General features: G+C 39.7%; 109 protein-coding genes, 1 rRNA gene and 1 riboswitch. Of the genes, 76 read left to right on the top strand and 34 right to left on the bottom strand.

What is annotated here, in order from left to right; all coding sequences use genetic code 11:
* Nucleotides 1–51 precede the first annotated feature (51 nt).
* A 5S ribosomal RNA gene (rrf, locus tag AC27JL_RS13200) occupies nucleotides 52–166 on the top strand.
* Nucleotides 167–841: 675 nt separating this feature from the next.
* The gene (gene glsB, locus AC27JL_RS13205; RefSeq protein ID WP_487195791.1) at nucleotides 842–1,765 is read left to right on the top strand and encodes a glutaminase B; all 924 of its coding nucleotides are present in this window, start codon (nucleotides 842–844) and stop codon (nucleotides 1,763–1,765) included.
* Between the two features lie 15 nt (nucleotides 1,766–1,780).
* Here glsB and AC27JL_RS13210 read toward each other — a convergent pair whose 3' ends face one another.
* On the bottom strand, nucleotides 1,781–3,085 hold the full coding sequence (locus AC27JL_RS13210; RefSeq protein ID WP_010556927.1) for an inosine/guanosine kinase: 1,305 nt from the start codon (nucleotides 3,083–3,085) through the stop codon (nucleotides 1,781–1,783).
* A 178-nt stretch (nucleotides 3,086–3,263) separates the two neighbouring features.
* Between AC27JL_RS13210 and tadA the strand changes: the two genes are divergently transcribed.
* Nucleotides 3,264–3,761, top strand: a complete 498-nt coding sequence (gene tadA, locus AC27JL_RS13215; protein ID WP_487195792.1) for a tRNA adenosine(34) deaminase TadA — start codon at nucleotides 3,264–3,266, stop codon at nucleotides 3,759–3,761.
* An 8-nt stretch (nucleotides 3,762–3,769) separates the two neighbouring features.
* Here tadA and AC27JL_RS13220 read toward each other — a convergent pair whose 3' ends face one another.
* Nucleotides 3,770–3,937, bottom strand: a complete 168-nt coding sequence (locus tag AC27JL_RS13220; protein WP_006791597.1) for a hypothetical protein — start codon at nucleotides 3,935–3,937, stop codon at nucleotides 3,770–3,772.
* Between the two features lie 179 nt (nucleotides 3,938–4,116).
* A complete protein-coding gene (gene mltF / locus AC27JL_RS13225; RefSeq protein WP_010556929.1) occupies nucleotides 4,117–5,532 on the bottom strand; it encodes a membrane-bound lytic murein transglycosylase MltF in 1,416 nt (471 codons plus the stop codon).
* A gap of 211 nt (nucleotides 5,533–5,743) precedes the next feature.
* Here mltF and purL point away from each other — a divergent pair, with 211 nt between their 5' ends.
* From purL to AC27JL_RS13245, 4 genes are all read left to right on the top strand, one after another.
* Nucleotides 5,744–9,634, top strand: coding sequence for a phosphoribosylformylglycinamidine synthase (gene purL / locus AC27JL_RS13230; protein ID WP_487195793.1), 3,891 nt, complete (start codon nucleotides 5,744–5,746; stop codon nucleotides 9,632–9,634).
* A gap of 133 nt (nucleotides 9,635–9,767) precedes the next feature.
* On the top strand, nucleotides 9,768–12,224 hold the full coding sequence (locus tag AC27JL_RS13235; RefSeq protein ID WP_487195794.1) for an intermembrane phospholipid transport YdbH family protein: 2,457 nt from the start codon (nucleotides 9,768–9,770) through the stop codon (nucleotides 12,222–12,224).
* Nucleotides 12,225–12,226: 2 nt separating this feature from the next.
* Nucleotides 12,227–12,424, top strand: a complete 198-nt coding sequence (locus tag AC27JL_RS13240; RefSeq protein WP_010556932.1) for a YnbE family lipoprotein — start codon at nucleotides 12,227–12,229, stop codon at nucleotides 12,422–12,424.
* Nucleotides 12,425–12,434: 10 nt separating this feature from the next.
* Nucleotides 12,435–12,764, top strand: coding sequence for a YdbL family probable chaperone protein (locus AC27JL_RS13245; RefSeq protein ID WP_006791592.1), 330 nt, complete (start codon nucleotides 12,435–12,437; stop codon nucleotides 12,762–12,764).
* Between the two features lie 30 nt (nucleotides 12,765–12,794).
* On the opposite strand, the gene AC27JL_RS13250 is transcribed toward AC27JL_RS13245, so the two are convergent.
* Both AC27JL_RS13250 and waaA read right to left on the bottom strand, forming a co-directional pair.
* On the bottom strand, nucleotides 12,795–13,343 hold the full coding sequence (locus AC27JL_RS13250; protein ID WP_006791591.1) for a DUF1415 domain-containing protein: 549 nt from the start codon (nucleotides 13,341–13,343) through the stop codon (nucleotides 12,795–12,797).
* 2 nt (nucleotides 13,344–13,345) lie between these two features.
* The gene (gene waaA / locus AC27JL_RS13255) at nucleotides 13,346–14,623 is read right to left on the bottom strand and encodes a lipid IV(A) 3-deoxy-D-manno-octulosonic acid transferase (protein WP_487195795.1); all 1,278 of its coding nucleotides are present in this window, start codon (nucleotides 14,621–14,623) and stop codon (nucleotides 13,346–13,348) included.
* A 182-nt stretch (nucleotides 14,624–14,805) separates the two neighbouring features.
* Here waaA and AC27JL_RS13260 point away from each other — a divergent pair, with 182 nt between their 5' ends.
* Together AC27JL_RS13260 and hldE are read left to right on the top strand one after the other, a co-directional pair.
* Nucleotides 14,806–15,396, top strand: a complete 591-nt coding sequence (locus AC27JL_RS13260; RefSeq protein ID WP_305401136.1) for a D-sedoheptulose-7-phosphate isomerase — start codon at nucleotides 14,806–14,808, stop codon at nucleotides 15,394–15,396.
* Nucleotides 15,396–16,835: a bifunctional D-glycero-beta-D-manno-heptose-7-phosphate kinase/D-glycero-beta-D-manno-heptose 1-phosphate adenylyltransferase HldE gene (gene hldE, locus AC27JL_RS13265; protein WP_487195796.1), complete on the top strand. Its 1,440-nt coding sequence runs from the start codon at nucleotides 15,396–15,398 to the stop codon at nucleotides 16,833–16,835. The genes AC27JL_RS13260 and hldE overlap by 1 nt, the downstream gene beginning before the upstream one ends.
* Nucleotides 16,836–16,919: 84 nt before the next feature.
* Here the strand turns inward: hldE and AC27JL_RS13270 are convergent, their stop codons facing one another.
* Nucleotides 16,920–18,464, bottom strand: a complete 1,545-nt coding sequence (locus AC27JL_RS13270; RefSeq protein WP_487195797.1) for a capsule assembly Wzi family protein — start codon at nucleotides 18,462–18,464, stop codon at nucleotides 16,920–16,922.
* Nucleotides 18,465–18,633: 169 nt separating this feature from the next.
* Here AC27JL_RS13270 and AC27JL_RS13275 point away from each other — a divergent pair, with 169 nt between their 5' ends.
* Together AC27JL_RS13275 and AC27JL_RS13280 are read left to right on the top strand one after the other, a co-directional pair.
* The gene (locus AC27JL_RS13275; protein WP_487195798.1) at nucleotides 18,634–19,707 is read left to right on the top strand and encodes a glycosyltransferase family 1 protein; all 1,074 of its coding nucleotides are present in this window, start codon (nucleotides 18,634–18,636) and stop codon (nucleotides 19,705–19,707) included.
* Nucleotides 19,704–20,789 (top strand): glycosyltransferase, encoded by a 1,086-nt coding sequence (locus AC27JL_RS13280; RefSeq protein ID WP_487195799.1) that lies wholly within the window; start codon nucleotides 19,704–19,706, stop codon nucleotides 20,787–20,789. Before AC27JL_RS13275 ends, AC27JL_RS13280 begins: the two co-directional genes overlap by 4 nt.
* Here the strand turns inward: AC27JL_RS13280 and AC27JL_RS13285 are convergent.
* On the bottom strand, nucleotides 20,778–21,500 hold the full coding sequence (locus tag AC27JL_RS13285) for a 3-deoxy-D-manno-octulosonic acid kinase (RefSeq protein ID WP_487195800.1): 723 nt from the start codon (nucleotides 21,498–21,500) through the stop codon (nucleotides 20,778–20,780). The genes AC27JL_RS13280 and AC27JL_RS13285 overlap by 12 nt on opposite strands.
* Nucleotides 21,501–21,623: 123 nt before the next feature.
* Between AC27JL_RS13285 and AC27JL_RS13290 the strand changes: the two genes are divergently transcribed.
* From AC27JL_RS13290 to glpG, 6 genes are all read left to right on the top strand, one after another.
* A complete protein-coding gene (locus AC27JL_RS13290) occupies nucleotides 21,624–22,685 on the top strand; it encodes a glycosyltransferase family 9 protein (protein WP_487195801.1) in 1,062 nt (353 codons plus the stop codon).
* Nucleotides 22,682–23,242, top strand: a complete 561-nt coding sequence (gene gmhB / locus AC27JL_RS13295) for a D-glycero-beta-D-manno-heptose 1,7-bisphosphate 7-phosphatase (protein ID WP_487195802.1) — start codon at nucleotides 22,682–22,684, stop codon at nucleotides 23,240–23,242. Before AC27JL_RS13290 ends, gmhB begins: the two co-directional genes overlap by 4 nt.
* Nucleotides 23,243–23,410: 168 nt before the next feature.
* Complete coding sequence (locus AC27JL_RS13300; protein WP_006791581.1) at nucleotides 23,411–24,607, top strand: glycine C-acetyltransferase; 1,197 nt, start codon at nucleotides 23,411–23,413, stop codon at nucleotides 24,605–24,607.
* A gap of 44 nt (nucleotides 24,608–24,651) precedes the next feature.
* Complete coding sequence (gene tdh, locus AC27JL_RS13305; protein WP_487195803.1) at nucleotides 24,652–25,677, top strand: L-threonine 3-dehydrogenase; 1,026 nt, start codon at nucleotides 24,652–24,654, stop codon at nucleotides 25,675–25,677.
* A gap of 68 nt (nucleotides 25,678–25,745) precedes the next feature.
* A complete protein-coding gene (gene glpE, locus AC27JL_RS13310) occupies nucleotides 25,746–26,063 on the top strand; it encodes a thiosulfate sulfurtransferase GlpE (protein ID WP_004588558.1) in 318 nt (105 codons plus the stop codon).
* Nucleotides 26,060–26,887: a rhomboid family intramembrane serine protease GlpG gene (gene glpG / locus AC27JL_RS13315; RefSeq protein WP_487195804.1), complete on the top strand. Its 828-nt coding sequence runs from the start codon at nucleotides 26,060–26,062 to the stop codon at nucleotides 26,885–26,887. The genes glpE and glpG overlap by 4 nt, the downstream gene beginning before the upstream one ends.
* A gap of 2 nt (nucleotides 26,888–26,889) precedes the next feature.
* Here glpG and AC27JL_RS13320 read toward each other — a convergent pair whose 3' ends face one another.
* Nucleotides 26,890–27,288 (bottom strand): flagellar basal body-associated protein FliL, encoded by a 399-nt coding sequence (locus AC27JL_RS13320; RefSeq protein WP_487195805.1) that lies wholly within the window; start codon nucleotides 27,286–27,288, stop codon nucleotides 26,890–26,892.
* 167 nt (nucleotides 27,289–27,455) lie between these two features.
* Here AC27JL_RS13320 and AC27JL_RS13325 point away from each other — a divergent pair, with 167 nt between their 5' ends.
* Entirely contained in the window at nucleotides 27,456–27,995 is a 540-nt protein-coding gene (locus tag AC27JL_RS13325; RefSeq protein ID WP_487195806.1) for a chorismate--pyruvate lyase family protein, read from the top strand.
* The gene (gene ubiA / locus AC27JL_RS13330) at nucleotides 27,992–28,870 is read left to right on the top strand and encodes a 4-hydroxybenzoate octaprenyltransferase (RefSeq protein ID WP_487195807.1); all 879 of its coding nucleotides are present in this window, start codon (nucleotides 27,992–27,994) and stop codon (nucleotides 28,868–28,870) included. The genes AC27JL_RS13325 and ubiA overlap by 4 nt, the downstream gene beginning before the upstream one ends.
* A gap of 5 nt (nucleotides 28,871–28,875) precedes the next feature.
* Here the strand turns inward: ubiA and AC27JL_RS13335 are convergent, their stop codons facing one another.
* From AC27JL_RS13335 to AC27JL_RS13345, 3 genes are all read right to left on the bottom strand, one after another.
* The gene (locus AC27JL_RS13335; protein WP_058430193.1) at nucleotides 28,876–29,496 is read right to left on the bottom strand and encodes a 2OG-Fe(II) oxygenase; all 621 of its coding nucleotides are present in this window, start codon (nucleotides 29,494–29,496) and stop codon (nucleotides 28,876–28,878) included.
* Nucleotides 29,497–29,592: 96 nt separating this feature from the next.
* Nucleotides 29,593–30,477 carry a LysR family transcriptional regulator gene (locus tag AC27JL_RS13340; RefSeq protein ID WP_010556947.1) on the bottom strand — a complete coding sequence of 295 codons (885 nt, stop codon included), beginning with the start codon at nucleotides 30,475–30,477 and terminating at the stop codon, nucleotides 29,593–29,595.
* 359 nt (nucleotides 30,478–30,836) lie between these two features.
* On the bottom strand, nucleotides 30,837–31,268 hold the full coding sequence (locus AC27JL_RS13345) for a DUF2721 domain-containing protein (RefSeq protein ID WP_006791572.1): 432 nt from the start codon (nucleotides 31,266–31,268) through the stop codon (nucleotides 30,837–30,839).
* Between the two features lie 80 nt (nucleotides 31,269–31,348).
* Here AC27JL_RS13345 and AC27JL_RS13350 point away from each other — a divergent pair, with 80 nt between their 5' ends.
* The 3 genes from AC27JL_RS13350 to tsaD are packed head-to-tail and all read left to right on the top strand — an operon-like array spanning nucleotide 31,349 to nucleotide 33,350.
* Nucleotides 31,349–31,696: a putative signal transducing protein gene (locus tag AC27JL_RS13350; RefSeq protein WP_487195808.1), complete on the top strand. Its 348-nt coding sequence runs from the start codon at nucleotides 31,349–31,351 to the stop codon at nucleotides 31,694–31,696.
* On the top strand, nucleotides 31,689–32,279 hold the full coding sequence (locus tag AC27JL_RS13355) for a YjaG family protein (protein WP_008130596.1): 591 nt from the start codon (nucleotides 31,689–31,691) through the stop codon (nucleotides 32,277–32,279). Before AC27JL_RS13350 ends, AC27JL_RS13355 begins: the two co-directional genes overlap by 8 nt.
* 57 nt (nucleotides 32,280–32,336) lie before the next feature.
* Nucleotides 32,337–33,350, top strand: coding sequence for a tRNA (adenosine(37)-N6)-threonylcarbamoyltransferase complex transferase subunit TsaD (gene tsaD, locus AC27JL_RS13360; protein ID WP_008130598.1), 1,014 nt, complete (start codon nucleotides 32,337–32,339; stop codon nucleotides 33,348–33,350).
* An 8-nt stretch (nucleotides 33,351–33,358) separates the two neighbouring features.
* Here tsaD and plsY read toward each other — a convergent pair whose 3' ends face one another.
* Nucleotides 33,359–33,970: a glycerol-3-phosphate 1-O-acyltransferase PlsY gene (plsY, locus tag AC27JL_RS13365; protein ID WP_006791568.1), complete on the bottom strand. Its 612-nt coding sequence runs from the start codon at nucleotides 33,968–33,970 to the stop codon at nucleotides 33,359–33,361.
* 244 nt (nucleotides 33,971–34,214) lie between these two features.
* Here plsY and folB point away from each other — a divergent pair, with 244 nt between their 5' ends.
* From folB to trmB, 8 genes are all read left to right on the top strand, one after another.
* Entirely contained in the window at nucleotides 34,215–34,574 is a 360-nt protein-coding gene (folB, locus tag AC27JL_RS13370; protein ID WP_006791567.1) for a dihydroneopterin aldolase, read from the top strand.
* The gene (gene folK, locus AC27JL_RS13375) at nucleotides 34,575–35,063 is read left to right on the top strand and encodes a 2-amino-4-hydroxy-6-hydroxymethyldihydropteridine diphosphokinase (protein WP_487195809.1); all 489 of its coding nucleotides are present in this window, start codon (nucleotides 34,575–34,577) and stop codon (nucleotides 35,061–35,063) included.
* On the top strand, nucleotides 35,060–35,860 hold the full coding sequence (locus tag AC27JL_RS13380; protein ID WP_410899119.1) for an undecaprenyl-diphosphate phosphatase: 801 nt from the start codon (nucleotides 35,060–35,062) through the stop codon (nucleotides 35,858–35,860). Before folK ends, AC27JL_RS13380 begins: the two co-directional genes overlap by 4 nt.
* A gap of 174 nt (nucleotides 35,861–36,034) precedes the next feature.
* On the top strand, nucleotides 36,035–37,390 hold the full coding sequence (gene mpl / locus AC27JL_RS13385; protein ID WP_487195810.1) for a UDP-N-acetylmuramate:L-alanyl-gamma-D-glutamyl-meso-diaminopimelate ligase: 1,356 nt from the start codon (nucleotides 36,035–36,037) through the stop codon (nucleotides 37,388–37,390).
* 1 nt (nucleotide 37,391) lies between these two features.
* The gene (locus tag AC27JL_RS13390) at nucleotides 37,392–38,012 is read left to right on the top strand and encodes a flavin prenyltransferase UbiX (RefSeq protein ID WP_006791563.1); all 621 of its coding nucleotides are present in this window, start codon (nucleotides 37,392–37,394) and stop codon (nucleotides 38,010–38,012) included.
* Nucleotides 38,012–38,941, top strand: coding sequence for an ABC transporter ATP-binding protein (locus tag AC27JL_RS13395; protein WP_006791562.1), 930 nt, complete (start codon nucleotides 38,012–38,014; stop codon nucleotides 38,939–38,941). The genes AC27JL_RS13390 and AC27JL_RS13395 overlap by 1 nt, the downstream gene beginning before the upstream one ends.
* Entirely contained in the window at nucleotides 38,942–39,709 is a 768-nt protein-coding gene (locus AC27JL_RS13400) for an ABC transporter permease (RefSeq protein WP_006791561.1), read from the top strand. It begins immediately after the preceding gene.
* Nucleotides 39,709–40,377: a tRNA (guanine(46)-N(7))-methyltransferase TrmB gene (gene trmB / locus AC27JL_RS13405; protein ID WP_487195811.1), complete on the top strand. Its 669-nt coding sequence runs from the start codon at nucleotides 39,709–39,711 to the stop codon at nucleotides 40,375–40,377. The genes AC27JL_RS13400 and trmB overlap by 1 nt, the downstream gene beginning before the upstream one ends.
* Nucleotides 40,378–40,436: 59 nt before the next feature.
* On the opposite strand, the gene AC27JL_RS13410 is transcribed toward trmB, so the two are convergent.
* Nucleotides 40,437–42,320: an EAL domain-containing protein gene (locus AC27JL_RS13410; protein ID WP_487195812.1), complete on the bottom strand. Its 1,884-nt coding sequence runs from the start codon at nucleotides 42,318–42,320 to the stop codon at nucleotides 40,437–40,439.
* Nucleotides 42,321–42,596: 276 nt separating this feature from the next.
* Here AC27JL_RS13410 and panP point away from each other — a divergent pair, with 276 nt between their 5' ends.
* Entirely contained in the window at nucleotides 42,597–44,225 is a 1,629-nt protein-coding gene (panP, locus tag AC27JL_RS13415; RefSeq protein WP_487195813.1) for a pyridoxal-dependent aspartate 1-decarboxylase PanP, read from the top strand.
* 54 nt (nucleotides 44,226–44,279) lie between these two features.
* Here panP and argE read toward each other — a convergent pair whose 3' ends face one another.
* Entirely contained in the window at nucleotides 44,280–45,425 is a 1,146-nt protein-coding gene (argE, locus tag AC27JL_RS13420; RefSeq protein WP_487195814.1) for an acetylornithine deacetylase, read from the bottom strand.
* A 221-nt stretch (nucleotides 45,426–45,646) separates the two neighbouring features.
* Here argE and argC point away from each other — a divergent pair, with 221 nt between their 5' ends.
* From argC to AC27JL_RS13485, 13 genes are all read left to right on the top strand, one after another.
* Nucleotides 45,647–46,657, top strand: a complete 1,011-nt coding sequence (argC, locus tag AC27JL_RS13425; RefSeq protein ID WP_487195815.1) for an N-acetyl-gamma-glutamyl-phosphate reductase — start codon at nucleotides 45,647–45,649, stop codon at nucleotides 46,655–46,657.
* Complete coding sequence (gene argB / locus AC27JL_RS13430; RefSeq protein ID WP_487195816.1) at nucleotides 46,657–47,424, top strand: acetylglutamate kinase; 768 nt, start codon at nucleotides 46,657–46,659, stop codon at nucleotides 47,422–47,424. Before argC ends, argB begins: the two co-directional genes overlap by 1 nt.
* A 7-nt stretch (nucleotides 47,425–47,431) precedes the next feature.
* Nucleotides 47,432–48,364, top strand: coding sequence for an ornithine carbamoyltransferase (locus AC27JL_RS13435; RefSeq protein ID WP_039037711.1), 933 nt, complete (start codon nucleotides 47,432–47,434; stop codon nucleotides 48,362–48,364).
* Nucleotides 48,361–49,563, top strand: a complete 1,203-nt coding sequence (locus AC27JL_RS13440; protein WP_008130621.1) for an argininosuccinate synthase — start codon at nucleotides 48,361–48,363, stop codon at nucleotides 49,561–49,563. Before AC27JL_RS13435 ends, AC27JL_RS13440 begins: the two co-directional genes overlap by 4 nt.
* A gap of 48 nt (nucleotides 49,564–49,611) precedes the next feature.
* Nucleotides 49,612–51,477 carry an argininosuccinate lyase gene (gene argH / locus AC27JL_RS13445; protein WP_487195817.1) on the top strand — a complete coding sequence of 622 codons (1,866 nt, stop codon included), beginning with the start codon at nucleotides 49,612–49,614 and terminating at the stop codon, nucleotides 51,475–51,477.
* Nucleotides 51,478–51,736: 259 nt separating this feature from the next.
* Nucleotides 51,737–51,937, top strand: coding sequence for a hypothetical protein (locus tag AC27JL_RS13450; protein ID WP_487195818.1), 201 nt, complete (start codon nucleotides 51,737–51,739; stop codon nucleotides 51,935–51,937).
* A gap of 16 nt (nucleotides 51,938–51,953) precedes the next feature.
* Nucleotides 51,954–52,487, top strand: a complete 534-nt coding sequence (locus AC27JL_RS13455) for a hypothetical protein (protein WP_487195819.1) — start codon at nucleotides 51,954–51,956, stop codon at nucleotides 52,485–52,487.
* A gap of 346 nt (nucleotides 52,488–52,833) precedes the next feature.
* Nucleotides 52,834–53,343, top strand: coding sequence for a hypothetical protein (locus AC27JL_RS13460; protein ID WP_487195820.1), 510 nt, complete (start codon nucleotides 52,834–52,836; stop codon nucleotides 53,341–53,343).
* Entirely contained in the window at nucleotides 53,343–53,873 is a 531-nt protein-coding gene (locus AC27JL_RS13465) for a hypothetical protein (RefSeq protein WP_487195821.1), read from the top strand. Before AC27JL_RS13460 ends, AC27JL_RS13465 begins: the two co-directional genes overlap by 1 nt.
* A complete protein-coding gene (locus tag AC27JL_RS13470; protein WP_487195822.1) occupies nucleotides 53,873–54,403 on the top strand; it encodes a hypothetical protein in 531 nt (176 codons plus the stop codon). Before AC27JL_RS13465 ends, AC27JL_RS13470 begins: the two co-directional genes overlap by 1 nt.
* Complete coding sequence (locus AC27JL_RS13475; protein ID WP_487195823.1) at nucleotides 54,403–54,933, top strand: hypothetical protein; 531 nt, start codon at nucleotides 54,403–54,405, stop codon at nucleotides 54,931–54,933. The genes AC27JL_RS13470 and AC27JL_RS13475 overlap by 1 nt, the downstream gene beginning before the upstream one ends.
* 24 nt (nucleotides 54,934–54,957) lie before the next feature.
* Nucleotides 54,958–55,464 carry a hypothetical protein gene (locus AC27JL_RS13480; RefSeq protein WP_487195993.1) on the top strand — a complete coding sequence of 169 codons (507 nt, stop codon included), beginning with the start codon at nucleotides 54,958–54,960 and terminating at the stop codon, nucleotides 55,462–55,464.
* A complete protein-coding gene (locus tag AC27JL_RS13485; RefSeq protein ID WP_243531432.1) occupies nucleotides 55,464–55,979 on the top strand; it encodes a hypothetical protein in 516 nt (171 codons plus the stop codon). The genes AC27JL_RS13480 and AC27JL_RS13485 overlap by 1 nt, the downstream gene beginning before the upstream one ends.
* Before the next feature lie 59 nt (nucleotides 55,980–56,038).
* Here AC27JL_RS13485 and coaD read toward each other — a convergent pair whose 3' ends face one another.
* Nucleotides 56,039–56,530: a pantetheine-phosphate adenylyltransferase gene (coaD, locus tag AC27JL_RS13490; protein WP_487195824.1), complete on the bottom strand. Its 492-nt coding sequence runs from the start codon at nucleotides 56,528–56,530 to the stop codon at nucleotides 56,039–56,041.
* A gap of 188 nt (nucleotides 56,531–56,718) precedes the next feature.
* Here coaD and AC27JL_RS13495 point away from each other — a divergent pair, with 188 nt between their 5' ends.
* Both AC27JL_RS13495 and thiI read left to right on the top strand, forming a co-directional pair.
* Nucleotides 56,719–57,372 (top strand): TetR/AcrR family transcriptional regulator, encoded by a 654-nt coding sequence (locus AC27JL_RS13495; protein WP_006791540.1) that lies wholly within the window; start codon nucleotides 56,719–56,721, stop codon nucleotides 57,370–57,372.
* 98 nt (nucleotides 57,373–57,470) lie between these two features.
* Nucleotides 57,471–58,928 carry a tRNA uracil 4-sulfurtransferase ThiI gene (gene thiI, locus AC27JL_RS13500; protein WP_008129371.1) on the top strand — a complete coding sequence of 486 codons (1,458 nt, stop codon included), beginning with the start codon at nucleotides 57,471–57,473 and terminating at the stop codon, nucleotides 58,926–58,928.
* A gap of 38 nt (nucleotides 58,929–58,966) precedes the next feature.
* Here the strand turns inward: thiI and AC27JL_RS13505 are convergent, their stop codons facing one another.
* Together AC27JL_RS13505 and AC27JL_RS13510 are read right to left on the bottom strand one after the other, a co-directional pair.
* Nucleotides 58,967–59,869: a ketopantoate reductase family protein gene (locus AC27JL_RS13505; RefSeq protein WP_487195825.1), complete on the bottom strand. Its 903-nt coding sequence runs from the start codon at nucleotides 59,867–59,869 to the stop codon at nucleotides 58,967–58,969.
* Nucleotides 59,862–60,212 (bottom strand): VanZ family protein, encoded by a 351-nt coding sequence (locus tag AC27JL_RS13510; protein WP_006791537.1) that lies wholly within the window; start codon nucleotides 60,210–60,212, stop codon nucleotides 59,862–59,864. The genes AC27JL_RS13505 and AC27JL_RS13510 overlap by 8 nt, the downstream gene beginning before the upstream one ends.
* A 152-nt stretch (nucleotides 60,213–60,364) precedes the next feature.
* Between AC27JL_RS13510 and AC27JL_RS13515 the strand changes: the two genes are divergently transcribed.
* On the top strand, nucleotides 60,365–60,847 hold the full coding sequence (locus AC27JL_RS13515) for a YajQ family cyclic di-GMP-binding protein (protein ID WP_006791536.1): 483 nt from the start codon (nucleotides 60,365–60,367) through the stop codon (nucleotides 60,845–60,847).
* Nucleotides 60,848–61,023: 176 nt separating this feature from the next.
* A riboswitch (cobalamin riboswitch) is annotated at nucleotides 61,024–61,187 on the top strand.
* Nucleotides 61,188–61,220: 33 nt separating this feature from the next.
* Complete coding sequence (locus AC27JL_RS13520) at nucleotides 61,221–63,047, top strand: TonB-dependent receptor domain-containing protein (protein ID WP_487195826.1); 1,827 nt, start codon at nucleotides 61,221–61,223, stop codon at nucleotides 63,045–63,047.
* A gap of 45 nt (nucleotides 63,048–63,092) precedes the next feature.
* Here AC27JL_RS13520 and msrA read toward each other — a convergent pair whose 3' ends face one another.
* From msrA to AC27JL_RS13535, 3 genes are all read right to left on the bottom strand, one after another.
* Nucleotides 63,093–63,629 carry a peptide-methionine (S)-S-oxide reductase MsrA gene (gene msrA, locus AC27JL_RS13525; RefSeq protein WP_010556971.1) on the bottom strand — a complete coding sequence of 179 codons (537 nt, stop codon included), beginning with the start codon at nucleotides 63,627–63,629 and terminating at the stop codon, nucleotides 63,093–63,095.
* Between the two features lie 82 nt (nucleotides 63,630–63,711).
* On the bottom strand, nucleotides 63,712–66,810 hold the full coding sequence (locus AC27JL_RS13530; protein WP_006791532.1) for an efflux RND transporter permease subunit: 3,099 nt from the start codon (nucleotides 66,808–66,810) through the stop codon (nucleotides 63,712–63,714).
* A 3-nt stretch (nucleotides 66,811–66,813) separates the two neighbouring features.
* Nucleotides 66,814–67,866 (bottom strand): efflux RND transporter periplasmic adaptor subunit, encoded by a 1,053-nt coding sequence (locus AC27JL_RS13535; protein WP_006791531.1) that lies wholly within the window; start codon nucleotides 67,864–67,866, stop codon nucleotides 66,814–66,816.
* Nucleotides 67,867–68,113: 247 nt separating this feature from the next.
* Between AC27JL_RS13535 and AC27JL_RS13540 the strand changes: the two genes are divergently transcribed.
* The 6 genes from AC27JL_RS13540 to AC27JL_RS13565 all read left to right on the top strand — a co-directional run bounded on the left by AC27JL_RS13540 (nucleotide 68,114) and on the right by AC27JL_RS13565 (nucleotide 73,549).
* On the top strand, nucleotides 68,114–68,821 hold the full coding sequence (locus AC27JL_RS13540) for a DUF2982 domain-containing protein (RefSeq protein WP_487195827.1): 708 nt from the start codon (nucleotides 68,114–68,116) through the stop codon (nucleotides 68,819–68,821).
* A 22-nt stretch (nucleotides 68,822–68,843) separates the two neighbouring features.
* The gene (locus tag AC27JL_RS13545) at nucleotides 68,844–69,176 is read left to right on the top strand and encodes a hypothetical protein (protein ID WP_039037724.1); all 333 of its coding nucleotides are present in this window, start codon (nucleotides 68,844–68,846) and stop codon (nucleotides 69,174–69,176) included.
* A gap of 67 nt (nucleotides 69,177–69,243) precedes the next feature.
* A complete protein-coding gene (locus tag AC27JL_RS13550; RefSeq protein ID WP_487195828.1) occupies nucleotides 69,244–70,899 on the top strand; it encodes an Lcl C-terminal domain-containing protein in 1,656 nt (551 codons plus the stop codon).
* Nucleotides 70,900–70,908: 9 nt separating this feature from the next.
* Nucleotides 70,909–71,424, top strand: coding sequence for an Lcl C-terminal domain-containing protein (locus tag AC27JL_RS13555; RefSeq protein ID WP_006791527.1), 516 nt, complete (start codon nucleotides 70,909–70,911; stop codon nucleotides 71,422–71,424).
* 173 nt (nucleotides 71,425–71,597) lie between these two features.
* Nucleotides 71,598–72,515, top strand: a complete 918-nt coding sequence (locus tag AC27JL_RS13560; RefSeq protein WP_010556976.1) for an ExeA family protein — start codon at nucleotides 71,598–71,600, stop codon at nucleotides 72,513–72,515.
* An 11-nt stretch (nucleotides 72,516–72,526) separates the two neighbouring features.
* The gene (locus AC27JL_RS13565; RefSeq protein ID WP_203986300.1) at nucleotides 72,527–73,549 is read left to right on the top strand and encodes a general secretion pathway protein GspB; all 1,023 of its coding nucleotides are present in this window, start codon (nucleotides 72,527–72,529) and stop codon (nucleotides 73,547–73,549) included.
* Between the two features lie 46 nt (nucleotides 73,550–73,595).
* Here AC27JL_RS13565 and AC27JL_RS13570 read toward each other — a convergent pair whose 3' ends face one another.
* On the bottom strand, nucleotides 73,596–74,789 hold the full coding sequence (locus tag AC27JL_RS13570) for a cyclic di-GMP phosphodiesterase (RefSeq protein ID WP_487195829.1): 1,194 nt from the start codon (nucleotides 74,787–74,789) through the stop codon (nucleotides 73,596–73,598).
* Between the two features lie 118 nt (nucleotides 74,790–74,907).
* Nucleotides 74,908–78,711 (bottom strand): bifunctional proline dehydrogenase/L-glutamate gamma-semialdehyde dehydrogenase PutA, encoded by a 3,804-nt coding sequence (gene putA / locus AC27JL_RS13575; protein ID WP_487195830.1) that lies wholly within the window; start codon nucleotides 78,709–78,711, stop codon nucleotides 74,908–74,910.
* A gap of 168 nt (nucleotides 78,712–78,879) precedes the next feature.
* On the opposite strand from putA, the gene AC27JL_RS13580 reads away from it, so the two are divergent.
* The 3 genes from AC27JL_RS13580 (at nucleotide 78,880) to AC27JL_RS13590 (ending at nucleotide 82,061) form a co-directional block, all read left to right on the top strand.
* Nucleotides 78,880–79,362, top strand: a complete 483-nt coding sequence (locus tag AC27JL_RS13580; RefSeq protein WP_033035753.1) for a winged helix-turn-helix transcriptional regulator — start codon at nucleotides 78,880–78,882, stop codon at nucleotides 79,360–79,362.
* A gap of 257 nt (nucleotides 79,363–79,619) precedes the next feature.
* A complete protein-coding gene (locus AC27JL_RS13585) occupies nucleotides 79,620–80,972 on the top strand; it encodes a magnesium transporter (protein WP_058430165.1) in 1,353 nt (450 codons plus the stop codon).
* Nucleotides 80,973–80,993: 21 nt separating this feature from the next.
* Entirely contained in the window at nucleotides 80,994–82,061 is a 1,068-nt protein-coding gene (locus tag AC27JL_RS13590) for a DUF21 domain-containing protein (RefSeq protein ID WP_487195831.1), read from the top strand.
* 109 nt (nucleotides 82,062–82,170) lie between these two features.
* Here AC27JL_RS13590 and AC27JL_RS13595 read toward each other — a convergent pair whose 3' ends face one another.
* Entirely contained in the window at nucleotides 82,171–82,779 is a 609-nt protein-coding gene (locus tag AC27JL_RS13595) for a TIGR04211 family SH3 domain-containing protein (protein WP_276753186.1), read from the bottom strand.
* Nucleotides 82,780–82,993: 214 nt separating this feature from the next.
* On the opposite strand from AC27JL_RS13595, the gene AC27JL_RS13600 reads away from it, so the two are divergent.
* Both AC27JL_RS13600 and AC27JL_RS13605 read left to right on the top strand, forming a co-directional pair.
* On the top strand, nucleotides 82,994–84,517 hold the full coding sequence (locus tag AC27JL_RS13600; protein ID WP_010556984.1) for a CYTH and CHAD domain-containing protein: 1,524 nt from the start codon (nucleotides 82,994–82,996) through the stop codon (nucleotides 84,515–84,517).
* A complete protein-coding gene (locus tag AC27JL_RS13605) occupies nucleotides 84,517–85,209 on the top strand; it encodes an START domain-containing protein (protein WP_487195994.1) in 693 nt (230 codons plus the stop codon). Before AC27JL_RS13600 ends, AC27JL_RS13605 begins: the two co-directional genes overlap by 1 nt.
* A gap of 74 nt (nucleotides 85,210–85,283) precedes the next feature.
* Here AC27JL_RS13605 and AC27JL_RS13610 read toward each other — a convergent pair whose 3' ends face one another.
* Nucleotides 85,284–86,795, bottom strand: a complete 1,512-nt coding sequence (locus AC27JL_RS13610; protein ID WP_487195832.1) for a S10 family peptidase — start codon at nucleotides 86,793–86,795, stop codon at nucleotides 85,284–85,286.
* Between the two features lie 392 nt (nucleotides 86,796–87,187).
* On the opposite strand from AC27JL_RS13610, the gene AC27JL_RS13615 reads away from it, so the two are divergent.
* The 4 genes from AC27JL_RS13615 (at nucleotide 87,188) to mrcB (ending at nucleotide 92,688) form a co-directional block, all read left to right on the top strand.
* A complete protein-coding gene (locus AC27JL_RS13615; protein ID WP_243531410.1) occupies nucleotides 87,188–88,411 on the top strand; it encodes a response regulator in 1,224 nt (407 codons plus the stop codon).
* Between the two features lie 212 nt (nucleotides 88,412–88,623).
* Nucleotides 88,624–88,962, top strand: coding sequence for a P-II family nitrogen regulator (locus AC27JL_RS13620; RefSeq protein WP_004587162.1), 339 nt, complete (start codon nucleotides 88,624–88,626; stop codon nucleotides 88,960–88,962).
* Between the two features lie 9 nt (nucleotides 88,963–88,971).
* Nucleotides 88,972–90,201 (top strand): ammonium transporter, encoded by a 1,230-nt coding sequence (locus AC27JL_RS13625; RefSeq protein ID WP_008130095.1) that lies wholly within the window; start codon nucleotides 88,972–88,974, stop codon nucleotides 90,199–90,201.
* Nucleotides 90,202–90,345: 144 nt separating this feature from the next.
* Nucleotides 90,346–92,688, top strand: coding sequence for a penicillin-binding protein 1B (gene mrcB, locus AC27JL_RS13630; RefSeq protein ID WP_487195833.1), 2,343 nt, complete (start codon nucleotides 90,346–90,348; stop codon nucleotides 92,686–92,688).
* 72 nt (nucleotides 92,689–92,760) lie between these two features.
* Here the strand turns inward: mrcB and AC27JL_RS13635 are convergent, their stop codons facing one another.
* The 5 genes from AC27JL_RS13635 to AC27JL_RS13655 all read right to left on the bottom strand — a co-directional run bounded on the left by AC27JL_RS13635 (nucleotide 92,761) and on the right by AC27JL_RS13655 (nucleotide 99,361).
* Nucleotides 92,761–94,602 (bottom strand): methyl-accepting chemotaxis protein, encoded by a 1,842-nt coding sequence (locus AC27JL_RS13635; protein ID WP_487195834.1) that lies wholly within the window; start codon nucleotides 94,600–94,602, stop codon nucleotides 92,761–92,763.
* 179 nt (nucleotides 94,603–94,781) lie between these two features.
* A complete protein-coding gene (hemL, locus tag AC27JL_RS13640; protein WP_487195835.1) occupies nucleotides 94,782–96,062 on the bottom strand; it encodes a glutamate-1-semialdehyde 2,1-aminomutase in 1,281 nt (426 codons plus the stop codon).
* A gap of 33 nt (nucleotides 96,063–96,095) precedes the next feature.
* Complete coding sequence (locus AC27JL_RS13645; protein WP_487195836.1) at nucleotides 96,096–97,112, bottom strand: aspartate carbamoyltransferase; 1,017 nt, start codon at nucleotides 97,110–97,112, stop codon at nucleotides 96,096–96,098.
* 116 nt (nucleotides 97,113–97,228) lie between these two features.
* Nucleotides 97,229–97,663: a CopD family protein gene (locus AC27JL_RS13650; protein ID WP_006791506.1), complete on the bottom strand. Its 435-nt coding sequence runs from the start codon at nucleotides 97,661–97,663 to the stop codon at nucleotides 97,229–97,231.
* A gap of 15 nt (nucleotides 97,664–97,678) precedes the next feature.
* A complete protein-coding gene (locus AC27JL_RS13655; protein WP_487195837.1) occupies nucleotides 97,679–99,361 on the bottom strand; it encodes a chloride channel protein in 1,683 nt (560 codons plus the stop codon).
* Nucleotides 99,362–99,682: 321 nt separating this feature from the next.
* Here AC27JL_RS13655 and erpA point away from each other — a divergent pair, with 321 nt between their 5' ends.
* The gene (erpA, locus tag AC27JL_RS13660) at nucleotides 99,683–100,021 is read left to right on the top strand and encodes an iron-sulfur cluster insertion protein ErpA (protein ID WP_006791504.1); all 339 of its coding nucleotides are present in this window, start codon (nucleotides 99,683–99,685) and stop codon (nucleotides 100,019–100,021) included.
* A 44-nt stretch (nucleotides 100,022–100,065) separates the two neighbouring features.
* On the opposite strand, the gene AC27JL_RS13665 is transcribed toward erpA, so the two are convergent.
* On the bottom strand, nucleotides 100,066–100,254 hold the full coding sequence (locus AC27JL_RS13665) for a hypothetical protein (RefSeq protein ID WP_006791503.1): 189 nt from the start codon (nucleotides 100,252–100,254) through the stop codon (nucleotides 100,066–100,068).
* A gap of 449 nt (nucleotides 100,255–100,703) precedes the next feature.
* Between AC27JL_RS13665 and AC27JL_RS13670 the strand changes: the two genes are divergently transcribed.
* Complete coding sequence (locus AC27JL_RS13670; RefSeq protein WP_006791502.1) at nucleotides 100,704–100,943, top strand: helix-turn-helix domain-containing protein; 240 nt, start codon at nucleotides 100,704–100,706, stop codon at nucleotides 100,941–100,943.
* A 74-nt stretch (nucleotides 100,944–101,017) separates the two neighbouring features.
* Here the strand turns inward: AC27JL_RS13670 and AC27JL_RS13675 are convergent, their stop codons facing one another.
* Genes AC27JL_RS13675 through AC27JL_RS13690 form a run of 4 tightly spaced genes read right to left on the bottom strand, consistent with a single transcriptional unit; the run spans nucleotide 101,018 to nucleotide 104,772 of the window.
* The gene (locus AC27JL_RS13675) at nucleotides 101,018–102,397 is read right to left on the bottom strand and encodes an AmpG family muropeptide MFS transporter (protein WP_487195838.1); all 1,380 of its coding nucleotides are present in this window, start codon (nucleotides 102,395–102,397) and stop codon (nucleotides 101,018–101,020) included.
* Between the two features lie 46 nt (nucleotides 102,398–102,443).
* On the bottom strand, nucleotides 102,444–103,064 hold the full coding sequence (locus AC27JL_RS13680; RefSeq protein ID WP_006791500.1) for a peptidylprolyl isomerase: 621 nt from the start codon (nucleotides 103,062–103,064) through the stop codon (nucleotides 102,444–102,446).
* Nucleotides 103,065–103,066: 2 nt separating this feature from the next.
* Nucleotides 103,067–103,627, bottom strand: coding sequence for a YajG family lipoprotein (locus AC27JL_RS13685; protein ID WP_010556992.1), 561 nt, complete (start codon nucleotides 103,625–103,627; stop codon nucleotides 103,067–103,069).
* A 2-nt stretch (nucleotides 103,628–103,629) separates the two neighbouring features.
* The gene (locus AC27JL_RS13690; protein ID WP_008129536.1) at nucleotides 103,630–104,772 is read right to left on the bottom strand and encodes a methyltransferase; all 1,143 of its coding nucleotides are present in this window, start codon (nucleotides 104,770–104,772) and stop codon (nucleotides 103,630–103,632) included.
* 42 nt (nucleotides 104,773–104,814) lie between these two features.
* Between AC27JL_RS13690 and AC27JL_RS13695 the strand changes: the two genes are divergently transcribed.
* From AC27JL_RS13695 to nqrM, 11 genes are all read left to right on the top strand, one after another.
* On the top strand, nucleotides 104,815–105,408 hold the full coding sequence (locus tag AC27JL_RS13695) for an alpha-ketoglutarate-dependent dioxygenase AlkB family protein (RefSeq protein WP_008129534.1): 594 nt from the start codon (nucleotides 104,815–104,817) through the stop codon (nucleotides 105,406–105,408).
* A 78-nt stretch (nucleotides 105,409–105,486) separates the two neighbouring features.
* Entirely contained in the window at nucleotides 105,487–105,798 is a 312-nt protein-coding gene (locus AC27JL_RS13700) for a BolA family protein (RefSeq protein ID WP_487195839.1), read from the top strand.
* A gap of 113 nt (nucleotides 105,799–105,911) precedes the next feature.
* A complete protein-coding gene (gene fabV, locus AC27JL_RS13705; RefSeq protein ID WP_487195840.1) occupies nucleotides 105,912–107,105 on the top strand; it encodes an enoyl-ACP reductase FabV in 1,194 nt (397 codons plus the stop codon).
* A gap of 510 nt (nucleotides 107,106–107,615) precedes the next feature.
* Nucleotides 107,616–108,959: a Na(+)-translocating NADH-quinone reductase subunit A gene (locus AC27JL_RS13710; RefSeq protein WP_006791494.1), complete on the top strand. Its 1,344-nt coding sequence runs from the start codon at nucleotides 107,616–107,618 to the stop codon at nucleotides 108,957–108,959.
* Nucleotide 108,960: 1 nt separating this feature from the next.
* Nucleotides 108,961–110,175, top strand: coding sequence for an NADH:ubiquinone reductase (Na(+)-transporting) subunit B (locus tag AC27JL_RS13715; protein ID WP_006791493.1), 1,215 nt, complete (start codon nucleotides 108,961–108,963; stop codon nucleotides 110,173–110,175).
* Nucleotides 110,168–110,917 (top strand): Na(+)-translocating NADH-quinone reductase subunit C, encoded by a 750-nt coding sequence (locus tag AC27JL_RS13720; RefSeq protein WP_010556997.1) that lies wholly within the window; start codon nucleotides 110,168–110,170, stop codon nucleotides 110,915–110,917. The genes AC27JL_RS13715 and AC27JL_RS13720 overlap by 8 nt, the downstream gene beginning before the upstream one ends.
* Nucleotides 110,917–111,549 carry an NADH:ubiquinone reductase (Na(+)-transporting) subunit D gene (locus tag AC27JL_RS13725; protein WP_006791491.1) on the top strand — a complete coding sequence of 211 codons (633 nt, stop codon included), beginning with the start codon at nucleotides 110,917–110,919 and terminating at the stop codon, nucleotides 111,547–111,549. The genes AC27JL_RS13720 and AC27JL_RS13725 overlap by 1 nt, the downstream gene beginning before the upstream one ends.
* 10 nt (nucleotides 111,550–111,559) lie before the next feature.
* On the top strand, nucleotides 111,560–112,168 hold the full coding sequence (nqrE, locus tag AC27JL_RS13730) for an NADH:ubiquinone reductase (Na(+)-transporting) subunit E (RefSeq protein WP_006791490.1): 609 nt from the start codon (nucleotides 111,560–111,562) through the stop codon (nucleotides 112,166–112,168).
* A 17-nt stretch (nucleotides 112,169–112,185) separates the two neighbouring features.
* Complete coding sequence (gene nqrF / locus AC27JL_RS13735; RefSeq protein WP_010556998.1) at nucleotides 112,186–113,409, top strand: NADH:ubiquinone reductase (Na(+)-transporting) subunit F; 1,224 nt, start codon at nucleotides 112,186–112,188, stop codon at nucleotides 113,407–113,409.
* 113 nt (nucleotides 113,410–113,522) lie between these two features.
* Nucleotides 113,523–114,551 (top strand): FAD:protein FMN transferase, encoded by a 1,029-nt coding sequence (locus AC27JL_RS13740; protein ID WP_410899080.1) that lies wholly within the window; start codon nucleotides 113,523–113,525, stop codon nucleotides 114,549–114,551.
* Between the two features lie 101 nt (nucleotides 114,552–114,652).
* Nucleotides 114,653–114,865 carry a (Na+)-NQR maturation NqrM gene (nqrM, locus tag AC27JL_RS13745; protein WP_010557000.1) on the top strand — a complete coding sequence of 71 codons (213 nt, stop codon included), beginning with the start codon at nucleotides 114,653–114,655 and terminating at the stop codon, nucleotides 114,863–114,865.
* Nucleotides 114,866–115,343 lie beyond the last annotated feature (478 nt).

A 115,343-nucleotide genomic window follows, 5' to 3' on the forward strand; every position in this document is an offset into this window, starting at 1 on the left:
CAGTCGAAGGACTTTAACCTTAATAAAAATAAGAAAATTGAAAGGAATTTTCTTGGTGACAATAGCGTTTTGGACCCACCTGATCCCATGCCGAACTCAGTAGTGAAACGAAACAGCGCCGATGATAGTGTAGCATTTGCTATGTGAAAGTAGGACATTACCAGGATCTAATTAAAGAAACCCGTTACAGCAATGTAACGGGTTTTTTGTTGTCTGGGGTTTAGTAAATTGGCGTTAAGCATACCGAGTTCAGTAATAATACCAATCCTAAAGTGAGCTTACATAATACCGACCAACACAATGAAAGTATGCTATCAGCGATGTGACTTTTTATCCCTCGGATATTCAAGTGAGTGGTGTAACGACTTTAATTAAGCGAAGCCTGTTGCAGTAAAGTGACGCTTTTTGTATTTTGAAATGAAGTAAATCAATTAAGTTACAATTACAAGGCGAGCTGTACTAATTCGTATAATTAAAGGATCTAGTCTTAAGTAAGGTAATAATATAAACAACAAGGTTATATTATTTATCTCTGTCTAATAACTGATATCTTTAACCCTATAAGCGTCAGCTTTTCTATCAGGAGTTGATTAAATATTACTGTTAAAGAGTTTAAGGTTTGGTGAATAATAGCCTTATGTTTAGGTGATATAAATAGGTTATTGAATTTGCCAATTAGTGGTACTTATCATTAATTGTTTTTTCTTGCCGTTTGACCTCGCTTTAGAATGTTTATTGCGAATATAATTCACAATACAATTAATTTCATCTAACTAAACTAGCTCGTTTAATCTGAGGCATGGTAATATTTTCATTTAGCTAAATCTATTTGAGGTGTTAATTGCCTACTACAGATTACCAACGTGTATTAAATGAAATTACTCAAGAAGTCGCCCCTTTACTGTCTAAAGGGAAAGTAGCCGATTATATCCCTGCACTTGCTGAGGTTGACCCTGAGCAGTTTTCTATTGCCATATACACTACTGAGGGTGAAATCATTTGCGCAGGAGATTGTTCTCAGCGATTTACCATTCAGTCAGTATCTAAAGTGATGACATTAACCATGGCGTTACAGCGTTATGGTGACGAACTTTGGAACAGGGTAGGTAAGGAGCCCTCTGGTACAGCGTTTAACTCGCTTACACAACTTGAATTTGAAAAAGGTGTGCCGCGTAACCCATTCATAAATGCGGGTGCTATTGTTACTTGTGATGCGCTTTATAGCCGCTTGTCTGCACCTATGCACTCGATGCTCGAATCATTCAGATTACTATCAGGTAATCGCGGCATTGTGATTGATAAAAAAGTGGCTAATTCTGAGTATGAATTTAGACACCGCAATGCTGCTATGGCGCATTTAATGAAATCGTTTGGTAATTTTGAGAATGACGTTGATGATGTGCTTTGGTCGTATTTCAACTTTTGCTCTATTGAGCTTAATTGTGTTGAACTCGCTAAGGCATATAGCTTTTTGGCAAATAAAGGAGTTGATCAGCTATCTGGTGAGCAGGTTTTAAGTAGTCGTCAAAATAAACAGCTTAATTCATTATTATTTACCAGTGGTTTATATGATGCTGCGGGTGATTTTGGGTATAGGGTCGGTATGCCAGGTAAATCAGGGGTGTCAGGAACTATTCTTGCGGTATTACCTAATAAGTTTACAGTAGCCGTTTATTCCCCAGGGCTTAATTCGTTTGGTAACTCAGTAGCAGGAATAGCAGCATTAGAGCTGCTATCTAAAAAGCTTGATATTTCTATCTTTTAGAGAGATGAAGGGAGCTTATTGCTCCCAATAAACCTGTTCTAAACAATCTTCACGCTCAGGTAAACCTCGCGATAAGCGGGGAGAGTGCTGAACAAGTACTTCATAACTTGCTCTGTTTGCATATTTACTTATTTGTGCAAGAGATGAGTATGTAATAGCTTGTTGATCGTGCTTTGCTGAGTTAGCGACATTAAGCTTATGATAAACATTTGCTGATAAGTCATGTAGTACAGCAGCGAGTGCACAGTCGCCAGCGCCATTTGTATTTTTGATTGAGTCAGGTCCACCCATAAAAGGAGCCGTATGGCTGTATGCTCTTATAGGGTTTTCGCAATCTGCTTTACGCATAGCGCGTGAAAACTCATAGCGATTAAAGTCTGCAATAGCACCAGGCAGTAGTGGGTATTCGGTTTCACGTTTAAAGCTGTCGTCAACATGGCCTGCCATGAATAGCCCTTTTTCACCTGCAGTGCATATAACAAGATCTACCCAATCTAGTGCTTTGTCTGCTGCTAAAAGCGGGTCTTCAAACCCTGTAATAGCAAAGCCTTCTTCTTCGTTCATAGCAAGAATATCTACATGCTTTTCAACAAAGTTTGCCCACCAAGCAGGGTCTTGCTCAATTAAGAATTTAGTGCCGAGTGTAAGAACAACAGGTACGCCAGCATCGTTAGCATATTTAACTGCTTGCATAGTTGCATCTGTCATGGTTTCGTCATCTTGTGTTCGCATAAGGTAGGCACTAATGACTAAAGCCGATGAGTTTTCTATCAACGATTTATCTATTGATTCTGGACGAAGGTAATTCATTAAACCCGCACTGATTGCAAAGGTGCGTTCGCCCGTTTCGTCAATAAGAGTGAAACAACGGCCTATTGGACCATCAACAGGTTGTAAATAGTCTAAGTCTACACGGCTTGAGGTATTACATAAAAAGCGGTATGCGTAACTGCCAATTTTAATGTTTTCGCTCATTACGCCTAATAAAACAGAGCGATCATCTGCAAGTACAGAATAGTTGTGCATTGTGTTACCAATGGTTCCACCTGCAAATTCATAATCAACCATGTCGTTTAATTTTAAGCGGTCGTACAGAGCATTTGTTATATCACTGTCTATAACTTGTGACATGCCTCTGCGTAGTTGAAACTCATCAAGGAAAGCTTGATCAACTTTTGCTTCTATATCAACAACGATTTGATCGATACCCGTAATATAGCTACGTTGTAATCTATCTGTTGCGTTAAGTTGATTAGTTAGTGGATCTTTGGCTTCCACTGGAAAATAATGTTTATGCCTGCGGCGTCCAGGAAATTTCATTCGCTACCCGTGTTGTGAGCTAAATAAAAAAAGCGAGAGATTATAACGTAAATCAGCGTCAGTGAGCCATTATTAACAGCTAAATAGTGTTTTATTTTTGCAATAAAGTAATCATTGCCGCGCTTTAGGATGTTAACTAGGTATAATTAAAGCATAAAACGTAATTTAAGAAGAAATAATGAACAAGCCATTTGACGACGCTTATTGGATGGGACAAGCGCTTTTGTATGCAAAACAAGCCGAGCAGCTTAATGAGATCCCAGTAGGTGCTGTTTTAGTAAAAGATAATCAACTTATAGCATCTGGATACAATCGTTCTATAACTGATAATGACCCTTCAGCTCATGCCGAAATGATTGCAGTACGAGAAGCTGGCAAAGCACTCAATAATTATCGCTTAATTGACTGCACGTTATATGTAACACTTGAGCCTTGCTCTATGTGTGCAGGATTATTAGTGCATAGCAGAATAAAGCGTTTAGTATTTGGAGCTCCAGATGCAAAAACTGGTTCAGCTGGCTCTATTATGAATTTACTGCAAGAACCAAGACTTAACCATCAAGTTGAAGTTGTTGGAGGGGTATTAGCCGATAAATGTGGTAACACTATATCTGAATTTTTTAAGAGAAGAAGGGCACAAATTAAAGCAGCCAAGAAGGCTGCTCGTGGGGCTTAAAAATATTATTAATTGCCCGCTGGTATAGTGTCTTGTGCTTCCATTTGTTGCATAGCAAACATGCGGCGACGCCATATTATTTTTTTGTGTAAACCACGTAACATGATACGACGACGTGTCGCCGTTGAATAAATAACATTTCTTTTTAATTTTTGTGTGCGTCTACGTTTTAGCATGTGTTCTCCTAATGCGTGAGAGTGAGAAAGGCACAAGATATATCTTTGAAAAAATTGAAATATACAATTACCACACATTAGTGATCATTTAATGACAAGTAAACAGATATTTTAGTTACCCACTACTTTGAAGCCGTAAACCTTCATAATTAATAAATATCGCATCAATCCATAATCCGCTATGGCGATTCATCTTGTTTTATATTGCTGGTGTCATCACGTTCTGTAGTGATATTTTCTTCGGTCATCGCATTGTTTTCATCAAGCCATACAAGCGCGTCGTAGTATCTGCGAATATTATCAACATATTTTACAGCCACATCGCCACGGGCATAGCCATAACGTGTATTACGGTAATATCGCTTTTTGATTAATAGCGGTAAGCGTTTTTTTACATCGGCCCATTTATCTGGGCTTGCCCCTTGTTGTTGGGTGATAATCCGCGCGTCGTTCACATGACCCCAGCCAACATTATAAGCAGCCAAAGCAAGCCACGTCCTGTCTGGTTGAGGAATTCTATCAGGAATACGTGTTATTAATTTGCTTAGATACTGAGCACCGCCACGAATATTTTGTTCAGGCTCGAGACGATTTGTTACACCAACTTGTTTAGCTGTAATGCGTGTAAGCATCATAATACCGCGAACTCCCGTTGGTGATTTAGCGCGAGGGTTCCACATCGACTCTTGGTAACTTAATGCAGCTAATAAACGCCAATCAAGATCTCCTGCGTATTGTTCAAACCATGGCTGATATGTAGGTAACGTTTCTTTTATTGCTTCTATGTAAGCTAATGTATTTACGTAGTTAAACTGGCGTACATGACCAAAATATTTTTCTTCGAGTACATAAAGTTGATTGTTTTGTTTTACTTCACCAAAAAATGGCACGAGCAGCGCATATAAAGAATCATCTTTTGACTTGCGAAGTATCCAAGCAATTGGGTCATTATGACTTACTGAGAAGCCAATACTTAAATTAGGGTGATACCGGCGAAATAGCGAAAGAGTGTGGGAGTCAGCAAGGGTGTAGTCTATTTCACCATCTATAACTGCTTGTAAAAGTTCTTCTTCGTCAAATTCTTCACTTTCTATCCAGCTGAGTGATGGGTTGTTTTTTTGAGCTTTCTGCAGGGTAAGTGAGTGGCTACTTTTTGCTATAACCGTAAAATTTCCATCTAGATCGTCAAACTTACGAGGACGAACGCGGCCTTGTTTATATACTAATTTTTGACTGATTGTTCTGTAAGTTGGGCCATACCTATATTGCTCCGCACGCGTTTTGTTGTAAGTAAGTCCTGAGGCAATTAAGTCTAAGTCACCACTTTCAAGGCGATCAAACATATCAGATAAATTAAAAAAGGGGACTATTTCAAGTTCAACACCTAAGTAATCAGCAAAAGCCTGAGAAAGCTCATATTCAAAGCCTTGCTCGCCCTGAACTGCTTGATAATAATTGCTCGCACTTGCTAACGTGCCAACACGTATTTTGTTTTGCTCTTTGATGTGGGCAAGTTGAGTTGGCTGTTCTTGCATATTACATGCACATAACAGCATAACTAAAGTGATGATTATTATTAGCTTTTCTTTGAACATTGAGTGCCCCTTTAACACGCTAACTCCCGTTATAACAAAACTTAGCCATTTCGTCACTTTCCCTTTTATTTTATTAGCTAAAACGGATTATAAATAAAGCTAAAAAGTTAATTTTATGAAAAGCTAAATTTGGAGTTAAATATGATGGCTAATTGGACTATAATGCGTGCCTAAAATATCGTTCAATCCCTAACCCCGGATGAAATTATCTATGTTGATCCTTCGTGGTGCACCAGCACTGTCAGAGTTCAGAGTTAATAAAATTTTAGCGCGTTGCAAACAATCGCAACTTCCAGTCACCAACGTATATGCCGAGTATGCTCATTTTGCCGATTTAACATCGCCTTTGAGTATTGATGAGCAAACCAAGCTTGAAAAGCTATTAACTTACGGTCCTACTATTGCCGAGCATACCCCAGCTGGCACACTTATTTTAGTTACACCTCGCCCTGGTACCATTTCTCCTTGGGCATCTAAAGCAACCGATATAGCGCATAACTGTGGCCTTAAACAGGTTCACCGTGTAGAGCGTGGTATTGCTTATTATATAGAAGGTGAACTAAGTGCAGAGCAACTTGCACAAGCAACGGCGTTATTACACGACCGTATGACTGAAGCTACACACACTGAGCTTGAAGCTGCAGCACAGTTGTTCCGTAATGATTCTCCTCGTGAAATGTCATCAGTTGATATTTTAGGTGGCGGACGCGAAGCATTAGCTGCCGCAAATATTGAGCAAGGTTTTGCTCTTGCCGATGACGAAATTGACTACCTAGTAGAAAACTTTAAAAAGCTAGGTCGTAATCCTAACGACATCGAATTATTTATGTTTGCCCAAGCAAACTCAGAGCATTGTCGTCATAAAATATTTAATGCTGATTGGACAATTGATGGCATTGAACAGCCAAAATCGCTGTTTAAAATGATCAAAAATACATTTGAGCACAACCCTGAAAATGTATTGTCGGCGTATAAAGATAACGCGGCAGTAATGAAAGGCTCAAAAGCGGGTCGCTTCTTCCCGAACGCGCAAGGTGAATATGCGTATCATCAAGAAGACATAGAAATATTAATGAAAGTAGAAACGCATAACCATCCAACGGCTATTGCACCGTTTTCGGGTGCGGCTACCGGTTCAGGTGGTGAAATTCGTGACGAAGGTGCAACAGGGCGTGGTTCTAAGCCAAAAGCCGGTTTAGTTGGCTTTACGGTTTCTAACTTACGTATTCCGGGTTACGAGCAACCGTGGGAAAGCGACTTTGGTAAACCTGGTCGTATAGTCAACGCGCTTGATATTATGATGGATGGCCCACTGGGCGGTGCTGCATTTAATAATGAGTTTGGTCGTCCTAACTTATTGGGTTACTTCCGCACGTATGAAGAAAAAGTAACAAGCCACAATGGTGAAGAGGTACGTGGTTACCACAAACCAATTATGCTTGCCGGTGGTTTAGGAAATATTCGTGCTGATCATGTTCAAAAAGGCGAGATTCCTGTAGGCGCAAAACTAATTGCGCTAGGCGGCCCTGCTATGAACATTGGTTTAGGCGGTGGTGCTGCATCAAGTATGGCGTCGGGCCAATCAAACGAAGACTTAGACTTTGCTTCTGTTCAACGTGAAAACCCAGAAATGGAACGTCGTTGCCAAGAAGTAATCGATAAGTGTTGGCAGTTAGGCGATGAAAACCCAATTGCATTTATACATGATGTTGGCGCCGGTGGTTTATCAAATGCTTTTCCTGAGCTGGTCAACGATGGTGGCCGTGGTGGTAAATTCCAACTACGTGATATCCCTAACGATGAGCCTGGCATGGCACCTCATGAAATATGGTGTAATGAATCGCAAGAGCGCTATGTACTTGCTGTAGGTATTGAAGACTTTGACCGTTTTGAAGCAATTTGTAAGCGCGAACGTGCACAGTATGCAGTGATTGGTGAAGCAACCGCTGAACCTCATTTAACTGTAGCCGATAGCCACTTTGATAATAACCCAGTCGATTTACCGCTAGATGTATTGTTAGGTAAAGCGCCTAAAATGCACCGCGATGTAACATCTCAGCAAGTAACAGGTACTGCAATTGATGCAAGCGCTATTGACGTAGCTGATGCCGCGCAGCGTTTGTTACGCTTACCTACAATTGCAGAAAAAACATTCTTAATTACTATTGGTGACCGCTCGGTTACCGGTTTAGTAGCACGGGATCAAATGGTTGGCCCTTGGCAAGTACCTGTTGCTAACTGTGCGGTTACCGCGGCAACGTACGACACTTACCACGGTGAAGCTATGTCCCTAGGTGAGCGCACGCCGGCAGCACTATTAAATTATGGAGCTTCGGCGCGTTTAGCGGTGGCAGAGTCGTTAACTAATATTGCGTGTGCAAATATTGGTAGCCTTGAGAACATTAAGCTATCTGCTAACTGGATGGCTGCAGCGGGTCACCCAGGTGAAGACGCAGGCCTTTACGAAGCCGTAAAAGCGGTAGGCGAAGAGCTTTGCCCTGCACTTGGTTTAACTATACCTGTAGGTAAAGATTCTATGTCGATGAAAACGACATGGAAAAACGAAGACGATAGTGCTGAGCAATCAGTAACGTCGCCGTTATCGCTTATTATTACAGCCTTTGGCCGCGTTGATGATGTACGTAAAACCGTCACTCCACAGCTGCGCACTGATAAAGGTGAGACATCGCTTATATTAGTTGATTTAGGTGCTGGCAAAAACCGCATGGGTGCATCAAGCCTTGCACAGGTTTATAAACAGCTTGGTGATGTTACACCAGATGTAGACAGCCCTGAGCTACTTAAAGGCTTTTACAATGCCATGCAAGCACTTGTCGCTGATAGCAAGTTACTTGCTTATCATGACCGCTCAGACGGTGGTTTATTTACTACTGTAACTGAAATGGCGTTTGCTGGGCACACTGGTGTGACCGTTGATTTAGCGGGTTTAACAGGCTCAGACTTAGAAGCACTTTATAACGAAGAGCTTGGCGCGGTAATTCAAGTGGCTAACAGCGATTTAGATGCCGTAAATGCTGTATTTGAACAATATGGTGTAGCTGCAATTAGCCACGTGATTGGCTCGCTCAATAGCGACGACAACATTGTATTTAACCGTGGTGAGCAAACTGTACTTAATCATACTCGTACTGAATTACGTACTATTTGGGCCGAAACAACGTACCAAATGCAAGCACGTCGTGATAACCCTGATTGTGCTAAGCAGGAGTTTGATGCCAAGTTTGATGCAAAAGATCCAGGCTTAAACGTAAAACTTAACTTTGACTTAAACGAAGATATTGCTGCACCGTACATTGCAACGGGCGCTAAGCCGCAAATGGCTATTTTACGTGAGCAAGGCGTTAACTCACATTTAGAAATGGCTGCTGCGTTTAACCGTGCTGGTTTTGCCGCTGTTGATGTACACATGAGCGATATCCTCGAAGGGCGTTTAACTCTTGAGCAGTTTAAAGGCTTAGTGGCATGTGGTGGTTTCTCTTATGGTGACGTATTAGGCGCCGGTGAAGGCTGGGCTAAGTCTATATTGTTTAACGATATGGCACGCGATCAGTTCCAAAACTTCTTCCACCGTGAAGACACCTTTAGCTTAGGTGTGTGTAATGGTTGTCAAATGTTATCAACATTGAAAGAGTTAATTCCGGGTACTGAGCATTGGCCACGTTTTGTAACAAATAAGTCAGAGCGTTTTGAAGCACGCTTTAGCTTAGTTGAAATACAAGAAAACCCGTCTGTGTTCTTTAATGGAATGGCTGGTTCGCGTATGCCAATTGCTGTATCTCATGGTGAAGGCCATGCAGAATTTGCAAACGATGCCGCCACTAAAGCTGCGCTTGAAAGCGGCACTGTTGCGGTTAAATTTGTAGATAACTACGGTAATCCGACAACGCAATACCCGGCTAACCCAAATGGTTCACCAGAAGGTATTACCGGTATTACCTCTACTGATGGCCGTGCCACTGTAATGATGCCGCACCCTGAACGTGTGTTCCGCGCTGTTGCTAACTCGTGGCACCCAGATGAGTGGAAAGAGGATAGCCCATGGATGCGTATGTTCCGCAATGCACGTAAAAATGTAGGTTAAAAACAACATATACAAGTTAGATTCATAATCTAGCTGTAAAATAAAAAAGGCTGCACTGTGCAGCCTTTTTTGATTGCGTAGATTTAAAATTACGATAGTTTGTAAGGTATGAATAAAAGCTTATAAGGATAGTATGTTAAAGCGCGTTGGTTTAATTATGGGTGCTGTATTGCTAGGTATAGTTTTGCTTGGCTATGTATTTCGTTTGCCACTATTACAACGGGCTGTAGCCCCCCAGCTTGAAAAAGCAGGTGTTACTTTAAGTTGCTTAGATTTTTCGCTTACGAGCAAGTTAAATGTGTATATACAAAAAGCCTGTTTAAGTTACAAAAATCAAGAGCTTGTTGTTAAAGGCGTTACCGCAAATACTCGCCATGTTGAAATTAAACATGCAGCGCTTAATGTAAATCCACTTCCTCAAACTAATAAAGTAAGCAGCCCTGCAACAATTTTAGATTTAGCCCTGCCCGAAAAAAGACCAACAATTACAGTTGAACAACTAAGTATAAACAGTGAGTTTTTAAATCAGCCTTTAATTATAAGCATTAACGAGCCTAAGCTTAACCAGTTTGTCGTAAATGGTGATTTAAGTGCCAGTGCTACGCTTTACAATAATAAGGTACAAGGGCAGCTTAAAGTTAATGATGGATCATTAAAGCAATTACTTAAAACAGATAATGAGTTATTAAATGGGCTTAGTTTTAATACAGCTCAGGCATTTAGCTTTAACGGAGTAGAGGCAAGCCTTACTGGTGATCTACAAGCCCAGTATGACTACAAAATACAAAGCTGTGATATAACAAACAGCTCCAAAGGTGTGCTAAGTGCTACCTATAATTTAAATAGCCAAAACCTTGAGCTTGACCTAAGCAAGCTTAAAAACAATGTGAAACTTAGTAATAACTGCCAATCTCTTATTCCTGAAAGTGGCTACAAGTCATTTGCCATAAAGCAGCTTCCACTTAATTGGCAATGGGCTTTAGCTAAACCAATTAATTTTGCACATAACAACCTAACCTTACCGTTAATAACGCTCAAAAGTGCAGTGCAAGCCAAGCAAAATATAGATATAACGGTTACAGATACGTTTATAAATACTGCTGCACCGTTACAAAGCGCACGCATACAGCTAAAGGCACAGCTACATACGGATGAAAAAGACTCTATAACGCTAAGTGCGCAGCTTAAAAACGCTCAATTAAGCGGTAATTACGATATTACGCTTACCGCTTTGCCTGAATTTTTACCGGCTGAGGCTAATAATATTAAAGCCCATGGCGACTTTACACTTACTCAACTTGTTGACTCTAAACCCGTAGGTAAAGTAAGTACTACATTTAGCTTTGATAAAGCCGTTGCTTATGGCACTACTATTAACGCTTATACAGGTAAACTAGTGGCAAGTATGAGTGAAAAGCTCGATGCAAGCGTGGTTTTAAAAAGTGAGTTTAAAGGCGCTCAATACGAAGAGTATAAACTCACCGGTATTAATAACACCCTCAGTGCAAGGGCAAACTTAGGTGTGGGAGAGTTATTTGCTCACTTAAATGCAAACACCCAAATAAATACACTGATAAGCCCAAATGTCGATTTAAATACAATAAACGTAACGTCAACCGGGCTGCAAAGTCGCGCGCTTAAAGCGTCTCATCATGTGTTTGTAAATGGTGTTGAGCTGGTGGCCAATCACCATGTTTCAAAGGTAGCTCATCCGTTTGAAGTGATTATACCGCAGCAAAATGTGCTTTCGTTAAATTCACTCGTTAGCCAATTTGAACCGTTAGCTCAACTCACTCAGGGCGAGTTTGGTGGGCGTATTAGTGGTGATGTGAATTTACAAAAAGCCAATTTTAATTTAACTATTGATGATACCAGCGCGCTTTATAACGATTACTTAGTTAACCAGTTTAGTACGCAACTTAGTGGGCAATATGATTCAGGGCAGCTTAATGTTGAGCCAACTACCTTTAACCTCAATGAATTAAGAGCGGGCGCAGTAGTTAATAATATCAACGGTAAAATAAAAGTGGTTAACAATAGCGCGCAAGCATTTGATATAAGCGGTAATGTGTTTGGTGGGGTATTTGAATTAGACAAATACACGCTTTTAAAGCAACAGCAAACAGCCAATGTTACTTTTAAAGATATTGATGCGAGTAAACTCATTACCCTTGATGATAAGTCGGGAATTACCTTAACGGGCCGATTAAAAGGGTGGCTGCCCCTTCATTTTAGTGACAGTGGTGTAGAGGTTACAAACGGCAACTTATTAAACCAAGGTGAAGGTAAGCTTATTATTAGCAATAACGTAGCGTTTGACTCTGTTATGCAACAGCAGCAAGAATTACAGCCTGTACTGGGCTTACTTAAAAACCTTGATATTCAAAAGCTTAATAGTACAGTAGCACTTAACAGTGATGGTTGGTTAAATTTAGGTGTTAATTTACAAGGCTTTAATGAGCCACAACAGCAGCAAGTTAATTTTAATTATAATCACGAAGAAAACGTGTTTACGCTACTAAGAGCGCTAAGATTAAGTGACGAAATAACACAAAAAGTTGAGCAGCAATATTCTCAAAAAGGAAACTAATGATGAAAAATTCGTTAAGCATTAAGGCAATCATAGCCCTTGCTGCTATCAGCGCATTGAGCGCATGTACCCACAGAGTAGAAGTAGCAGCTAAAGAGCCAATAACTATCAACCTCAATGTAAAGGTTGATCACGAAATTCGTGTAAAGGTAGATAAAGAACTCGATACCCTGTTCAGCGACGACAGCGAATTATTTTAGGAGCTAAATGATGACTATAAAAAATAAATTAAGTATTGCCACTTTAATTGGTGCAGTGTGTATGTCGTTTTCGGCGTGGGCGATTAGTTTAGATGATGCTAAAAGCCAAGGATTAGTGGGTGAGAACAGTTCGGGTTATTTAGGCTTAGTAGTACAAAATAGCGAAGCTAAAGCCGTTGTTGAAGAAATTAACGCAAAGCGTAAAGCTCAGTATTTAAAACTAGCTAAAAAGAACAATTTATCGCTCGCCCAAGTAGAAGCACTCGCAGCGGCTAAAACAATCGAAAAAACCCAAAGTGGTCATTATGTTGAAGTAAATGGCAGCTGGGTTAAAAAGTAACATTGAATTTGATACTTAAAAGCCGAGCCGTTATGCGCTCGGTTTTTTTATGCCTTCTAAAAGTTGCTGCCAAAAGTCGAATCCTTTGCGCCTTGCAAGTTTTATATTGTGCTCAGGTATAGATTCAGGCTCGTTATAGTTATCAAGCGCTTCGCTCATACTTAATTCGCGAATTAAATGCAGTGTAGGGTAGGGGGCTCGGTTGGTGTAATTTGCCGCATCATCTTCGTCGCTGTCGGCAAATACGTAGTCAGGGTGGAAATTAGCAATTTGGTATTTACCTTCAAACCCTTGTGCTACCAGTAAGGCATTGGCTAAATCGACTAAATCTAAAAAGTCTTCAAAATCGCTAAAGCCGTTATCAAACAGTATTAATGTGGTTTCGCGCTCTGGATTTTGATCAAGCTGCACACACTGCTCTAGCATGTCCATTACAGCGTCATCAATTTTTACTGCTGGGCTAAGTACATAATGAATGCAGTTGTTCTCAACTTCTTTGCGGGCAAATGGGCAAAAGTTATATTTTACAATAACAGACGATACCCACTCACGGGTTTGAGTAATAGCTAAATTGGTCATGCTTATGGCTCTAAATACTGATTAATTATGGTTAATGTTTTTTTAATAGCGCCTTGGTTTTTTAATACGCACTGCTGCGCTTTATTCCCTAAAGTTTGGCAAGCTTTAGTGTTTTGGCTTAAGTTAATTAATTGTGTAGCAAGTTCATCGGTGTTTTCAACAGCCACAGCGCCTTTTAATTTTATAAGTTCAGGATAGATATGATCGAAATTATACGTATATGGGCCAGTTATTACGCCAACTGAAAAAGCTGCAGCTTCAAGTGGGTTATGCCCGCCGCGGCGAATTAAACTGCCGCCTACATAACTGACATTACCAGCCCCATATAAACATTGCAGCTCGCCAAGTGTATCGGCCAATAGTACGTGTTCATTTTGATAGTTATTGTTGCTGCGACGACTAAAGCTAAGTGGGCTTTGAGCTAACGTATCGGCTACTTTATCAAACTGCTCAGGGTGTCGCGGGGCAATGATTAAAAGTGCATTTGGGTACTTTTTTAATAGTTGCTGGTGGGCATTTAATACCATTTCGTGTTCAAGTGGGTGAGTAGAGCCTGCCACCCATACAAAACGCTCTTGGGTTTTATATTGTGCTTTAAGAACTTCAACTGAGGCTAGCTGCTCATTGCTTGGGCTTATATCAAACTTAATTGAGCCTGTAACATGGCTTTTTGAGGAGGTTAAACCTAGCTCAATAAACCGCTCGGCATCTTTTTTATTGTGACTTGCAAGTACCGTGATTGAACGCATAATTATTTGCGTTAACTTGGCAACCTTTTGATACCCTTGTTGCGATTTTTCGCTCAAGCGAGCATTAAGTACCAGTACCGGAGTATTCTTTTTATGGCTTATTGCCATTAAGTTTGGCCAAAGCTCGGTTTCTAATATGCATAGCGCTTGTGGGTTTATACGTTTTAAAAATCGGGCGGTCGAAAACGGGAAGTCCATAGGTAAATAACTACACGCCACGGTATTTTTAAACTGATTAATTATTTGCTCGCGACCTGTAGGGGTATTGCAGGTAATAAGTATATTAAGCTGTGGGTGTTGTTTTTGCAGCGCTTTAATAAGTGGTGCAGCTGCAAGTACTTCACCTACAGAGGCGCAGTGCACAACTAACGGTTTGCCTTTGCTTGTAAATAAGCTTTTGCTCACAAAGCCAAAACGCTCTTTAAAGTGTGCGCGGTAGCCTTTGTTTTTTTTACCTCTTAATACATATAAGTAAAATACAATCAGCGGGCTAATTAAAATTAAAGCGAATGAGTAAAAAATGCGTGCCATACTGAACTTTTATTGAGGTAAGTGCCCTTAGTTTAACGCGAAAGTGATAATTTCTGAACATGTGAAGCACTAAATTATGTTCCAGTTCAGCTATATTCCTATAAAATACACACAACTAAATAAAACTGTGGAATAATGGATTTAATTTTTTCCTGCCATTTCAGTTCCTAGAGGAATTTTTCATGTCAATTATCGATTCTGTGGCAACAAGCTACGTTGAAAGTTTAAACCGCCATCAAGCCTTATTTGAAACGATGGAGGCTTATCATCAAGAGTCTATGCAGTTATTAGAAGTATGCCATAGTGCATTACAAGCTGGTGGTAAGGTTATTTGGTTTGGTAATGGCGGGAGTGCAGCGGACGCTCAGCACTTAGCGGCCGAATTTGTAGTACGTTATAAATTAGAACGCGGACCGCTTGCGTCTATGGCACTCACAACCGATACGTCAATTCTTACTGCACACAGTAACGACTACCACTTTGATACCGTGTTTGAGCGCCAAGTTCAGGCGCTTTGTAAACCAGAAGATTTAGTGATTGGTTTAACAACCTCAGGTACCAGTGCAAATATTAATTTAGCACTTGAAGCGGCTAATAAAATTGGCGCATTTACAGTTGCATTAACAGGCCGTGATGGCGGAAAAGTAAAAAACATTGCCAAGCTGCCAATTATTATCAAAAACGATGAAACAGCACGCATTCAAGAAGCGCATATGTTTATTGGCCACTGGTTATGTGAAGCCATAGATATGGTTGTTGCGGAGCAGCAGTAATGGATTTATCTCTATTAAAAAACTTATCTAAAGCGCGTATTTTAGTGGTGGGCGATGTAATGCTTGATCGCTACTGGTATGGTGACACTGGGCGTATTTCGCCTGAAGCGCCAGTACCTGTTGTTAAGGTAAGTAAGTTTGAAGACAAAGCCGGTGGCGCTGCCAATGTTGCTAAAAACATTGCGAGGCTTGATGCCAAAGTAGGGCTACTTGGCTTAATTGGGGAGGATGAAAGCGGGCAAATTTTAGAAACAATTTTAAAAGGTGAAAAAATAAGTTCACAACTTGTGAGTGTATGTGATTTACCGACTATTTCTAAAATGCGTGTTATTAGCCGCCATCAACAACTTGTACGCCTTGATTTAGAAGAAACCTTTAGCGAGCAGCATAGCCAACTGTTATTAAATCGCTTAGAGCTTGTGCTAGATGAATACGACTTTGTGGTGTTTTCTGATTACAGTAAAGGCTCGCTCAGTTTAATTAAAGAGATGGTGAGTATTGCCAAAGCGGCGGGTAAAACCGTGCTTATCGATCCTAAATCGCCAGACTTACATTTGTACGAGGGCGCAGACTACATTACGCCTAACTTGCATGAGTTTAATTTAGCAGGTGGTAAAACCGGCTCTGAGGAAATTTTAGCGCAAAGTGCTCGTGAGCTTATTAGTAAAAATGGTATTAAAGCCATGCTACTTACACGCTCAGAGCAAGGTATGTCATTAATTAATGCCGATGAAAAACATGACTTTGCAGCTCAGCAATTAGAAGTGAGCGATGTAACTGGCGCAGGCGATACCGTAATTGCAACGCTAGCTGTAATGCTTGGTGCAGGTATGGAGCCTAAAGATGCGGTAGAAATTGCTAATTTAGCAGCGGGCATTGTAGTAAGTAAATTGGGTGCAGCCACAGTGTCACCAGAAGAGCTTAGCCAAAAGCTAGGCCAATACTTACACACTAATGGCGAGCACTACCAAACTCCGTTTGATGATGTACTGCAGCATATTGAGTTTGCAAAGCAAAACGGCGAAACCATTGTATTTACCAATGGTTGTTTTGATATTTTACACGCAGGTCACGTGCGCTACTTAGCACAAGCTAAAGCGCGTGGAGATAGGCTCGTTGTTGGGCTAAATAATGATGATTCAATCACTCGCTTAAAAGGCCCCGAGCGCCCGATAAACCCGCTTGATGAGCGCGCAATGGTATTAAGTGCACTTGCCTCTGTAGATTGGGTTATTCCGTTTGGCAGCGCTGAGGAAAACGATACACCCGCTAAATTAATCGAGCAAATAAGCCCTGATATTTTAGTGAAAGGTGGCGATTATACCGTAGAGCAAATAGCCGGTGCCGATCATGTACTGCGCCATGGCGGCAAAGTAGAAGTGCTGACATTTTTAGATGGCTGTTCAACGTCAAAAGTGATTAGCAAAATAAAGCAATAAGTATATTTTGCGAATAAAAAAGGGATAAAAGTGTTGCTTTCATCCCTTTTTTAAAGCCTGAATAAAGTGTATTTAAAATACTGGCTAAAAGTTATATTCGTATTTAGCAAAGGCAGATGTGTCATTTTCTGCATCGTCATTTTTAGATGCAAAAGCACCTAATGTTAAACGTCCACCCATTGCAAGTTGCCTGTAACGCAGTTCAACCTGTTTTGAATTATAGCTCGTTTTAGTAATTGTATTGCCTAGGTCAGGGTTATTAGGATACCAATCACTATTATCGCTGTTGTAATCAACGCTACGTAGTTTTACTTGCCAATCATCACCGTTTAAAAGTTGCCCTAATAAGGTTAATACAACCGATTGTGCGTCATTATCAAACGTTGAGCCTATGGTGCGGCCATGGTAGCGGTAACCTGATTTATAATCTGAATGCTCGTAATAACAATTCTCTTCAACTGATTCACCACACGAAACACCCGTATCTATGTATTCTACATTCACTAATACATTTTGATCATAAATACGCTGGGTCGTTTGGGCACCAAATAAGTAAGCTCGGTCAGCAGGTTTAAATTGTGAGCTGGCATCCTCACCTATAGTACTGGCATAAATGGCGTATGGGTGGCTAAACAATGTGTCAGACCAGCGAATATCGAGCCCTGCAAGTTGATTTCCAATTTTAGAATCTAGCTGACTGTCGCAATTTTCATTACCATTGATACAAGTTGTTTGCCCTGTAATAACATCAATAAAATTACCAGCAGAACTTGGCTGACCTTCACCTGCCCACTGCGCCGACCAACTTACTGCAATTTCTAATTGTTGCAATGGACGTATATTTAAGCGGCTACTCCACAGTAATGCATCAGGAATCACTCTGGTTGATTCAAGCTTTGCCATTTGTGCTGTAAAACTCCATTGGCCTATCCAGCTTAACCAAGGTGTTTCAAAGGCGGTGCTTTGTTCACGCGTAATACTTAAAGCTGGAAGCGGCTTTGCATTGCTAGACATTATCAGGCTATTGTCGATACCAGGTCCCCAAAACTGCTCAACAGCACCGCCTCTAAATATCCAATTACCTAGTCTATAGGCTACGTAACTATCATCAAGTGAGGTATCGTCACAATCAGTTAATGCTTGCTCATCTTTTACAATGTCATCGCTAGTTTTTCCGTTAATGAAGCATTTTTTACCGTCTTTTCTAGAGCTTAGTGCAATTTTGGCGGCAAAATTATCACCTAGGTAGGCATACGCTGCCGAAAGCGCTGATTTTTGAGTGTTGGTCGCGCCAAAGCTCGTTGTATGTATTGGATCTGTGGCTGCATAGGCTGATAATTGCACACTATGTGAACTTGCGTTTTCAGATTTATAACGATGCTTTACACGCAGTAATGCGTCTTGCAAGCTTGGAGATAATTGCTCGATGGGCATACTGTTAACATCATTAATAAAGCTCTTCCACATTAATGGGTATGTTGTTACCGGCGCTAAAATAATACCGGCGTCGGCTAGCTGTTGTATGTCAGCTTTTAGTCCATAGTCATCTGGTTTAACCCATGGTTCAGCATTAACAGATAAACTGATAGCACTAAATAATGTTGAAAGAATAAAAATTCTGTGTCGCAAAGTTCAGGTCCTTGTGATTAAGATTGCTGGCAAGTTTACCAATCTAAGTATGTTATTGCAGTAAATATTCAAATTTATGGGGTCAATTAAATGTATAAAAATGTAACCTATCTATCGTAACAAAGGCCTGATTGATATACTAAAGATCAAATAGGAAATTGAGAATGCAATGAGCAACAAACGACTTTTATTTATTCCAGTATCGTCACCAGAAGGAATTGGTGAATATATGCGCTCGTTGTTGTTGGCTAATGGGTTGCTCGCTGAGTTTGCTGGGATGCTTGATATTCATTTTATTTTAAACAGGCACACAACTTACGCCGATGTTTGCCCCTTTGATACCACTTTACTTGAGAGCTCAGCAACCAAAGAAGTTGCATTAGTGTGTGACTTTATCACTGCATACAAACCCGACGTTGTTGTTTTTGATTGTGCTGGGCGCGCAGCACATATGAAAGCGGCAAAAGAGGTGGGTGCTAAAGTTGTTTTTATTTCTCAACATGAAAAAAAGCGCGCAAAAGGGTTAAAGCTCAATCGTGCAAATTTGATTGATGCACATTGGGTTGTACAGCCAGACTATTGTATTGCGCCTTTAAGTTGGGTAGAAAATACAAAGCTAGATATGTTTCCCCTTGCTCATCCACGTAATGTTGGGCCTTTTGTTGCAAACGCTTCAGTGGAGCAAAAAAAGCAAGTGTTGAGCAAGTACGGGCTTGAAGAGAATAATTACTTACTAGTAAATGCAGGTTCTGGTGGGCATACATTTAATAATTTAAATTGTGCAGATACCTATTTCGATACCGCGCTCAAAGCGGGTAAAAAAACGGGTTTAAAAACAGTGGTCGTGTTTGGTTCTAATTATACAAAAATATTACCAAAAACAAGCGAGATTATTTGTTTAACAAGTTTAGAGGGAACTGATTTTTTAGCATTATTGAGTCAAGCAAAGTTAGCTTTATTGAGTGCTGGTGATACTTTGTTGCAGGCTATTGCATTGCAAACTCCTGTTATAGCTTGTGCTATTTCAAAAGACCAACATACCCGCCTAGAAAATTGTGTTAATGCAGGCGTAGCCATCAAAGCAAGCCTTAATCCTGACGATATAGTGTCTAAAATTGAATACGCAATAGATGATAGGCACTATAAGCCTCTCTTGGCTAAATATCGTAAATTAGAAAGCCCTCAAAGCTATAGCGTAATTACGAGTGCGGTAAAAAATATGCTTGCAGGAAGCCGTGCATGAACATTGTGATTGTTATTGACTCCCTTGTTGGCGGTGGTGCAGAAAAAGTTATGCTTACTTTAGCTGAGCAACTTGTTGAACTTGAGCATCACGTTACTTTATTGTCAATTGCAAGCTCCATTGAATATGACATCCCTGAATGCATTAATGTCGATAGTTTATTTCCTGATAGGGCTTCAAAAGTCGATCGCTTTTGGAACATAAATAAAAGCGTTGCGAAGTTAGAAGCCTGGTTTAACAATAAACAAAGAGTTATTGGTACTATAGATTTAGTACTTTCAAATCTTGATAGAAGCAATAATTTACTCGCTAAAAGCACGGTTAAAAATGTACATTTTGTTGTGCATAACTCAGTAAATTCAGAGCTTGCTAGGCAAAAAAAGCTAGGTCCGTTCTCTTATCGCTATCTTAAAAAATCAAAGCAAAACTTAAATGGTAAGTCACTCGTTTGTGTATCTAAAGGGGTAGAGCAAGAAATCACTCAAGGCGATTTAATTACCCCAAGTGCAATAACCACTATTTATAACCCCTTTAATTTAGCCGAAATAAAACGCCAATCTGATGACCTTAATGTAGCTATTCCGCAGTCGCCTTATTTGATTCATGTAGGGCGTTTAGCTAAACAAAAACGTCACGATATTTTATTTGCGGCATTTGCCAAGCTTGATAAAAAATACAAATTGGTTCTTTTATGTAATAAGCCTAGCAAAGCATTTAAGCTTGCAAAAGAGTATGGCATTGCAGAGCAGCTGATTGTCCCTGGTTTTGAACAAAATCCTTATAATTGGATTAAGCAGGCTGAAGCATTGGTGTTGAGCTCTGACTTTGAAGGGTTGCCAACAGTATTAATTGAAGCATTAGCTGTTGGCACGCCGGTAGTAAGTACTAATTGTACGTTTGGGCCTAGCGAAATATTAACAGGCGAGCTGGCTAATTACTTAGTACCTATAGAAAATAGCGAAGAGCTAGCGGCTAAAATAAAACACGTTTTAGCAAATAAGCCGAGTGTGGAAAGCGCCGATATTTTGCAAAAAGTGGATGCTAAGCTAGTAGCTCAGCACTATTTGGCTCTAAGCAGATAGTTTTTGGCTATAAAGGGCATTTAACGTTTTCCAATCATTGCTTTGCCAATTAAAGACGCTATTACGACCTTGCTCTTTTAAGAATGAACGCTTTAAGCGTGCCATATTACTCTGTTGCCATTGCGGATTAGGTACTTTTAACTCCCCGCGATCAAAGTCGATAATGTATACGTCGCCGTCTTCATTAAATAAAATATTATTTATATTTAAATCGGCGTGATACACCCCTTTGTTATGAAATAACGCAATAGTGTTGGCTATGCTTTCAAGCTCACTACTATTTAAAGGGCGCTCAATTAGAACGTCGAGCAGGCTTTTAGCGCCGCTAACCGCTTGTGTAATTATATCGCCGCGGTAAATCAAACCAATAGTGCTTACTCTGGCTGCAATTGGCTTGGGTACATTTAGACCGAGTTCAATAAGCTTTATCATTAAGCTGAACTCTTTACATACGCGGGTGTTTTTAAGGCCAAGGTAGAGGTATTGATCGCTTAATACCTTACCAACAAAACCGCCACGCCAATAATGCCTAAGTACAGCAGTTAAATCATCATGTTTAAAAAACCATGCTGTAGCGCGGCCTTTTTTAGCGCCTACTATTTTATTTTGCTTTTGCCAATAAGTTGCATCAAACCAGTTTATATCAACAAGGTTAAAATAATCTGGATGGCTTAAAATAGTGTGTTTGCCTTGCGTTAGTGTTTTAAACATAGCTCGTTAAAATAATTCAATAATAGGTATATATTAACGTGTTTTATGGCGCAGGATAAGTGCTTGCATTAACGCGAGTATAATTTAAGATCCCAGCATACTATTTAAAGCCTAACGGAATGCGTGACTCAAGTGCCTAACTACTCCTCTATTTGTATTTTAAGACTCTCTGCTATTGGTGATGTATGTCATGCTGTTAGTGCTGTTCAAGCAATTCAAAAAGCGCACCCTAATGCAAAAATAACCTGGGTAATGGGTAAAGTAGAGGCTATGTTACTTGCTGATTTACCAGGCGTAGAGCTGGTGATCTTTGATAAAAAAGAAGGTAAGGCTGCGCTTAAAAAATTAAAAAACACCTTTAATGGTAAGCAGTTTGACGTGCTTCTTAATATGCAGGTGGCATTAAGAGCAGGCTTTGTAGCACGCTGTATACCTGCAAAAGTAAAAATAGGCTTTGATTGGGCACGCTCAAAAGAACTACACAGTTTGTTTATAAATAAACGTATAGCCCCACAAAAAGAAGCGCATGTGCTAGAGGGATTCAAAGAGTTTGCGGGTGCAATTGGTGTTAAAGATTATTTACCTACATGGGATATGCCTTACAGCGCACAAGATCAAAACAAAGCAGATGAGTTACTAGGGCAAGAGTATTTAGCCAGCAAGCTATTTGTAATTTCGCCAGCGGCTAGTAAAGCTCAGCGAAACTGGTTGCCTGAACGTTATGCCGTACTTGCTGACTACGCGCACGAGCAAGGTTTTAATGTTGCATTAACCGGCGGACCTACTGAGCTTGAAGTAAATTTAGCGAATAACATTATAAAACATAGCAATAGCCCAATTTTAAATTTAGTTGGTAAAACAAAGCTTAAAGAGCTGCTATGTGTTTTAAAAAGAGCTGATTTAGTTCTTGCCCCCGATACTGGCCCTGCTCATATGGCAGTAACCGTTGGCACACCAGTTGTTGGTTTATATGCTCACTCGAACCCTGCACGCACTGGCCCTTATTTATATCAAGATTATGTGGTAGAGGTTTATCATCAAAGTTTACTTGAGCAAACGGGTAAAACTGCGCAGCAAGTCCCTTGGGGGACCCGAGTTAAAGGGGATGATTTAATGAGCCAAATAACGACAGATAGCGTAAAAACAATGTTTGACCATGTTGTGAACAAAGAGGGGCTTGAGTGAGTATTAAACTACATAAAGCGCTTTTTTTAGACCGTGACGGCGTGGTAAATGTAGACCACGGCTATGTATATCAAAGTGAAAAGTTTGAATTTATTAAGGGCATTTTTAGCACCTGTAAAACATTTTTCGACGCGGGCTATAAAATTATAGTAGTCACAAACCAATCAGGCATTGGGCGAGGTTATTATACTGAGGCTGAATTTAAAGTGCTTACTCAGTGGATGAAAACGCAATTTAGTAACCACGACATTAAAATTGCCGATGTCTATTTTTGCCCGCATCACCCTAAAAAGGCGTTGCCCGAATATTCAAAGCAATGTGATTGCAGAAAGCCAGCCCCAGGCATGTTGCTGCAAAGCATAGAGGAGCATAATATCGATCCTGAGCAGAGTATTATGGTTGGTGATAAGCTCAGTGACATGCAAGCTGCTCAAAAAGCTGGTATTGCAACCCGAGTATTAGTGCGTTCAGGGCAAAGCTTTGACGAAAGCGCAAAGCAACATGCTGATTTAGTGATTGATTCAATAGATGATTTAACTAAACGTTTACCGTTATGAAAACACGCTTTATTTAAGCGTGTAAACTGGCACATATTCCTTACATTGAGCGCGTTTGCGACGAACTGCAAACCGTGCATTTTTCTCGTTAAACTTTTACAATACACACCATCATAAACAGTGGCATAAACGTTGTTGTTTACCCGTTCAATTAAATGGAGACTACAGATGAGAGCATCTGCTTTTTTTAGCCAATTACAAGAGCAAATTGAAGACGTTAAAGCCCAAGGCCTTTATAAAAGCGAGCGTATAATTACCTCGCAGCAACAAGCTCAAATTGAAGTAGCATCTGGCGATAAAGTTATTAACTTTTGTGCTAACAACTACCTTGGCCTAGCAAATAGCCCTGAGTTAATTAAAGCAGCGCAAGGCGGTTTAGACGACCACGGTTTTGGTGTGGCCTCTGTGCGTTTCATCTGTGGTACGCAAGACATTCACAAAACACTTGAGCAAAAAATTAGTGCATTTTTAGAAACCGAAGACACCATTTTATACTCTTCTTGTTTTGATGCTAATACAGGCTTGTTTGAAACTATTTTAGGTGCAGAAGATGCGATTATCTCTGATTCACTTAACCATGCTTCGATTATTGATGGCGTTCGTTTATGTAAAGCTAAGCGTTTTCGCTATGCAAATAACGACATGGCTGATCTAGAAAAGCAATTAATTGCCGCAGACGAAGCGGGCGCTAAAACAAAGTTAATTGCCACCGATGGCGTGTTCTCTATGGATGGCGTAATTTGTAACTTAGAAGCTGTGTGCGATTTAGCTGATAAGTACGATGCGCTTGTTATGGTTGATGACTCTCACGCTGTAGGTTTTGTTGGCGAAAACGGTAAGGGTACACCTGAATACTGTAACGTACTTGACCGTGTAGATATAATTACTGGTACATTGGGTAAAGCGCTGGGCGGCGCATCAGGTGGTTACACCTCAGGTAAAAAAGAAATTGTTGAGTGGTTACGTCAGCGTTCTCGCCCATACTTATTCTCAAATTCATTAGCGCCTTCAATTGTAACTGCATCAATTAAAGTACTAGAGATGCTTGAAAATGGTGGCGAACTTCGCGCTAAGCTTTGGTCTAATGCTAAATATTTCCGTGAGCAAATGGAAGCAGCAGGCTTTACCTGTGCAGGTAAAGATCATGCCATCATTCCTGTAATGCTAGGTGACGCTAAAGTAGCCTCACTTATGGCTGATAAATTACTTGCAGAAGGTATTTATGTGACTGGCTTTTCATTCCCTGTTGTACCAAAAGGCCAAGCACGTATTCGTACGCAAATATCAGCGGCGCACAGTATAGAGCAGCTAGATACAGCTATTGCAGCCTTTACCCGTATTGGCAAAGAAATGGGCGTTATTTAATTTTTTAAAACTAAGAAATGACTTGGTTTTTGTGAGCGTAAATTATGAAAGCATTATCTAAATTAAAAGCAGAACCGGGTATCTGGATGACAGATGCACCTAAGCCTGAAGTGGGCCATAACGATCTGTTAATTAAAATACGTAAAACAGCGATTTGTGGCACCGACGTTCATATTTATAAATGGGACGAGTGGGCGAGTAAAACAATTCCTACACCAATGGTTGTTGGTCATGAGTACGTTGGTGAAGTGGTTGATATGGGTCAAGAAGTTCGCGGCTTTTCAGTGGGTGACCGGGTATCTGGCGAAGGTCATATTACCTGTGGGCATTGTCGAAATTGTCGTGCTGGGCGTGTGCATTTATGCCGTAACACCACAGGAGTTGGTGTTAACCGCGAAGGCGCGTTTGCTGAGTACTTGGTGATCCCTGCATTTAATGCATTTAAAATTCCAGACAACATATCTGACGAATTAGCCTCTATTTTTGACCCATTTGGCAATGCTGTACACACAGCCCTTTCGTTTGATCTAGTAGGAGAAGATGTACTAATTACTGGTGCCGGGCCTATAGGTATTATGGCTGCAGCTGTTGCAAAACATGTAGGCGCGCGTCATGTAGTAATTACTGATGTTAACGAGTACCGATTAGAGCTTGCCCGCAAAATGGGCGCAACTCGCGCGGTGAATGTTGCAAATGAAAAGCTTGAAGATGTTATGACCGACCTAGGCATGGCAGAAGGCTTTGATATTGGTCTTGAAATGTCGGGTGTGCCAAGTGCATTTAATTCAATGCTTAACAATATGAACCATGGTGGCAAAATTGCCATGCTCGGTATTCCACCATCAGACATGGCAGTAGATTGGAACCAAGTTATTTTTAAAGGTTTAGTGATTAAAGGTATTTATGGTCGCGAAATGTTTGAAACCTGGTACAAAATGGCAAGTTTAATACAGTCAGGTCTTAATTTAAGCCCAATAATTACACATCAATATTCTGTAGATGACTTCCAAGCTGGCTTTGATATGATGATTTCAGGTCAGTCAGGAAAAGTAATTTTAAACTGGGATTAATTCCATAAAAAATTGCAAGAAGGGCGGCTATGGCCGCCTTTTTTATTTTATTTATTAAAGAGAGTTCAATGGCATTTAAACATATATCTATTGCGCAAACGCATGAGTTATTAGACAAAGAAGACGTAGTAATTGCAGATATACGCGATCCTAACTCGTATCAAGCAGGCCATATTCCGGGGTCAGAGGCACTATCGAACGCAAATATTGCCCAGTTTATGATGGAAAAAGAGTTTGATCAGCCCATTATTATTGTTTGTTACCACGGCATGAGTTCGCAAGGTGCTGCTAGTTACTTAGTTGAGCAAGGTTTTGAGGATGTATATAGCATGGATGGTGGCTTTACAGCCTGGGAAGCGGCCTACAGCGAGAAAGTTGAACGATGATAGAGCTTGGCAGTTTAAATAACCCGCGTGCCGCACAAGGCTTTATAGATTATTTAAAAAGCCAAGGTTTAGACGGGCACTTACATTCAACTGATGGTAGCCACGTTATTATTAGCGTATCTGAAGAGCATTTTCATCAGGTACAGCCGCTTTGGGCTGAGTTTACTCAAAACCCAGGCCATCCTCGTTACCAGCAAGCTTCTTGGAGTGTAGGTAGTACGCAATCACCTTTAAAATACCAAGGGCAATCGCTTAACCTTAAAGCGCGGTTCAAAGCACTGAGTTGGCTTAATCAATCGGTAAGTGTACTCAGTATTGTTATTTATATTGCATTTTTACTGGGTGGTTTCGAGAGCATTTATTCTGCATTACAGTTTAACCCCTCATACCCATTGACGTGGTTTACGCCAGCCTTGGTTCACTTTAGTGCTATACATATTGTGTTTAACTTAATTTGGTGGATATCGCTTGGTGACAATATTGAAAAACAATGCGGAAAATTGAGCTTAATTGGCCTGTTTTTTATTACTGCTTTAATTAGTAGTTGGGCGCAATATTTAATTGTTGGGCCTAACTTTGGTGGTCTAAGTGGCGTGGTATACGGCTTACTGGGGTATTGCTGGATCCATAGCTTTTTAAATCCACAAAAACCCGCATTGGTGAGTACCTCAATTATAGGTTTTATGCTTGTTTGGTTAGTACTTGGTTTTGCTGATGTGTTGTTTATTGGAATGGCTAATTGGGCACATTTAGGGGGGCTAGTGAGCGGAATGGCGTTTGCCTACACCGCTCAACTGTTTACTAAAAAGCATACAAATAGTTGAGTTTAGTGATACAAATACTTTGTAAATAGTACTTCACGTATAATTTCTTGGCCTGTTTCTTCTTTTAACAGGCTTTTTAATTTTTCTATACATTTTGCGCGAATTTCTTCTCGACCAGTCAATGACTTTATTTTTTCTTCTGGCTCTTTCGAAAAAATCTCTACAATAGCATCTCTTAATAAAGGGGTATGATGTTCAACAATGGCAATGTCTGAATTGTTACTAAGCATTAGGTCAACGGTAACGCGTACGTAACCCATTTTTTTACTTGATGCGCCAATATAATTAGTAATTATGTCAGGTTCAAAACCAAAATAACCAACCGTTGACTCTGCACGGGCACTTAGGCTCACTATACTCATAATTAATGTAAGAAGACCTACGTATACTATTTTTTTCATATTTAAAGCGTTTCCGAAAACCTGTTGTAAATAGTTTATACTTAATAATAGGTAATAAACAGCGCCAAGCAATTATTTATATTAGTTACTTAGGTTGGTGAATAGGCACTTTTTCAAATGCTTAGGCAATGTTATCATTTGCTTGGATTATATTTTATTGAGTTATTGTGACAACTTTTCCTTTATCTTTATCAGCTAACTGGCTATCGGATACACAAACCGATGACTTAACACCTACAGAGCAAGAATGGCTTTTTGAGCCCCATTCTTTAACCGCTAAGCTAAAAAGTAAAGCAACCTCTTTTAGTGTAAAAGTACTCAGCGAACAGGCGTTTAATTTAAGTCATGAACAACAGCAATTACTAGGCTGTAAAACGTCATCGGCGTTAAACCGAGAGGTGCTTTTGTTGTGCGATAATAACCCCATGGTTTACGCTCAAAGTTGGCTGCCAAATAACCAAACGCACAACTCGCTTCATAATATGGGGGAGCGCCCTTTAGGCGATGTTATTTTTCAACAACGTGAGCTTGTTCGTCAAAATATTGAAATTGCGCGTTTTGATAGCAAACATTCATTACAGAATTTGGTTACCCAGCTAAATTTACCAACTCAAACTCTATTAGGCAGGCGTAGCGTGTTTTCGTTAAATGATTACCAATTTTTGGTGGCGGAAGTATTTTTACCTGGGGCGTACCTTTACTCATGAAATTAGCAGGTTTAAAAGCAAAACATTTTTCTTATTATTTACAGCTTATGCGTGTTGATAAGCCCATAGGTACTTTATTGCTTTTATGGCCAACATATTGGGCTTTATGGCTTGCAAATAGTGGGATGCCGAGCTTAATTAATTTTATAGTGTTTACTTTGGGGGTTGTAGTAATGCGCAGTGCGGGCTGCGTAATAAATGATTTTGCAGATAGAAAAATAGATGGTTCTGTAAAACGCACAGCCCAACGGCCTCTTGCATCTGGTACTGTCGCAAGCGGCGAAGCGCTAAGTCTATTTTTATTACTGATCACTTTAGCGTTTATTTTGGTTTTAATGCTGAGCGTTAACACTATTGTGTTGTCTGTTGGTGCACTTGCGCTCGCATTTTGCTATCCGTTTATGAAGCGATATACCCAGTTGCCACAAGTCGTGCTGGGTGCTGCATTTGGTTGGGCAATTCCTATGGCTTATATGGCATCTATTGATGCATTACCTCTTCAGGCTTGGTTGCTGTTTGCTGCTAATGTATGCTGGACGGTTGCGTACGATACCATGTACGCCATGGTCGATAGAGATGATGATGTGAAAATTGGTGTTAAATCGACTGCTATTTTATTTGGTCGCTTTGACCGCCATATCATTTTTATATTAAATGCTCTATTTATCGCACTTGTTGTTTATATTGGGGTAATTAACCAGTTAAATATGGCTTTTTGGGTTGGATTACTTATAGCCACAGCATTACTCGTTTACCAACAAGTATTAATTTTAAAACGTGATAGAGACGCATGCTTTAAAGCTTTTTTAAATAATCATTATGTGGGTATGGCTATTTTTATTGGTCTATTGCTCTCGTACCCCATTAACATTTAGCTATATTAACGAGGTGGATCAACTATTCCGCTAATGGATGCGTTTTTTCTAAACCAGCCAGCAATTGAATACCGATTATCTACTGCTGGTAATACTTCGTGAACAAAGCGTTCGCTTTCAAATAAAACTAATGTCCCCGCTTCTGGCGAAATGCTCACTTCAACCACTTTACTTTTAGGCTTATAAATAACAAGCTCACCGCCCTCATTGGGCGTGTTTAAGTATAAAACGCTAGTAAATACTCTATTAGAGCGTCCTTTAAATGCATCGACATGTTTTTTATAAAAATCACCATGAGTGTATTTTGCGTAGTGACATTCGTAATCAAACAGACCCATAAAAAAAGTGCGATTGAGCGTTGTGCGAATACTCTCCATAACAGCTAGGTAGGTTAATTGTGCTTGGGACGAACCATCAAACCAATAAGTTTTATCTTTTCGAATATTATCGTCAATTTGTAAATGATTTAAGCGACCAATACCTGCATGGCTAAAATGCGGATTTATGCGATAACAATCAGCCATTAAATCAGCTATTAATTCTTTGTTTAAGGCATTGGGAATAACTGTATAACCGCGACTTTCAATATCGTTATAAAACGGGCCATCGGTTGAAAAGTTGATCATTTAGGAGGTTCTTTTTTTGAAGGTGCGCCAGTTTAGCCGAAAAAGAGTAAAAAGCTATTGTTTTATGTCGCACCTGTCTCAAAAAAGAACGCTGAATTAATTCAGGGTTGTGGCTGCTTTTTTAATAAGTGAAAGCAAATGTGCTAAGTGCTCCGTAACTGTGGTTTGTTGGTTTGTTTGAACAATTAGTTGCTCATGGCTTAAATCTTTATTTGTTTTTAACTGAACAAGATCGGTGTGTTCTGCCACAGTGTTTGCATGCTCAATGCTGGCGATTGCAAAACTATCGGATTTAATGATGCCAGAGATAACCTGTTCAATACTGCCCATTTTGATAGTTGATGATTTATTCAAAGAATCAATGGCCTCGTTCAGCATGCTTTGAACTTGTTTTGATTGAGAGAAACAACCAAAGGCTGAATAGGAGTCTAGTTGGTGTTTGCTTATGTCATTTTTTTGGGCAAGCGGGTGATGCTTAGATACAAATAAAATAAGCTGATCAGGCAAATGAATATCACTACCAATGCTATTTACAGCTTGAGAATAAACGCTAATGTCTATTTCACCTTCCTGAAGCTTGCGTGTTAACTCATGCTGTTCTTGCAATTGCATTTCGATCTTTACATGTGGGTATTGCGCTAAAAATTGACCGCATGAAATAGGCACAATGTTACTCGCTTTATTAGTGTAACCAATAATGAGTTTTTCATCGGCGTTGCCATGAACAGATTGAAACAGGCGTTTTTTGGTATTTTCTAATTCGCTAAGTGTATTTTTGGCGTAATCTAAAAATAGTTCGCCTTCAGGAGTCAGTTTTACTGAGCGGGTTGAGCGCGTAACTAACTCATAGCCCATTTCATCTTCTAGGGTCTGAATACTGCGGGTAAGTGCAGAAGTACTAATTTTTGTTTTTTCTGCGGCTTGTCTGAAGTGGCGTAACACACCCAGTGCTACAAATTGTTCTAATTGGTCAAATCTCACTTTATAGTCCCTTTTTATAAGTAAGTTGTGATGTACTAATACATCAATTTTCTGTCTGTTTTATCTGTCTAAACTATTAATAAATATATGTAAATTTAAAAAAGATAAACTACACAATATATCTGTTTGCACAATAATAAAAGTGTAAAGATGTTAAAAAGTATTAACCTTTAGACTAAAGACTAATAATTTTTTATTCACCTAACATCCTTATCTGGCAAAGTTAATACTAAAAAGCAGGTATAAATCTATAAATAAAAATATTAGGTAAATTTATTATGCTAATTAATGAAAAAGTATGCCACAAAGTAGGGCATTGATTAAGCAATAATTAAAATATTTGCACGAATTTTAGTCTTTTAGCTTGTTTTATTATCAAAGTTTTTGTTTGCTCTGTTACTTAATGGTTTGTTTTCAATATTTTGAAGTTCAATTTCTATTGCATCACATGAAATATGAATTTCAAATAAAGACGTTAGTAAAGATAAACTTAAACAGGTTAGGCTTACGCCAAATAAAATAATTCCTGTGGTATTAAACTCAATAAAAAGAGCAAACATAGACAAGGTACATAATAAAAAAGAGCCTACACCGTAAACTTGCATGGTTCTTATGAGCTTTATGCGCTTTCTTAAATTGGTAATTTGCGCAACCACCACAGGGCGAATTGACTCGCCTTCTCTGGCATTTAACTCTCTTATTAATTGCGCAAGTACTAAAAATCGGTTTGTATAAGCAAGAAGTAACAAAGATATAGCTGGAAAAAGTAGACCCGGAGTTGTAAGTGTCATGCTTGCGCCTTTTTGAATATTGTTTAATAAATTTCTCAATACCTCAAGGTATTGTACACACAAAATAATCGAGGTCGATATTGCAAACTTATAAAAACACAACAGATAGTGCTTTTAATTGGATAACAATTTATAAGGCAGCCAACACGTTAGAGGCTAATATTGTTAAGGGGTTAATTCAAGCGGGTGGAATAGAGTGTAAAATTGTAGGAGAAATGCTTCAAGGTGCACTTGGGGAAATTCCTTTCGATCAGGCGCAAGTGAGTATACAGGTTTATGCGATAAAAGAGCGCCATGCGCGACAAATATTGGTAAACTATCAGCAAGTAAAACAATCCGCTCCAGATTGGGTTTGTCCTAACTGTAATGAGCATAATGGATCAACATTTGATTTTTGTTGGTCATGTGAGACGTTAAAGAATGACTAAAGCAAATAATTTTCAGCGTATTAGAGAGCTAAACTATTTACAAAAAGCGGTATTAGCAAGTGCGCTAATTGAACGTATGTTGCCAAATTATGGCTTATTTAGTGAGGCTACGGGGTTTGGTGATGAAACGTTACTTCGTAATGCGCTTAATGTTTGTTGGGAAAAAATCTTACTGCCAAAAAGTAAGATTGACTTAGAAAAGCAAGTTGAAAAAGTGGAACCTAATGTTCCAGAACTCGCTGATTTTGATATGTTTGGTACATACCCAGCTATTGATGCGGCAACGTCATTACTGAGCTTGATGCATGGTTTAATGGCACAAGACGATAAAGAGTTTGTAAGTGTAAGTAAAATTTCACAAGCAACCGTTGCGCGCTTTATTGAATACCAGATGACAGTTGAAGGTGAAATTGCAGACAACACGGCTGTTAGGGAGCACCCTTTAATGCAGTACGAAATTGAAGTGCTAGCCGAGCTTATTGACTTTGTTGAAAGTATGGGGCGTATTACTTCAGAAAGTGTAAAGGCGCTGAAAAAATTTGCTGTTGTTGATGGTCAAACAAATATTGGTTTGGCGTTATAAACAAATTAAGTAACTTGAACTTTGGTTAAGTAGTGATAAAAAAGCAGGAGAAGTACAGTGCGAATTTTAGGCATTGAATCGTCATGTGATGAAACAGGTATAGCAATATATGATGACGAGAAAGGCTTATTAGCTCATCAGTTATATAGCCAAGTAAAAGTACATGCTGACTACGGTGGCGTGGTTCCCGAGCTGGCGTCACGCGATCATGTTCGTAAAACGCTTCCGCTTATTGATGCAGCTTTTGCTCAAGCTGGTTGTGGTCCTGAAGACTTAGACGGTATTGCTTATACAGCCGGTCCTGGTTTAGTTGGGGCGCTATTAGTGGGTACTTCAATTGGTCGTTCATTGGCTTACGGATGGGATATCCCTGCTGTTGCGGTTCATCATATGGAGGGGCATCTACTTGCTCCCATGCTTGAAGACAAGGTGCCTGAGTTTCCGTTTATTGCTTTACTTGTTTCTGGTGGCCACACCATGATGGTAAAAGTTGAAGGAATTGGCCAATACGAAGTATTGGGCGAGTCTGTTGATGACGCTGCAGGTGAAGCCTTTGACAAAACAGCTAAGTTATTAGGTCTTGATTACCCGGGTGGTCCCCGCTTAGCAAAATTAGCAGAGCAAGGTATTCCAAAGCGATTTATCTTTCCTCGCCCAATGACAGATAAACCCGGGCTTGATTTTAGTTTTAGTGGATTAAAAACTGCGGCGTCGATTACCATTCGTGAAAATGACGATGACGAGCAAACTAAAGCTGACATTGCGCATGCATTTCAAACCGCTGTTATTGATACCTTGGTTATTAAATGTAAGCGAGCGCTAAAGCAAACAGGTATCAAGCGTTTAGTGATTGCGGGCGGTGTAAGTGCAAATACCCAGCTTAGGCTTCAGCTTGAAAGAGTCATGCAGGGTATGAAGGGCGAAGTGTATTATCCGCGTACGGAGTTTTGTACTGATAACGGTGCAATGATTGCTTATGCCGGTATGCAACGTTTAAAAGCAGGGCAGTTTGCAACCCTTGATATGAAAACTAAGCCGCGGTGGCCAATAGATAGCCTCGAGCCTATTTAAGTACTTTGTTATGTTGGTTTGTTTTCATCAGTGGGGGCTTTTTTAGCTCCCACTTTTGGTTCTTCACCAGCAAATAGTCTCACTATGTTTGTTCGATGGCGAAAAATAATAAGCACCGTAATAAAAACCACTGGCAGCGTGTAGAGTGGCTTAATTAACCACGTATAAAGCGGTGCGAGTAAAACGGTGACTAGGGCGGCAAGAGAAGAATAGCGACTCACTGCGACTATAATTAGCCAAGTAGTAATTAATAACCCAGCTAGGGATAAACCTATTGGGAGTAAAGCCCCAAATGCTGTTGCAACGGCTTTACCTCCTTTAAAATTAAAAAATACAGGGTACATGTGGCCTAAACAGGCGCCAACGGCAACTAAGCCAAGTACCAAAGGCTCAAGTTGTAAAAAATAAGCCCCCCACACGGGTATCGTGCCTTTTAAAATATCAAAAACAAGAACTAAAACAGCAGGAAAAGCGCCACCTAAGCGGTAAACATTAGTTGCGCCTGGATTATTTGAGCCATGTGTACGGGGATCTTGAAGTTTAAATAGACGCGACACTAAGATAGCCGATGAAATCGACCCAAGTAGGTACGCTAAAACAAACATCAAAATAGCTAACACATAGTTCCTTATATTTTTATCGTTATACCCATTACATTTAATGCAATTAACATCGTTTTTGGGCTATTATTGGCGGCAAAATTTATCGTGAAAATTAATATACTTCTACCAAATTTAGCTAAACGCGCTATTTTGCTATTGTAGAAGGAATTTTTACATATTTAAACACTGATTAAAGCATATACAATATTAATTTTTAATTAGTTTATGTGGTTAGAACAGTTGTTGGTCTTTTGGAGTATCAATGGATAAGGTATTTATATCTCAATTGCACGTCGACACTATTATTGGAGTGTACGACTTTGAAAAAGAAAGTAAACAGAGCCTTTATTTTGATATTGAAATGCTAAGTGATATTAAACCAGCCGCCGCAAATGATGACATTAATTTAGCCCTTGATTACGCAAAAGTAAGCGAGCGTGTCATTGCGCATAGTACAGCTAAACCTGTTGAGTTACTTGAAACACTTGTTGAACAATTGGCAGACATTATTTTAACTGAGTTTAATACAACACAAGTTAAAATAAGAGTGAGTAAACCTGCTGCAGTTGCGCAAGCGCAAACTGTTGGAGTAGAAATAACACGTAATAAGGCAAGCGTTTAAATGGCGCAAATATTTATTAGCCTTGGGTCAAATATCAACAAAGAGCACTATATGCAAAGTGCCTTAAAAGCACTTAAAACGCATTTTACGAATATAGAGCACTCGTCTGTTTTTGAAAGCGAAGCTGTCGGTTTCGTAGGTAATAACTTTTATAATTCGGTCGTTGGGGCAAAAACAGACAAGCCGTTAGCTGAAGTGTGTGCATTACTAAAAAAAATAGAGCGTGATAATGGTCGCACACCAAACGATAAAAAGTTCAGCCCAAGAACCCTTGATTTAGATTTATTGTTTTACGATGATGTTATTTGCGATAGCCCCGCGCAATTACCACGTGACGAAATAACTAAGAATGCATTTGTATTACAGCCTCTCAGTGAGGTTGCCCCCGGTTTTTATCACCCTGTAGCTAGGCAAACAATTGCTCAATTATGGAATGCATATAATAACCCTCAACAAAAACTATGGAAGGTGGAGTTTTCTAACCCATGAGTATTTTAGAAATAATAATTTTAGCGCTAATTCAAGGTTTTACTGAGTTTTTACCCATATCTAGCTCGGCACATTTAATTTTACCCTCACAAATATTAGGGTGGGAAGACCAAGGACTTGCTTTTGATGTTGCAGTGCATGTAGGGACATTAATAGCGGTTGTTATTTATTTTCGTAAAGAGGTGGCTGACATTCTCAGTGCGTGGTTTAAATCGTTTGGCACACAAGGCAAAACAGACGACAGTAAACTCGGCTGGTGGATTATTTTAGGAACAATACCAGCGGCTGTATTTGGTTTGTTACTTAAGGATTTTGTTGAGTTATACCTTCGAAGTGCATGGGTCATTGCAGCCACGACGATTATTTTTGGCCTATTGCTTTGGTACGCTGATGCTAAAGGGAAACAAGTTAAAACAATTTATCAACTTAATTGGAAGTCGGCTTTAATGATTGGCTTGGCGCAAGCCGTTGCTATGATCCCGGGTACCTCTCGTTCAGGTATTACAATGACAGCGGGTTTAATGCTAGGCATGAATAAGCAAAGTGCAGCGCGTTTTTCGTTTTTACTCGCTATTCCTGTAATTTCAATGATGGGGCTTTATTACACAATAGAACTTGCATTGGGTGACCACGTTGTTGATTGGGGTACATTGCTACTAGGTGTGGTACTGTCTTTTTTATCTGCCTATGCGTGTATTTATTTATTTTTAAAAGTGATTGAACGAATGGGAATGTTACCTTTTGTAATTTACCGGTTAGTTTTAGGCTTGGGTTTAATTGTTTTTTTAAGTATGTAATTTAATTTACTTTGCAAAAAGCCTTCTAATTTAGAAGGCTTTTTTGTTTGTGATAATGACTTTAAGCATTAGTAAAATACCTACATATAATGGTAAGTAAGCGCGAAATTTGGCATTATAGCGCCATTAAACTTTGCACAGCTGCAAAGTGAGCATACGGTTTAAGGAAAGTATATGCATATTCATATTTTGGGCATTTGCGGTACGTTTATGGGTGGTATTGCAGCCATTGCTAAGTCGCTTGGCCATAAAGTAACAGGTTCAGACCAAAACGTTTACCCACCTATGAGCACCCAGCTTGAAGAACTTGGTATTGAGCTCACTCAAGGTTACGACGTATCTCAATTAGAGCCAAAACCCGATATGGTAGTGATTGGTAATGCGATGAGCCGAGGTAATCCGTGTGTTGAATATGTGTTAGACAACAGCTTACCTTATACTTCAGGTCCAGAGTGGTTAAAGCATAACTTATTGCAAAACTCGTGGGTGCTTGCGGTAGCTGGTACGCATGGTAAAACAACCACAGCGAGTATGCTTGCCTGGATATTAGAATATGCTGGTTTAAAACCGGGGTTTTTAATTGGCGGCATAGTGCAAAATTTTGGTGTGTCGGCAAAGGTAGGTGAAAGCCCTTTTTTTGTTATTGAGGCAGATGAATACGATACCGCTTTTTTTGATAAGCGCAGCAAGTTTGTCCATTACTTACCGCGTACATTAATTTTGAATAATTTAGAGTTTGATCACGCCGATATTTTTGATGATTTAAACGCAATTAAAAAACAATTTCACCACTTAATGCGTACACTACCTCACAGCGGTAAAGTAATTTGGCCAAAACAAGACAAAGCACTTGAAGACGTTATATCGCAAGGGCTATGGAGTGAAAGCGAAACGCTAGGCATTGATTGGGGTTACGAACTAATTAAACCCGATGGCAGTGAGTTTAAAGTACTTTTGAATAATGAACGGCAAGGTACGGTTAATTGGGGCGCAATTGGCGAACATAATGTTAAAAATGCGATTATGGCAATTGCTGCAGCGCGCCATGTAGGGATTGCGGTTAGCCACAGTATTGAGGCACTTGCCGAGTTTATAAGTCCGAAAAGGCGAATGGAACTCAAGGCCGACATAAACAGTATTAAGGTTTATGACGATTTTGCTCATCACCCAACAGCGATTAAAACAACCTTGGCGGGTTTACGCGCTAAAGTTGGCGATGAAAAAATTATTGCTATTTTAGAGCCTCGCTCAAATACCATGAAAATGGGTGTACATCAGCATACGCTACTCGCTTCATTAGCTGATGCTGATGACGTACTTTTGTTTGAACCAGATAACTTAGGCTGGTCGCTTAACGAGCAAGCTCAAAAAGCGGGCATGCAGTGCTTTAATAGTACGCAAGCTATTATAAATACGGTGCTTGAAAATGTGCAGCCTGATCAACATATTTTAATTATGAGTAATGGCGGTTTTAACGGCCTTCATCAGCAACTAGTAGATGGTTTGGCTGATAAATTCAGCGGAGAATAATTTGCAATTTAAAGATAAAATCACCTTAGCGTTTAGTGGTGCCTCTGGCGCACCATATGGTTTAAAGCTCCTTGAAGTGTTACTAGAGCAGCAATACCAAGTGTATGTACTTATTTCTAGCGCAGCCCGGGTTGTGCTTGATACTGAGTCAAACATAAAGCTCTCGGCAAATGAAGACAAAGCCACTGAGCAGTTAAATACGCTATTTGATGCACAGCCACAACAATTACAAGTATTTGGTAAAGATAACTGGTTTAGTCCTGTAGCCTCTGGCTCTGCAGCGCCTAAAAAAATGGTTGTGTGTCCATGCAGTGCGGGGTCAGTATCGGCGATTGCTGTAGGCGCATCTGATAATTTACTAGAGCGTGCGGCCGATGTAGTGATTAAAGAACGTGGCCAGCTTATTTTAGTACCGCGTGAAACGCCTTTTAGCGAGATTCATCTAGAGAACATGTTAAAGCTATCGCGTTTGGGCGTTACCATTATGCCTGCAGCGCCGGGCTTTTATCATAAGCCGCAAAGCATAGAAGATTTAGTCGATTTTATGGTGGCTCGCATTTTAGATCATTTAAACATTGAGCATACACTAACAAAACGTTGGGGTTATGGTGAGGGTAAGTAATGAGTAAGCAAAGTATTGCATTAAATATTGAAGGCCTTACCAAGGTATACAAAAACGGCGTAGAGGCTGTTAAAGGTGTTGATTTACAAGTAGACGAGGGCGATTTTTTTGCATTACTTGGACCAAATGGCGCAGGTAAATCAACAACGATTGGTGTTATTTCGTCTTTGGTCAATAAAACTGAAGGTAAAGTGGAGGTATTTGGTTACGATATAGATACCCATCTTGAAGCTGCCAAGGCGCATTTAGGCTTAGTACCACAAGAATTCAACTTCAGCCAATTTGAAACGTTGACCCAAATATTAGTAAACCAAGCCGGTTATTACGGTGTACCGCGTAGCGAGGCACATAAGCGTGCTGATAAATATTTAGCTCAGCTTGGTTTGCTCGAGAAAAAAGATAAACAAGCGCGTACTTTATCAGGCGGTATGAAGCGTCGTTTAATGATTGCACGCGCACTGATGCACGAGCCAAAGCTACTTATACTTGATGAACCAACAGCGGGTGTAGACATAGAGTTACGACGCTCTATGTGGGAGTTTTTACGCAAAATTAATGAACAAGGCGTAACTATTATTTTAACTACCCATTACTTAGAAGAAGCAGAACTGTTGTGTAAAAACATTGCCATTATCGATACCGGTCGCATTGTTGAAAACACGACGATAAAAGCACTGCTTGCAAAGCTTGATAAAGAAACGTTTGTACTTGATTTAAAAATGCCAGCTAAGCCAGTCACGTTGCAAGGTTATAAATTTACAATGACGGATGATCATACTATTGAGGTTGAAGTAGCTAAATCACAGGGCTTAAATGCAGTGTTTAGTGCGCTTACAGAACAAGGCAATACTGTATTAAGTATGCGTAACAAGGCCAATCGATTAGAAGAGCTATTTGTAGGATTACTAGAGCAAGGGCGGGGCGAATAAATGTTTAAATATGGCGTAGCGCTAAAAAGTATATGGATTAAAGAGTGTATTCGTTTTTTACGTATTTGGGTGCAAACTCTAGTACCACCTGCCATAACAATGAGTTTGTATTTTGTTATTTTTGGTAACCTCATAGGCTCGCGCATTGGTGAAATGGGTGGGTTTAGTTATATGGAGTTTATTGTACCGGGCTTAATAATGATGTCGGTTATTACAAACTCATACTCTAATGTGGCTTCTAGTTTTTACTCAACTAAATTTCAAAAAAGTATAGAGGAGCTGCTTGTTGCGCCAGTGCCTAATTACATAATAGTACTAGGCTATATGGGCGGTGGTATGACTCGCGGCATGATGGTGGGCTTTATTGTTACCTGTGTATCGCTGTTGTTTGTTGATATTCAAATACACAATATATTTGTAATTATGGCAACGGTAATTTTAACCTCGGCGGTGTTTGCGCTAGGTGGTTTAATTAACGCTATTTACGCTAATAGCTTTGATGATATTAGTATTATTCCCACATTTATACTTACTCCGCTAACGTACTTGGGTGGCGTATTTTATTCAATTACCTTGCTACCTGAGTTTTGGCAAAATGTATCGCAAATCAACCCCATCATCTATATGGTTAACGCATTTAGGTATGGGTTTTTAGGTGTATCGGATGTTGATTTAACCGTCGCATTAGGTGTGATTTTAGTGTTTATTACCGTGCTATTTACTGTTGCGCTTACATTAATCAAAAAAGGTGTGGGGCTAAGACACTAATGAGTGATGCAAATTCTCGAAGTATTGTATCTAATCAGGCCGGTATTCACGAAAAGCTTGATGAAATAGTAAATAAGCATTTAAGCGCCGAGTTTAAAAAGCCCATTGCAGCGCACACGCAAGCGGCATTTGATGAGGTTAATGAAAAAGTTAAGGCATTTAATGGCCCTCTTATTTTAGACTCTTGCTGTGGTGTAGGTGAAAGTACTGCTAACTTAGCTAAGCTTCATCCTGATGCTCTTGTGGTCGGGATTGATAAGTCGTCGCATAGGCTTGATAAACACGACGTTCAATATAAGCAAAGCGACAGTGGCCAGTATATTTTGGTACAGGCTGATTTAAATGATTTTTGGCGCTTAGCAGTTGCAGCAAATTGGCAGCCTAGCCACCACTATTTGTTGTATCCAAACCCATGGCCTAAATCTAAACATATTCAACGCAGATGGCACGGTGCAGCTATATTTCCTTATATTGTTAAGTTAGGTGGCTTATTAGAAGTACGCAGTAACTGGGACATATATGTTAAAGAATTTGCAAGGGCGCTTGAACTAACCAGCCATATTTGTGAAGTGCTGCCTTATCACAGCGACGATGCAATTACCCCGTTTGAGCGAAAGTATTGGGCCAGTGGTCAGCAAAGTCACCGGCTTATTATTGATTTAACCTAAGTTATTTTTAAGCGTTTTTCTATCGACTCAAAATAGCTTTATCACTAACGTTTGGTTAATTAAGAGACTAAGTCAGCATTTTCTGGTGTAGCAAATTGTGGCGCAGGTTGGGCAAAATGGTTACCCTGCATGAGCGTCACATTTGCTTTTTCTAACGCATTTACAATGGCTGCATTTTCGACAGATTCAGCTATAAGCAGTAAATCTAATTGGTTAGCAAATGCCGCTATATGCTCAATAAATAAGTAAATGTCGTTATCGTGTATTATCTGTTTTATTAATCCGCCATCTAACTTAATACCGTCAACTTCAAGTTTTAGAACATTTGAAATATTTGAATAACCGCTACCAAAGTCATCAATTATTACCTTAACCCCTTTACTTTTAACCATAGAAATAAATGCTTTAACTTCAGAATAATTTGCAATCGCTTGGGTTTCTATTAACTCTAAAGTGATATTGCTTGGGTGCGGATAGCGCTTAAGCTCGTTTGTGATGAATTCATTCAAGCTTGGGTCTAACATGTCTTGCGCTGTTATATTTAAGCTCCAACAAATGTTCGTTTTTCTGAAGCGGCTAATACACTGTGAAAATATAGTGCGGGTTAATAACCCGTCCATTCTGGAGCGAGTAACTACATTTAAAAACGCATCGGGTTTTAAAATCTCTCCGCTTGCGGTAACCATCCGCGCCAAACATTCGTACTGCACTATCTGATTTGTTTTGGTATCTATTATTGGCTGAAAGTAAGGTACAATGCGGTTGTTATCAAATGCATCATGCACTTCTTTGGCCATTTCTACATTATATTGATATTGAGTTTTAACATCGTGAAGTGCTTTAGAATAATTAATAACTGTGTGTCTACCTTGCTTTGCTTGTAGTGCAGCAATATGAGCATTTTCAAGTAATAGCGATTTATTACCCGTCGCAATACCAGCACACAATGTAATGTATATAAATGGATCAATTAATAAAGGCGTATTGGCATTATAGGTTTCGATTAAATCGCTCAGCTCTTCATAAGGTGTTTCTTTAGGTGATAGCAGCACCAATTTATTGGTGGCTAAGCGGTATAAATGACAGTTGGCAGAGCAGCGGCTCTTAAAATGCATAAGCAAGTTTTTCATTACTTTATCGCCGATTTCGGTGCCGTAAAAGCTATTTATATCTTCAATTTCATTAACCCAGACAACAGCTAACTGCATATGATGACTGTTACTTTTTTTAAGTAAGTACTCCAACGCAATGTGGTTTTCAAACCCAGTACTGGAGTCGGTTGCTAATGAGCGCTTAAGTAAGTAAACATAAATAGCGGCAACGAGTACAGCTATAAAAAAGAAGAAGCTTGCCATAGCTGCTGCTTTGGAGACGCTTTCGCTTAGCTTTTGGTTAAGATCAAGAATCGTTATATCAGCGCCAGTAAGGTAAGTTTTACCAGTTTTATCGTCAACAAAAGGGATAAATATAGTTTTAAAGTGTCCCCATTGATCGGCCGACACTTCAAATACCGGCTCAGTGGAGTAAAAAGCGCTTATGTTGAGATCAGTTGCTTCTGGGTATATATCTAAATATTGCGTTATTTTGCCATTGTTCATATCGTCTTGCGTATAGCTAGATGCAGTAAAATATACGCGGTTGTTTTTTAATATCATTGCATATACATATGCCACATCTAGCGCTTGTGCAAACTCAGAAAGTTGCCTGCTTTTGACTTCATAGTCAAAAAAATTAATTTGACCGTTTTGGTTCATGGTATTTAGGTAGTCATCACCGAGTATATGCTTAACACTGGCTGCAGCATTAAGAAGGCGCGCATCAACAGATTCCATAATTTCAGCGCGGGTTGTGTGGTAGGTGTAGTAAATATAGACCACTAAACTGACTAAAAATAAAGCAAAACCAGCCACTAACCAGCTCACTTTCACTCTTCCCTTAAGCATTGCCTGTCCCTTTTTTGTTGTTTTAATGATTATACTTAAAATACAAAATTGCCCAATAAATAATTAGTATTTATTAGATTAAATAAAATTTTAATTAAATTAACACTTTTTTGTCATGCGTGGTGTTGCTTTTAAGGCTTTTAACGAGACATTTTACTTATATTGCAGTACAGTTAGCGCAATTATTTAGAAACACTATTGCTTAACTTACCGCCATATTTGGGCGTTTTTACTAGTTAAACAGGTGTTTTAGCAACACACACACTAGGTATTAAGATGGATCAAAAGCGTTGTGCCGTCGCCTCTAAAGAAAGCCTCAAGCGTATATTTACTGTACCTGAAGCGCCTGACTCAACTTTAAGCAAAATTGAGCTTGAAATATCGAGTAATTTAGCAGGTTTTTTAAACGAAAATATAGCGGCAATCGAAAAACCATTACATGAAATTGAAAAAGACTTTCAAGCTGCGGTGATCCCAGAAAACCCCACGTTTGTATCTGCTTATGCTCAAGACATAATGGAGCAACTTGTTGCTCATTCTGTGCATACGGCTGCACCAAGTTTTATTGGTCATATGACATCAGCTTTACCGCATTTTTTACTGCCACTTTCAAAGTTGATGGTGGGACTAAATCAAAATCTAGTAAAAATTGAGACATCTAAGGCATTTACCCCCCTTGAGCGTCAGGTGTTAGGTATGATGCATCATTTAGCCTATGGCCAAAACGATGCGTTTTACTCTAAATGGATGCACAGCGCTAAAACGTCATTAGGTGCATTTTGCTCTGGCGGTACGGTTGCAAACATTACTGCGCTTTGGATTGCTCGAAATCGTTTGTTAAAAGCCGATGGTGAATTTACCGGTATTGCATCGCAAGGAATTGTGGCAGGTATGCTGCATTATGGATACAGAGGTTTAGCGGTATTAATTTCAGAACGTGGTCATTATTCATTAGGTAAATCAGTTGATTTATTAGGGATAGGGCGCGACAACTTAGTTGGTATTAAAACAACTGATGACAACAAGGTCGATGTAAATGCCATGCGAGACAAAGCCCGCGAGCTTGAGTCAAAAGGCATTAAAGTAATGGCAATTATTGGTGTTGCAGGTACAACCGAAACCGGCAATATTGATCCCCTCAACGAAATGGCTGATTTAGCGCAAGAAATTAACTGTCATTTTCATGTTGATGCGGCTTGGGGTGGGGCAACGTTATTATCTAACACTTATCGTCCTTTACTCAATGGTATTGAGCGAGCAGACTCAATAACAATTGATGCCCACAAACAAATGTATGTCCCGATGGGCGCAGGTTTAGTGTTGTTTAAAGATCCCGCTGCAACCGATGCAATAGAGCATCATGCTGAATATATATTGCGTAAGGGCTCTAAAGATTTAGGTAGCCACACACTTGAGGGTAGCCGCCCTGGTATGGCTATGTTAGTGCATGCTTGCTTACGTGTTATTGGCCGTAAAGGCTATGAAATGCTAATCGATCGAAGCATAAAAAAGGCAAGGTATTTTGCTGATTTAATCAAGGCAGACGAAGATTTTGAACTTATTTCAGAGCCTGAGCTATGTTTGCTTACTTATCGCTATGTGCCTAAGCAAATAAAACAAGCGATTGCTGAGGCTGATGAAAAAACACGGATTGATATTTTTGCTTCACTAAATCGTTTTACAGCCAGTATGCAAAAACGCCAGCGTGAATCTGGACGCTCGTTTGTATCGCGTACTCGCTTGACTCCAGCTCAATACGATAATCAACCTACGGTTGTGTTTAGGGTTGTACTGGCTAATCCGCTTACCTCGGGTGTGATTTTAAAAGAGATATTAGCTGAGCAAAAAGAGCTTGCTAAAACAGACCCAGTATTTAAAAAGTATTTAAGCAAATACATGAAATAGTAAATTTAGCATTTATAAAAAAAGACGCTGTTAAGCGTCTTTTTTATTGCTTAGCTAAAAGCAACAGGCTTTTATAATATTGCTAATGATGTGCTGTGAAGGCTTTATTTTTTCCATTGCTAAAAATTCGTCAGGCTGATGCGCCTGATTAATAGAACCTGGTCCCATAACTATGGTTTCACAACCCAGTTGCTGAATAAAAGGTGCTTCTGTGCAGTAATTAACAGCAATGGCTTTTTGGCCCGCTACCTTTTCAGCTAGTTGAACTAGCGCGCTGTCGGTTCTGCCAGTAAATGCGGGTATTGGGTCATGTAGGTCAATAACACTTACTGAATTTGGGTATTGCTCGTTTATGTCTTTTGTTGCATCTAGCAGCAGTGCTTGGAGCTCTTGTACACTCAACCCTGGCAATGGGCGCATATCAATATGCATTTCACAACACCCACATATTCTATTTGCGTTGTCACCACCATGAATATTACCAAAATTTAAAGTAGGATAAGGTATTTCAAAGTGGCTTAGTGAATACTTATTCTTTAATTGCTCTTTTAAGATCAGTAATTTTGAAGTCACTTTATGCATAACTTCAATGGCGTTAAGACCACGTTCGGGATCGGAGCTATGGCCAGAACGACCGACAACTCTTATTGCAGTACTCATATGCCCTTTGTGTGTAAATACTGGTGTCATATCAGTAGGTTCGCCAATTATACAGCGAGCAGGTTTTAAATTAGGATGCTTACAAATTTGCTGAGCACCCGCCATTGTGGTTTCTTCATCTGCAGTGGCGAGTATTAAAATTGGCTGTGTTTGTTTTTTTTCATCTATTTCGCTTATAGCTTGTAATACGAAAGCAAAAAACCCTTTCATATCAATACTGCCTAGCCCATACAGTTTGTTGTCGAGTTCTGTTAATTTAAACGGATCATGATTCCAGCGGCTGTCATCAAACGGCACTGTGTCGGTATGCCCAGCAAGCATTAAACCACCATCCCCGGCGCCTCGTTTTGCTAATAAGTTATAACGCCCTTTTTTGCCTTCCAGTTCTATTATTTCACAGGTAAAACCGAGCGTTTCACACCAGTGGGTAAGTAACTCGATAACGTTTTTATTACTCATGCATTCGCTGTCTTCAATTGCACTGATAGACGGGGCTGCAATTAATTGCTGGTACATAGAAATAAACGAAGGCAAAGACATAAAAAATTCCAAAATAACTATTCAATTTAATTGCATAACAATATAAAAGTATTTATGATGAATATCAATTCACTTTTTAAGCATAAATATATTAAGTAACACAATGAAGATAATGCGACGATAATCAAAATTCATTAACAAAAAAGACTTACTTAGCACCTAAGCTAGTGTAAGCGAACACATAAATTAGTAGTAATAGATTTTAAGATAATGAGCAAATAATGAATGTAGCGATTATTGGCGCGAGCGGATACAGCGGCGCAGAACTAGCAAGCCTTGTAGCTAAACACCCAAATTTAAAACTGTCAGGTAGCTATGTATCTGAAGGAAGCCTAGATAAACAGAAATTACTGAGTGATTTATATCCAGAGCACCTAGGTTTGCTTGATACTCCTTTACTTCCTCTTACAAAGTCAGCGTTCGACGACATTAATGCGAATGCAGATTACGTATGCCTGTGTACCGACCATAAAGTAAGCGTAGATTTAGCGCCGCAATTTTTAGCGATGGGCAAAAAGGTGTTTGACCTATCGGGTGGTTATCGCCTTGCAAGCAATGATGATTACGTTACTTATTACGGCTTTGAACATAAGCACCCTGAGTTACTAAATGAATCGGCCTATGGTTTAGCTGAATGGAATAGCAACGAAATTGCAAATGCAAATTTAGTGGCTGTTGCTGGCTGTTATCCTACCGCGGCGCTGAATGCGTTAAAGCCACTACAGCAAGCAGGTTTGTTAAGCGACGACAAAATTATTATTAATGCAGTGTCGGGTGTAACTGGCGCAGGACGTAAAGCCAGTATAGGTACTCATTTTTGTGAAGTGTCGTTAGCGCCATATGGTTTATTTAATCATCGCCACGGACCAGAAATAGAGCAACACCTTGGTCATCAGGTTTTATTTACCCCTCATTTAGGGAACTTTGCTCGCGGTATTTTAGAAACCATTTACGTGCAACTAAAACCTAATGTTACAAGTGAGCAAGTGGCTAAGGCCTACAGCGTGCTTGAAAACGAGCCTTTAATCCGCCTGTTAGGTAGTAAGATCCCGTCAATTAAGGGAGTTGCAAAGCAGCCTTATGTTGATATTGGTTGGCAGCAGCAAGGCTCTCAACTCATTGTTATGGCGGCCATTGATAATTTACTAAAAGGTGCTGCAGGGCAAGCTCTGCAGTGTATTAATTTATCAATGAATTTAGACCACACCACAGGCTTAAAAGGAGCGTTTTAATGGCTAAAAAAACGTGGGTTATTAAGCTTGGCGGCGCTGTACTTAACACTGAAAACGCAGCTCATGCGTTATTTGATGTGTTGTCTAATCAGCTAAGCCATAATTTTGTAATTGTCCATGGTGGCGGGGCATTAGTCGATACATGGTTAAAAGAAGCCGGTTTTGTTAGCGCTAAGCATCAAGGTTTACGTATTAGCCCTGCAGAACAAATGCCCCACATAGTTGGTGCACTTGCAGGTTGTGCAAACAAGCAGTTAATGGCTCAAGCTATTGCTTCTGGCCATAAACCTGTTGGGTTAAGCCTTTACGAAGCAGGCGTAACGGCATCGCAAAAGCTCAAAGCATTGTGCCTAGTAGGAAAGTGCGAAAGTAACAACGACTCTATTATTAACGATTTACTAAACGTCGGGCGCTTACCAATTGTTAGCTCTATAGGTTTTGACGAGCAAGGGCTTTGGTACAACGTTAATGCAGACGAGGCAGCGGCAGCTATCGCCAATAATTTAAATGCAGAACTTATTTTTATGACTGATGTAGAGGCCGTGCTTGACGCTAATAAGCAGCCATTACACCAATTAGATACAAAACACATTGAGACTTTAATTGCAGAGGGAGTAATTGTGGGCGGGATGGAGGTCAAAGTTAAGACCAGTCTTCACGCTGCCCTACACTTACGACGCGGTGTGTATATTTCCAGCTGGCAAAAGCCAGAAAATTTAACTGCTTTGCTAAACGGCGAGCATGTCGGAACGAAGATTACACCATAGGGTTACCATGTTAGAGAATTTTTTAACCGGTCTAGAGTTAGACCAACAAGGCGCACTTAATTTATTAAAGCTGGCGCGTGATTTAAAGGCAAAGCCAGAAAAATACAGCCAAGTACTTGCGGGCAAGTCAGTTGTTACACTATTTGAAAAGCAAAGCTTACGTACACGTTTATCGTTTGATATTGGCATTAATCGTTTAGGTGGTCATGCGGTTTATTTAGATCAGCAAAATGGCGCAATGGGCGCACGTGAATCTGTAAAAGATTTTGCACTAAATATTTCAACGTGGGCTGACGGTATTGTAGCGCGTGTAAACCAGCACAGCACGTTAACCACATTAGGTGAGTACTCTTCTGTTCCTGTGGTTAATAGCTTGTGTGACTTGTATCACCCATGCCAAGCATTGGCAGACTTTTTAACGCTTCAAGAAGTACATGGCGATGTGAGCGAGCTTAAAGTAGCTTATCTAGGCGAGGGCAATAATGTAACTCATTCACTTATGTTACTTGCTGCAACACTGGGTACTGATTTTGTGGCAGTAACGCCAAAAGGCAGTTCTCCGGATTCGCAAATTCTTAAAAAAGCAGAGCAAATAGCAGCTATGAATGGCGCATCAGTAATGGTGAGTGACCGTGTAGAAGCGGCGGTTGGCGCAAACGTTGTTTACGCCGATACATGGGTGTCTATGGGCGATGATACGCCTCTTGAGCAAGTTAAAGAAAAATATATGCCTTATCAGTTAAACCAAGCATTGCTAGATCAAACAGGGGCTACTACGGTATTACATTGCCAACCGGCACACCGTGAGTTTGAAATTACCTCTGAGGTAATGGATGGCCCAGCATCAAAAATTATTCAACAAGCAGAAAATCGCATGCATGCGCAAAATGCTCTGCTAGTTACATTACTAAATCCAAATTTTGTTAAGGAACACCTATGAGTTCAATTAAAAAAGTCGTTTTAGCCTATTCAGGTGGTCTAGATACATCGGCTATCGTGCCATGGTTAAAAGAAAATTACGGCTGTGAAGTAATCGCGTTTGTTGCCGATGTAGGCCAAGGCGCAGAAGAGCTTGAAGGCGTTGAAGAAAAAGCCATCGCATCAGGTGCATCAGAGTGTTACGTGGTTGACTTAAAAGATGAAATGGTAAGTGAATACATTTACCCAACGCTTAAAACGGGCTCTATTTACGAAGGTACTTACTTACTAGGTACCTCAATGGCGCGTCCAATCATTGCTAAAGCGCAAGTTGAAATTGCACGTAAAGTAGGTGCCGATGCGCTGTCGCATGGTTGTACGGGTAAAGGTAACGACCAGGTACGTTTTGAATCGTGCTTTGCAGCGCTTGCACCTGATTTAAAAGTCATTGCACCATGGCGTGAGTGGGACTTATCAAGCCGTGAATCACTACTCGATTACTTAGCCGAGCGCGATATACCGTGCTCTGCTTCAGCAACAAAAATTTACAGCCGTGATGCTAACGCATGGCACATTTCGCACGAAGGCGGCGAGCTTGAAGACCCATGGTGTGAGCCTAGCGATCAAGTATGGACTTGGACTAACTCTCCTGAGCAAGCACCCGATAAAGCCGAGCTAGTAACATTAAAAGTAGTTGAAGGTGAAGTGGTTGCCGTCAATGGCGAAGAGCTTAAACCTTATGATTGTTTAGTTAAATTAAACGACATTGCGTCACCGCATGGTGTTGGCCGTGTTGATATAGTAGAAAACCGTTTAGTCGGCATGAAATCTCGTGGTTGTTACGAAACCCCAGGTGGTACGGTGATCATGGCGGCCCTTCAAGCAATAGACGAGCTAGTACTTGATAAATCAAGCCGTAAGTGGAAAGAAGTATTAGGCGGCGAATTTTCGCACCTAGTGTACGACGGACGTTGGTTTACGCCGCTTAAAGACTCTATTTTAGCGGGCGCCGAGGCGTTATCTACATTAGCAACGGGTGAAGTGGTACTTAAGCTTTATAAAGGCCAAGTGACTGCGGTTCAGAAAAAATCACCTAACAGCCTATACAGCGAAGACTTTGCGACCTTTGGCGAAGATGATGTGTATGACCAATCACATGCTGAAGGCTTTATTCGTTTATTCTCGCTTTCAAGCAGAATTTCGGCGTTGTCTAAAAAGTAAATTTTACGCCCCTTGTAAAAGGGGCATTTCAGGGTTTGGAGATATTTCATGGCATTATGGGGCGGACGTTTTTCTACGGGTCCAGACGAGGCGTTTAAGCAATTTAACGACTCTCTTCCATTTGACTACCAACTAGCAGAGCAAGATATTATTGGCTCTGTTGCATGGGCTGGCGCACTTGAACAAGTTAACGTGCTATCAAACGATGAGCACAAAGAATTAGTATCGGCATTATACGAGTTACTCGAAGAGGTAAAAGCAGACCCAACGGCTGTAGCTACCTCAGGTGCTGAAGATATTCATTCGCATGTTGAAGCGGCTCTAATTGAGAAAGTGGGTGACCTAGCTAAAAAGTTACACACAGGTCGCAGTCGAAATGACCAAGTAGCCACCGACTTTAGATTATGGTGCCGTGATACTGCCGATCATATTTTAAAAGCCATTGCGCAATTAAAAGCTGAATTTGTTGCGTTGGCCGAACGCGAACTAGGTACTATTTTACCTGGTTATACCCATTTGCAACGTGCACAACCCGTACTATTTAGCCACTGGTGCATGGCGTATGTTGAAATGCTAGAACGCGACGAAAGCCGTTTGCAAGACGCTAAAGCCCGTATGAACTATTGCCCGCTAGGCAGCGGCGCATTGGCAGGCACTGCTTACCCAATTGACCGCCAAACACTTGCACAAGGCTTAGGCTTTACAGGTGCAACTAAAAACAGCCTTGATGGTGTATCTGACCGTGACTTTGTTGTTGAGCTATTAAGTTGCGCTTCAATTTCAATGATTCATTTATCACGTATGTCTGAAGATTTAATTTTTTATAACTCAGGTGAAGCGGGTTTTATTGAGCTTGCCGACAATGTTACATCTGGCTCGTCTTTAATGCCGCAAAAAAAGAACCCAGATGCACTTGAGCTTATCCGTGGTAAAACAGGTCGTGTATTTGGTGCCTTTAGCGCCATGATGATGACCCTTAAAGCACTCCCTCTTGCTTACAATAAAGATATGCAAGAAGACAAAGAAGGCATTTTTGATGCGATGCCAACATGGCTTGCGTGTATTCACATGGCACAAGCGTGTATTAAAGGGGTAAAAGTAAAAGGTGAGCGGACATTAGCTGCAGCAAAAGGCGGCCATGCAAATGCAACCGAGCTGGCTGATTACTTAGTTGCTAAGGGGGTGCCTTTTAGAGAGGGGCATCATTTTGTAGGTGTGCTGGTGCAGCTTGCAATAAGTGAAGATAAAACCCTTGAGGAGCTCTCACTTGAACAATATAAATCAGTAAATGATGTGTTTGAGGACGATGTTTATCCGGTACTTGAAATAGACGCCTGTATTAAAGCGCGTCAAGCAGTTGGCGGCACCTCCATTGAGCAAGTCACTAGCGCAATTAAAGCAGCCAAAAAAAAACAGCAGATAACGGTTCGTGATGCCAACCTAGATGACGTTGAATCAATTGCAAAACTTATTCAACACTGGGCAACGGTCGGCGAAAACTTGCCGCGTGCTAAAAGCGACATGGTGCATTCGATTAATGAATTTGCTGTAACCGAAATAGACGGCAAAGTGTCTGGCTGTGCATCGTTGTATATATACGATACTGGCCTTGCAGAAATACGCTCTTTGGGTATTGACCCGCAAAGTGCGGTAACTGGGCAAGGGCGGCAATTAGTTGACCATTTACTAATAAAAGCCAAAAAATTGGCACTTAATCGCGTAATTGTGCTTACTCGCGTGCCAGACTTTTTTGAAAAACAAGATTTTGTTTTTTGCAGTAAAGACAGCCTGCCAGAAAAAGTAATGAAAGATTGTGAATTGTGCCTTCGTAAAGAAAACTGCGACGAAGTAGCAATGGAATATATTTTAAAGCCAAGTAATAAAGCGGCGATCCCGTGTAAATTCGTGGCTTAAACTCCCTGGATACAAAAAACGTACGGTTACCCCTGTGCGTTTTTTTATGCCTGAGTTAATCTGGTCGGAGGTGTTTTGATTGTGTCAACTCCTAGTAATTTACTTAAAAATAAAATTTAAATAAAAGTTGGTATACAGCTTGCTAATAGTTACGTAGTTATAAAATAGCAACTACCACCATGAGTAGTGCATATACCTACACAATGGTGTGATTTAGTTTTATGCCAATTAAATTTAAACTTTTATAAGGATCAATTACATGCAAATTTCAGCTAATAGCCAAGTGCAAATGCAAGCATACAACAAAACACAACAATTACAGCCTGCGGCTCAACAAACTACTAGCACTAAAACCCTACAATCTGATACAGTAAGTTTCTCGCAAGAAGGTTTAAGTGCGGCAAGTGCTGACCTAAACCGTGCTGGTATTGTGAAGCCGGGCTACACCAGACCAAAGTGATAATTTAAGGCGTTAGATGTTCTTACAAGACTTATTTGGGTTATTTTCTCTCTCTGCATTTTTTATGTGGGGTTTTTTAATGGCCTTTTTTTTTAATGTGTTTATTTATACAATTGGTTTAAAAAAAGGCACCACCCTTTTATTTAGCTCTTTTGTAATGATGTGTTCATACACTTTATCAGATTATTTCCTTACATGGCTTTCTCTTAAAAACTCACTTTACTTAAATTTTGCCTTGTATGACATTGCTACAATTTTTGCACTTATTCTAGTTTACAAAATAGTAAAAAAAACCACCCCATCTTTTTTATATTTAGTATTAGGTTTAAGCATCAATACAATCTTATTTTTATTAATGCATGTTGATAGCGAAATTTATGAAAATACCCAGTATTGGTGGTTTTGGGAGGTATATATTTATACTGTGAATCTTATAGATTTTACTATGATTGTAGCTTTAATAGTTGATAGAGATATTTTAGGGCTGCATAAACTTAAAAATGCAATACGCACATTACTAAATCCAAGCACTAATTCAAAAATGCCCTAGCTTAAAATTATTTTTAAGCTGAAAAAGCGTTAAAGCATAAATTTAAGGGCGGTCACTCTATAACTAATGACTATATTTTGACACCTATACTTTATAAAGTATTAAGGCGATTGTCACTTAGCTTTAGAATGGAAAAATAAAAGCATACTCCTAAAATTTGGTAAACAACTAAATCATGAAACGCTTTAAAGCTAGCCCCAATTATCTATGCACATTAGTGTATTTGTAAAATAGGTTTTTTGTATGTCCTTTTTGTTTCGCTTAGCTTCAAGCATATACAAACCTATCCAATTAAATATGTACTTACCGACCAGAATGACCTGCTCTTATTACATTAGCGATTATTATGTTAGATGACCTGATGTTAAGTCCTGATGTAAGTTTTTATATTGGAGCATTGGTACAGTGGGGTTTTTTAATGGCCTTTTTGTACTCATTCGTTTCTAGCATTAATACACCTGACAAAAAGCGTGTTTGGTTATCTCTAGTGATGACGGTTTCATATCTATCAAGCCTTTTTATAGATATTCAAACAATTCAGTACCTCGATTTTTTTTATTTTGATATAGCTACTATTTTTGCCCTAGTGGTACTTAATTTATTTATTAAAGAGAGGCTTATATCCGCCTATTTATCAACGGGGCTCTCAGTGAATGCTATCCTATTTTTAGGAATGCATTTAGATACCGTGGTTTATAATAACTACGAACCGTGGCTTTTTACAGTACTTTACTCTTGGCTAGTCAACTTTAACGACTTTGCCATGGTTGCCGTTTTCTTCATTAAAAAAGACTTCTTGGGTTTGGTTAAATTGAAAAATGTTGTGTTGAATTTAAAAGCACCGGTGGCTAGGTAATGGATAGTTTTTTGGAAGACTTATTTTGGAGTCTCGCTGAAATTAGCGAGCTCTTAGGCATACTTATTACGTGGTTATTTGTTTTTACATTTTTATATAACCTGTCTGCGGCTATTAATAAATCAGACAACAGCCGCACTCAACTGTCATTCATTATGATGGCTTCTTATACGTTGAGTTTGTACATAGATATGTATACTCCATTACTGTATCTACAATTATTTGCCTTTGATATGGTCACTATTGCCGTTATTTTTATCTGGCGGTTGTGCTTAGGTACAGTCATCCCTGTAGGTTTTTATTATTTAATTGTGGGGCTGTGTATTAACGCATCGCTTTTTATGGCCATGCATATTGATATAATAGTAAACCTAAATTACGAATTTTGGTGGTTGTGGATGCTTTATGGCTTTTCAACACTTATTGTTGATTTCATAATGGCTCTAGTACTTATTATTAATAAAGATATTTTAGGGTTGGTTAAATTAAAAAAAACTTTACTGAATCGTAAAACACGGGTGACTATGTAATGGGTAGTTTTTTGGAGGACTTATTTTGGAGCCTCGCTGAAATTAGCGAGCTCTTGGGCATACTCATTACATGGTTATTTGTTTTTACATTTTTATATAACCTGTCTGCGGCCATTAATAAATCAGACAATAGCCGTACTCAGCTGTCATTCATTATGATGGTTTCTTATACGTTGAGTTTGTACATAAACATATACACACCATTACGGTACCTACAATTATTTGCCTTTGATGTAGTCACTATTGCCGTTATTTTTATTTGGCGGCTGTACTTAGGTAAAGTCATCCCTGTAGGCTTTTATTATTTAATAGCAGGGCTGTGTATTAATGCAGCGCTTTTTATGGCCATGCATATTGATCGAACAGTAAGCTCAAATTATGAATTTTGGTGGTTGTGGATGCTTTATGGCTTTTCAACACTTATTGTAGATTTCATAATGGCTCTAGTACTTATTATTAATAAAGATATTTTAGAGTTGGTTAAATTGAAAAATGTTGTGTTGAATCGTAAAACACCGGTGGCTAGGTAATGGGTAGTTTTTTGGAGGACTTCTTTTGGAGTCTCGCTGCAATTAGCAATCTCTTAGGTATACCTATTACATGTTTATTTGTTTTTGCATTTTTATATAATCTGTCTACGGCCATTAATAAATCAGACAATAGCCGTACTCAACTGTCATTAATTATGATGGTTTCTTATACGTTGAGTTTGTTCATTGACATGTCTACTCTATTACTGTTCCTAAAATTATTTGCCTTTGATGTGGTCACTATTGCCGTTATTTTTATTTGGCGGCTGTGCTTAGGTAAAGTGATCCCTATTGGTTTTTATTATTTAATAGTAGGGCTCTGTATTAACGCATCGCTTTTTATGGCCATGCATATCGATACTATAGTAAATCCAACACACGAATTTTGGTGGTTATGGATGCTTTATAGCTTTTCAGCACCTATTGTTGATTTCATAATGGCTCTAGTACTTATTACAAATAAAGATATTTTAGGGTTGGTTAAGTTAAAAAATACTATGCTAAATCATAAAACAAAGCCGGTGAAATAAGGAAAGTGTAGTTTGGTAGACTTTATGTGGAGCCTCGCTGCAATAAGTGAGCTCATAGGTATAATTATTACGTGGTTATTTGTTTTTACTTTTTTATATAACCTTTCTGCAGCGATTAATAAACCTGATAATAGCCGAACTCAACTGTCATTCATTATGATGGTCTCTTATACGTTGAGTTTATACATAGACGCTTATACTCCAGCGCCTTATCTTCAATTATTTGCCTTTGATGTCGTCACCATTGCCGTTATTTTTATTTGGCGGCTGTGCTTAGGTAAATTCATCCCTGTTAGCTTTTATTATTTAATAGTAGGGCTGTGTATTAATGCATCGCTTTTTATGGCCATGCATATTGATAGTATTATAAATCCAAATTGCGGGTATTGGTGGTTGTGGATGGTTTACGGTATTTCAACACTCATTGTTGATTTCATTATGGCTTTAGTACTTATTATCAATAAAGATATTTTAGGTCTGGTCAAATTTAAAAACAGTGTACTTAATCGTAAAAAACAGGTTTCTGTTTAATGGGTAGTTTTTTGGAAGATTACTTTTGGATGATGGTTTCAATAGCTGAACCTTTTGGTATTTTTATAACGTGGCTATTTGTTTTCACCTTTTTATATAACTTGTCTGCGGCTATTAATAAAACCGATAATAGCCGAACTCAACTCTCATTCATTATGATGGTTTCGTATACTTTGTGTTTATACATAGATATGTATACACCACTTAGGCATTTACAGTTATTTATTTTTGATGCGGTTACGATTGCGACTATTATTATTTGGCGTTACAGCCTAGGAAAAGTGATCCCTGTCAGCTTTTACTACTTGGTAGGGGGGTTGTCTATTAACGCCACGCTTTTTCTGGCAATGCATGTTGATTTTATAGTAAACCCATATTGCGGTTATTGGTGGTTATGGGGAGTTTACGGGTTAGTGATGCCGCTTGTTGATATAACAATGGCTGTCGTACTTGTTACTAATAAAGATTTGTTAAAACTGGTGTGGTTAACTAAAAAACTAACCACACGTGCTTAATGTATTATTAGAGGCTTAATACCCCTATATTTTTTGCTTTGGTAAAGCACTCACTAGGCTTAATTAGTATTGCAGCCTACTTTTTCTTTGAGTGCTTTTACAATAATAGGGTCTACAAATTCGCTTACATCGCCATGATGACGCGCCACTTCTTTAACTAAAGTAGATGAAATAAAAGAATTCTTTTCAGCAGGTGTTAAAAATACACTTTCAAGGTCGGGGTTTAGGCGGCGATTCATGTTTGCTAATTGAAATTCATAATCAAAGTCAGACACCGCTCTTATACCGCGAATAAGTACGTGTGCATTGTGATCGCGTGCTAAATCGGCCAGTAATCCAGAAAAACCAATGACTTTTACGTTATCTAAGTGGCTTAATATTGTGTTTGCTAGCGCCACACGTTCTTTAAGGTTAAAACATGGCTGTTTACTTGGGTTATTAGCAACAGCAACCAAAACAGTGTCAAACATTTTGGCAGCACGTTGTATTAGGTCTGTATGCCCATTAGTAAGTGGATCAAAAGTGCCGGGGTAAATTGCAGTAACGTTCATAAGGTTCACAAATTATAATTTTGTAGCAGTTTAACAGTGTTTACAGAACAAATCAGCCCAGTTGCTAGTGCAGCCATTAGCGGTAATTTTAAGCGTTGTTTAGGGCGTGTTTTAATTGTTAATTTTGTTTATACTGCCTATCCAAATTTGAGTGTAATGTAGCCAATAGACTATTTGAGTATTAGCATATGAATACCAAGGAAAAAATAATACACACCAGTATTTCGTTGTTTAATGAAAATGGTGAGCGTGCAATCACAACGAACCATATTGCATCGAGTTTAGGGATGAGTCCGGGTAATCTTTATTATCACTTTAAAAATAAAGAAGACATTATTCGCCATATTTTTGCGCTTTACCGTGATCACTTAAGTACACATTTTAAACCTATTGATAAAGACGACGATGCATTTAGTCATTTAACTGCTTATCTCGACTCGCTATTTGAACTTATGTGGCGTTTTCACTTTTTTTACGACAACCTTGGCGATATTCTTTCTAGAGATACCGACTTAAAACAAGCGTATATTGATTTTCAGCTTGAGTTATTAGAGCAAGTTCGTAACGTTATTTTGGGATTGCGCGATAAAGGCATGATCGCCATTGACGAACAAGACGTAACTGAATTAGCCCACACGCTTAAACTCACTGTTAGCTTTTGGACACCTTACATAAAAGCACGAAGACCCAGTGGTTCGCTTGCTGAGCAAGATATTTATTATGGTATTTTAAAAGTATTGGCTTTATTTAGGGCCTACAGCACAGAAAAAAGCAGCGTACAGATGAACCAACTTCGCGAAAAGTACACGGCACTTGCACAGCAAGCACCGGCAGTAGCATAACGCTTGATTTATTGGCTGTTTCCTAGACGTTAAAATTTTTGCTATAATCGCGCGCCAAATGCCTGGGAGCGCGAATTCCCGCAGTCTAAGAGTGAACTATGCTTAAATTTATCGTCAAACTACACCCCGAAATAGCTATCAAAAGCCGCTCGGTTCGTAAACGCTTTACTAAAGTGTTAGAAAATAACATTAAAATTGTATTGCGTCGTATTGACGAAAAAGTACAAGTAAGAAACAACTGGGATAACATTTCAGTTGTCACCAAATTAACTGACGCACAAACTCGGTTAGACTTTATTGATGGTTTGCAACGCATTCCAGGTATAGTGCAATTTATTGAAGTGACCGAAGTCGAATTTAGTACTTTGGACGAAATTTATCAAAAAACTTTCGAGTTAATTGGCCACACAATAGCGGGTAAAACATTTTGTGTACGTGCAAAACGTATAGGCCAACACGACTTTACCTCAACTGATTTAGAGCGATACGTTGGTGGTGGTTTAAACCAACACGTTGAAGGTGCCCGCGTAAAACTTAGCCGCCCAGAGGTGACTATTCGTCTAGAAGTAAAAGATGATAAAGCCTACATTGTAACTCAAACACATTTGGGTATGGCGGGTTTCCCTTTGCCAACTCAAGAAGATGTGCTGTCGTTAATGTCGGGTGGGTTTGACTCAGGTGTTGCTAGCTACCAAATGATACGAAAAGGCGCGCGTACGCACTTTTTGTTCTTTAATTTAGGTGGCGCTGCCCACGAAATTGGCGTTAAACAAGCGAGTTACTTTTTATGGAAAAAATACAGCTCTACTCATAAAGTAAAATTTATTACGGTCGACTTTGAACCTGTTGTTGCCGAAATTTTAGAAAACGTTGAGAACAGCCAAATGGGCGTTGTACTCAAGCGTATGATGATGCGTGCCGGTAGCGCAGTGGCCGAAAAGCTAAATATTCAAGCGCTTGTAACGGGTGAAAGTATTGGGCAGGTGTCTAGCCAAACGTTGGCTAATTTAAGTGTGATTGACCGCGTAACCGAAACGCTTATTTTACGCCCGCTAATTCAGCATGATAAGCAAGAGATTATAAACATTGCGCGCCAAATCGGTACCGCTGAAATGGCCGAAACTATGCCAGAATACTGTGGTGTTATATCTAAAAAGCCAACGGTAAAAGCAAAAATAGACGTTATTAAAGGCGAAGAAGAAAAGTTCGACTTTGATGTACTTGATACCGTTATAGATAACGCGCGTGTTATGGATGTTCGTGATATCGACGTAGAAGCTAAGCAAGAGCTTAAAGAGGCTGAGTCGGTTGCCGATTTACCGCCAGGTTCAGTTGTTGTTGATATTCGCTCGCCAGAAGAAGAAGACGCGGCGCCGCTTGAAATTGAAGGTATTGAAGTAATTCATCTACCGTTTTTCCGCTTAGCTACGAAGTTTGGCGACCTACCAAAAGATAAAGACTACTACCTATATTGTGATAGAGGTGTAATGAGCCAGTTGCAAGCGCTTATTTTACACGAGCAAGGCTTTACAACGGTAAAAGTGTATCGTCCTTAAAGGTTAAGTAAATACGTTAATAGTTTATAAAGCGTGGTTTAAACCACGCTTTTTTTTGCCTGAATTTTAGCAAGTAACTCATTATTAGCTGGGGTTTTAATGTTGTACCGTTTGCCTTGCTCGCTAATATACCCACAAATAGCCATTATTTCTGTTGGCCTGTTATTAGCAATATCTTGCTGCATTGAAGAATAATTTTCAGCGGTAAGCGCCATTACGGTGTAAGCGTTATTTAACGCATCAGCTAAAGCAATATTCAACCCTTTTGCGTTAGCAACCCTGCAGCCCTCATAGAGTAAACTCATTATCGTTGCGCTAAATACAGGGGCACGCAATTGGCCGTTTTTTATATTGTGAAGTGCAGTTAGTGGGTTAATAGCCACATTAACCAACAGCTTTTCAAAGCGAAGTTGCTCAATGTTATTGACCACTTTTAAATTGGGAACTGCTTGAAGTAGTGGTGATACAAATTGTGAGTTTTTAGCTGCAAGTTTATTACAGCCACCAATCACGCTTTGCCCTTCACCGGTATGTTGCACAATGTACTGGGTAGACTTAAATCCGGCCATGCTGGTGGTTAAAAAGTATAGTGCTTGCTGAGTGTTCAGCTGAGGAATAAGCTCTTCAATATTTCCCATTCCATTATGAGAAACGACTAATATTGAATTTGCAGCAAGATAAGGTTTTACTTGTGAAAACGCATCTTGGACCTGAAAAGCTTTAACTGTAAAAATAACAACATCATAACTAGGTTGTTGCGCCAGATCGCTTAAATTAATAAAGCGTGCATTAATGTTATGTGACGGGGCATTTTTACGGCTATAAAAACGCGTATTGCAGGTTGGTTTGCGTGTTAAAACATGAACATTATTTTTGTGACTTAAAAAGTGGCTTAGTAACAAGCCAATAGCGCCATCGCCTACAATTAAAATATTAGTCATAGGGATTCTTTTTTCGAGGTGTAAAAATAACTCTTAGTAAAAAGTAACTAGCAGCACCAGCAAAATCAGCTATAAAATCGCCAATAGAGGCCTGCCTGTAAGGGAGCGCGTCTTGCATTATTTCAATTGATGCGCCGTAACCGGCCAATAACAAAATTTGTGCGTATAAGGGAAGCTTAAACGCTTTATCCATAATAATGGCAAGCACAAAAAAAATCCCAAAATGGGCTACTTTATCAATGTGTGGAAATAGGTTAGCTGCGCCTTTTATTTCTTTGGCAAATAAAAAAGTAAACGCTACGATGCTGAGTAAAAAAACAGCTTGGTAAACACGCCTTGTCACGTAAAATCCTAGAGTCGCTTAAAAAAGAAGCTTAAGTATATCAAACTAAATTAGTATCGCACCTGAACAAGATGCAGAAAAATGTAAAGATTTATAATTTTAGCGTTATAATTGCGCCATAAAATTAAGATTGAATAGTTAGGAGAAAACCAATGCCTTCATTTGATATTGTATCTGAAGTAGAAATGAACGAAGCACAAAATGCGGTAGATAATGCAAACCGTGAACTTGAGACTCGCTTTGACTTTAGAGGTGTTGATGCATCTATTGAGCTAAACGACAAAACAATTAAGCTAAAAGCTGAAGCTGATTCACAGGTTATGCAATTGTTTGATATTTTAGCGGGTAAAGTTTCTAAGCGTGGTATGGATGTAGCGAGCTTAGAGTTACAAGATATTAGCCGTGCAGGTAAAAATGTTTTTCGTAACGTTGCGCTAAAGCAAGGTATTGAAAAAGATGTGGCTAAAAAAGTAGTAAAAGCCATTAAAGATTCTAAAGTAAAAGTGCAAGCGGCTATTCAAGGCGAGGAAGTACGCGTAACGGGTAAAAAGCGTGATGACTTACAGGCTGCTATGCAAGTGGTGCGCACTGCCGATTTGGGTCAGCCTTTTCAGTTTAAAAACTTCCGCGATTAATTATAAAAGCCTTTTGGGCGCTTTATAAATAAAAAGCCAAATAGCCGCGCAGGTTATTTGGCTTTTTTTATGAACGCTACATAGTTTTTGTTTTTAATTGATTTTCTTTTTAGCTGTATAGACGTCCGTTGACATTTTTTATTAAACTCCTCACAATAGCGGCCTATTTTCAAGGTGCTTATTAATCTTTTCAATGGTTTGATTTTTTTAATAAGATAATCGGGAAGTTGGTGCGTTTTCATGATGACTACAATCCCAACACTGCCCCCGCAACGGTAAAGTAATACATAAAGCTATGTATTTACTGAGTCCGGAGACCGGCCTTGATGTAATCTTACTTAGTTCTTTGCGGTGGGCAAAGAAGGGGAACTTCATGTTAAAAAAAACAACTCTTGGCGTTGCAATTACTGCTGCGCTGTCACTATCTGTATCTGCTGCAGAGCAATCAATCGAAACTATTACGGTAACCGCTAATAAGTTTGAACAATCAATTACTAATGTATTAGCGAGTGTAAATGTTATAACTCGTAATGACATTGAAACCAGTAATGTTCGCGACTTACCAACGCTACTAACCACTCAAGTTGGGTTTCAGGTCAACCCTAACGGCGGTTTTGGTCAAAATGCCGGTGTTTCATTGCGCGGTACAGGGTCAGGTGATACGCTCATTTTAATAGACGGTGTACGCACCGGTTCGGCAACGCTTGGTCAAAAAGCATTAAGTAATGTGCCATTAAATAGTATTGAACGCATAGAAATAATTAAAGGTTCACGTGCAGCTATTTATGGCTCTGATGCGTTAGCAGGTGTTATTAATATTATTACTCGGGAGTCAGATAACCTTTCGGTCAGTGCTACGTTTGGATCTGACGCGTACCAAGACTACCAGATTGCTGGTTCTGTAAAAGAAGGCGATGTAACAACGGCTTTTAATGCAGGGTTTGAAAAGACGGACAACTTTGATGTACTTCAGGGCGCAGCACCCGATGAAGACGGTTTTGAAAATAAAAACCTTGGCTTTAAAGTAAACTATACCGACACACATTCCGGTAACTTTAAGTTACTAGGGCAATACAGCGAAGGCTTTGCTGATTACGACAGCCGCTTTAGTCCTGCCGATAGTACGATTGAGCGAGGGGATTTTAAAAATTACCAGCTTTCGGCTGGTTGGAATAAAGACTATAAAAATCAAACTCACAGCCTTGATATAGCATTTGCAACGGATGACTCAGACAATCGTTATGTTGATTTTTCTCAAGGGCCAACAACAAGTACGTTTGTTACTAAGCGCTCACAAATTGACTACAACGGCCAATACCGCTTAAACGACACGTTAAACATTAGTGGTGGTATTAATTGGTACAATGATGACGTATCACAAAGCTCAACCACGTTTGAAGTGCAAGAGCGCGATGTATTAGCTGTATTTGTTGGCGCATATTACGATGCGGATGAGTTGCTTGCCAATTTAACTGTTCGTCAAGATGACGATGAGCAATTTGGTAATAAAACAACGTACACAGCGGCAGCTGGCTATCACTTATCTGAAGACGCAACTTTCAGAATAAGCCAAAGCACAGGCTTTAAAGCGCCAACATTTAATGATTTGTACTTTCCTCTTTACGGCAATGCCAATCTTCAACCTGAAACGTCAGTGAATCGTGAGCTTGGCTTAAACGTCGACTTTGATACTGCACGTGTCGATGTCGCTATTTTTAGAAATGAAATTGAAGATAAAATTGATTATGACGCTAATTTTGCACTCACCAATATTAATGAAGCCCAATATGAAGGTGTTGAATTTAGTTTAGCCAATCAAATTTTGGGTTTTGATAGTAATGTGAATTTTGCTTACCTAAGTGCCGAGGATAAAGAAACAGGCGAATCGCTTAGAAACGTTGCCAAACGAACCTTTAATTGGGAGCTTGCAAAACAGTTTGGTGCATTTGATACAAGCATAGCAATGCAATATCGCGGTGAGCGAGCAGGGGCGGTTTCGCAATTGGGTTCGTATACGCTTTGGAATTTAGCGGGCAATTACCAAGTCAATGATGAAATTACGGTGTCGCTTCGTATAGAAAACGTATTCGATAAGGAATACAACGCAGTTGATTCTAACGCTGACTTTACAACAGGGCAGGTGTATTACTACAACACGCCAGAGCGCCGCTTTTTTGCTGGCATAGATTACCAGTTTTAAATAATCTAAATAAAAAGCCCGGTTTTACCGGGCTTTTTTGTGTTTTTACTCAGCTAAAAACTCTTTAAATACGGTTTCAAACTTATGTAATTTTGGTGCGATTAACATACTGCAATAACCCTGTTGTGGGTTTTCGTTGTAGTAATCTTGATGATAGTGCTCAGCAGGGTAGTAAGTTGTCACCGGGCTGACTTCGGTAACAATAGGCTCACTAACATGGGTTTGTAGCTGTTCAATCATAGTGTTAGTAAGCGCAAGTTGTTCGTCATTATGGTAATAAACAACACTTCGGTATTGTGTGCCAATATCGTTACCTTGGCGATTTAATTGCGTAGCATCGTGCAAAGTAAAAAACATAGCGAGCAATGTTTCAAAGCTTACAATGGTGCTATCAAATTCAACTTTTACTACTTCGGCATGGCCCGTTGTACCACTGCATACTGATTTGTATGTTGGATTGTCAGTATTGCCACCGGTATAACCCGAGCTTACATCAGACACGCCATTTACACGCCTAAATGCTGCGTCAATACACCAAAAACAGCCACCACCAAAGGTTGCTACTTGCGTTGTTGAACTCATAATTATTCCTAATATTTGACAAAGGTCACGCAAAGCATAAAGCTTAGCGCCATAACAACAAGGTTACGACGCGTTAGCTTGCTTAGATCTCTTCAAGCGGTTTTTCGGCTGCTTGTTTATTAAGTTTTTGTTGTAAATATTCAGGTGATTGTGTGTTACGAGCAAGCGCATAATACGCTGCTGGCACAACAAATAAAGTAAGTAGCGTTGAAACAATAACCCCGGTAAATACCACAACACCAATTACCATACGGCTTTCAGCGCCAGGGCCTGATGCTAATACCAATGGCACTGAGCTCATAACCGTTGTTAGCGATGTCATTATTATTGGGCGTAAACGTTGTGTAGCCGCTTGTAATATTGCTTCGCTAAATTCTACACCTTTGTCGCGTAATTGGTTGGTAAATTCAACAATGAGTATCCCGTTTTTAGCGCTTAATCCTATGAGCATAACAATACCAATTTGGCTGTAAATATTAAGCGTCAGTCCGGTAGACCAAAGGCCAAACATCGCGCCCATTAAACCAAGGGGGACCGTTAGCATAATTACAAATGGGTGCATAAAGCTTTCAAATTGCGCTGCCAATACCAAAAAGGTGACTGTTAGCGCTAATACAAATACGTAGGTCATTGCTGATGCGCCTTCGTAATAAAGCTGAGATTCACCTTTGTAGTCTATTGCGCCGTCAATGTCGTTTTCTTCTGCGGCAACATTGTTTAAAAAGTTAAGTGCTTGTTCGAGTGTGTAACCATCGGCTAAGTTTGCGCTTAAGGTTATTGAGCGCATACGGTTGTAACGGTTTAAGCGTGAGGCCGTTGCCTCTTCTTTTAAGCTGATTAAGCTGTCTAGCGGAACAAGCTCACCACTGCGTGATTTAAGGTATATATTTGAAATATCGGTCGGGTTATTAAAGTCTTCTTTTGTACCTTTCAAAATGACATCGTATTCTTCACCTCTATCTATAAAGGTTGTCACACGACGCTGACCCAGCATGGTTTCGAGTGTACGACCAACATCAGACACAGACACTCCTAAATCGGCCGCTTTATTTTTATCAATGCTTACTAAAAACTGTGGGAATGTTTCTTTGTAATCGTGATCGATTCTAACAAGGCCTGGGTTTTGTTCTGCACGTTTGATAATGCGGTCACGCCAATCGGCAAGCTGAGCATAATCATTACCTTGTAGAACAAATTCAATAGGGCGAGATGAACCGCCACCGCCAATACCTCTGCGCATAATAGCAAACGCACGTACATCGGTGACTTCGCGCATTTTGCCACTAATTTCATCCATTACCTCCCATGTAGAGCGCTTGCGTTTGTCCCAATCAGCCATACCAACAATAGCAACACCGCCACTACCGCCCCAGCCAGGAACACGAACAAGCACACGGCTTAGCTCGCCAGACTCAGAGTAAGGCATAAGGCGCTCTTCAATTTTTGCCATATTGGCGGCATTATTTTCGTAGCTAGCACCCTCAGGCCCGCTCATCATAATGAAAAAGGTGCCGCGGTCTTCTTTAGGTGTTAGCTCTGATGGCACTTGCAGTAACAGTGAATAACTAACAAAACCCGCTAAAACTAAGCTGACTAACAAACCCCATTTTTTGGTCATATTTGTTGAAAGTGAATTACGGTAACTGCGCTCTAATTTAGTAAACTGGCGGTCCATCCATTGGCTGAATTTATTTGGCTTGTCGGCGCTTTTTAGAACTTTTGAACACAATGCTGGTGCAAGCGTAAGCGCGGTCACACTTGAGAAAAAAACCGCTGCGCTTACAGCCATTGCAAATTCGGTGAATAACGCGCCTATCCGGCCATCCATAAATACTAAAGGAACAAACACCGAAATAAGCACAAGTGTAGTTGCTACAATTGCAAAGCCAACTTCTCGTGCGCCTCTATACGCTGCAAGTAATGGTGGCTCGCCAAGCTCTATGCGGCGGTGAATGTTTTCAAGCATTACAATAGCGTCATCAACAACTAAACCAATGGCAAGTACTAACGCAAGTAGTGTTAGCAAGTTGATTGAATACCCCATAGCGAGCAAAAACATAAAGCTACCTACCAAAGCTACCGGTACGGTAACAGCGGGAATAAGCGTTGCACGAATGTTGCCTAAAAACAAAAATATCACTAAAACAACTAAGCCCATTGAAATGGCAAGCGTGCTATATACTTCGCTAATCGATTCTTTAATGAATACAGACGAGTCGTAACTGTCTTGAATTGTTGTGCCTTCAGGTAGGTTTCGTTTGATTTTTTCAAGCTCACTTCGTGCGTTGTCTACCACGGTTAATGTGTTTGCTTTAGCTTGTTTTACAATACCCAGGCCAATCATGTTGCGGCCGTTACCACGGAACAAACTTTCGTCGTCGGCGGCCTCTAGTTGAACATCGGCTACTTCGCCAAGGCGAACTAAATAGCCATCTTCACCGCGTTTAATAACTAAATTTTTAAAGTCGCGCTGATCTTTGTAGCTTCGGGCCGTACGTACCGTAAAGTCGCGATCAATTGATTCAATTTCACCAGCAGGTAACTCAACATTTTCTGTGCGCAGAGTGTTTTCTATGTCGCTTGAAGTTATGCCGCGCGCAGCCATTGCTTGGCGGTTTAACCAAATTTTCATAGCGTATTGACGCTCGCCGCCAATTCGCACATTAGATACGCCATCCACAACGGCTAAGCGGTCAACAATAAAGCGCTGTGCATAATCAGAAAGCTGTAATGAGTCCATGGTTTCACTATTAAGTACAAACCATGCAATAGGGCTTTCATCACTGTTTGATTTAGATACCTCAGGCGGACGAACTTGCTCAGGTAGGCTGTCGAGTGCACGTGCAACACGTTCACGTACATCGTTAGATGCTGCATCTATATCGCGGCTAATATTAAATTCAATAGTAATGTTTGAGCGACCATTACGGCTCGACGAATTAATACTTTTAATACCCTCAATACCCGATATACGGTTTTCGATAACTTGGGTTATTTTAGTTTCGATTATCTCCGCTGATGCCCCTGTATATGAGGTGCTAATATTTACAATCGGAGTTTCAATGTCAGGGTATTCGCGTAGCGGTAACATGCTAAATGCTACTAAACCAAAGGTTAGTAGCAATAAGTTAATTACAATCGCAAAAACGGGGCGTTTAACGCTAGTGTCGGTAATTTTCACGTATTACCCCTTAACGCTAACTTTACTGCCCGAGCGAATTTTAATCAGCCCTTCAGTAATAATTTGCTGGCCATCGGTTAAGCCTTCATCAATAGCTACCCAACCGTTATTTCTGCTTGCAACATGTACTTCTATTTTGTTGGCTACGCCATCTGTAATTTTAAACACATAGTGTTTATCTTGCAGTGGTATAACGGCCTTTTCTGGCACCATAAGTGCTTGGCTTGTACTTAACTCAAGTGCGGTATTTAGCAGCATGCCTGGGCGTAATAAGCCAGACTTATTGGCAAAACTAGCGGTTACTTCAATGCTGCGTGTAACGGCGTCAATACGCGAACTAATATGCGTGACCTTGCCTGTAAATGTTTGGCCAGGGTAAGCGTCGTTTTGCGTTAATACTTTCATGCCAATGGCTAGCTGCGCTAAATATTTTTCAGGAACTTTAAAGTCTACTTTTATAATACTAATATCATCAAGGGTAGTGAGTATGGTTGCATTATTAACATAAGCGCCTACAGATATTTCGCGTTTTCCTAATAAACCTGAAAAAGGTGCGCGAATGGTCATTTCGCTTAACGTTGTTTTAGCACTTTCTAATTGTGACTTGGTTGCGTCTACAACAGATAACTGCTCTTCTAAAAGCGATTTAGCTGTAGACTGTGTACGTGAAAGTTCTGTAAGGCGGTTAAGCTGACGCTTTTCTTCTTGTAAATTGATACTGAGTTCTTCAACGGCCAATTCTTCTTGTCTGCTTTGCAGTTGCACAAGTTTTTGACCTTTACTCACTAAGTCGCCATCTTTGAAAAATATGTCGGTAACGTAGTCGTTTTGTGCGCTTTTGATATAAATAGCTTGATTTGCGCGTGCGCTACCAATTGCTTCTATCATTACAGCGTTTTCTTGCGAAGTTACTGTATGTGCAGAAACCTGTGTAGACATGTTAGAAAAATTAGCTTGTTCGCCATGGCTAGAGGGTAAGTATAAATAAACACTAAATATTAAAAGTAGTGTAATAATGAATGGAAAAAGAGCTTTGCCTGATTGTCTAGAGTACATCGTTTTCATACCTGAAAATTAATTATAAGTATTGTACGAAATAAGACCGGATAAAGTCTGTTATGTGTCTCATAATTTTGTGCGTTAAGCGTAAAAATAAGTAATATTAAATATGTGTACCGGTTTTTGTTTAATTAAAGCGATAAATATATGAATTTTAAAACATCTTGCAAGGCCTGTATGACAGCCAGGAAAGTGATTTTATGGGCTATTATTATGTTTATATTTTATATGGTTTTTTATCGATATGGATAAACATACTAAAAAGCGTATTAATTACCGTGCGAAAGGTGCACGCAATGGTATTGAAATATTAATAGTAGGCGCTATTGGCTTAGTATTTATTATGGCATTTAATTTACTAAGATCAGGCACTATTAGCATTGTTGAAATTTTTTTGGTCAGTGCCTGCCTTGGAGCTATTTTTGTGGGTTTTTTAAAAACCCAAGAACCTTATTACAGCTTAATTTTGAGCGAGTCTGCTATTGAATATAGGCATAAATATGGGGGCTGGTGTTTATCTTATAAAAACTTTCATTCTTGCGGTGTTCCAAAAGTAGAAAAAGGCTCAGAGCATTTAGAGCTAAACGCGATTGGGCTAAAGCTAAATGATATTGATGAGTTTTTAATGAGTATAACTCCTAGAATTGCGGGTAAATTACTTATAGAACAACGACATTTTTTTATGCAGGTTGTTCAAAATCATTGCAAAAATGGCAATTGCCCATCAGAATGGTTAGTAGAAGATACACAACATCGATCTGCGCGCGGAATTAGCTATAATGGTTTAATAGCAATGTTTGCAAACAGGACTAAGCACCTCAAGCTGCTAACAGGGTATGATTTATTACTACCTGCCAGTGTACTAGATACAGATATTTGGGCTTTTAGCGCTAATTTAAATAAGTGGAAGCGCGAGCCACATCAGTTTATAGCGTCGCAGCTTAAAGATTAAACTGCGACTGTAGGAAAAGACAATGAGCCAAGAAAGAGCCTTTTTAAAAAGTGGTCGTAATACCATAATACATAAAGACAAAAAACTTGATTTAGTGATTGTTAACGCTGAAAATCAGCCACGAATTAAAGTGACTCAAAACGGATTAGAGCCGTTTAAAGAGGAGCTACCAAAAAATAGACGCGACGCAAAAGACCGTTACCTAGAAATGGTATATATAAGCAGCGCTGAAGTATTTGGTGAAGAAAAACAGTTAGTATTTATTCAGTCGTTAGATGGTCGTGAATATAAAGTTGATTACAGCAAAGTTGGCACTAAATTGTTCGTTCGTATTCATCAAGACGCCTACATGTAAGCTTTAGTGGCACCTTTTTTGCTTGTGATTACCTCATGGTAATTATTTGACACACAAGGTGCTACGAATGAAAGCGTTAGCGTTAATCCCTCTTTTTTCCTGCATTTTTATTACAGCATGCGGCGGTGGCGGCGGTGGTGACAGTACCACAAATATTGAATCCTCTGTGAATGCTGGTCCGGACATACAAGTAATCGAAAAAATTGATTTTACAATTACCGCCCAAGGCTCACCTGCTGACGGTACATTTACGTGGCAGCAAGTAAGCGGGCCAAGTATAGACGGCTTTCCACTTGAAGGCGCAGAGCAAACACTTACGGCACCTGATGTTAAAGCAGACAGTGGAATTGTACTTAGGGTCAGCTATCAAAGCACTGGCAATAGCACAGTAAGTGACGACGTTTTAATTTCGGTTAGCTCTAATAATCAGCTCCCTATTGCTGTAATAACACAAACAGCACCAGATACACTCCCTTCTGTATACCAAGATACCATCATACTGAGCGGCGTTGATTCCAGTGATCCTGATGAAAATGGGATGGTGAATGGCTATTTTTGGGAACTTATATCAGGCCCTGACTTAGATATTTCCAGTTTTGATGATTCAACATTAAGCTTTACTCACCCTTTATTAGAAGCAAACACGACATTGCTTTGGCGTTTAACGGTTACAGACGATGAGGGTGGCGAAGCCAGTACTCAATTCACGATGAGCCTTAATAAAACCAATGAATTAGTTGCGGCAAATGCAGGGGATGATCAAAATGTTGAAGAATTTGATCAGGTAACATTAGATGCAAGCAATAGCGAAACAGTAACTGATACATATCAGTGTGAATGGCAACAATTAACTGGGAATGCCGAAACACTCAGCAATAGCCAACAGTGCGTATCTAGCTTTTTTGCCTCCGATGTGGACACCAACACCACGCTTAGCTTTGAAGTAACCGTTACCGATTCGAAAGGACGAACCGATACAGATACTGTGTTTATTGATATAACGCCAAAGGCGCTTGGTCTGATAAACGATAGTGGTATGGGAGAATGTTACAACAATACGCAGCGCATAAATTGTGGCAGTGATGACTTTCCTGAGCAAGACGCAGAGCTCGGTCGAGATAGCTTTGCTAACCGTATAGATAAAGCAGGCATTGGAAATCTCGCGTTTGATTATACAAAACTTAATCAGTTTGCCGATGAAGTTGATGACTCAAGTGAAGACTTTAGCTGTATTCGTGACAACGTCACAGGGCTTGTTTGGGAAGTTAAATCACCTTCGTCTGGTACCTTACCAAACACAACGTTACGGGATGCGCAAAACAGCTATTATTGGGACATTGGCGACACAACTACCGATGCAGACAGCACAGCAAATACAACATGCCCTAACGACACAAGCTGTGGCCTACAAACCTATATAAATGAAGTTAATGCTATCGATTTTTGTGGAGGAACAAATTGGCGGGTACCAACTTACACAGAGCTTTTGGGGTTAATAGATTATGGTAAACAAGGGCAAAGCGTTTTAATTGACTTAGCTTTCTTTCCAAATATGCCAGAAGCGGGTGCTATTGATAATGTTAATTTACCTTATTGGACATCTCAAACTGCAGCAGATGGCACCAGTTTATCGCAAGCTTATATTATTGATATGAGCAATGGTAATGACCTTGCCTATCCAAAAGAAAACAACGCGTATGTTCGTTTAGTCAGAAGCCGATAGGAGAGTGTTATGAAATTAAAATTATTAAATACGTTTATAGTTTTTGGCTTTAGTTTTAATGTAGCTGCGCAAACATGTTATGGCGGTGCTGACACAACAACCCCAACCGATAGGTTTACCGTTAATGCCGATGGTACAGTATCTGACACTGAAACTGGCCTAATGTGGCAGCGTTGTAGTTATTCTCAAACCTATAATACAGAAACATTACTGTGCGAAGGGTCTACGCCTGCAGTGACGTGGCAAGAAGCTTTACGAGGCGCGACTAACGATACAACTGCAAATTATGATGATTGGCAGGTGCCTAATATTAAAGAGCTAGCCAGTATTTTAGAGCACAGTTGTACAGAGCCAAGTATAAATGAGGTTGTTTTTTTAGGCACCAAATCTCAAAATTATTGGTCTAGCACATCGGGTGTAAGTAGTATGAGTTCGGCTTGGGTGTATCAGTTTGACAGTGGGCTAAATAGTTTACGCCCTAAAACCAGTGATGTTTATTTGCGCCTCGTTCGCTACGAAAAATAAAGACCAAATAAGTTTTATTAAAAAGCGTAGTTATTGGAGGTCACTTCTGTAGCTGCGCTTTTTTGTTTTTACATAAATTTACTTTATTTCAACAATAAAGCGCCCACAACGATGTTACTGTGCGCGTTTTTTTGCCATTATAGGCGGTGATTTAATTACGAAGGAACATCGCGGTGTATTTAAGCTATTTTGGCCTGAACGAAAAACCTTTTTCGATTTCGCCTAACCCTCATTATTTATTTTTAAGCGAGCGCCATAAAGAAGCCTTAGCACACTTAACCTATGGATTGGGTGAAGACGGTGGTTTTGTATTACTAACGGGCGAAGTAGGCACCGGAAAAACAACAATCACCCGCAGCATGCTAGAGCAATTACCTGAAAATACACAAGTAGCGATGATTCATAATCCTGCGCTATCAGAACTTGAGTTGTTGGCCAGTATTTGCGATGAATTGAAGATTAGTTATGATGCACAAAATGCGACGCTTAAAAGTTTAACCGATATAATAAAAAAACACTTAGAGAGTAATAATAAGGCGGGTGGCCATACTATTTTAATTATTGACGAGGCGCAGCTACTTGCCCCCAATGTGCTAGAGCAACTTCGTTTATTAACTAATATAGAAACCGACCACAAAAAGCTATTGCAAATCGTGCTTGTAGGTCAGCCAGAACTTCAAGATTTATTAAAACGTAATGAGTTAAGGCAGCTTGCTCAACGGATCACCGCGCGTTATCACTTATTACCTTTAACACAAGGCCAAACAGTGGCGTATATCAAGCACCGGTTACACATTGCTGGGTGCGATAAAGGATTGTTTTCGATGGATGCAATGCAGATGGTTCATAAAATGACAGGCGGTATACCTCGCTTGATGAACCTAGTGTGTGAACGAGCTTTAGTGGGTACTTTTTCGAAGCAGCAACTTGTTGTAGATGCTGAAATTGTTAAACAATCTGCGCAAGAATCACTACCTTCTGACTTTGTTGCAACAACGAATAAGCCTGAGCAGTCGCCATCGATTTTAATTTATTGCTTTGCTTTCGGCGCTTTGTTTGCCGCAGGTATTGGGCTTTCCTTTATTTTATAGTTAGGTGATTTATGTCTTATTTATTAGATGCATTAAAGCAATCTCAACAAGCTGATATGAGCGCCGAGCAATACGATTTACAGTCGGAGCAGTTAAAACAGCAACAAGCACTCGCTCGCTACCGGCGTATCGCCTTTGTTTTGGGTGGCAGCTTGGCGGCCTTTGTAACGGTGGCGGCCGGATTTACTTTTGGTAAATGGGTCCAATCACCTGGTTCTGTTGAACCCTCAAATGTAGTTAGCACTCAAAGTAATGAACAAGTAACGACTGAGTTACAGACAGCAGCATTACCTGCCACTGAACAAGCTGAGGTGAATGTAAAGCCTAAACCTGAAAAAGCGCCAAGCAACACCGCAACTATTGAAGGGCAGTTAGTGCACGTGCAAACACCCACGGGTATTCAGCAAATGTTGTTAACACCAACTGGGCAGTATATTCCAATGCCATCAACAGGTGCAGCTAGTGGCATCCAACAAACTTTTAATCAACCTTCGCTTGTAAATACGCAAAATTATAATCAGCCAAACCAAGGTCAACTTAATTCAAATACACAGTTAACTTATAACCAAGGCGGTTTTGAACAAACTCAAAGTACGTCGTCAGCAACTATTGATATGAGTAAATATAAAGTGTTGGGTAAGCCAATTAGTGGTGTAACGCAAGCTGAACCTAAAAGTGACCCTGAGCTTGATGCTGTGCCAACTACACTTAAAAATGCGTTTGCGCAGGCAGTGCAAGATGTCGATAAAAACCAAGATTATGAGGTAACTCAGGCCTCTAAATCGTCATCTCGGGTAGAGCCTGTAGAATTGTTACCAGATGGCCTACAAGCAATGCTACCTAGGATAAAGTATCAAGCACATATTTATTCATCAAGTGCAGATAAACGCTGGATAAAGCTAAATGGGCGAGAGCTTCACGAAGGTGATAGTATTGGTGCATTAATGGTAAAAGAAATTACACCTGAGCAAAGCGTAATAGATTTTGACGGTTACGAGTTTAGTTTAAAAGCCTTGCAGGATTGGCCAGAGTAACAAAAAGTATAAGCTCAATGAGTAACATTGAGCTTATTTTGACTATTTAAGGTAATACGGAGTTTTTGTAAAAACGCTCTAAATCAATGTTGAAATCGCCGGCTTTTACGGTTGTTTCGAGTGAGTCTTCAATTCGTTTGTTCGACAAATCAATATCGAGCACTTCTGTATAACGGCTGTGCTTTGCACTATAAAAGGTTTTAACAATCGGCTTTAATGGCATCGCGGGATTACTTTCTGTCACAAGCCCGACTTTTTGGCTTGAAAGCTTTACTAATGTGCCCACAGGGTGAATTCCAATACACTGAATAAACTTAGTTAGTAATTCGCCGTCAAAGCTATTTGGGCAGCCTTCTTTTAATATTTTAAATGCCTTAATGGGTTCCATGCCCGATTTATAAACTCGCTCTGCTGTTAGGGCGTCGTATACATCTACAATAGAAGCCATGCGAACATACTGGCTTATTTCATTTCCTTTTTTACCAAAAGGGTAACCAGTTCCGTCTATGCGTTCATGGTGCATGCCTGCAATATCTACAGCAATACCAGTTAAACCTGACTCTTCCAAAATTTGTTTAGAGTAAACCGCATGCTGCTTCATTATTTCAAATTCGGCTTCGGTTAAGCGCCCAGGCTTATTGAGGACTTCATCTGGCGTTTTTATTTTACCGATATCATGCAGCAGCGCACCTGTGGTGAGCTCTACAATAATGTCTTTTTCAATATCAAGGTGTTTTGCAAAAATACCCATTAAGATAGATACGTTTATAGAGTGCTCTAGTAAGTATGCATCTTTTTGGCGCATTTGCGTGAGGCAGGCTAGGGCGTCTTGGTTTCTAAAAACTGAATCCATAAAACCGCTAGCAAGCTCTTTAAATGGAGCAATATCAATGTTCAGGCCGGACTTTATATCTTTAAATGCTTTTATTTGCAGCGTTTTAGCTTCGTCATAAAGCTTTTTAGCTTTATTCATTTCTTGAGCTGCACTATGCGTTTTTTGCCAAGGATCGCGTTTTATTTTTGTGGCAGGTGTTTTGGTTTGTTCTTTTTCAGGCACTGTTTCGGTGAGTGTTTTATCTGGGTCAATTTCGACCTCTAAAATACCCGCCTTAATAAGCTTATCAATACTCGTTTGGGTTTTTACCCAGCCTTGGCTTTTTATTTTTACTCTGCCCGTTTGTTTTGTGACGCTTTGCACAAACATACCAGGGAGTAATTTAGAAACAGGGAGCTTTTTCAATTTAACTACTTAACTAATAAATCTATATTGAAAATAGCAAACTTTACGTACTTTAAATAGAAAAAAGGCACCAAAAGGTGCCTTTAATAAACATTATAAGTAATTAGTATTAGCTTAATTAATCATCATCTTCAACTAAGGTCATCAAGGATGTATTACCACCTGACGCCGTTGTATCTACACTAATTGTTTTTTCAGTAATAAGACGCTTGATTAATGTGTCGTAATACTCAGAACTGATCACAGGTAATATAGCGCCCTTACGTTGTGCAAGTTGCTGGCTGAAGTAACCTAAACGCGACGAACGCGCTGCAACAACTGCACCTGCTAAATGAGGGTGACCCAAAATAGCTTGTAACTGATTAGGTTTAGCTACCTGAAATACCCCTTCGGCAACACCTGTGGCAATAAACTTCTCTCTGAATGCTTCAGCTTCTTCGTAAAACATTTCAGAGGCAACTGTAATTACCGTATTACCCGCAGCTAATGCAGTGATAATAGATAACGCCCAAAAGTTAAAAGAGGTACTCTTATCCGCATAACAAACAACACAGCCGCGAGCTTCTAAGTGAAGCGTGTTAGACTCACCCGTTGGCCCAGGCAACGTTGTAAATTTACGCATATGCTTTTCAAGGCGGTTTAGCTGTGCGCGCGCATCGGCTAGCGTTAAAGCTAAATCGTCAGCAAGGTCATCAATAATTTCTACCGTAGCAATTTTGGCTAGTAGCTGACGAACAGCAGATACACGATCGTTTAGCGGGGTTGCTCGCCAAATTTTTTCATCGCGCATTGAATTAGCCATTAGCTTTTCTACTTGAGCATTTGCGCCACTGTAGTGGTGTAAATCAAGCTCATCTGGCGTTAGGTTTGTCATTTGTACGTTTTCTGGCGATGCTTTTTCTTTCACCAAACGTTGTAGATAGTTAGGGCCACCGGCTTTAGGACCCGTGCCCGATAGGCCTCGGCCACCAAAAGGTTGCACACCAACAATTGCGCCTATCATATTACGGTTTACGTAGACATTTCCCGCACGAGACATTTTAGCAAGATACTCGCAACGCTCTTCAATACGTGAATGCACACCCATTGTTAAGCCGTAACCTGTATTGTTTATTTGATCAATTACGTCATCAAGTTGATTCGCTTTAAAGCGAATAATATGAACACATGGACCAAATACTTCGCGCTTAAGTACAGAAAGGTCTTTTATTTCGTAAAGACGTGGTGCAAAGAAGTACGCACCATTTTCACTGTTGTCCGGAATTTTACATTCGTAATGAAGTGTTGCGTTGCCTTTTAAGTACTCAACATGTTCGGTTAAGTTTTTAAGTGCTTTTTCGTCTATTACTGGTCCTACATCGGTAGATAACAATGATGGATCGCCAATATGTAATTCAGCCAAAGCACCTTTAATCATTTCAATGATGCCGTCGGCTACGTCTTCTTGAATAAACAATACACGCAGTGCTGAACAGCGTTGACCAGCGCTTTGGAAACCAGAACTTATAACATCATCAACTACTTGCTCAGGCAGTGCTGTAGAGTCAACAATCATACAGTTTTGACCACCTGTTTCGGCGATTAATGGCACTTGTATGTCGTTTCGTGCTGCAAGCGTTTGAGAAATTAATGTGCCGGTTTCAGTTGAACCTGTAAACATAACCGCTTGAATACGCTCATCAGGAACAATTGTTTTACCCACTTCACTACCGCGTGCGATAACAGGTTGCACAACGTGCTCTGGTAAACCCACAGATAGCATTAGTTCAATTGTACGCAGTGCAATTAAGCTTGTTTGTTCAGCCGGTTTGGCAATAACAGTGTTACCCGTCACAATGGCAGCAGCCACTTGGCCTAAAAATATAGCAAGTGGGAAGTTCCATGGACTAATACACAGAATTACACCCCGTGCTTCAAAGCGCTCATCTTCTGAGAGCTCTTCGGCTCGTGCTGCGTAATAACGACAAAAGTCGACTGCTTCACGTACTTCGTCTATGCCATCTTGAGCTACTTTACCCGCTTCTTTGATACAAATAGCAACGAGCTCGTCGTGATGACGTTCTAAAATGTCAGCAATTCGACGTAATAAATTAGCGCGGTCTTTTACAGGGGTTTGCGACCATGACTCAAACGCTGCTTCTGCATTAGCAAGTAGTGTTTTCATCTCATCGCCACTTTGTAGTTTTACATGGCCGATGATTTCTTTATGGTTTGCTGGGTTTTTAACAGCAAGTGTTCCATCAGGAACTTGGCTTTGATCTATTAGGTGCTCGTTAAACCAGTTGTCTAGGTTTTCTTTAAACGGGGTAATCACGTTTATATCGGTTAAGTCCATGCCTTTAGAGTTAGCGCGTTCTTCGCCGTATAAATCAATTGGCATTTTAATTTGCGTATTGTATTTGTTGCGAAGCCCTTGCAGCGTTTCTACCGGATCTGGCAGCAGTGTTTCTACCGGTTTAGAGGTATCAACTATGGCATTTACAAACGATGAATTTGCACCATTTTCTAGTAAACGTCTAACAAGATAGGCCAATAGGTCTTCGTGTTGGCCAACGGGAGCGTATACACGACACTGAATTTTTTCTGCATTTACAATTTGGTCAAATAACGATTCACCCATCCCGTGTAAACGTTGGAATTCAAACCCTGTGTTATCGCCTTTAGCCACTTCTAGAATAGTTGCTGCAGTGTATGCATTGTGCGTTGCAAATTGTGGGTATAGCACATCACGTGCTTCTAGCATTTTAATTGCACATGCTTTATATGATACGTCGGTTGTCGCTTTTCGGGTAAATACAGGGTAGTGATCTAAACCATCTTGTTGTGTAGTTTTAATTTCAGTATCCCAATATGCGCCTTTAACTAAGCGCACCATTAGTTTACGACCTACACGCGTAGCAAGCTCTGTTAGCCACTCAATAACAAAAATCGCACGTTTTTGATACGCTTGAACAGCTAAGCCAAACCCTTGCCAGCCATCTAAATCTTTATCGCTAAATACGGCTTCGATAATATCCAGTGAAATATCTAAACGGTCAGCTTCTTCTGCATCAACGGTAAAACCAATGTCGTACTGTTTTGCAGCCAGAGCAAGCTCTTTTAGCTTAGGTACAATTTCAGCCATTACACGGTCTTTATGCGTAAATTCATAGCGCGGATGAATAGCCGAAAGCTTTACAGAAATACCTGGGCTTTTAATAGGACCACGGCCATTTGCCGCTTTACCAATTGAGTGGATGGCATTCATGTAGCTATCAAAGTAGCGTTTAGCATCTTTACTTGAGCGCGCGCCTTCACCCAACATATCGTAAGAATATACATAGCCTTTTTGCTCTGTGTCGGCAGCACGTTCAATTGCTTCGTTTATGGTACGACCCATAACGAATTGCTTACCCATAATTTTCATTGCAAAGTTTACAGACTTACGAATAACAGGCTCACCTAAACGACCAATGGTCTTTTTAAGCATACCAAACTGTTGGTCTTTGGTTTTATCTGTGTAGTTAACCATTTTACCAGTTACTAATAGGCCCCAAGATGATGCATTTACGAATAAAGAGTCGCTACTGCCTAAATGAGAGCTCCAATCACCTTTTGCTAACTTGTCGCGAATAAGGGCTTCTTGGGTTTCTTTGTCTGGTACACGAAGCAACGCTTCGGCTAAACACATCAACACTACGCCTTCTTCACTTGAAAGCGAGAATTCATTCAGTAGCGCATCTACACCGCCTTGACCATCTTGTTCTTTACGAATGTTTAAAACAATTTGGCGGGCTCTTTCCCAGGCACGGCTTCGTGCTTTAACGCCTACTTCTGCAAGCGGTAAAATATGATCGATAACCGCATTTTCGTCTATGCGGTAAAAGTCACGGATTTTTTGTCTTATAGGACAGTCAGTTGTTAAATCGCCGTTGAATAACATAAGCAACCCTTAGCAGTGTTAAGATTTAAAGTAAATTTAATTACCAATAAAATACCAGTGATATTGAGAGTGCATTCTAAATAAAATTCAGCAGAATATGCTGGTTAAATTTGTCGATTTACGATAATTTACAGGGCATAAATTTAACTTATCCGCATAAAATTCTGTATGACAAATCCAAATAGATTACGCATGCTAGATCGCATTGATTTAGCAATTTTAGACGTTTTGCAAAAAAACGGCAGAATTTCTAACGTTAACTTAGCAAAACAAGTTAATTTAAGCCCAAGCCCATGCCTTGATCGCGTAAAGCGATTAGAGCAAGAAGGCTATATTGAGGGTTATTATGCTAAATTAAGCGAAGCTAAGTTAAACCAAAGCTTAGTGGCTCATGTTCAAGTGTCGTTGGTTACCTCAAATACTGCTGTATTTAAAGTATTTAAAGAACACATATTAAAAATGGAACAAGTTGTAGAATGTGACATGGTTGCAGGCGGTTACGACTACTTATTAAAAATACGTGTATCTAACATGGAAGAGTACAGGCAAGTGTTGGGTGACTTAGTTGATATCCCCGGTGTAGGCACACACCATACTTATATGGTTATTGAAAAAGTAAAAAAAGACAAAGGGTTATTAATCGAAATTTAATCCCACCTATTTAAAGCATACAAAATAATGCTTGTATGCTTTAGTATTCATAGTTGCCCAACTTCTTTCCCTTTTGTTTTCTAATACCTTAATTTCATACTTTTAATTTATATAAAAATAAATAGTACTGCCTTTGTTTTGCCCATACAATGCGCAAAATAGCATGCACATCTTAATTAAAGTACCGTTTTTTCTGCAATTTTTAATTGAGAAGGTAAACTGTAAATAATGTGCTTTTTAATTTTAAGGTTTTTTTAATGATTGAGTATCCGGTAGATCAGCTTCCACAACTCATAAACGACTTACTGCAATGCGACACCACAGAACGTAAGAATAAACTGTTGATCGACGCACAAAGCACACTTTCTACAGAGCATCTATCTTTATTGTTTGAAGCAATACCCAAAGAGCAGCGACTCGAAATTTGGCAATTGCTTGACGAAGATACACAGCATGAAATTTTTGTAAATTTAAGCCCTGACAGTTGTTTATGGTTACTGCAAACACTTGATGACAGTGATGCATTTAAATTACTTGATGAAGTAAATGTAGAAGAGCTACTCGAATTAGAAGAAGTTATACCAGAGCGGTTTGTCGACTATGCAAAAAAGCAATTAGATGAAGCGCAAACCAAGCAGTACGATTTAGCACAGCAATACCCACCAGAACAATTAGGTCACTGGCTAGGTTTTGATATTTTAAAGGTGTCTGACAAGTTAACCGCTGGTGGTGCAAAAAAACTTTTATTCAAAGGTGTACCGCAATACAGCGAAGTTATTTATTTAGTGACCCGCAAAGGCAGTTTAATTGGTGAAGTGGCCATTAACGATGTTATTAAAGCACACGATAACGATAATTTAATGACACTAGCAAATCATGATTTTTCATCGTTGCATGCAGACGATGATTTATATGAAGCTGCTGAAGTCGTAATTCACTCTGAGCAAATGGCTATGCCGGTTGTAAATTCAGATAATAAATTATTAGGGCGATTAACAATTGCCTCTGCTTACGAACTTCGCCAAGAAATAACCGATGAAGCCACCGCAAAGGCGGGTGGTTTACGAGAGGACGAAGATTTATTTGCCAGTGTGCGAAAAAGTGCTAAAAACCGTGGTATTTGGCTAGGTATAAACTTGGCAACGGCATTTTTAGCATCGTGGTTTATTGGTTTATTTGGCGCCACTATAGAGCAAGTGGTTGCTTTAGCGGTGCTTATGCCGGTTGTAGCCTCAATGGGAGGAATTGCGGGTAGTCAAACATTAACCGTTATCGTGCGTGGTTTGGCTTTGGGGCAGGTGACTGATTCAAACCGCAATGCGTTACTTAAAAAAGAACTAAGAGTCGGGGCTGTTAACGGTTTAGTGTGGGCATTTGTAATTGGTTTACTCACCTACTTATGGTTTAACGATTTGATGTTAAGTGTAACGATTACAGTCGCTATTTTATTAAACTTAGTAGCGGCCTCGCTCGCGGGCGTTGTAATACCATCGATTTTAGACAAAATGAAAATAGATCCAGCGTTATCTGGCTCTGTTATTTTAACAACGGTTACCGACATTGTTGGGTTTGTGACCTTTTTAGGTTTAGGCAGTTTGTTGCTGCTATAAACTTTTTAACAGGAAAATAAAATGACGTTTGATGTCATGATTTGGTGTGCTATTGCTCTGTGCATTTCGCAATCGGCAATATTTTCGGGCTTGAACTTGGCGTTCTTTTCGTTAAGCCGATTACAGCTTGAAATGGAAAGTTCAAAAAGAAACGAAGCGGCAATTAAGGTTATGGCACTTCGTAACGACTCTAACTTTTTACTAGCAACCATTTTGTGGGGTAACGTGGGTATTAACGTTTTACTCACGTTGCTCTCTGATTCTGTATTAATGGGCGTTAGCTCGTTTTTATTCTCAACGATTGCGATTACGATAATCGGTGAGATAACACCTCAAGCTTATTTTTCTCGTAATGCATTAAAAATGGCGAGTATGCTTTCGCCATTAATAAAGTTTTATCAAGTTTTGTTTTATGTTGTTGCTAAACCAACGGCCTTGGTACTTGATGCATGGCTGGGCAAAGAAGGTATTACCTATTTTGCTGAAAGCGAGCTTAGAGGAATAATACGTAAACACATTGAGGCAGAAGAAGCTGATGTGCAACATGTTGAAGGTATTGGTGCACTTAACTTTTTTAGCTTAGACGAAATCAGTGTAACTAAAGAAGGGGAAATAATTGATCCAGATTCTATAATCTCTTTACCTACTAAACTTGATTTACCTATTTTTCCTGAACTGACATTATCAGCCGATAATGAGTTTTTACGTAAATTACACAAATCGGGCTATAACTGGGTAATTTTGACTAACAACGATGGGTGGCCGTTATTAGTGGTTGATGCAGATGGTTTTTTACGATCAGCATTATTTGAGCCAGATATTTTTGACCCTTACCATTTTTGCCACAGACCTATTATTGTAACGGATGAAACACTGCGTTTAAGTGAGGTTATTTTAAAAATACGCGCAAATCATTCGCTCGATAAATCGTTTGATGGTGCTATTGATCACGACGTTGTGCTGGTATGGGGTGATGAGAAGCGTATTATTACTGGTGCTGATATATTCGGTCGTTTATTAAAGGGAATGAATGCGCCAAAGTTAGAGATGAACGAAAATAAAGAAGTACAGCCGCTGGCAAAATCGTAAGTTAATCTATTTTTTTATAGTTAAGCCTATGCATAGCTCAATATTTGATATGCGAATAAAAAAGCCGCTAATAGCGGCTTTTTTATTGAACAACATTCATTCAATTAATTTATGCCCAGCCTTCGTAACGCTTACGGCGCGACAAAACAATGGTTAAAATAATTCCCAAAAACAACCCTAAAAATGCAATCGCACCGCCGTAGGTAAGTAGTTGTCGTTTTTCTTTTGAACTAGCGGCTTCTTTTTGCGTGCGCTCTTGCGCGAGTGTTGTTTGCAGGCTTGTAATTTGCGCTGATAATTGCAGGTTTTGATCGGTTAAGGTTTGATTTTGTTTTTGTAGCTGTGGCAGCTCTATTTGAGCAAGGCGTAAATTTTCCTGCATGGTGCTCATTTCGCTGCTTAAAGCTTGGTATTGCTGATGTAACCCAGGTGTAGTAGAGATAAATTTAGTTTCAATCCAACCTTCACGGTCTTTGTCGTCTTTTATTTTAATGAAGCCGTTTTCTTCGCTAGATAGTACGGTTATTTTTGTTCCCGCGTCTACAGAGCCTAGTAGTCGATAGTTCTTACTCGCCCCTGAACGCATAAATGTATACAAATTATCAATAACGTAAGCGGTATTTGCATCTGATGAGCTCGCTGTTTGTGCTTCATCTTGTGCGTAGCTTATAAACGTAGTGGCTGTTAAAAGTAGCCCGAATAAACAATGTTTTAGCATTTATCTACCTTGTTGTTCTTACTGAGTCCGTTGTGAACATGGTTTTTTAATTCACATATAATGCAAGATAGTAGGGATTTAGCCTTTTAAAAGCAAGGCTGATATTGTAACCCTGACATGATTAAAGCACTTAATAAGCCTAAAAAATTTGCATTGTTAGAGCGCTTTGTTTATTTTGACCACTTATTTATTTTAAAGGTAATCCGCAGACCGAATGGATACTGAGATAGAACTGAAATTTTTGGTATCAGATGCCGTTGTTCCACTGATCCCCTCACTAATTACTCAATTTGCTAAAACGGTTATAAATAAACCATCGCGTAGTTTGCAAAATGCCTATTATGATACGCCAAGCCGTGAACTACGAGCTCTTGATATTGGCTTTAGAACCCGTTGTTCTGACAATCAGTGCGAACAAACTATCAAGCTTGCCGGCGAAGTTGTAGGGGGCCTTCATCAGCGCCCAGAATATAACTTACCTATTGATTCCAGCCGCCCTAATTTAATGGCGTTTAGTGCTGATATTTGGCCACATGGCATGCAAGTAGATGCAATTTCACAAAATTTGTATCCTATTTTCAGCACTAACTTTATTCGCCGTACGTGGTTAATTGAAACGCAAGCTGGTGCAAAAATTGAAGTGGTGCTTGATAAAGGCGAAATTGCAGCCTCGGGTCAAGTTGAGATGATCAGCGAGCTGGAAATAGAATTAATTGAAGGCAGCCGCAATGAGCTGTTTGCTTTGGCTGATATTTTAGTTAGCCAAAACTGTATTCGACTCGGTTTGTATTCAAAAGCAGCACGCGGCTACCGTTTAGCCGACGACAATCCGCTTAAGCCTAGTAAGTCGATTGGCTTTGTTAAGCTTCCTCGTTCTGCAACCCAAGAAAGCGCTTTAAAAGAAGCAATGAACTTTGGTATTCGGTTTGTGCAAAAGCATGAGCAGTGTTATTTCGATAAACCGAGTTTAAAAACCTTAAAAAGGGTGACTGATGGTATTAGTTTAATTCGCCATACTTTTTGGTTGTTTGACGATATAGTTTCTAAAGACAGTACCGAACAGCTTCGTACCGAGCTTAAGTGGCTTTTGAGTGAGTTAGCATGGGTAGAAAATGCAATTCAGTTAAAAACTTATACGTCAAAACGTCATGCATTTTATAAAAAAATAAATGCGGCGCCAGCTTTGGCGCAAGTTATTAACGATTTAAAAGAGCTACAGCCTAGTATTGATGACATTAATGCGCTTTTTCATAGTGCTCGTTACAATCGTTTATTGCTCTCGTTAACAACGTGGTTGATTGACAAGCAATGGCGAAAAGATTGGGGGCAGGTAGAGCTCCAAGCTGCAGAAAATCCAGTGTCTTCTATTGCTGAAAGATTGTTTAATAAAGACTGGAAAAACCTGCATCAATTATTGCCTAAAGAGCAAACGCTAGGTGTACTTGACTACCTTAATTTACGAATGCAGCTTGAAAACAGCTTGCTAAGTGGTAATTGCTTAGGATCGATGTTCGATAAAGAAGAACGTCTTGAGTTTAGGTTGCCGTGGTTAGATATTTCGCATGGTGTTTATGAACTCAGTACCCTAGAGTACTTAAAGCAATTATGCGCAGGTCAAGACGATGAGCAACTTGCAAAAATTCAATCTTGGCTGGAGCAAAAGTCTGAATATTTAGTCAGTGCAATGGAGCAAAGTAGACTTGCTTCGTATGACATAGAGCCTTATTGGCAAAAATGATGATAAAGCACTTTTGCAAGTTAACCTCTATGCAAAAGTGCATTAGTTTATTAATTATTTTGTTAAGCTTTAATGTTTACTCTGAGCCCCGTTGGCAATTATACAAAAACGAGCAAGGAGTAAGCATTGAATATCAGCAATTCTCTAATGATACGTTTATTGTAAAAGGTCAGCTTAATATTGAAGATGTAACAGCCAATGACTTTTTAGATTTATTAAGTGATACGCGTATTGCTTCAAGCTGGCTTGAAAAGACGTCTAAAGTACGTGTAATTAAAGCTTTAAGCCCTTCAGAAAACCTTGTTTATAGTTATATCGACTCCCCTTGGCCAGTGGCAAACCGTGATGCCGTTACCTATTCGTGTTACTCAAGACTCTCTCCTCAGCAAACCAAGCTTTCTATTGAATCGCGTCCTGAAGAGTTACCATTAACTAAGCGGGTAGTTAGAATAAAAACGCTAAACGCACATTGGTTACTTACACAAAAGGGCGAAGATTTAAATATTGAGTATCAGGTTTATGCTTTACCAGGGGGAAATATACCAACGTGGCTATACAATAAAGTGGGGCTTAAAAGTACCTTCAAAACGCTCGTTAATTTACGCACAATGTTAGAAACTAAAAGCTACACCGCAATCGAACCGGTTATTAAAGTTGGAAGTTGTAATTTACGCGAACTAACCGTTAAATAAGTTATTGTAAAACTGGAAGGGTGTTCACCTATAAATGACTCAGGTAAGCCATTTATAGGTGGTTGATCAATATTTTAATATTTGGCAGCTTTAGATTCTTTAGGTAGTGAGTTTTGTATAAACTCTCTTAAGTCGTTATTTGAGCTTTCTAAATCAGCGTGGCGAAGATACATCATGTGCCCACTTCTGTAGCCTTTAAAGCTTAGACGGTCTTTCATTTTTCCACTTGGATCTAATTGCCACATTGTGTATTTGGCATCAAAGTAATTAGTTGCACCATCGTAATAACCCGCCTGTACCATTACATTCAAGTAAGGGTTTTGAGCCATCGCAAGACGAAGGTTTTCACCGGTATTATTGCCACTTCTATCCCAAGGATGAACGTTACCAAATAAGTTATATTTGATGTCGGTTTTATAGTTTAACTCCTCGCGTAGGTAGTAATTAATCGCAGGCGTAAAAGAGTGCAACCATGAAGTCAGCTCTGCCCAGTAGTCAGGTGAGTCACCAGCATCGCGTTTGTCTATACCTAAATAGCGAGAGTCTAAACGGCCGACTGTTTGTCCTCGGTCACGCAATAATTCCTTCCAAAAGTATTGTGTAGGGATATCGAGGTTGTTTTGATCGACAAAGGTTTCTGAAAGGCCTGCATACTCAGCCATTTTTTTAATAATACGACGCTTTTCGTCTTGCGCTAAAAAACCGCCCTTTGCTAATGCGGGTATTAGTTCATTTAAAGTAAATTGCTCAACTTCAGGAAGGAGTTCATCTAAGTCTTTTGCTTGTAAGTTGGCGTTTAGTGCTTTGTGATACCACGCTGTGGCTGCAAAATACGGCAAACGATTTGCCGCTTTAACTGGGCCTTCGCGTTTGATACCAATGTCTGTTGGTGACACTAATACAACACCGTTTATATACATCCATTGGCTATTTTGTAGTTCATGTGCAAGGCCTGATACGCGTGTTGTGCCATAACTTTCGCCAATTAAAAACTTTGGAGAGCGCCAACGCTCTGTTCTATTTACAAAAGTATTTAACCACTCGCCAAGGTATTTAATGTCGGCGTTAACGCCAAAAAACATCTCTTTTTGTTGAGCTTTAGAAAGCATTTCGCCTTTTTCATTTTCAATAACTCGCGAATAGCCTGTATTTACTGGATTTACGTAAACAATGTCGGCAACATCAAGCACAGAGTACGGGTTGTCTTTTACACCGTAGGGTTGAATAGGATAGCCTTCATCATCAATTTTTAATACGCGAGGGCCTGTATAGGCTAAGTGCATCCAAACTGAGGCTGAGCCAGGGCCACCATTAAAAGAAATGAGCAATGGGCGTTTGGCTCTATCATCAACTTTATCGCGCGTGTAATACGTGTATTGTAGCGTAGCAACGGCATCACCGTTGTCGTCCCAAACGGGTTGAGTGCCTGTGGCAACCGTATAATTAAAGCGTTGACCATTAATTTTAGTTTTGTGTTGGGTGACTACTTTACTGTCTACATCAATACGGCGCTGATTATCAGCATCAGCAAGCGGGCTGAGCATTAATGCAAAAACCGTGATTGGTAAAATACGACTAAGCTTCATGAGGTGTCCTTATTATATTTGATAACCTAATTAAAGATAAAAATAAGCAAAATAACAAAAGTAATGAGACTAGCTGCCGATATTAATGGTTGAGTTAATTACCATAAGCCGATAAGTAAAATAATCAATTATTTATGGTGTAAATTTTTGTTTAATTATTTAGCTAAGAATTAAAATCGGGTATATTTGCCAGCAAGTTTGTTTTTATTACAATTATTGATTTACAAGCTGGTTAATGGAATGTGCTTTAATATTTAAAGCGTTAAATAACAATGGCTCTGGGATGTTTTTTATTTACTTATTTTTGCTGCTTAAAGTGTGGTACCAGTAAGTTTTATTATTTTGTGTTTGCAGCAGATGTTGCAAAAATAATGAGAACAAAGAGAAGGTCTATGCAAAGAGTATTAGTGGTTGAAGACAGTAAAGTAGTCCAGCAGGTTTTACGCCACTTAACTGCCCAGTATTTAGATGTTGCCGTTGATTTTGCCTGGTCATTGGCTGAATGCCAGGAGCATGTAGAAAAGTACGACTATTCATTAGCACTTGTTGACTTAACTCTCCCCGATGCCCCAAATGGCGAAGTTGCCAAATATACACTTTCTAAAGCAATTCCTACGGTTGTGCTTACATCAAAGATAGACGAGTACAAACGTCAGCAAATGCTAGAAGATGGTGTGGTAGATTACGTTATAAAAGATAACCGTGATTCTTATCATTATGCTGTTAAGTTGGTATCACAACTTCTCAGAAACCAAGGCTGTAAAGCGTTAATTGCCGACGATTCTATGTTGAGCCGTTCATTAATGAAACAAATGCTCGAAAAGCAATTGTTTGATGTAAGCACAGCGAATGACGGCCAGCAAGCGCTTGAAATATTAAAAGCTGATCCAGATATAAAGCTACTTATGACCGATTACGCCATGCCAACAATGGATGGCTTTGAACTAGTTAAAGCAGTTCGTAATTTTAGAGGGCGAGACGATTTAGCTGTAATAGGTTTATCTGGAGCGGGAAAGCACGGTTTATCAGCACGCTTTATAAAATATGGCGCAAACGACTTTTTGACTAAACCCTTTATGAATGAAGAATTTCATTGCAGGGTGTTGCAAACAATGGAGCAGTTATCACTGATTGCAGATATAAAAGAAAGTGCTTTTAGAGATCATTTAACCGGTTTGTATAATCGACGTTATTTTTATCAATATGCTGAAAAGTTATTAAAAAATCAAAATCAAAATAATACGCTAGCGTTACTCGATGTGGACTTTTTTAAAAATATAAACGATACATTTGGTCACGAAGGCGGCGATCAGGCGCTTAAGCAGGTTGGGTCTCTTATTCGCTCAACTTTTGCAAACTTTACTGTAGCAAGGGTGGGTGGTGAAGAATTTGCCATTGTTCTACCAGATATCGATTTAGCCAGAGCACGCGAATATTTAGAAGCGTTTAGAAAAAAAATGGCGAGTTACGATTTTTCTATTAGTGACAAGTCTTGCACGATAACAGCGAGTATTGGGCTTGCAGAGTTTCAAAATACCAATTTAAAAGATGCGATGCGTGTTGCCGACAAGGCGTTATACGAAGCAAAAAGCAAAGGCAGAAACTGTATCGGGTAACTGTTTATATTATAGCGCAATTTTGGGGTCGTTTTTATATGTGCACCAATGTAGCGGAGTTGTTAAAAAAACGCACCTAAATGGTGCGTTTTTTTTATGGTGAGTTTAGCTTTAAAGGTTAAGTTGTTGTTTTTAAATTAAATTAAATAGTGGCACAAAGGTTGGATTATGTTACCCAACAGGATAACAATAAAGAGTCCGAGGGGGCCGCTATGAAAATGATTAGTGCAATCATAAAACCATTTAAATTAGACGATGTGCGTGAAGCGCTCGCTGATTTAGGAATTGAGGGGATGACTGTAGTTGATGTTAAAGGTTTTGGACGTCAACGAGGTCATACAGAGCTATATCGTGGTGCAGAGTACCAAGTCGATTTTATTCCAAAGATCAAACTTGAAATTGCAACTCGTACAGAAAATTGTCAGCGCGTTGTTGAAGCAATCACAAAAATTGCATCAACAGGCAAAATTGGTGACGGCAAAATTTTTGTGTACGACTTAGATCAAATAGTTCGTATCCGTACTGGCGAACTTGACGAAGAGGCAATTTAAGAGGGGCTTATGGAAAATACAATTGTAGAACTTAAATTTTCACTCGATACATTTTACTTTTTGATATCGGGTATATTAGTTATGTGGATGGCTGCTGGTTTTGCCATGTTAGAAGCGGGCTTAGTTCGTTCTAAAAACACCACTGAAATTTTAACTAAAAACATCGCGCTTTATTCAATCGCGTGTACCATGTTTTTGTTAGTTGGTTACAACATTATGTATGTAGACAACGCTGAGGGCGGAATTATGCCATCACTGGGCGCGTTAATTGGTACGCAAGCTGCTGATGCCGACCACTCTTTAGAGTCTGACTTTTTCTTCCAAGTAGTTTTCGTTGCAACAGCCATGTCAATTGTATCTGGTGCGGTTGCTGAACGAATGAAACTATGGGCTTTCTTAGCATTTACTGTTGTTTTAACTGGTTTTATCTACCCAATGGAAGGTTACTGGACATGGGGCGGTGGTTTCTTGTCTGAAATGGGCTTTGTTGATTTTGCAGGGTCTGCCATTGTTCATGGTGCAGGTGCAGCAGCAGCACTCGCTGGTGTAATTTTACTAGGTGCTCGTAAAGGTAAATACGGGAAAAATGGTGAAGTTTATCCAATTCCAGGTTCTAACTTACCGCTTGCTACTTTAGGTACATTTATTTTGTGGATGGGTTGGTTTGGTTTTAACGGTGGTTCACAGTTATTACTATCTGATAAAGAAAACGCAACGGCTGTAGGTCAAATCTTACTTAACACTAACGCGGCTGCGGCAATGGGTGCAATTGCAGCACTATTTGTATGTAAAGTATTATGGGGCAAAGCTGATTTAACAATGGTACTTAACGGTGCGTTAGCGGGCTTAGTTGTTATTACTGCAGACCCTCTTTCACCTTCTCCATTAATGGCTTGTCTACTAGGCTTACTAGGCGGTTCATTAGTTGTATTTAGCATTATAGCTCTAGACAAAATTAAGATTGATGACCCAGTAGGTGCTATTTCTGTACACGGTGTATGTGGTGCACTAGGTATTATGCTGGTTCCACTTTCAAACGGTGATGCAAGCGTTGTTAATCAGTTAATCGGCTTAGTAACTATATTGGCATTTGTTTTTGTAGCGTCACTTATTGTGTGGGCTATATTAAAATACACAATGGGTATACGTGTTACAGAAGAAGAAGAGCTTAACGGTATGGATCAACACGACTGTGGTGTAGAAGCTTACCCTGAGTTTGTATCTGTTCGTAATAACTAAATTTATATAGTGTGTTCATCAAAGCTCTACTTTAGGTAGAGCTTTTTTTCGTTTCAGGGAAGGTTAATTTTTCAGGTGTTAGGGTTATTGCCAATATGCTAAGCTCCCCTTTGTAAATAAACCGTTGGAACACATTACACTTACATGGCTGATAATAAAAAAACACCTAGTAGTAAAACCCCTTCAAAGCGTGCAACGAAAGCAAGCAGTTCGCCACGTAAAGCTAAACCCAAATCTACAAAAAAAACGGCAACTACTGTTGTTAAACGCTCATTTATGAGAAAAACATGGTCAGTTTTTTGGAAGCTGAGTTTGGCTGTTTTTATTGCTATGGCCATGTACTTTATTTATTTAGATTCAAAAACAACACGTGTATTTGAAGGAAATAAATGGCAACTCCCCGCTCAAGTGTATGCGCGTGCAATGCAGTTTTACCCAGGGCAATTCTTATCAAGTCAAGAAGTAGAATTTGAACTTGAACGTCTAAATTATTCATCTGTTAATAGGCTCAGCCGGACCGGCCAATACGTAAAAACGGCTGATAGCATTAAAATTTACCGACGAGAGTTTGAATTTTATGATGGGCTGGAGGAGTCTAAGATTGTTGAACTGCGTTTTGCGGGACAAAAGGTAGCCTCTGTAAAAGATAAATTTGGTAGGCGTTTGAACAACGCTCGATTAGAACCTGTACAAATAGCCCGCATTGGTAACGATTCGAAGCAAGATAGAGAATTTGTTCCCCTTGATAAGTTTCCTGCTATGTTAAAAGACACTTTGCTAGTGGTGGAAGACCGTAATTTTTATGAACACCACGGTGTATCTGTTTTTTCTATTTTACGCGCTCTATATACCAATATTAGAGCAGGGCGCACAGTCCAAGGCGGTAGCACGTTAACGCAGCAACTCGCTAAAAATATATATTTAACCCGTGAACGTTCGCTGCTGCGAAAAATCAATGAGGCGTTTATTGCGCTTATTCTTGATTATCGTTACTCAAAAGACCAAATATTAGAGGCCTACTTAAACGAGGTTTATTTAGGTCAATCTTATAACCAAGGCGTGCATGGCATGGGCTTGGCGTCTGAGTTTTATTTTTCAAAACCAGTAGATGAGCTTGAATACGATCAAATAGCGTTGCTAGTAGCGATGGTGAAAGGGCCGTCTTATTACAACCCTCGCCGCTACAAAGAGCGCACTATGGAGCGTCGCGATTTAGTACTTCGCCTCATGGTGGAAAATAAATTAATAAGCACAAAAGAATACCGAGCATCCCTTAAGCGCTCAATTGACATTGCGCCAATGAAAGAAAGTTTACAAAAATCATACCCAGGGTATTTAGAACTGGTGAACCGTGAATTAAATAAATTACTACCCGATCAGCAGATACTAGATGCTGGTGTTAGGGTGTTTACTTACTTTGATTTACAAAAACAAACAGCAATGGAAAACTCGGTTGAGAAAAGCTTACCTTATTTAGAGAAACGCCCTAAAACAGATAAGCTTGAGGTTGCTATGATCTCTGTAAATTCAGATAAAGGTGGCGTATCGGCCCTTGTAGCAGGGCGTGACGTTCGATATTCAGGCTTTAATAGAGTACTGGATACAAAAAGAAATATAGGGTCTTTAGTTAAGCCTGCAGTTTATTTAACAGCACTACAATCACCAAATTATAATTTAGCCACATTACTTGATGATTCGCCGTTACAGGTAACAAACGAAGAAGGTAATGTATGGCAGCCTGAAAATTTTGATCGCCAATACCGTGGTGCAATCCCGCTTTATCAAGCATTTAGTAATAGTATTAATATTCCTGCTGTTAATTTAGGCTTAGATATAGGAGTGGATAAAGTTGCAAACACGCTTAAATCACTCGGAGTGGAAGGTCAAATAGATGAATACCCGTCTTTACTCTTAGGTGCTTTAGAATTATCTAGTTTTGATGTTGCGCAGCTTTACACCACCATAGCAAATGACGGTGAGTATAAGAAGTTGACGTCTATATCAGCACTTACTGACTCTGTAGGTAACGTGCTATATAAACATCAAGTAAGTGCGGAGCCTCGTTTTGATGAAGCCTCTGCGTACATGACCAAATATGCAATGAAGCGTGTAACAAAAGACGGCACAGCAAAGCGGTTAAACTTACACTTTCCGTCTATTCAACTAGCTGGTAAAACAGGGACTAGCAATGATTTACGTGACAGCTGGTTTGCAGGGTTTGATCAAAACACGGTAACCGTTGCATGGCTTGGCCGCGATGATAATAAAAGCACCGGTTTAACTGGCAGTGCCGGGGCGCTAGAAGCCTATATCCGTTATTTAAAACCACTCAACCCACAAGCCATTGCCGATACTCGCCCCCCTTCAATCCGTTGGGCCTTTGTAAACGAGCACACAGGTAAACAAGCTCCTCCAGGATGTGGGAAAGTGATACAGCTTCCATTAAGAGTGAGTGAATTTGAGCCAAGGCCTCGCTGTATAAAATGATAACTCAAACAACAAAGCCGCTATTTAGCGGCTTTGTTATTTATAGATATTTAGCGCTATAGATATTAAAAGCTAAGACTTAAAAAAGCGCATTGACGTTGTTAAATCATTCGATAAGCGTGAAAGCTGCTCTGCGTCTTGCAGCGTTGATTGCGCTGACACTAATGTATGATCAGCTAAGTTATTAACTTCTTGCGAGTCATTAAGTGCCTGAGTCGTCGCGTTGGCTTGCTGTTTAACTCGTTCAGCGATGACCTCGCCTTGATGCTTTATATCCCCCATACTTCTTTCTGCGCTTTGCAGTACAGTATTTGTTTGGTTTGCGGCTTCGACAGATAACTCCATTTTTTCAACGCTTGAACGCATTTTAACTTGTGTATCGTCAGATGCCTTTTGCAGTGAGCTAATAATTTGGTGAATTTCTTGTGTTTGTGTTTGTGTGCGTAATGCAAGTGTTCTTACTTCGTCTGCGACTACCGCAAAACCACGTCCGTGTTCACCCGCTCTAGCTGCTTCTATTGCAGCATTGAGTGCTAATAGGTTTGTTTGGTCGGCAATTTCACTTATCCCTTTACTTACTTTACTAATTTCTTGGCTATCTTGAGCTAGTCGGTCAAGTGCTTGCTGACTTTCAGTAAACTCCATTTTTAAATCTTGCATGTATTGAGCAAGCTCCATGGTATTGCTCGACCCCTGTTTTACATGCTCAGCGGCATTTTGTGCAGTAAGTGTTGCCTGATGGGCTGATTCTTCAATTGTATGTGCAGTTTGCGCCATGTCGCTCAACGCATGGCTAATTGCATTTACCCGCGTTTGCTGTTTTATTACGTCGTCACTGGTTTGACTACTGGCATGCGAAAGAGACTGAGTGGCATCGCATAACTCTTTGGTACTGGCTTTAACATCTGAAAGTAGATGTGAAAAGGCATTGAGTAGGGCGTTGTATTGCTCAGCAATAACGCTCATTTCGTCACTCCCGATTGAGTTAAGGGTTGCCTTTAAGTCACCGTTAGCTGCTTTAGTGGCTGCTTTAGTGAAGCGACTTATGGTGTCAACGACTGCAAAATAAAACCCAACCATTAAATAAAGAGCAAACAGTAAACTTATTATAGAGGCGATCAGAACAGTGTTTCTGGTCCACTGCTGGGTTTGTATTTTATTATTAATTAACGATTCTAGAGTTGGAATACTGATGTTGATTAAAGCGCTAATATTTTTTTGAACATTGTCAGTGAGTGCTGAAAATTCACGCTGAGTTAACTCTATGTCGTCGGGTTCCAGTAGTTTTTTATCTATCGCGTTCTTAAATGCTGAGACTGATTTTTGTAGTTCATTTAAAGTGGGAGAAAGCGCTTTATTTACCGATTTATCCGCTGACGTTGCAATAGCTAGTGTTTTTAAAAGTTGCTGCTCAAATTGGGGTAACGATTTACTTAGGTTTGAAAGTGCAATAAAGGTATCTGGAGTAAATTGGTTATTGTTCAGTACTGTATTTGCGCTCGCGGCAGTTAGGTTTATTTGAGTGATAAAAGCAGGGACACGGGTTACCAATGCACGATTTAAATAGGCGCTGGCAAGTTCGCTATCTAGCGCTAAGTTAGATTGAATAGACACAAGCTCAAGGACATCGTCTACTTCGCTGTCTTTAATTTTAAAGCCCAGCGAGCGTGCCACATTTATATTTTTATCGGTTGTCCCTTGTATTTGATTGGTAAGTATTGCCCGATAGCCTTTTAAACCTTGTTGTTCCATTTTCGACACATCAATACTTTTACTCAATAACGACACCAAAAAAAACATGCTTAGTGCAAGTGGGATCAAGAGAATGCCAAACGTGATGCTTATTTTAGTTTTGTATTTTAGATTCGCCATTAAGCGCATTGCAGGCGCAGCTAACTGCCGTAATCCAGACATAAGACTCTCTTGTATTTAATAAAGTAGGGTGAAGATAAGTAGACCTTGTTATGCTTAATTATCATTCAATTATATCAATTTACAAATAAAAAAAGCCCTTAAAGGGCTTTTTCAATCTTTAGTATTGATTGCCTGTTTTAAAAGTAGGTATATAAACCCCGTTTAGGCAATACTGGCGATTAAAGTTTTGCGAAACAGCGCTCTGCTGCAGCTATAGTTTCTTGTACTTCCTGTTCCGTGTGCGCAGCACATACAAAACCAGCTTCAAATGCTGATGGCGCAAGGTATACGCCTTCTTCAAGCATAAGATGGAAAAAGCGTTTAAAACGCTCTAGGTCACACTCAGTCGCTTGTTTGTAAGTGGTTACCTTTTCAGCATCAGTAAAGAAAAAGCCATACATGCCGCCCGCGTAGTTTGTTGTAAGTGCGATACCTGTTTTTTTAGCGCCTGCTTCAAAGCCTTCACATATTGCTTTTGAAATAGCTTCTAGTTTGTCGTGTAATCCAGGCTCACTTAATAGCTCTAATGATTTTAAACCTGCAGCCATAGCTATTGGATTACCAGACAGTGTTCCGGCTTGATATACTGGGCCAACAGGAGCAATGTAATCCATAATTTCAGTTTTGCCGCCAAATGCGCCTACCGGCATGCCGCCGCCTATTACTTTACCTAAACATGTTAGGTCAGGTTTTATGTTGTAATACGCTTGTGCACCACCAAGAGCCACACGAAAACCGGTCATTACTTCGTCAAAAATAAGCACTGATTTGTATTCATCACAGACTGCGCGCAGGCCTTCTAAAAAGCCTTCAACAGGTGGAATACAGTTCATGTTACCCGCCACCGGCTCAACGATAATACAGGCAATTTCGTCAGCGTATTTTTCAAAAATAGCTTTCACTTCTTCAATGTTATTAAACGATACTGTTAATGTGTGTTTAGCAAAGTCTTCAGGAATACCTGGTGAATTAGGCACGCCCATAGTTAATGCACCCGAGCCCGCTTTAACTAAAAGTGAGTCGGCATGGCCGTGGTAACAGCCTTCAAATTTAAGAATTTTGTCACGATTAGTAAAACCACGCGCTAGGCGAATTGCGCTCATAGTTGCTTCGGTACCTGAGCTAACCATGCGAACTTTTTCAATTGACGGTACAAGCGCTTTTACTTTCTCAGCCATTAAAATTTCAGCTTCAGTTGGCGCGCCATAGCTAAGGCCGTTTTCAACTGCTTCATGAACCGCTTGTTTTATAGCTGGGTGATTGTGACCCATGATCATTGGGCCCCACGAACCTACGTAATCGATATAACGATTACCATCAGCATCAAAGGTGAATGCACCTTCAGCTTTTGTGATAAATAATGGTGTGCCACCTACGCCATTAAAAGCGCGCACTGGTGAGTTTACGCCACCAGGAATAGAGGTTTGAGCGCGTTCAAATAAGTCTTGGCTAATTGTCATGAAAAATCCTATAAATTGTCACTTAAAAAAGGGTTAGCTGTCGCGTTTGCGGCTAAACCAAGGCACGTCTACTTCATATTGCTCAACTTTGTTTTCTACGCCGAGCGTTAAAGCAAACAATGCCATACGAATTAATACGCCGTTTTGTACTTGGCGAAATATAGCTAAATTGTCGTTGCTGTTTAAGTCGTTATCAAGCTCGTTAGCTTCAGTACGACTATCACGAGGAAGCGGATGCATTAGCACTGAATTAGGCTTACAGTGTGCGTTATAAATTGACTGGCTAATTCTAAATCCGCCACGGTATTTATTTGCTTCTTCTTGAGATGGAAAGCGTTCTTCTTGAATACGTGTTTGATACACGATATCGGCCGCTAAGTTACCTTCCATTTTGTTCACTAGCTCTATTTTATGGCCAGCATTTTCTACTGCATCTAAAATACTGGTTGGCATTTGCAAGCCATCGGGTGCCACCATTGAAAATTTAACGTTTTTGTAATGGCACAATAGTTTTGATAACGAATGAACAGTACGACCGTATTTTAAATCGCCAACCAAAGCGATGTGCATACCATCAATGTTTTGATCAAAGCGGTGTAACTCACGTTCTATAGTAAGTAAATCTAGCAGTGCTTGAGTAGGGTGTTCATTTGGGCCGTCACCGCCATTAATTACAGGTACGGTACAGCCTTCGGCAAATTCACTCACCGAGCCTGCGTCTGGGTGGCGCATAGCTACCGCATCTACATAAGCTGAAATAACACGCGCTGTATCGTATAAAGATTCACCTTTAGCAAGAGCTGAACTTTGCATGCCTGTTGTTTCACGCACGCCTCCACCAAGCAGGTTAAACGCGGTACCAAAACTAACGCGCGTACGTGTGCTGGGTTCAAAAAACAAATTAGCTAAAATGGCGCCCTCAAGCACCGTTGTTTGCTTTTGCTTTTTAGCATAAGGCTCCATCTTTTTTGCTACTGCAAAAATACGTTCAATGCAGTCTCTGTCTAACTGATTAACAGACAGAATATGTTCACCTTGGAAACTTAACATGGGGTTATTCCTAGTTTTTCAAAAGGGCGCGATAATCCATAATATGGGGCACGCAATCGCGCATATTAGATTTTAAGTCGTGTGTAATTAATGCGGTATTTTTTATACCAAATAACTCAAAGGCTCGGTTTAATTACTGCCAGTGCAACTATAATAAGTAATGCAATAACAGGTAATTCATTAAAAATTCGGTAAAAACGATCTGTTTTAGTATTTCTGTCGTGTTTAAAGTCGGCTAGTAATTTAAAGCAGTACGCGTGGTATAAATATAAAATTATAACTAGCACTAGTTTATAGTGCAGCCACATACTGTATTTAAACCATTCACGGCCATATTCCACAATCGTTAGTACACCAAAAACAGCCGTTAAAATAGCAAATGGCGTTACAAAATAAAGGAGCCTGCGTTCCATTACTTTTAGCATAGAGTTACATGCACGCTCTTGGCTCATTGCGTGGTAAACAAATAACCGTGGTAAGTAAAAAATGCCTGCAAACCATGCAATCATAAAAAATATATGCAGCGTTTTATAAATCAGTAATGCGCTCATAATAACCCTTATTATTTATAGTAAGCTGTTACGGATGGTTAAAATATGATGAATTTGATCCCAACGTAACAGCCCCATTATTTGTTGATTATCTAACAGGTTGTATACATATAAAGCGCCACTGCGCTTATCTTTTAGTATATCAAAGGCATCAGCTAACGTTGCTTGACTGCTAATACCTTGTAAGTTTACATAGTTCAGGTTGATTGCTTGATCAGACATTAAGCTTAAATCGTATTCTGCAAGTCGATACCCGTTTTCTTCGTCAAACACAATCAATGGCGTTTGGCTGTCCATGGCATCGAGTGTATTTTTTATTTGCTCTTTGTCGTTTGAAAACAGCAATTTAAAGTTTTCATCCATATCATCCATAATTCCCACCTTTTGTAGCGCCTCTGTGGCAGGGGAAACATGATAGGGAAGCCCCTGAAAATCAAGTTGCTGCAAAAATATAGAGCGATTACCAAACACTTGTAATGCGGTTACATAAGCTGTTGTTATCACAAGCATGGCTGGGACAATTATTTCTGGCGACGATGTAAGCTCCATTACTGTTGTTAACGCTGCAAGTGGTGCATGTAATGTGGCGGCCATTAACCCCGCCATGCCCAATACACCATAAGTTCCGGCAATATCAGTACCAGGGCTAATAAACTGAGCAAAAAACGCCATCATAGTCCCAACTAAAACACCTAACCCAATAACTGGACCAATTAACCCTCCCGGTATACCTAAACCTATAGCAAATAAAGTTGCTAGTAATTTAGCAATTAAAATAGTGGTGAGTAATTGCACATTATCTGGCGACTCCACCGCAATAGCTATCGCGCTCATGCCAGATCCCATTGCTTGTGGAACGGCATAAGCAATTAAACTTGCGATACAACCTGCAATGAGTAAACGAGGAAACATACTTAAAGGTTTAAATGTTTTAATAATTAACATTAAGTTTTGATTAAAGCTGTATGCAATAGCGCCCAGTGCCATACCGCATAAAATTAAATATGGATAGTGCCAACCACTCAAAGGAGCAATTGTTATGAGTGCAAGTTCTGACCCTCCCCCAAATACGAACTGAGTAGCAAGTGCACCTGTTACTGCAGCAAGCATAATAGGGACAAAAATATGAACTTTGTATTCTCTTAACACGACTTCCATAACAAAAATAACGGCGGCAAGAGGCGTGTTAAAGGATGCAGCAATACCCGCAGCAACACCACAGCCGCTTAATGTGCGCATGGCATTGTGTGGTAAGTGGAGCTTATCGGCTAAAATACTGGCGCCCGTTGCTCCCATATGTACCGATGGGCCTTCTCGCCCAACCGAAAAACCACTGATTAATGCCAAAGCCCCCCCAACAAATTGGTTGAGTGTATTGTATAAAGGCATTTGCCCGTAATGACGTTTAATACGATGAATAACGAATGGGATACCTAACCGATAATGTTTGAAACCAGTAAAAGCGGCAAATGACGCAATTAAAAATGCTGCAATTAAAGGCATTAAAACACGTTCAATAGTTGGCAAGGTTGTAAAGTCGTCTGGGGTTTCTAAAAATAAACTTTGAAAAAAGAGAATTGTTAAGCGGAATAAAATAATAAAAAATGCAGCAATTAACCCAGCAACTACGCCTAAAAGGCATAATTGTACAGATGTTTTAGGTTGTGCGAGTCGACGCCTGAGCTGCTCCAGCCACATGCATTTTTTCCTCAGTGCATTTTTCAGCTGTATTTTAGCAAAAGCCAACCACTAAGTCCTTGTGATTTTATAAAATTATTAACTTAAATTAGCTATTTATGGCAAATAATAAAACGAAGTTTTTTAGTTAAAATAATTACTTGTTTAACATGCCACTAGTTGCATATTAAAGTGCTGTTTTTTTTCAGTCAATATAAGCGATATGCAGTCATTTTTAATGTATTTATGGGTATAACTTAGAGCAAAGCGTTAATTGACTATACTTGATTAAAACACTCGGGTATTAGATAATCACGCCATTACGATATTGAGGGTTTTAAAATGTCAGAAGAATTACCAATTCAGTTTAGCGATGCAGCAGCTGTTCGTGTTAAACAATTAATCGATGAAGAAGAAAACCCAGAACTAAAACTGCGTGTTTACGTAACGGGTGGTGGATGTTCTGGCTTTCAGTACGGTTTTACTTTTGATGAAAAAGCAAATCCTGGCGATTTAGAAATTGTAAAAAATGGCGTAACGCTAGTGGTTGACCCTATGAGTATTCAATATTTAGTTGACGGTGTAGTTGACTATACTGAGGGCTTAGAAGGTGCACGCTTTTTTGTATCTAACCCGAACGCAACAACCACATGTGGTTGTGGTGCAAGTTTTAGTGTGTAAACACAGACTAATAAAAAAAGCCGCATTAGCGGCTTTTTTTATGCCTATAAATTAGAGGGGGCATACTCTGTGATCTGCATCATCAATACAAAAAAGCCCAGTACAAATGCAGATAGTACTAAAATATACATAAACCCTTTTTTACCTTGCTTAATTGGCACGCCATTATGGCGCAAGAATAAGTACCACCCTGCACATAAAATAATCGGTAATAAAAAAAGAAGCCTGAACATTATGTAACCTTTTTTGTGTTGATTATTGCCCAATATTAAACGAATAACATTAACATGAAATAAATTTGTTATAAAAATGCTTATTTATATTTTTATAATAAAAATATTATTTTTAATGTTTTTGATAACTTAGCTGAAATATTCAGTGTTTGTAAATGTTCACTGGGGTTGATTTTGACTAAGGCGAGCAATTAACTATTTAACCAAAGTGTTAATAGTATATAATGTATCCAAGAATGAGACGGGCAAAATTTCATTCTAATAACAAAAACCTTTTACCACATTTTAAGCGTCGTTTTTTAGCTATGTGGGTGGGAGTGAGTAGCAACCAGTGCTTTGAGAAGCGATAGATTGCTATTTAAAACATAAGTTACTGCTTACTTGCCTACAGCTATGGTAACGACTGCTGCTTTTGTGGTGTTGTCTAATCGTCTAGTAGGAGATGTAAAATGATGGGGAAAACTGTTTCTTCAGAAGAGAACGCTAAGTTAACAACATGGCTTAAAAGCAAACGCCATGAAAAAGGCCACACAATGAGAAGCCTTGCACAGGTGCTTGGAACGCCTCACTCGTTTATCGGCAAAATTGAAAATCAAGAACGCCGTTTAGATGTAGTTGAGTTTGTTCGTTATTGTACAGCGCTAGAAGTTGACCCACATGAAGCACTAAGCCTGCTTAAAGTAGATTAATAGTGTGTTGCTTAGTTCATTCAGGGGCATATTAAATGTGCTAAGCAAAATATTAATGCATGGATGCATTAAGCTTAATAGCTACTATGGTAGTTTTTCTCAAGCTCATACAATTTGTGTCTTATTGCATACAAAAATAGTAAAGAGGGGAGCACCATTAAAGCGGTTAATACAAAAAATAACGACCAATTTCCCATTAGCCAATCATCAATTACAACCCCACTGTAACTCGAAAGTAATGTTCTTCCTAAATTCCCCAGCGACGCCAACAACGCATAATGTGTTGCACTAAACGCTCTGTCACATAGCATAGATATAAACGCGACCATAGCAACGAGAGACCATGCTTGTGTAAAGCCATCAATTACTATAGCAAAAGCATATAAACCTAAGTTAGGGCCCACTAATGCAATAGCAGAAAAAGCTAAATTAGATGCAGCCATGGCTACACCACTAACAAATAACCCTTTCACAATGCCATATTTTTGATTAAATAAGCTGCCTACGAAGGTAAAGGCAATGGTGAGCACAGCGGTGCCAACTTTTGAAAAAGTAGCTATATCGCTATTGCTAAAACCTATTTCTTTATAAAAAACAATCGACATTCGTCCTAAAAACGCTTCGCCAATTTTAAATAGGAAAATAAAAGCAAGTAGTGCTAGTGCAGTTTTAACACCATTTTTTGCAAAAAATGTTCTAAAAGGGTCAATAATTGTAACAACCAACCAGGCAACGACTTTATTGAGAGGTGTTTGATTAATAGTAGCAAGCTTTTCAATGTAAACACGTTCTAGTTCTTCGTGAACGGCTTCTCTATTAGAGGCGGGCTCTTTAGCAAATAGCACTCCTCCCATTAATACCAATATTACAGCAGCTAAAAAGTAGTAAACTTGTGGCCAACCGAGTGAAGGAATATCTGCCATATAAAATGGAATCGCACCCAATAACGCGTAGCCTGTCCACCATCCTGAGGTTGCCATGGCTGCGGCAGCCGTTGCTTTGTGTGATTCACTTTCGCTTAGGGTATCTATTCTAAATGCGTCTATCGCAATGTCTTGTGTGGCAGATGCAATTGCAATTAATAAACACAGTGCTGCAGCAATCGCCAAGTTAGCTTTGAGGTCAAGGCCAGCAAGAAGTAATGTGCCTAAAAACATAAAGCTTTGGCAAAACAATATCCAGCTACGGCGTTGGCCTAGCCACTTATATAAAATAGGCAGTTTTGTACGATCGATTAAGGGCGACCACAAAAAGTTGATGCTGTAGGCACCAAATACAATACCAAATAAGCCTATCATGATTCGGCTCAGGCCTTCATCCTTTAGCCATGCCGACATTACAGAGCCAATTAATACCCAGGGGAAACCACTGCTAATACCAAAAATAAACACATTAATTAAACGTTTATCTTTAAAATACGAAAAGTATTCGCTGAAAGAGAGAGTGTTGCTCATAGGGCCTTCATTGGCGAGTGGGTGCAGCTATACCGCACCTCATTAATTATAATGGTGTTGGCTCAATCATTTTAATATTTAAAATGACCACTGGTGTTTCTGGCACAAAGTCATAACCAATTTTTTCGTTGTAAATTGTTTTAACAGCCATAATTTTATCAAGGGTTTCGTATCCATCCATTACAGTACCAAACACCGCAAATCCCCAGTCTCTTCCAGGATTTAAATGGTCATTGTTATCCATATTAAAGAAAAACTGGCGAGTACCTGAATGCGGCTGTCTGTCTTGGTATGCCATGGCAATACTGTACATATCATTTTTTAGACCGTTCCCGCTTTCATTAAAAATAGGATCGTTTTGATGTAAGCCTTCCATGTCTTTATCATATCCACCACCTTGTATAACAAAATCGCGTTCGTTTTCTTCGTCGCGCTCAACACGATGAAAAATACTACCCTGATAACTTTTATCTGATACATAAGTTAAAAAGTTATTGACTGTAATAGGGGCACGAGAACGGTCTAGCTCGACAATAATACTGCCTAGTGATGTTACTATTTCAACACGTGGAAACATATTGTCTTTTTGTACAAATCTGCCCTCTTGGGCTGCTAAGCTTGCTGCGCTAAAACAAAGAGCTAAACAAAGTATAAAAAGTCGTTTCATGGTTAACCTTCTAAAAACTGTATTAATTCAGGATCTGACACAATGCGGGTTATCATTTGTTCAGTCAACTTATTGAGTTGACCTTCTATTTTAGCTCTGTCGTGGCCAAGCGGGCCTTCTAGCGCTGCATTACCGCTATACTTTTTTGTAAAATTACTTGTAGCACGGATTACGCGAACACTCAGTTCAATTTTTGCTTCACTTTTATGGCTTACTAAGGTTTCAGTAACCACTGCTTGTAAGGCATTTATATCTAGCTCAAATCGAGTGGTGGCTAAATTTGAAATGCTCGCGCCATTACGACTAAGTGCACTGTCTAGTGCACTTTTAATCGACTCTGTAATACCTTGGCTTGCAAATGTTTTGGTTTTGTCTGACTCAACTAGAGTTAGGGTAGAAGTATCGCCACGTACATCAATAACACTCGTGCTCAGGCTACTATTTAAAGTGCTCACTTGGCCACTTTGGTAAACCGGGTTAAGTATGACTTGGCTTGGTTGGTTTGCACAGCCTGCTAAAATACAAAATGCAGCACAGCCAAATATACGGTTTATTATTGTCATTGTTATAACACCCCACTATTTTTAGTTGAACTTAAAACCACAAATTTTTTGTTTGAACCTAATAGCTTACAGTTACCAAACATACGGTTTAACTTGTCATGATAATCTAAATGACGATTACCAATAATACGGAGCTCACCACCTTCTTTTAACGTGTCCTTAGCTTGTTTAAACATTTGCCAAGCAATGTGATCAGTAACCGCTTGTGCTTGGTGAAATGGTGGATTACATAGCACCATATCTACACTGTTTTTTTCAAAGCCGGTTAGGCAATCGTTTTCGATAAATTCGCAATCATCAAATCGTTCTGCCATGTTTTGCTCTACGTTAAGTCGTGCAGACTCGACCGCCATGTACGATTCATCAACAAACGTTACAGAGGCTTTAGGGCAGCGCGCTAAGGTCATAACACCAACTACGCCATTACCACAGCCTAAATCAATAATTTGTTTAGCTTTTGGTGTTTGCGGCAAGTAGTTAAAAAAGAAGCGCGCACCAATATCTAACGAATCACGCGAAAACACATTTGCATGGTTTGTAATATTAAACTCGGTGCCTTCAAGTTGCCATGAAACAGGGTAATCAGCAGCTTTATAGCCGCCTTTTGCGCTACTTAAAATAAGGCGTGACTTTTTCACCGCTAAGCTTGTTTTAGTTTCACCAATAAACTGTTCAAACGCCTTAATTGTTGAGTTGTGAATATCTTTAGTTTTACCAGCTGCAATAACAGGTGTGCCTGGTGCAAGAACTTCGCTTAACTCACTTAATTGAAACTGCAAAAAGCCAACATTACGTGGTATTTTAATTAACACTAAATCTACGTCTTCTGGAAGTGCCGAGAGGCTGTCCAATTGTGTAAATTGCACAGTAGACAGCTTATTCTCTTGTAAATTATATGCTGCAGCTTGGTGGCTAATATACGAGTCATTAACTGAACAAACCGTTAATTGATTAAAACTACAGGCAAGAGCACCAAAGCTGTCATTTAAAATAAGCAATGAGCGACAATCAGGATGATGTTCGTTAACATAATTGATAAGGTACTCATCGCCCGAATCCCACGCTTGTAAACTGCGGTTTTTTTGATCCAAAGGGAAGCGTTCAAGAGTAAAAGTTTTATCGCCTAGCTGGGCTTGCGTCGTCATAGTGGTTTTTGTATCAGTAAACTAATGTAGGTAAATTCTAACATGCAACGGCAAAACGCCAACCCCCAACAGTTGCCTAATGGCTTTTCTTATCAAACAAAGGCGCTTAGCGCACAAAAAAGCCTCGATTTATTTTATTATCTGCAAAAAAACCTTAAGTGGCAGCAGCCAGAAGTCACGGTTTACTCTAAAACTGGACCAATCCCACGCCTGCAATGCTTTATTGGCGACCATAAAATTGAATACGGCTATTCAAACAGTAAGTTAATAACTGAACCCTGGCCTAGTACATTAATGGCAATGCGAAAAAGGTTAGAGGCACATTTAAACCAGCCTTTTAATTCTTTATTAGTCAACTATTATCGCGATGGCAACGACACTATGGGGTGGCACAGTGATGATGAAATAGAGTTAGGCCAGCAGCCCACTATAGTGTGTATATCGCTTGGGGCAGAGCGAGTATTAAAGCTAAAAGACAAAACCAGTAATAAAATAACGGATTTAAAATTACACAGTGGTAGTTGTTTGGTCATGAGTGGCAATAGCCAGCGAGACTTTCAGCATGCTATTTTAAAGCAAACCAGCTTAGTGCACCCGCGAATAAGTTTAACCTTTAGGTATATAAAACAAGGCTAGTTGCGTAATTTAGTTAGCCAATGGGCAGGGCTGCTTGCTATGATAAGTTCATAAATTAGCTATAAATAATGGTTTTATATGTCAATGCAGCAACAAATCCAAGAAAAAGTCAGCAATGCTATTGCGTGTAAGCATTTAAATGTTATTAACGAAAGTCATATGCACAGCAAAGGCACTGACTCGCACTTTAAAGTTATTGTGGTAAGCGAGGAGTTTTTAGGTAAACGCCTTTTGCAGCGCCATCGTCAAATTAATGAAATTTTAAAAGAAGAGCTTGCAAACCACATACATGCATTGGCTATTCATACTTACACTCCTGACGAATACACTGAACATGACGGCGAAGCGCCAGCATCGCCAAACTGTTTAGGGGGATCTAAATTAGATTGATTAATTGAGGTTTGACAGTTATTTACAACTGTATTTAACTGATCAGATCAGTGTTTTAAGTATTAGCCTTTAAACTAGCGCTAATTTTTATAGTAAAAGATATAGGATCATCAATGGTCATTAAGCCAAAAATTCGTGGATTCATTTGTACAAACGCTCACCCAGTAGGCTGTAGTGAACATGTGCAAGAGCAAATTAACTATGTAAAACAACAAGGTGCATTAAAAAACGCACCAAAAAATGTGTTAGTTATTGGTGCATCTACAGGCTACGGCTTGGCATCGCGTATTACGGCAGCATTTGGTGGCGGTGCTAAAACATTGGGTATTTTCTTTGAAAAAGAAGGTACCGAGCGTAAAACAGGGTCAGCAGGTTGGTATAATACGGCTGCTTTTCAAAATGCGGCAGACGAAGCCGGGTTATGGTCTAAAAATATCAACGGTGATGCCTTTTCAAACGAAATAAAACAAAAAGCAATTGATACGATTAAAGCAGATTTAGGCAAGGTTGATCTGGTCATTTACAGTTTAGCGTCGCCTCGTCGTACTGACCCAAACACGGGTGAAGTTTACTCATCAACGTTAAAGCCAATCGGCAATGCAGTTACAACAAAAAATCTAAATACGTCAAAGCGTGAAATTGACGAAATTACTGTAGAGGCAGCAACACAAGACGATATCGACAACACCATTAAAGTAATGGGTGGTGAAGATTGGGAAATGTGGATTAATGCCCTTCAAGCCGCTGACGTGCTAGCAGATGACTTTAAAACCACAGCTTACACCTACATAGGTAAAGAATTAACGTGGCCAATTTACGGGCACGCGACTATTGGTAAAGCTAAAGAAGACTTAGACCGTGCAACGGTTGCGATAAAAGAGTCAACTAAAGCGTTAAATGGTCAAGCGTATGTTTCATCACTCAATGCTGTTGTAACACAAGCGAGCTCTGCTATACCAATTATGCCATTGTATATTTCAGCTTTATTCAAGGTAATGAAGGCGGACGGAACATACGAAGGCACCATTGAGCAAATTCATGGTTTATTTACCGAAAACCTGTACGGTGAAACGCCGCGTTTTGATGATGGCGGACACTTATTTCAAAACTACAAAGAACTTGAAGACGATGTTCAAGCACGTATCCAAGCAGTATGGGACAAAGTAGATACCAGCACGATTGACGAGTTGACAGATTACGTTGGTTATCACAATGAGTTTTTACGCTTATTTGGTTTTGGCATTGAGTCAGTTGATTACGACCAAGATGTAGAGCCAGTTCAAGCAATTGCAAATATGATTGACTAATCAATTAAGTGAATAGTCAGGGCTTGCTTGTCTTTTTTGGTAAAATGTTAAGTATCCTGTTTGGCATTTCGGTAATACAGAACTGATGTTGTGTGGTTATTGCCCATAAATAAGTATTATTGCTAAACAGGTACCGCCTTAAGATTCAGTAAGCTTTAATCCTATAAAGTCAACATGCCCTAATTTAAAAGTCGCTTCATGCGACTTTTATCAATTAAAAAACCTCATTCTTTGCTTAAGCTACCACTTTGGTCTAACTTAAATTTTATTAAATCTAGCTAACAAAACCAAATAAGCGTTTCAGTCGTATAATTTTCATAAATACACTCGCATAGTCACCCACAATGGTGTTAAAATTAAGGCAATATGTGAAGAGTTTTTACCGCGTTGCCTGTTTAATGACCAAAGCGAGTTTTTCTTTTATACATTGAAATAACTTGGGGTAGCTTAAATGGCGACGTGGTTGGTACGATTTTTCAGTTTCTTTCCGTTAATGTAGTGCAAGTGCGTATGATCAACATAAAAAAAGGTCTGGATTTACCATTAGATGGCGCACCTCAGCAAGTTATTCACGACGGTTCACCCGTCAAAAGAGTAGCCGTGCTAGGTGAAGAGTTTATAGGTATGCGTCCAACCATGCATATTCGTATGGATGACCAAGTTAAAAAAGGCCAGGTACTTTTTGAAGACAAAAAGAACCCAGGCGTCCTGTTTACCGCACCAGCTTCTGGTGTTGTAAAAGAAATAAATCGTGGTGCTAAACGTGTGCTGCAATCTGTTGTTATTGAAGTAAACGGCAGTGAGCAAATCACCTTTGACTCTTTCTCTGAATCTGAGCTTACAAGCTTAGATCGTGAAAAAGCTAAAGAAGTACTTATTCAGTCAGGTCAATGGACAGCACTACGTGCTCGCCCATTCAGCAAAGTAGCGGCTGTAGATGCAAATCCTAGCTCTATATTTGTTACCGCTATAGACACTAATCCTCTTGCTGCAGATCCTGCAGTGATTATTGCTGAAAATGCGCAAGCGTTTGAAGCAGGCTTAGCTGTTGTATCGCGTTTGACCGATGGAAAAGTTTTTGTTTGTAAGCAAGCTGGCAGCCAAATCCCTAGCTCATCTATTGCTCAAGTAGAAGTACATGAGTTTGGTGGTGTGCATCCGGCTGGCCTTGTAGGCACTCATATTCACAACCTTGACCCTGTATCTGCTAGCAAGCAAGTTTGGCATATCGGTTACCAAGACGTTATTGCGTATGGTCACCTGTTCCTTACTGGTGAAATATACACAGATCGTGTTGTTTCTCTTGCAGGTCCTCGCGTTAAAAATCCACGTTTAGTGAAAACACAATTAGGTGCTTCATTAGATGACTTAGTGGCAGGGGAATTAGAAGACGGTGATAACCGTGTTATTTCTGGTTCTGTACTTGCAGGTGCTACGTCGTCTGGTGTTCATGCATTCTTAGGTCGTTACCATGTTCAAGTATCTGTTTTACTTGAAGGTCGCGAAAAGGAATTGTTTGGCTGGATTGCACCAGGTAGTGATAAATTCTCTGTAACGCGTACATTCTTGTCTCACCTTACTCCGAGTCGTTTATTCAAAATGACAACGTCTACGGGTGGTTCAAAACGTGCCATGGTTCCACTTGGAAGCTACGAGCGTGTTATGCCACTTGATATTTTGCCAACGCTATTATTACGTGACTTATTGTCTCGTGATTTAGACAGTGCAATTTCATTAGGTGCGCTTGAATTAGATGAAGAAGATTTAGCGTTATGCACCTTCGTTTGTCCTGGCAAATACGAGTACGGCGCAGCCCTACGCGATTGCTTAACTACGATCGAGAAGGAAGGCTAAAATGGGTTTAAAAACTTTCTTAGAAGATATCGAGCCGCATTTTGAACCAGGTGGAAAACACGAAAAATGGTACGCACTGTATGAAGCCGCCGCGACTATTTTTTACACACCAGGTTATGTAAACAAAGGTTCAACTCACGTTCGCGATAACATCGACCTAAAACGTATGATGATTTTAGTGTGGATGGCGACGTTCCCTGCCATGTTTTTTGGTATGTTCAACATCGGTCATCAAGCAGCTATGGCGCTTGGTAATGGTTTTGAGCTAGCTAACATTTGGCAAGTAGGTTTGTTCCAGCTACTAGGTGGTGATTTGACTGCCGATGCAGGTTGGGGCGCAAAAATGTTCTACGGAGCGTGTTTCTTCCTACCTATTTATGCAACAACGTTTGTTGTTGGTGGTTTTTGGGAAGTGTTGTTTGCTTCTGTGCGTAAGCATGAAGTAAATGAAGGTTTCTTCGTAACATCAGTGCTATTTGCACTAATTTTGCCTGCCACAATTCCTTTATGGCAAGTTGCACTAGGTATTACTTTTGGTGTTGTAATCGCAAAAGAAATATTTGGTGGTACTGGTCGTAACTTCTTAAACCCTGCTCTTGCAGGTCGTGCGTTCTTATTCTTCGCATACCCAGCGCAAATTTCAGGTGACACAGTATGGACTGCCGTAGACTCGTTCTCTGGTGCAACTATGCTAGGTCAAGCATTTGCAGGTACGTTAGGTGGTGACTTAGGTTACGCTAACATGCAAATGTGGTGGAATGCGTTCTACGGCTTTATCCAAGGTTCTATGGGTGAAACGTCAACGCTTGCTGTACTTATTGGTGGTTTGTTCTTAATTTACGTGCGCATTGCTTCGTGGCGTATTGTGCTAGGTGTATTCCTAGGTATGGTGATTACTTCATCAATACTAAACACAATTGGCTCAGAAACTAATGCAATGTTTGCTATGCCTTGGTACTGGCACATGGTGCTAGGTGGCTTTGCATTTGGTATGTTCTTTATGGCTACTGACCCTGTATCTGCTGCATTTACTGATAAAGGTAAATTAGCATACGGTGCGCTTATTGGCTTTATGGTTATCATGATCCGTGTTGTTAACCCTGCATACCCTGAAGGCATCATGCTGGCAATCTTGTTTGCTAACTTGTTTGCACCATTATTCGATCACTTTGTAGTGCAAGCTAATATCAAGCGGAGGTTGGCACGTAATGTCTAGTAATAACGAATCAATTGGCAAAACGCTAGCTGTTGTTGTCTCATTATGTTTGGTGTGTGCAGTAATTGTATCGCTAACGTCAGTGCAACTTCGCCCTTTGCAAAAAGCAAACAAAGCAAAAGATATTCAAAGCAATATTTTAGCAGCCGCGGGTATTAGCAAAGTTGATAACGTTGCTGAAACGTTTGAAGCTAAAATCGAAACACGCTTTATTGATATGCAAAGCGGTGATTTTGCAGACCCTGTAGAAGACTTTGACTTTGAAAAAAGTAAATATGATGCAGAGCTAAGCAAATCTTTAAAAGAGAATGGAATTAAGGACATCGCTGGTATACAACGTATCACTAAGCGTGCACCTGTTTACATTTCTAAAAAAGACGATGGCTCTACAGATGCAATTATTCTTCCTATCCAGGGTTATGGTTTATGGGGTTTGATGTACGGTTTTATTTCGCTTGAAAGCGATGGTGAAACAATTAAAGACATCATCTTTTATAAGCACAACGAAACACCTGGTCTAGGTGGTGAAATTCAAAACCCACAGTGGACTGCAACGTGGGAAGGTAAAGAATTACCAATCCAGATCGTTAAAGGAACTGCGGGCGGTGATGAGCATAAAATCGATGGTCTTTCAGGTGCTACATTAACATCTAACGGTGTTGATCACGCGGTTGATTTTTGGACTGGCGAAAACGGCTTTGGCCCTTTCCTTGCTAAAGTACGTAATGGAGCATTGAAATAATGGCTGATACTAAAGAAATGAAGGCGGTCCTGTTTGGGCCAGTTTTCGCTAACAACCCAATTGCACTTCAAGTACTCGGTATTTGTTCTGCGTTGGCTGTAACGTCTAGCTTAAAAAACGCATTAATCATGTCAATCGCATTGACCTTGGTAACCGCATTTTCAAGCCTTTTTATCTCGACTATTCGTAATCACATCCCATCGTCAGTGCGTATTATCGTACAGATGACGATTATTGCGTCATTAGTAATCGTTGTTGACCAAGTACTGCAGGCTTTCTCTTATGCTACGGCAAAAGAGCTTTCTGTATTCGTTGGTCTGATTATTACTAACTGTATCGTAATGGGTCGTGCTGAAGCATACGCGATGAAGTCACCACCATTAATGTCTTTCCTTGATGGTATTGGTAACGGCTTAGGTTACTCTGTAGTACTTCTTACTGTTGGTTTCATTCGTGAGCTATTCGGTAAGGGTTCACTATTCGGTGTTGATATTATTCCATTAGTACAAAATGGTGGTTGGTACCAACCTATGGGTCTATTGATCTTACCACCGAGTGCATTCTTCATCATTGGTTTATTCATTTGGGTACTTCGTACTTATAAGAAAGACCAAGTAGAAGCTAAAGCGTAAGGGGCGATAAGTGGAACATTATATTAGTTTATTTGTAAAAGCCGTTTTTATTGAAAACTTAGCTTTAGCGTTCTTCCTAGGTATGTGTACATTTTTAGCCGTGTCTAAAAAAGTAACTACATCAATTGGCCTAGGCGTAGCGGTTATTGTTGTACTTGGTATTTCTGTACCAGTTAACAACTTGGTTTACCACGCGGTATTAGCACCAGGTTCACTTGAGTGGCTTGGTTACCCAGAAGCTGATCTTAGCTTTTTACGTTTCTTAACTTTCATTGGTGTTATTGCAGCACTAGTGCAAATTCTTGAAATGGCATTAGATAAGTTCTTTCCACCACTATACAACGCATTAGGTATTTTCTTACCATTGATCACAGTTAACTGTGCAATCTTTGGTGCGGTAGCCTTCATGGTTGAGCGTAACTATAACTTCGGCGAGTCTGTTGTATATGGTATTGGCGCTGGTGTGGGCTGGGCGCTTGCAATTACATTACTTGCAGGTATCCGTGAGAAAATGAAGTATTCAGACGTACCAGATGGTTTACGTGGTTTAGGTATTACCTTTATCACTGTTGGCTTGATGGGTCTTGGCTTTATGTCATTTTCTGGTATTTCACTGTAATAATAGCGAGGTCAATCATGGATATTTTCTTAGGCGTTGGTGTTTTTATCGCTATCGTTGTAATACTAGTTTTAATCATCATTGGTGCTAAGTCTAAACTAGTTGCAAGCGGTGATATCATCATCGGTATTAATGGCGATGCAGACAAAGCCATTAAAACATCAGCAGGTAGTAAGCTATTAGGTGCACTATCTGAGTCGGGTATTTTCGTATCTTCTGCATGTGGTGGCGGTGGCTCTTGTGGTCAGTGTCGCGTTCACATTAAAGAAGGTGGCGGCGATATTCTACCAACTGAGCTTGATCACATCTCTAAAGGTGAAGCCCGCGAAGGTTGTCGTTTAGCGTGTCAGGTAAATGTTAAAAATGACATGGAAATTGAACTTGAAGAGTCAATTTTCGGTGTTAAAAAATGGGACTGTGAAGTTATCTCTAACGATAACAAAGCAACTTTCATTAAAGAACTTAAGCTACAAATTCCAGATGGCGAATCAGTGCCTTTCCGTGCGGGTGGTTACATCCAAATAGAAGCACCAGCTCACCATGTTAAATACGCCGATTTCGATGTTCCTGAAGAGTATCGTGGCGACTGGAATCATTTTGGTTTCTTTGACCTGGAGTCAAAAGTAGACGAAGAAACAATTCGTGCTTACTCAATGGCTAACTACCCAGAAGAAGAAGGCATCATCATGCTTAACGTGCGTATCGCTACGCCGCCGCCAAGAAACCTAAGCCTACCTTGTGGTAAAATGTCATCGTACATTTGGTCACTTAAAGAAGGTGACAAGGTTACTATTTCAGGTCCATTTGGTGAGTTCTTCGCTAAAGAAACCGACGCTGAAATGGTATTTGTAGGTGGTGGTGCAGGTATGGCACCAATGCGTTCACATATCTTTGACCAACTTAAACGTTTAAATTCTAAGCGTAAAATGAGTTTTTGGTATGGTGCGCGTTCTAAGCGTGAAATGTTCTACGTTGAAGATTTTGACGGCCTAGCTGCTGAAAACGATAACTTCGTTTGGCACACAGCGCTTTCAGATCCACAACCTGAAGATAACTGGGAAGGTTATACTGGCTTTATCCATAACGTGTTATTTGAGAACTATCTTAAAGACCACGAAGCGCCGGAAGATTGTGAGTTCTACATGTGTGGTCCTCCAATGATGAACGCGGCAGTTATCAATATGCTTAAAGACTTAGGTGTTGAAGACGAAAATATCTTATTAGATGATTTCGGTGGCTAACACGCATATCAAAACAGATTAGTTTTGGTTAAAATATCAGCCTCGTAGCACTCTGTGTTACGAGGTTTTTTTATTCTTATATATTAATTTTTAACCTATTAAGTAGGGTTGTTATGAACAAAGTAAATACTCCCCAGGGCATAATCGCCTTATTTATTATTACGCTGACTTTACTGTTATCTGGATGCGCAGAATCGGTCCCAAAGGAAACCTATTTAGAAGGTAAAACCATGGGGACTACCTATCATATTAAATATTATGACGAGCAAGAGGCAATATCTGCTCTTCAAATACAAGAACAAATAGATGCTGTATTAGTCGACGTAAACCAGTCTATGTCTACATACATTAAAGACTCGGAGATAAATACATTTAATCGCTTGCCTGCAAATCAATTTATGCCAATAAGTGAAGACTTCAGAGCCGTTATAAGCGAATCCATTCGTATCGGTGAGTCTACTAATACACTTGATGTAACAATGGGACCATTGATTGATTTATGGGGATTTGGCCCTGATAAAAAGCCGACCAAACGACCCACTGATGATGAGCTTCAGGCAATGGTTGCAAATATTGGTGTAGATAAGCTTGTATTAAATGAACAAGGTTTAGCAAAAACAGTTGATGGACTAGAACTATCATTTTCTGCAACTGCTAAAGGGTACGGCATAGACAAAGTAGCGCAATTACTAGAAAGCCATAGCATTACTAATTACATGGTTGAGATTGGCGGTGAGCTGCGTATGTCTGGCGAAAAGCCAAATGGACAAGGCTGGGTAATTGCAATAGAACAACCAGATGCAGAGCCAGGTAAGCGTGAAGTGCACCGAATTTTACTACCAGGCACTATGGGAATTGCTACATCTGGGGATTACCGTATCTTTTATATAATGGATGGCGAAACATACACCCATTTGATTGACCCTGTAACAGGAATGCCAATTAAGCACGACTTAGTTTCTGTAACAGTATTACACCCAAGTGCAATGACCGCAGATGGCTTAGCAACTGCTTTAACAGTTATGGGTATGGAAAAAGCACAAGCTTATGCACAAGCTAATAACTTAGCAGTTTATCTAATTGCTAAATCGCCTGATGGCTTAGTTACGTATTCAAGCCCTGCATTTGAACCCTACTTGTAAGTATTCAAAGCTGGTTTATTTCCATAGAGGTTGGGTATATAATATTAACTGCTCAAAAATAGTTTGGGCTTAATTTATTGCTGATCAATAGGGGCTAAGCAATGTCACTTTTTTTTCTTACTTTTGGCTTACTAATTTTAATTGTTACAGCAATGGCTGTAGGTATGATCGTGCAAAGAAAATCGATGGCTAGCAGCTGCGGTGGATTAGGTTCGGTAGGCATCGATAAAGCCTGTGATTGCGATGATCCTTGTGACAAGCGAAAAAAGCGCTTAGCTAAAGAGCAAGCTTGGAAAGAAAACCAAATAATTTAAATATTTTTTTAGAACAAAAAGCGCTTTTATAGCGCTTTTTTTGTGCCTGCTGTTCAGGGAACGAATACACATTCAACTTAAAAAATTCATTTTACTTAATAAGAAACAGACTGGTTTTGTCATAAATAACATTAAAGAATAATGGTTTACCTAGTTTCATACAGGGGCTTTGAGTTGTTCTATGCCTAATAGAGTAAAGATTTACCGAGTGCCTTACAGGCAAATATTTCGTTACTTAAAGCATGGCTATTAGACTAAGGTCTATAGTTTAGTTTTTTTCATCTATCAGGTTTATTTTTATCGCTTGTGAAATTTGAGTAATAACTCTAAAGTTAACCCATAGACACGGCTAAGAGCTTAATCAATAGCTTTAGCAAAGTAAAATGTGTTTATAGGCAATGGCCAGAATTCGTTAGTGTTTAACTAACACAAAGAATCTTTATATTGTGTGTGAAGATGTTGTCAGTGTGAAAGGCAA

The organism is Pseudoalteromonas sp. 4NS20-0020, assembly GCF_057554385.1.

Coding starts and splice junctions, on each gene's coding strand:
- AC27JL_RS13210 (WP_010556927.1), bottom strand. CDS start 3,085: ATGAAATTTCCTGGACGCCGCAGGCATAAACATTATTTTCCAGTGGAA.
- tadA (WP_487195792.1), top strand. CDS start 3,264: ATGAACAAGCCATTTGACGACGCTTATTGGATGGGACAAGCGCTTTTG.
- AC27JL_RS13220 (WP_006791597.1), bottom strand. CDS start 3,937: ATGCTAAAACGTAGACGCACACAAAAATTAAAAAGAAATGTTATTTAT.
- mltF (WP_010556929.1), bottom strand. CDS start 5,532: ATGTTCAAAGAAAAGCTAATAATAATCATCACTTTAGTTATGCTGTTA.
- purL (WP_487195793.1), top strand. CDS start 5,744: ATGTTGATCCTTCGTGGTGCACCAGCACTGTCAGAGTTCAGAGTTAAT.
- AC27JL_RS13235 (WP_487195794.1), top strand. CDS start 9,768: ATGTTAAAGCGCGTTGGTTTAATTATGGGTGCTGTATTGCTAGGTATA.
- AC27JL_RS13240 (WP_010556932.1), top strand. CDS start 12,227: ATGAAAAATTCGTTAAGCATTAAGGCAATCATAGCCCTTGCTGCTATC.
- AC27JL_RS13245 (WP_006791592.1), top strand. CDS start 12,435: ATGACTATAAAAAATAAATTAAGTATTGCCACTTTAATTGGTGCAGTG.
- AC27JL_RS13250 (WP_006791591.1), bottom strand. CDS start 13,343: ATGACCAATTTAGCTATTACTCAAACCCGTGAGTGGGTATCGTCTGTT.
- waaA (WP_487195795.1), bottom strand. CDS start 14,623: ATGGCACGCATTTTTTACTCATTCGCTTTAATTTTAATTAGCCCGCTG.
- AC27JL_RS13260 (WP_305401136.1), top strand. CDS start 14,806: ATGTCAATTATCGATTCTGTGGCAACAAGCTACGTTGAAAGTTTAAAC.
- hldE (WP_487195796.1), top strand. CDS start 15,396: ATGGATTTATCTCTATTAAAAAACTTATCTAAAGCGCGTATTTTAGTG.
- AC27JL_RS13275 (WP_487195798.1), top strand. CDS start 18,634: ATGAGCAACAAACGACTTTTATTTATTCCAGTATCGTCACCAGAAGGA.
- AC27JL_RS13280 (WP_487195799.1), top strand. CDS start 19,704: ATGAACATTGTGATTGTTATTGACTCCCTTGTTGGCGGTGGTGCAGAA.
- AC27JL_RS13285 (WP_487195800.1), bottom strand. CDS start 21,500: ATGTTTAAAACACTAACGCAAGGCAAACACACTATTTTAAGCCATCCA.
- AC27JL_RS13300 (WP_006791581.1), top strand. CDS start 23,411: ATGAGAGCATCTGCTTTTTTTAGCCAATTACAAGAGCAAATTGAAGAC.
- tdh (WP_487195803.1), top strand. CDS start 24,652: ATGAAAGCATTATCTAAATTAAAAGCAGAACCGGGTATCTGGATGACA.
- glpE (WP_004588558.1), top strand. CDS start 25,746: ATGGCATTTAAACATATATCTATTGCGCAAACGCATGAGTTATTAGAC.
- glpG (WP_487195804.1), top strand. CDS start 26,060: ATGATAGAGCTTGGCAGTTTAAATAACCCGCGTGCCGCACAAGGCTTT.
- AC27JL_RS13320 (WP_487195805.1), bottom strand. CDS start 27,288: ATGAAAAAAATAGTATACGTAGGTCTTCTTACATTAATTATGAGTATA.
- ubiA (WP_487195807.1), top strand. CDS start 27,992: ATGAAATTAGCAGGTTTAAAAGCAAAACATTTTTCTTATTATTTACAG.
- AC27JL_RS13335 (WP_058430193.1), bottom strand. CDS start 29,496: ATGATCAACTTTTCAACCGATGGCCCGTTTTATAACGATATTGAAAGT.
- AC27JL_RS13345 (WP_006791572.1), bottom strand. CDS start 31,268: ATGACACTTACAACTCCGGGTCTACTTTTTCCAGCTATATCTTTGTTA.
- AC27JL_RS13355 (WP_008130596.1), top strand. CDS start 31,689: ATGACTAAAGCAAATAATTTTCAGCGTATTAGAGAGCTAAACTATTTA.
- folB (WP_006791567.1), top strand. CDS start 34,215: ATGGATAAGGTATTTATATCTCAATTGCACGTCGACACTATTATTGGA.
- folK (WP_487195809.1), top strand. CDS start 34,575: ATGGCGCAAATATTTATTAGCCTTGGGTCAAATATCAACAAAGAGCAC.
- AC27JL_RS13380 (WP_410899119.1), top strand. CDS start 35,060: ATGAGTATTTTAGAAATAATAATTTTAGCGCTAATTCAAGGTTTTACT.
- mpl (WP_487195810.1), top strand. CDS start 36,035: ATGCATATTCATATTTTGGGCATTTGCGGTACGTTTATGGGTGGTATT.
- AC27JL_RS13395 (WP_006791562.1), top strand. CDS start 38,012: ATGAGTAAGCAAAGTATTGCATTAAATATTGAAGGCCTTACCAAGGTA.
- AC27JL_RS13400 (WP_006791561.1), top strand. CDS start 38,942: ATGTTTAAATATGGCGTAGCGCTAAAAAGTATATGGATTAAAGAGTGT.
- trmB (WP_487195811.1), top strand. CDS start 39,709: ATGAGTGATGCAAATTCTCGAAGTATTGTATCTAATCAGGCCGGTATT.
- AC27JL_RS13410 (WP_487195812.1), bottom strand. CDS start 42,320: ATGCTTAAGGGAAGAGTGAAAGTGAGCTGGTTAGTGGCTGGTTTTGCT.
- panP (WP_487195813.1), top strand. CDS start 42,597: ATGGATCAAAAGCGTTGTGCCGTCGCCTCTAAAGAAAGCCTCAAGCGT.
- argE (WP_487195814.1), bottom strand. CDS start 45,425: ATGTCTTTGCCTTCGTTTATTTCTATGTACCAGCAATTAATTGCAGCC.
- argC (WP_487195815.1), top strand. CDS start 45,647: ATGAATGTAGCGATTATTGGCGCGAGCGGATACAGCGGCGCAGAACTA.
- argB (WP_487195816.1), top strand. CDS start 46,657: ATGGCTAAAAAAACGTGGGTTATTAAGCTTGGCGGCGCTGTACTTAAC.
- AC27JL_RS13435 (WP_039037711.1), top strand. CDS start 47,432: ATGTTAGAGAATTTTTTAACCGGTCTAGAGTTAGACCAACAAGGCGCA.
- AC27JL_RS13440 (WP_008130621.1), top strand. CDS start 48,361: ATGAGTTCAATTAAAAAAGTCGTTTTAGCCTATTCAGGTGGTCTAGAT.
- argH (WP_487195817.1), top strand. CDS start 49,612: ATGGCATTATGGGGCGGACGTTTTTCTACGGGTCCAGACGAGGCGTTT.
- AC27JL_RS13450 (WP_487195818.1), top strand. CDS start 51,737: ATGCAAATTTCAGCTAATAGCCAAGTGCAAATGCAAGCATACAACAAA.
- AC27JL_RS13455 (WP_487195819.1), top strand. CDS start 51,954: ATGTTCTTACAAGACTTATTTGGGTTATTTTCTCTCTCTGCATTTTTT.
- AC27JL_RS13460 (WP_487195820.1), top strand. CDS start 52,834: ATGTTAGATGACCTGATGTTAAGTCCTGATGTAAGTTTTTATATTGGA.
- AC27JL_RS13465 (WP_487195821.1), top strand. CDS start 53,343: ATGGATAGTTTTTTGGAAGACTTATTTTGGAGTCTCGCTGAAATTAGC.
- AC27JL_RS13470 (WP_487195822.1), top strand. CDS start 53,873: ATGGGTAGTTTTTTGGAGGACTTATTTTGGAGCCTCGCTGAAATTAGC.
- AC27JL_RS13475 (WP_487195823.1), top strand. CDS start 54,403: ATGGGTAGTTTTTTGGAGGACTTCTTTTGGAGTCTCGCTGCAATTAGC.
- AC27JL_RS13480 (WP_487195993.1), top strand. CDS start 54,958: ATGTGGAGCCTCGCTGCAATAAGTGAGCTCATAGGTATAATTATTACG.
- AC27JL_RS13485 (WP_243531432.1), top strand. CDS start 55,464: ATGGGTAGTTTTTTGGAAGATTACTTTTGGATGATGGTTTCAATAGCT.
- coaD (WP_487195824.1), bottom strand. CDS start 56,530: ATGAACGTTACTGCAATTTACCCCGGCACTTTTGATCCACTTACTAAT.
- AC27JL_RS13495 (WP_006791540.1), top strand. CDS start 56,719: ATGAATACCAAGGAAAAAATAATACACACCAGTATTTCGTTGTTTAAT.
- thiI (WP_008129371.1), top strand. CDS start 57,471: ATGCTTAAATTTATCGTCAAACTACACCCCGAAATAGCTATCAAAAGC.
- AC27JL_RS13505 (WP_487195825.1), bottom strand. CDS start 59,869: ATGACTAATATTTTAATTGTAGGCGATGGCGCTATTGGCTTGTTACTA.
- AC27JL_RS13515 (WP_006791536.1), top strand. CDS start 60,365: ATGCCTTCATTTGATATTGTATCTGAAGTAGAAATGAACGAAGCACAA.
- AC27JL_RS13520 (WP_487195826.1), top strand. CDS start 61,221: ATGTTAAAAAAAACAACTCTTGGCGTTGCAATTACTGCTGCGCTGTCA.
- msrA (WP_010556971.1), bottom strand. CDS start 63,629: ATGAGTTCAACAACGCAAGTAGCAACCTTTGGTGGTGGCTGTTTTTGG.
- AC27JL_RS13535 (WP_006791531.1), bottom strand. CDS start 67,866: ATGTACTCTAGACAATCAGGCAAAGCTCTTTTTCCATTCATTATTACA.
- AC27JL_RS13540 (WP_487195827.1), top strand. CDS start 68,114: ATGGATAAACATACTAAAAAGCGTATTAATTACCGTGCGAAAGGTGCA.
- AC27JL_RS13545 (WP_039037724.1), top strand. CDS start 68,844: ATGAGCCAAGAAAGAGCCTTTTTAAAAAGTGGTCGTAATACCATAATA.
- AC27JL_RS13550 (WP_487195828.1), top strand. CDS start 69,244: ATGAAAGCGTTAGCGTTAATCCCTCTTTTTTCCTGCATTTTTATTACA.
- AC27JL_RS13555 (WP_006791527.1), top strand. CDS start 70,909: ATGAAATTAAAATTATTAAATACGTTTATAGTTTTTGGCTTTAGTTTT.
- AC27JL_RS13565 (WP_203986300.1), top strand. CDS start 72,527: ATGTCTTATTTATTAGATGCATTAAAGCAATCTCAACAAGCTGATATG.
- putA (WP_487195830.1), bottom strand. CDS start 78,711: ATGTTATTCAACGGCGATTTAACAACTGACTGTCCTATAAGACAAAAA.
- AC27JL_RS13580 (WP_033035753.1), top strand. CDS start 78,880: ATGACAAATCCAAATAGATTACGCATGCTAGATCGCATTGATTTAGCA.
- AC27JL_RS13585 (WP_058430165.1), top strand. CDS start 79,620: ATGATTGAGTATCCGGTAGATCAGCTTCCACAACTCATAAACGACTTA.
- AC27JL_RS13590 (WP_487195831.1), top strand. CDS start 80,994: ATGACGTTTGATGTCATGATTTGGTGTGCTATTGCTCTGTGCATTTCG.
- AC27JL_RS13595 (WP_276753186.1), bottom strand. CDS start 82,779: ATGCTAAAACATTGTTTATTCGGGCTACTTTTAACAGCCACTACGTTT.
- AC27JL_RS13600 (WP_010556984.1), top strand. CDS start 82,994: ATGGATACTGAGATAGAACTGAAATTTTTGGTATCAGATGCCGTTGTT.
- AC27JL_RS13605 (WP_487195994.1), top strand. CDS start 84,517: ATGATAAAGCACTTTTGCAAGTTAACCTCTATGCAAAAGTGCATTAGT.
- AC27JL_RS13610 (WP_487195832.1), bottom strand. CDS start 86,795: ATGAAGCTTAGTCGTATTTTACCAATCACGGTTTTTGCATTAATGCTC.
- AC27JL_RS13615 (WP_243531410.1), top strand. CDS start 87,188: ATGCAAAGAGTATTAGTGGTTGAAGACAGTAAAGTAGTCCAGCAGGTT.
- AC27JL_RS13620 (WP_004587162.1), top strand. CDS start 88,624: ATGAAAATGATTAGTGCAATCATAAAACCATTTAAATTAGACGATGTG.
- AC27JL_RS13625 (WP_008130095.1), top strand. CDS start 88,972: ATGGAAAATACAATTGTAGAACTTAAATTTTCACTCGATACATTTTAC.
- mrcB (WP_487195833.1), top strand. CDS start 90,346: ATGGCTGATAATAAAAAAACACCTAGTAGTAAAACCCCTTCAAAGCGT.
- AC27JL_RS13635 (WP_487195834.1), bottom strand. CDS start 94,602: ATGTCTGGATTACGGCAGTTAGCTGCGCCTGCAATGCGCTTAATGGCG.
- hemL (WP_487195835.1), bottom strand. CDS start 96,062: ATGACAATTAGCCAAGACTTATTTGAACGCGCTCAAACCTCTATTCCT.
- AC27JL_RS13645 (WP_487195836.1), bottom strand. CDS start 97,112: ATGTTAAGTTTCCAAGGTGAACATATTCTGTCTGTTAATCAGTTAGAC.
- AC27JL_RS13650 (WP_006791506.1), bottom strand. CDS start 97,663: ATGAGCGCATTACTGATTTATAAAACGCTGCATATATTTTTTATGATT.
- AC27JL_RS13655 (WP_487195837.1), bottom strand. CDS start 99,361: ATGTGGCTGGAGCAGCTCAGGCGTCGACTCGCACAACCTAAAACATCT.
- erpA (WP_006791504.1), top strand. CDS start 99,683: ATGTCAGAAGAATTACCAATTCAGTTTAGCGATGCAGCAGCTGTTCGT.
- AC27JL_RS13665 (WP_006791503.1), bottom strand. CDS start 100,254: ATGTTCAGGCTTCTTTTTTTATTACCGATTATTTTATGTGCAGGGTGG.
- AC27JL_RS13670 (WP_006791502.1), top strand. CDS start 100,704: ATGATGGGGAAAACTGTTTCTTCAGAAGAGAACGCTAAGTTAACAACA.
- AC27JL_RS13675 (WP_487195838.1), bottom strand. CDS start 102,397: ATGAGCAACACTCTCTCTTTCAGCGAATACTTTTCGTATTTTAAAGAT.
- AC27JL_RS13680 (WP_006791500.1), bottom strand. CDS start 103,064: ATGAAACGACTTTTTATACTTTGTTTAGCTCTTTGTTTTAGCGCAGCA.
- AC27JL_RS13685 (WP_010556992.1), bottom strand. CDS start 103,627: ATGACAATAATAAACCGTATATTTGGCTGTGCTGCATTTTGTATTTTA.
- AC27JL_RS13690 (WP_008129536.1), bottom strand. CDS start 104,772: ATGACGACGCAAGCCCAGCTAGGCGATAAAACTTTTACTCTTGAACGC.
- AC27JL_RS13695 (WP_008129534.1), top strand. CDS start 104,815: ATGCAACGGCAAAACGCCAACCCCCAACAGTTGCCTAATGGCTTTTCT.
- AC27JL_RS13700 (WP_487195839.1), top strand. CDS start 105,487: ATGTCAATGCAGCAACAAATCCAAGAAAAAGTCAGCAATGCTATTGCG.
- fabV (WP_487195840.1), top strand. CDS start 105,912: ATGGTCATTAAGCCAAAAATTCGTGGATTCATTTGTACAAACGCTCAC.
- AC27JL_RS13710 (WP_006791494.1), top strand. CDS start 107,616: ATGATCAACATAAAAAAAGGTCTGGATTTACCATTAGATGGCGCACCT.
- AC27JL_RS13715 (WP_006791493.1), top strand. CDS start 108,961: ATGGGTTTAAAAACTTTCTTAGAAGATATCGAGCCGCATTTTGAACCA.
- AC27JL_RS13720 (WP_010556997.1), top strand. CDS start 110,168: ATGTCTAGTAATAACGAATCAATTGGCAAAACGCTAGCTGTTGTTGTC.
- AC27JL_RS13725 (WP_006791491.1), top strand. CDS start 110,917: ATGGCTGATACTAAAGAAATGAAGGCGGTCCTGTTTGGGCCAGTTTTC.
- nqrF (WP_010556998.1), top strand. CDS start 112,186: ATGGATATTTTCTTAGGCGTTGGTGTTTTTATCGCTATCGTTGTAATA.
- AC27JL_RS13740 (WP_410899080.1), top strand. CDS start 113,523: ATGAACAAAGTAAATACTCCCCAGGGCATAATCGCCTTATTTATTATT.
- nqrM (WP_010557000.1), top strand. CDS start 114,653: ATGTCACTTTTTTTTCTTACTTTTGGCTTACTAATTTTAATTGTTACA.